Origin of the sequence: Sungkyunkwania multivorans (genome assembly GCF_042675645.1) — a bacterium.
Classification (GTDB): domain Bacteria; phylum Bacteroidota; class Bacteroidia; order Flavobacteriales; family Flavobacteriaceae; genus Sungkyunkwania; species Sungkyunkwania multivorans.
Window position 1 is genome coordinate 57,672 of the sequence record NZ_JBHTJH010000005.1, and the last position, 115,343, is coordinate 173,014.

At 42.6% G+C, this 115,343-nt stretch carries 90 protein-coding genes, 1 tRNA gene and 1 riboswitch (1 of these 92 only partly in view); of the genes, 49 read left to right on the forward strand and 42 right to left on the reverse strand.

Annotated elements, in window-relative coordinates; translation table 11 throughout:
• Positions 1 to 48 precede the first annotated feature (48 nt).
• Genes ACFQ1M_RS09170 through ACFQ1M_RS09180 form a run of 3 tightly spaced genes read right to left on the reverse strand, consistent with a single transcriptional unit; the run spans position 49 to position 3,037 of the window.
• On the reverse strand, positions 49 to 849 hold the full coding sequence (locus ACFQ1M_RS09170; protein WP_386407257.1) for an ABC transporter ATP-binding protein: 801 nt from the start codon (positions 847 to 849) through the stop codon (positions 49 to 51).
• A gap of 4 nt (positions 850 to 853) precedes the next feature.
• A complete protein-coding gene (locus tag ACFQ1M_RS09175) occupies positions 854 to 1,885 on the reverse strand; it encodes a FecCD family ABC transporter permease (protein ID WP_386407260.1) in 1,032 nt (343 codons plus the stop codon).
• Entirely contained in the window at positions 1,886 to 3,037 is a 1,152-nt protein-coding gene (locus ACFQ1M_RS09180) for an ABC transporter substrate-binding protein (protein WP_386407263.1), read from the reverse strand.
• A 69-nt stretch (positions 3,038 to 3,106) separates the two neighbouring features.
• Positions 3,107 to 3,363, forward strand: a riboswitch (cobalamin riboswitch).
• A 66-nt stretch (positions 3,364 to 3,429) separates the two neighbouring features.
• On the opposite strand from ACFQ1M_RS09180, the gene ACFQ1M_RS09185 reads away from it, so the two are divergent.
• Positions 3,430 to 5,328 (forward strand): TonB-dependent receptor plug domain-containing protein, encoded by a 1,899-nt coding sequence (locus ACFQ1M_RS09185; protein ID WP_386407266.1) that lies wholly within the window; start codon positions 3,430 to 3,432, stop codon positions 5,326 to 5,328.
• Between the two features lie 76 nt (positions 5,329 to 5,404).
• On the opposite strand, the gene ACFQ1M_RS09190 is transcribed toward ACFQ1M_RS09185, so the two are convergent.
• Complete coding sequence (locus tag ACFQ1M_RS09190; RefSeq protein ID WP_386407268.1) at positions 5,405 to 6,916, reverse strand: S41 family peptidase; 1,512 nt, start codon at positions 6,914 to 6,916, stop codon at positions 5,405 to 5,407.
• 195 nt (positions 6,917 to 7,111) lie between these two features.
• On the opposite strand from ACFQ1M_RS09190, the gene ACFQ1M_RS09195 reads away from it, so the two are divergent.
• The 4 genes from ACFQ1M_RS09195 (at position 7,112) to ACFQ1M_RS09210 (ending at position 9,447) form a co-directional block, all read left to right on the forward strand.
• A complete protein-coding gene (locus ACFQ1M_RS09195; protein WP_386407271.1) occupies positions 7,112 to 7,621 on the forward strand; it encodes an RNA polymerase sigma factor in 510 nt (169 codons plus the stop codon).
• The gene (locus tag ACFQ1M_RS09200) at positions 7,608 to 8,129 is read left to right on the forward strand and encodes a hypothetical protein (protein ID WP_386407274.1); all 522 of its coding nucleotides are present in this window, start codon (positions 7,608 to 7,610) and stop codon (positions 8,127 to 8,129) included. The genes ACFQ1M_RS09195 and ACFQ1M_RS09200 overlap by 14 nt, the downstream gene beginning before the upstream one ends.
• 108 nt (positions 8,130 to 8,237) lie before the next feature.
• A complete protein-coding gene (locus tag ACFQ1M_RS09205) occupies positions 8,238 to 8,789 on the forward strand; it encodes a DUF4252 domain-containing protein (RefSeq protein ID WP_386407277.1) in 552 nt (183 codons plus the stop codon).
• Positions 8,790 to 8,901: 112 nt separating this feature from the next.
• Entirely contained in the window at positions 8,902 to 9,447 is a 546-nt protein-coding gene (locus ACFQ1M_RS09210) for a DUF4252 domain-containing protein (RefSeq protein WP_386407280.1), read from the forward strand.
• Between the two features lie 217 nt (positions 9,448 to 9,664).
• On the opposite strand, the gene ACFQ1M_RS09215 is transcribed toward ACFQ1M_RS09210, so the two are convergent.
• The 3 genes from ACFQ1M_RS09215 to ACFQ1M_RS09225 all read right to left on the reverse strand — a co-directional run bounded on the left by ACFQ1M_RS09215 (position 9,665) and on the right by ACFQ1M_RS09225 (position 12,186).
• A complete protein-coding gene (locus tag ACFQ1M_RS09215) occupies positions 9,665 to 10,528 on the reverse strand; it encodes an OmpA family protein (protein ID WP_386407283.1) in 864 nt (287 codons plus the stop codon).
• Between the two features lie 178 nt (positions 10,529 to 10,706).
• Positions 10,707 to 11,705, reverse strand: coding sequence for a glycosyltransferase family 2 protein (locus tag ACFQ1M_RS09220; protein WP_386407286.1), 999 nt, complete (start codon positions 11,703 to 11,705; stop codon positions 10,707 to 10,709).
• 34 nt (positions 11,706 to 11,739) lie between these two features.
• Entirely contained in the window at positions 11,740 to 12,186 is a 447-nt protein-coding gene (locus ACFQ1M_RS09225) for a type I restriction enzyme HsdR N-terminal domain-containing protein (RefSeq protein ID WP_386407289.1), read from the reverse strand.
• 105 nt (positions 12,187 to 12,291) lie between these two features.
• Here ACFQ1M_RS09225 and holA point away from each other — a divergent pair, with 105 nt between their 5' ends.
• A complete protein-coding gene (gene holA, locus ACFQ1M_RS09230) occupies positions 12,292 to 13,299 on the forward strand; it encodes a DNA polymerase III subunit delta (RefSeq protein ID WP_386407292.1) in 1,008 nt (335 codons plus the stop codon).
• Between the two features lie 117 nt (positions 13,300 to 13,416).
• On the opposite strand, the gene ACFQ1M_RS09235 is transcribed toward holA, so the two are convergent.
• The 3 genes from ACFQ1M_RS09235 to fahA all read right to left on the reverse strand — a co-directional run bounded on the left by ACFQ1M_RS09235 (position 13,417) and on the right by fahA (position 17,641).
• Positions 13,417 to 14,805 (reverse strand): hypothetical protein, encoded by a 1,389-nt coding sequence (locus ACFQ1M_RS09235; protein ID WP_386407295.1) that lies wholly within the window; start codon positions 14,803 to 14,805, stop codon positions 13,417 to 13,419.
• A 249-nt stretch (positions 14,806 to 15,054) separates the two neighbouring features.
• Complete coding sequence (locus tag ACFQ1M_RS09240) at positions 15,055 to 16,242, reverse strand: hypothetical protein (protein ID WP_386407298.1); 1,188 nt, start codon at positions 16,240 to 16,242, stop codon at positions 15,055 to 15,057.
• 115 nt (positions 16,243 to 16,357) lie between these two features.
• Positions 16,358 to 17,641 (reverse strand): fumarylacetoacetase, encoded by a 1,284-nt coding sequence (gene fahA / locus ACFQ1M_RS09245; protein ID WP_386407301.1) that lies wholly within the window; start codon positions 17,639 to 17,641, stop codon positions 16,358 to 16,360.
• Between the two features lie 290 nt (positions 17,642 to 17,931).
• Here fahA and ACFQ1M_RS09250 point away from each other — a divergent pair, with 290 nt between their 5' ends.
• Positions 17,932 to 19,206: a serine hydroxymethyltransferase gene (locus tag ACFQ1M_RS09250; protein ID WP_386407304.1), complete on the forward strand. Its 1,275-nt coding sequence runs from the start codon at positions 17,932 to 17,934 to the stop codon at positions 19,204 to 19,206.
• A gap of 137 nt (positions 19,207 to 19,343) precedes the next feature.
• Positions 19,344 to 20,519: a glycosyltransferase gene (locus tag ACFQ1M_RS09255; protein ID WP_386407307.1), complete on the forward strand. Its 1,176-nt coding sequence runs from the start codon at positions 19,344 to 19,346 to the stop codon at positions 20,517 to 20,519.
• Between the two features lies 1 nt (position 20,520).
• On the opposite strand, the gene ACFQ1M_RS09260 is transcribed toward ACFQ1M_RS09255, so the two are convergent.
• The 3 genes from ACFQ1M_RS09260 to ACFQ1M_RS09270 all read right to left on the reverse strand — a co-directional run bounded on the left by ACFQ1M_RS09260 (position 20,521) and on the right by ACFQ1M_RS09270 (position 24,687).
• On the reverse strand, positions 20,521 to 21,156 hold the full coding sequence (locus tag ACFQ1M_RS09260) for a class I SAM-dependent methyltransferase (protein ID WP_386407310.1): 636 nt from the start codon (positions 21,154 to 21,156) through the stop codon (positions 20,521 to 20,523).
• An 85-nt stretch (positions 21,157 to 21,241) separates the two neighbouring features.
• Positions 21,242 to 21,622: a Rid family detoxifying hydrolase gene (locus ACFQ1M_RS09265; protein ID WP_386407313.1), complete on the reverse strand. Its 381-nt coding sequence runs from the start codon at positions 21,620 to 21,622 to the stop codon at positions 21,242 to 21,244.
• Positions 21,623 to 21,939: 317 nt separating this feature from the next.
• On the reverse strand, positions 21,940 to 24,687 hold the full coding sequence (locus ACFQ1M_RS09270) for a putative LPS assembly protein LptD (protein WP_386407316.1): 2,748 nt from the start codon (positions 24,685 to 24,687) through the stop codon (positions 21,940 to 21,942).
• 82 nt (positions 24,688 to 24,769) lie between these two features.
• On the opposite strand from ACFQ1M_RS09270, the gene ACFQ1M_RS09275 reads away from it, so the two are divergent.
• From ACFQ1M_RS09275 to ACFQ1M_RS09350, 16 genes are all read left to right on the forward strand, one after another.
• A complete protein-coding gene (locus ACFQ1M_RS09275; protein ID WP_386407319.1) occupies positions 24,770 to 25,888 on the forward strand; it encodes an N-acetylmuramoyl-L-alanine amidase family protein in 1,119 nt (372 codons plus the stop codon).
• Between the two features lie 57 nt (positions 25,889 to 25,945).
• On the forward strand, positions 25,946 to 26,923 hold the full coding sequence (locus ACFQ1M_RS09280) for an MlaD family protein (protein ID WP_386407322.1): 978 nt from the start codon (positions 25,946 to 25,948) through the stop codon (positions 26,921 to 26,923).
• Between the two features lie 15 nt (positions 26,924 to 26,938).
• Entirely contained in the window at positions 26,939 to 28,255 is a 1,317-nt protein-coding gene (locus tag ACFQ1M_RS09285) for a 4Fe-4S dicluster domain-containing protein (RefSeq protein ID WP_386407325.1), read from the forward strand.
• A gap of 25 nt (positions 28,256 to 28,280) precedes the next feature.
• Positions 28,281 to 28,727, forward strand: coding sequence for an LNS2 domain-containing protein (locus tag ACFQ1M_RS09290; RefSeq protein WP_386407328.1), 447 nt, complete (start codon positions 28,281 to 28,283; stop codon positions 28,725 to 28,727).
• Between the two features lie 114 nt (positions 28,728 to 28,841).
• Entirely contained in the window at positions 28,842 to 29,633 is a 792-nt protein-coding gene (locus ACFQ1M_RS09295; protein WP_386407331.1) for a (Fe-S)-binding protein, read from the forward strand.
• Positions 29,634 to 29,780: 147 nt separating this feature from the next.
• Positions 29,781 to 30,266 carry an ABC transporter ATPase gene (locus ACFQ1M_RS09300; RefSeq protein WP_386407334.1) on the forward strand — a complete coding sequence of 162 codons (486 nt, stop codon included), beginning with the start codon at positions 29,781 to 29,783 and terminating at the stop codon, positions 30,264 to 30,266.
• Positions 30,267 to 30,435: 169 nt separating this feature from the next.
• Entirely contained in the window at positions 30,436 to 33,363 is a 2,928-nt protein-coding gene (locus ACFQ1M_RS09305; protein WP_386407337.1) for a glycoside hydrolase family 3 N-terminal domain-containing protein, read from the forward strand.
• A gap of 74 nt (positions 33,364 to 33,437) precedes the next feature.
• A complete protein-coding gene (gene bshA / locus ACFQ1M_RS09310) occupies positions 33,438 to 34,565 on the forward strand; it encodes an N-acetyl-alpha-D-glucosaminyl L-malate synthase BshA (protein WP_386407340.1) in 1,128 nt (375 codons plus the stop codon).
• A 104-nt stretch (positions 34,566 to 34,669) separates the two neighbouring features.
• A complete protein-coding gene (locus ACFQ1M_RS09315; RefSeq protein WP_386407343.1) occupies positions 34,670 to 35,179 on the forward strand; it encodes a protease complex subunit PrcB family protein in 510 nt (169 codons plus the stop codon).
• A 32-nt stretch (positions 35,180 to 35,211) separates the two neighbouring features.
• The gene (gene fabG, locus ACFQ1M_RS09320; RefSeq protein WP_386407346.1) at positions 35,212 to 35,949 is read left to right on the forward strand and encodes a 3-oxoacyl-ACP reductase FabG; all 738 of its coding nucleotides are present in this window, start codon (positions 35,212 to 35,214) and stop codon (positions 35,947 to 35,949) included.
• A gap of 71 nt (positions 35,950 to 36,020) precedes the next feature.
• Positions 36,021 to 36,485: a MaoC family dehydratase gene (locus ACFQ1M_RS09325; protein ID WP_386407349.1), complete on the forward strand. Its 465-nt coding sequence runs from the start codon at positions 36,021 to 36,023 to the stop codon at positions 36,483 to 36,485.
• 8 nt (positions 36,486 to 36,493) lie between these two features.
• The gene (locus tag ACFQ1M_RS09330) at positions 36,494 to 37,576 is read left to right on the forward strand and encodes a DUF2855 family protein (protein WP_386407352.1); all 1,083 of its coding nucleotides are present in this window, start codon (positions 36,494 to 36,496) and stop codon (positions 37,574 to 37,576) included.
• A gap of 12 nt (positions 37,577 to 37,588) precedes the next feature.
• Positions 37,589 to 38,482, forward strand: a complete 894-nt coding sequence (locus ACFQ1M_RS09335; RefSeq protein ID WP_386407355.1) for a haloalkane dehalogenase — start codon at positions 37,589 to 37,591, stop codon at positions 38,480 to 38,482.
• A 40-nt stretch (positions 38,483 to 38,522) separates the two neighbouring features.
• A complete protein-coding gene (locus ACFQ1M_RS09340; RefSeq protein ID WP_386407358.1) occupies positions 38,523 to 39,497 on the forward strand; it encodes an NAD(P)H-dependent flavin oxidoreductase in 975 nt (324 codons plus the stop codon).
• 387 nt (positions 39,498 to 39,884) lie between these two features.
• Positions 39,885 to 41,414: a DEAD/DEAH box helicase gene (locus ACFQ1M_RS09345; protein ID WP_386407361.1), complete on the forward strand. Its 1,530-nt coding sequence runs from the start codon at positions 39,885 to 39,887 to the stop codon at positions 41,412 to 41,414.
• Between the two features lie 2 nt (positions 41,415 to 41,416).
• Positions 41,417 to 42,634: a class I SAM-dependent rRNA methyltransferase gene (locus ACFQ1M_RS09350; protein ID WP_386407364.1), complete on the forward strand. Its 1,218-nt coding sequence runs from the start codon at positions 41,417 to 41,419 to the stop codon at positions 42,632 to 42,634.
• A 23-nt stretch (positions 42,635 to 42,657) separates the two neighbouring features.
• On the opposite strand, the gene ppk2 (ACFQ1M_RS09355) is transcribed toward ACFQ1M_RS09350, so the two are convergent.
• From ppk2 (ACFQ1M_RS09355) to ACFQ1M_RS09380, 6 genes are all read right to left on the reverse strand, one after another.
• Positions 42,658 to 43,449: a polyphosphate kinase 2 gene (ppk2, locus tag ACFQ1M_RS09355; protein ID WP_386407367.1), complete on the reverse strand. Its 792-nt coding sequence runs from the start codon at positions 43,447 to 43,449 to the stop codon at positions 42,658 to 42,660.
• 10 nt (positions 43,450 to 43,459) lie between these two features.
• Positions 43,460 to 44,308 (reverse strand): polyphosphate kinase 2, encoded by an 849-nt coding sequence (ppk2, locus tag ACFQ1M_RS09360; RefSeq protein ID WP_386407370.1) that lies wholly within the window; start codon positions 44,306 to 44,308, stop codon positions 43,460 to 43,462.
• A gap of 304 nt (positions 44,309 to 44,612) precedes the next feature.
• Positions 44,613 to 45,107 (reverse strand): GyrI-like domain-containing protein, encoded by a 495-nt coding sequence (locus tag ACFQ1M_RS09365; RefSeq protein WP_386407373.1) that lies wholly within the window; start codon positions 45,105 to 45,107, stop codon positions 44,613 to 44,615.
• A 44-nt stretch (positions 45,108 to 45,151) separates the two neighbouring features.
• The gene (locus ACFQ1M_RS09370; protein ID WP_386407376.1) at positions 45,152 to 45,916 is read right to left on the reverse strand and encodes a peptidoglycan-binding domain-containing protein; all 765 of its coding nucleotides are present in this window, start codon (positions 45,914 to 45,916) and stop codon (positions 45,152 to 45,154) included.
• 131 nt (positions 45,917 to 46,047) lie between these two features.
• Positions 46,048 to 47,391: an adenylosuccinate lyase gene (gene purB / locus ACFQ1M_RS09375; protein ID WP_386407379.1), complete on the reverse strand. Its 1,344-nt coding sequence runs from the start codon at positions 47,389 to 47,391 to the stop codon at positions 46,048 to 46,050.
• Positions 47,392 to 47,492: 101 nt separating this feature from the next.
• Entirely contained in the window at positions 47,493 to 48,053 is a 561-nt protein-coding gene (locus ACFQ1M_RS09380; RefSeq protein ID WP_386407382.1) for a hypothetical protein, read from the reverse strand.
• A 40-nt stretch (positions 48,054 to 48,093) separates the two neighbouring features.
• Here ACFQ1M_RS09380 and ACFQ1M_RS09385 point away from each other — a divergent pair, with 40 nt between their 5' ends.
• Positions 48,094 to 48,567, forward strand: coding sequence for a heme-binding domain-containing protein (locus ACFQ1M_RS09385; RefSeq protein ID WP_386407384.1), 474 nt, complete (start codon positions 48,094 to 48,096; stop codon positions 48,565 to 48,567).
• Here ACFQ1M_RS09385 and ACFQ1M_RS09390 read toward each other — a convergent pair.
• Positions 48,536 to 49,222 carry an SIR2 family NAD-dependent protein deacylase gene (locus tag ACFQ1M_RS09390; RefSeq protein WP_386407387.1) on the reverse strand — a complete coding sequence of 229 codons (687 nt, stop codon included), beginning with the start codon at positions 49,220 to 49,222 and terminating at the stop codon, positions 48,536 to 48,538. The two genes, ACFQ1M_RS09385 and ACFQ1M_RS09390, sit on opposite strands and share 32 nt — an antisense overlap.
• Before the next feature lie 354 nt (positions 49,223 to 49,576).
• Here ACFQ1M_RS09390 and ACFQ1M_RS09395 point away from each other — a divergent pair, with 354 nt between their 5' ends.
• The 4 genes from ACFQ1M_RS09395 to ACFQ1M_RS09410 all read left to right on the forward strand — a co-directional run bounded on the left by ACFQ1M_RS09395 (position 49,577) and on the right by ACFQ1M_RS09410 (position 51,663).
• The gene (locus tag ACFQ1M_RS09395; RefSeq protein WP_386407390.1) at positions 49,577 to 50,242 is read left to right on the forward strand and encodes a TrmH family RNA methyltransferase; all 666 of its coding nucleotides are present in this window, start codon (positions 49,577 to 49,579) and stop codon (positions 50,240 to 50,242) included.
• A gap of 62 nt (positions 50,243 to 50,304) precedes the next feature.
• The gene (locus tag ACFQ1M_RS09400) at positions 50,305 to 50,721 is read left to right on the forward strand and encodes a VOC family protein (protein WP_386407393.1); all 417 of its coding nucleotides are present in this window, start codon (positions 50,305 to 50,307) and stop codon (positions 50,719 to 50,721) included.
• A gap of 31 nt (positions 50,722 to 50,752) precedes the next feature.
• Positions 50,753 to 51,280, forward strand: a complete 528-nt coding sequence (locus tag ACFQ1M_RS09405) for an SRPBCC family protein (protein WP_386407396.1) — start codon at positions 50,753 to 50,755, stop codon at positions 51,278 to 51,280.
• Positions 51,281 to 51,285: 5 nt separating this feature from the next.
• On the forward strand, positions 51,286 to 51,663 hold the full coding sequence (locus ACFQ1M_RS09410; RefSeq protein ID WP_386407399.1) for a VOC family protein: 378 nt from the start codon (positions 51,286 to 51,288) through the stop codon (positions 51,661 to 51,663).
• Between the two features lie 88 nt (positions 51,664 to 51,751).
• Here the strand turns inward: ACFQ1M_RS09410 and ACFQ1M_RS09415 are convergent, their stop codons facing one another.
• From ACFQ1M_RS09415 to rlmH, 7 genes are all read right to left on the reverse strand, one after another.
• Positions 51,752 to 52,234 carry a hypothetical protein gene (locus ACFQ1M_RS09415; RefSeq protein ID WP_386407402.1) on the reverse strand — a complete coding sequence of 161 codons (483 nt, stop codon included), beginning with the start codon at positions 52,232 to 52,234 and terminating at the stop codon, positions 51,752 to 51,754.
• Positions 52,235 to 52,239: 5 nt separating this feature from the next.
• Positions 52,240 to 53,949 carry an alpha-amylase family glycosyl hydrolase gene (locus ACFQ1M_RS09420; RefSeq protein ID WP_386407405.1) on the reverse strand — a complete coding sequence of 570 codons (1,710 nt, stop codon included), beginning with the start codon at positions 53,947 to 53,949 and terminating at the stop codon, positions 52,240 to 52,242.
• Between the two features lie 127 nt (positions 53,950 to 54,076).
• The gene (locus tag ACFQ1M_RS09425; protein WP_386407408.1) at positions 54,077 to 55,108 is read right to left on the reverse strand and encodes a hypothetical protein; all 1,032 of its coding nucleotides are present in this window, start codon (positions 55,106 to 55,108) and stop codon (positions 54,077 to 54,079) included.
• Positions 55,109 to 55,206: 98 nt separating this feature from the next.
• A complete protein-coding gene (locus tag ACFQ1M_RS09430; protein ID WP_386407411.1) occupies positions 55,207 to 55,983 on the reverse strand; it encodes a carboxypeptidase-like regulatory domain-containing protein in 777 nt (258 codons plus the stop codon).
• 87 nt (positions 55,984 to 56,070) lie between these two features.
• On the reverse strand, positions 56,071 to 57,843 hold the full coding sequence (locus ACFQ1M_RS09435) for a DEAD/DEAH box helicase (RefSeq protein WP_386407414.1): 1,773 nt from the start codon (positions 57,841 to 57,843) through the stop codon (positions 56,071 to 56,073).
• Positions 57,844 to 57,986: 143 nt separating this feature from the next.
• Positions 57,987 to 58,559 carry a non-canonical purine NTP diphosphatase gene (locus tag ACFQ1M_RS09440; RefSeq protein ID WP_386407417.1) on the reverse strand — a complete coding sequence of 191 codons (573 nt, stop codon included), beginning with the start codon at positions 58,557 to 58,559 and terminating at the stop codon, positions 57,987 to 57,989.
• Positions 58,560 to 58,672: 113 nt separating this feature from the next.
• Positions 58,673 to 59,146, reverse strand: coding sequence for a 23S rRNA (pseudouridine(1915)-N(3))-methyltransferase RlmH (gene rlmH / locus ACFQ1M_RS09445; protein WP_386407420.1), 474 nt, complete (start codon positions 59,144 to 59,146; stop codon positions 58,673 to 58,675).
• A gap of 57 nt (positions 59,147 to 59,203) precedes the next feature.
• On the opposite strand from rlmH, the gene nadC reads away from it, so the two are divergent.
• The 5 genes from nadC (at position 59,204) to priA (ending at position 64,706) form a co-directional block, all read left to right on the forward strand.
• Positions 59,204 to 60,061, forward strand: coding sequence for a carboxylating nicotinate-nucleotide diphosphorylase (gene nadC, locus ACFQ1M_RS09450; protein WP_386407423.1), 858 nt, complete (start codon positions 59,204 to 59,206; stop codon positions 60,059 to 60,061).
• Positions 60,061 to 61,107: a YihY/virulence factor BrkB family protein gene (locus ACFQ1M_RS09455; RefSeq protein WP_386407426.1), complete on the forward strand. Its 1,047-nt coding sequence runs from the start codon at positions 60,061 to 60,063 to the stop codon at positions 61,105 to 61,107. Before nadC ends, ACFQ1M_RS09455 begins: the two co-directional genes overlap by 1 nt.
• Before the next feature lie 42 nt (positions 61,108 to 61,149).
• Positions 61,150 to 61,716 carry a chalcone isomerase family protein gene (locus ACFQ1M_RS09460; protein WP_386407429.1) on the forward strand — a complete coding sequence of 189 codons (567 nt, stop codon included), beginning with the start codon at positions 61,150 to 61,152 and terminating at the stop codon, positions 61,714 to 61,716.
• 15 nt (positions 61,717 to 61,731) lie between these two features.
• Complete coding sequence (locus ACFQ1M_RS09465) at positions 61,732 to 62,166, forward strand: DUF2147 domain-containing protein (protein WP_386407432.1); 435 nt, start codon at positions 61,732 to 61,734, stop codon at positions 62,164 to 62,166.
• Between the two features lie 86 nt (positions 62,167 to 62,252).
• Complete coding sequence (gene priA / locus ACFQ1M_RS09470) at positions 62,253 to 64,706, forward strand: replication restart helicase PriA (RefSeq protein WP_386407434.1); 2,454 nt, start codon at positions 62,253 to 62,255, stop codon at positions 64,704 to 64,706.
• Here the strand turns inward: priA and ACFQ1M_RS09475 are convergent.
• Positions 64,703 to 65,398, reverse strand: coding sequence for a LytR/AlgR family response regulator transcription factor (locus tag ACFQ1M_RS09475; protein WP_386407437.1), 696 nt, complete (start codon positions 65,396 to 65,398; stop codon positions 64,703 to 64,705). The two genes, priA and ACFQ1M_RS09475, sit on opposite strands and share 4 nt — an antisense overlap.
• A gap of 187 nt (positions 65,399 to 65,585) precedes the next feature.
• Between ACFQ1M_RS09475 and rpsF the strand changes: the two genes are divergently transcribed.
• The 6 genes from rpsF to hisS all read left to right on the forward strand — a co-directional run bounded on the left by rpsF (position 65,586) and on the right by hisS (position 72,137).
• On the forward strand, positions 65,586 to 65,924 hold the full coding sequence (gene rpsF / locus ACFQ1M_RS09480) for a 30S ribosomal protein S6 (RefSeq protein WP_386407439.1): 339 nt from the start codon (positions 65,586 to 65,588) through the stop codon (positions 65,922 to 65,924).
• A 3-nt stretch (positions 65,925 to 65,927) separates the two neighbouring features.
• Complete coding sequence (gene rpsR / locus ACFQ1M_RS09485) at positions 65,928 to 66,227, forward strand: 30S ribosomal protein S18 (protein ID WP_386407558.1); 300 nt, start codon at positions 65,928 to 65,930, stop codon at positions 66,225 to 66,227.
• 13 nt (positions 66,228 to 66,240) lie between these two features.
• Positions 66,241 to 66,693 carry a 50S ribosomal protein L9 gene (gene rplI, locus ACFQ1M_RS09490; protein ID WP_386407442.1) on the forward strand — a complete coding sequence of 151 codons (453 nt, stop codon included), beginning with the start codon at positions 66,241 to 66,243 and terminating at the stop codon, positions 66,691 to 66,693.
• A gap of 105 nt (positions 66,694 to 66,798) precedes the next feature.
• On the forward strand, positions 66,799 to 70,020 hold the full coding sequence (locus tag ACFQ1M_RS09495; protein WP_386407445.1) for a TonB-dependent receptor: 3,222 nt from the start codon (positions 66,799 to 66,801) through the stop codon (positions 70,018 to 70,020).
• Between the two features lie 117 nt (positions 70,021 to 70,137).
• Positions 70,138 to 70,617 (forward strand): DUF6495 family protein, encoded by a 480-nt coding sequence (locus ACFQ1M_RS09500; RefSeq protein WP_386407448.1) that lies wholly within the window; start codon positions 70,138 to 70,140, stop codon positions 70,615 to 70,617.
• 134 nt (positions 70,618 to 70,751) lie between these two features.
• Entirely contained in the window at positions 70,752 to 72,137 is a 1,386-nt protein-coding gene (hisS, locus tag ACFQ1M_RS09505) for a histidine--tRNA ligase (protein WP_386407451.1), read from the forward strand.
• Positions 72,138 to 72,200: 63 nt separating this feature from the next.
• Here hisS and ACFQ1M_RS09510 read toward each other — a convergent pair whose 3' ends face one another.
• The 5 genes from ACFQ1M_RS09510 to ACFQ1M_RS09530 all read right to left on the reverse strand — a co-directional run bounded on the left by ACFQ1M_RS09510 (position 72,201) and on the right by ACFQ1M_RS09530 (position 96,175).
• Positions 72,201 to 77,867 (reverse strand): choice-of-anchor D domain-containing protein, encoded by a 5,667-nt coding sequence (locus ACFQ1M_RS09510; protein ID WP_386407454.1) that lies wholly within the window; start codon positions 77,865 to 77,867, stop codon positions 72,201 to 72,203.
• A 275-nt stretch (positions 77,868 to 78,142) separates the two neighbouring features.
• Positions 78,143 to 83,968 (reverse strand): choice-of-anchor D domain-containing protein, encoded by a 5,826-nt coding sequence (locus tag ACFQ1M_RS09515; protein WP_386407457.1) that lies wholly within the window; start codon positions 83,966 to 83,968, stop codon positions 78,143 to 78,145.
• 216 nt (positions 83,969 to 84,184) lie between these two features.
• On the reverse strand, positions 84,185 to 89,383 hold the full coding sequence (locus ACFQ1M_RS09520; RefSeq protein ID WP_386407460.1) for a choice-of-anchor D domain-containing protein: 5,199 nt from the start codon (positions 89,381 to 89,383) through the stop codon (positions 84,185 to 84,187).
• Between the two features lie 276 nt (positions 89,384 to 89,659).
• Positions 89,660 to 95,494: a choice-of-anchor D domain-containing protein gene (locus ACFQ1M_RS09525; RefSeq protein WP_386407463.1), complete on the reverse strand. Its 5,835-nt coding sequence runs from the start codon at positions 95,492 to 95,494 to the stop codon at positions 89,660 to 89,662.
• Between the two features lie 607 nt (positions 95,495 to 96,101).
• Positions 96,102 to 96,175 (reverse strand) — tRNA-Met (locus ACFQ1M_RS09530).
• A gap of 260 nt (positions 96,176 to 96,435) precedes the next feature.
• On the opposite strand from ACFQ1M_RS09530, the gene ACFQ1M_RS09535 reads away from it, so the two are divergent.
• Both ACFQ1M_RS09535 and ACFQ1M_RS09540 read left to right on the forward strand, forming a co-directional pair.
• A complete protein-coding gene (locus ACFQ1M_RS09535; RefSeq protein WP_386407466.1) occupies positions 96,436 to 96,828 on the forward strand; it encodes an START-like domain-containing protein in 393 nt (130 codons plus the stop codon).
• A 63-nt stretch (positions 96,829 to 96,891) separates the two neighbouring features.
• On the forward strand, positions 96,892 to 97,734 hold the full coding sequence (locus ACFQ1M_RS09540) for an aminotransferase class IV (RefSeq protein ID WP_386407468.1): 843 nt from the start codon (positions 96,892 to 96,894) through the stop codon (positions 97,732 to 97,734).
• Position 97,735: 1 nt separating this feature from the next.
• On the opposite strand, the gene ACFQ1M_RS09545 is transcribed toward ACFQ1M_RS09540, so the two are convergent.
• The 5 genes from ACFQ1M_RS09545 to ACFQ1M_RS09565 all read right to left on the reverse strand — a co-directional run bounded on the left by ACFQ1M_RS09545 (position 97,736) and on the right by ACFQ1M_RS09565 (position 102,319).
• A complete protein-coding gene (locus ACFQ1M_RS09545) occupies positions 97,736 to 98,296 on the reverse strand; it encodes a YqgE/AlgH family protein (protein ID WP_386407471.1) in 561 nt (186 codons plus the stop codon).
• Between the two features lie 133 nt (positions 98,297 to 98,429).
• The gene (locus tag ACFQ1M_RS09550) at positions 98,430 to 98,702 is read right to left on the reverse strand and encodes an HU family DNA-binding protein (protein WP_386407474.1); all 273 of its coding nucleotides are present in this window, start codon (positions 98,700 to 98,702) and stop codon (positions 98,430 to 98,432) included.
• Positions 98,703 to 98,889: 187 nt separating this feature from the next.
• On the reverse strand, positions 98,890 to 99,837 hold the full coding sequence (gene fmt / locus ACFQ1M_RS09555) for a methionyl-tRNA formyltransferase (RefSeq protein WP_386407477.1): 948 nt from the start codon (positions 99,835 to 99,837) through the stop codon (positions 98,890 to 98,892).
• Positions 99,838 to 99,872: 35 nt separating this feature from the next.
• The gene (locus ACFQ1M_RS09560) at positions 99,873 to 101,777 is read right to left on the reverse strand and encodes a RecQ family ATP-dependent DNA helicase (RefSeq protein ID WP_386407480.1); all 1,905 of its coding nucleotides are present in this window, start codon (positions 101,775 to 101,777) and stop codon (positions 99,873 to 99,875) included.
• Positions 101,777 to 102,319, reverse strand: a complete 543-nt coding sequence (locus tag ACFQ1M_RS09565) for an AAA family ATPase (protein WP_386407482.1) — start codon at positions 102,317 to 102,319, stop codon at positions 101,777 to 101,779. The genes ACFQ1M_RS09560 and ACFQ1M_RS09565 overlap by 1 nt, the downstream gene beginning before the upstream one ends.
• A 97-nt stretch (positions 102,320 to 102,416) precedes the next feature.
• On the opposite strand from ACFQ1M_RS09565, the gene ACFQ1M_RS09570 reads away from it, so the two are divergent.
• The 4 genes from ACFQ1M_RS09570 to ACFQ1M_RS09585 all read left to right on the forward strand — a co-directional run bounded on the left by ACFQ1M_RS09570 (position 102,417) and on the right by ACFQ1M_RS09585 (position 105,355).
• Complete coding sequence (locus ACFQ1M_RS09570) at positions 102,417 to 102,704, forward strand: DUF493 family protein (protein ID WP_386407485.1); 288 nt, start codon at positions 102,417 to 102,419, stop codon at positions 102,702 to 102,704.
• Between the two features lie 87 nt (positions 102,705 to 102,791).
• Positions 102,792 to 103,427, forward strand: a complete 636-nt coding sequence (locus tag ACFQ1M_RS09575) for a DUF4290 domain-containing protein (protein WP_386407488.1) — start codon at positions 102,792 to 102,794, stop codon at positions 103,425 to 103,427.
• A 25-nt stretch (positions 103,428 to 103,452) separates the two neighbouring features.
• Positions 103,453 to 104,760, forward strand: coding sequence for a UDP-N-acetylglucosamine 1-carboxyvinyltransferase (murA, locus tag ACFQ1M_RS09580; protein WP_386407491.1), 1,308 nt, complete (start codon positions 103,453 to 103,455; stop codon positions 104,758 to 104,760).
• 16 nt (positions 104,761 to 104,776) lie between these two features.
• Entirely contained in the window at positions 104,777 to 105,355 is a 579-nt protein-coding gene (locus tag ACFQ1M_RS09585) for a PhnA domain-containing protein (RefSeq protein WP_386407494.1), read from the forward strand.
• A gap of 45 nt (positions 105,356 to 105,400) precedes the next feature.
• On the opposite strand, the gene ACFQ1M_RS09590 is transcribed toward ACFQ1M_RS09585, so the two are convergent.
• The 3 genes from ACFQ1M_RS09590 to tsaD all read right to left on the reverse strand — a co-directional run bounded on the left by ACFQ1M_RS09590 (position 105,401) and on the right by tsaD (position 107,720).
• The gene (locus ACFQ1M_RS09590) at positions 105,401 to 106,105 is read right to left on the reverse strand and encodes a 16S rRNA (uracil(1498)-N(3))-methyltransferase (RefSeq protein WP_386407497.1); all 705 of its coding nucleotides are present in this window, start codon (positions 106,103 to 106,105) and stop codon (positions 105,401 to 105,403) included.
• 238 nt (positions 106,106 to 106,343) lie between these two features.
• Positions 106,344 to 106,673, reverse strand: a complete 330-nt coding sequence (locus tag ACFQ1M_RS09595) for a TfoX/Sxy family protein (RefSeq protein ID WP_386407500.1) — start codon at positions 106,671 to 106,673, stop codon at positions 106,344 to 106,346.
• A gap of 24 nt (positions 106,674 to 106,697) precedes the next feature.
• Positions 106,698 to 107,720, reverse strand: coding sequence for a tRNA (adenosine(37)-N6)-threonylcarbamoyltransferase complex transferase subunit TsaD (tsaD, locus tag ACFQ1M_RS09600; RefSeq protein ID WP_386407503.1), 1,023 nt, complete (start codon positions 107,718 to 107,720; stop codon positions 106,698 to 106,700).
• Positions 107,721 to 107,808: 88 nt separating this feature from the next.
• Here tsaD and ACFQ1M_RS09605 point away from each other — a divergent pair, with 88 nt between their 5' ends.
• Positions 107,809 to 112,257 (forward strand): translocation/assembly module TamB domain-containing protein, encoded by a 4,449-nt coding sequence (locus ACFQ1M_RS09605; protein ID WP_386407506.1) that lies wholly within the window; start codon positions 107,809 to 107,811, stop codon positions 112,255 to 112,257.
• Here ACFQ1M_RS09605 and ACFQ1M_RS09610 read toward each other — a convergent pair.
• Positions 112,254 to 113,984: a sodium:solute symporter family protein gene (locus ACFQ1M_RS09610; protein WP_386407509.1), complete on the reverse strand. Its 1,731-nt coding sequence runs from the start codon at positions 113,982 to 113,984 to the stop codon at positions 112,254 to 112,256. The genes ACFQ1M_RS09605 and ACFQ1M_RS09610 overlap by 4 nt on opposite strands.
• A gap of 118 nt (positions 113,985 to 114,102) precedes the next feature.
• On the opposite strand from ACFQ1M_RS09610, the gene pfkA reads away from it, so the two are divergent.
• Positions 114,103 to 115,089: a 6-phosphofructokinase gene (gene pfkA / locus ACFQ1M_RS09615; protein ID WP_386407512.1), complete on the forward strand. Its 987-nt coding sequence runs from the start codon at positions 114,103 to 114,105 to the stop codon at positions 115,087 to 115,089.
• Between the two features lie 55 nt (positions 115,090 to 115,144).
• A protein-coding gene (gap, locus tag ACFQ1M_RS09620; protein ID WP_386407515.1) for a type I glyceraldehyde-3-phosphate dehydrogenase crosses the window boundary here: on the forward strand, positions 115,145 to 115,343 show its 5' end (the start). The gene runs 803 nt beyond the window's last position; only the first 199 of its 1,002 coding nucleotides appear in the window; its start codon is at positions 115,145 to 115,147; its stop codon lies off the right edge, out of view.

Consider the following 115,343-nt stretch of genomic DNA (forward strand, 5'->3'; position numbering starts at 1 on the left):
ATTGAGATCTTTGTTTGCAGCAACTTGAAGATTTTGTTTTGGGGTAGGTCATTCGTTATTCTTTACTTTAAAGCTTCTTGTTTGACTATCAAATTGTATCAGGTCTGAAGGGAAGATCTGGTCAAAGCTTTTGTCAGCGATCAACGTATCCGGACTTCCCGAGACCGTTTCCCTTTCATTCATAACGACCATTTGGTCACATAATTGGATGGCCACCTCTATTTCGTGAGTAGAGAACAACACGGTCTTCTTGGTCTCATGCGCTATCTTGCGTAATAATTTCAGAATATATGCCTTATGATAGATGTCTAAATGCGTAGTTGGTTCGTCCAGTATGATGAGGTCCGTATCTTGGGCAATTGCACGGGCGATCATTGCCTTTTGCAATTGCCCATCGCTCAGCTCGAAACATTTCTTATCCATAATGTCATCTATTTGCACCAGTGCTAATGCTTCTCGCACTTTTTTTGCATCCTTCTCTGAAAGGGTTCCTACCCAATTTGTGTAGGGTTGCCTTCCCAAGGCAACGAGCTCAAAGACAGTTAGATTTTTCGAGGGTATCTGTTCCGTGAGTACCAAACTCAACGTAGCTGCCAATTCTATTGAATTTTGCTTTGTAAGTGATCTATCTTTTAGAAATATATCACCCGATAGCGGTCTTTGTATCTTGGCTAACGTTCTTAGCAGTGTGGACTTACCGATCCCGTTGGCTCCAACCAAGGCGACGAGCGCTCCACTTTTGAGATGGAAGCTGATGTCTTCCCCTATCACTTGAGGACCCTTTTTGGTCTTGTAACCAATAGAAAGATGTTCGACTTTAAGAATGGTATTTATTGTGGTGTCTTTCAAACTGCTAAAACATCATTTTTCGTTTTCTTACCAAGAGCCATATCACTACAGGTGCTCCTATGATCGACGTAACCGCATTGATCGGTAAGGTAAGCTCGCTATTGGGCAATTGCGCCACTATATCACATAACAACATTAAAATTGCTCCATATAAAAGCACCGCCGGTACTAATATCTTATGGTTCGAGGTGTCAAATATTTGTCGGGTCAAATGCGGGACCGCAACGCCTATAAAAACGATCGGACCGGCAAAGGCAGTAATACTTCCAGCCAATAGACTTGTGGCAAGGATGATCAGTAATCGAGTCTTTTTGATATTCGTTCCAAGACTTTTGGCATAGTTTTCTCCCAGTAATAATGAATTCAGTGATTTAATAGAGAATACACTCAGCATCATTCCGATTCCTACGATGATAGAAAATATTCCGACTTCCTTCCAGCTTAGATCTCCAATGCTGCCAAAAGACCAAAAAATGTATTGTTGCAACTGCTCTGCGGGACTAAAATAAGCCAAAACACTAACAACCGAGGCGGTAATGCTTCCAAACATGAGCCCAATGATGAGTATAGCCATAGAATCTCGCACGCGGATAGATACTGCAAGCACCGCCAACAGCACTAAAAAACTTCCAGCACTGGCCGCGATGGCTAAACTGTAGCCCGAAGTGATCATCACCGCAAACGTACCGCCAAAAAAGGAGGCTCCCATAATTAAGAGTGCAACGCCCAAGCTTGCGCCAGAACTGATCCCTAAGACAAATGGTCCTGCCAACGGATTTCTAAACAGTGTTTGCATCAATAATCCGCTTAATCCCAAGCCTGACCCCACCAGAATTGCGGTGATTGCTTTTGGGAAGCGATAGTTAAAGATGATATACGACCAAGATTCTTTTTCAAGTGTATCTCCAAAGAACGATGAGAGGATTTGATCAAAGGGAATGCGTACCGAACCTAATGAAATATTGAGCAGCAAACAGCAACATAATAAAAAAATGAGCCAAATGAATGCGAAACGATATGTTTTAGGCTTTGTCAACTACTTTAAAGGTTTAAAGAAAACATTTTCGTGCTCGAATGGAATCGTTGGATGAAGGATCTTGATCATGTCCTTCAAAACAATATGTGGTTGATAGGGGGCAAGCTCGTAATAAAGAATTCCTCCAGTCGCGCCTTTGGTCAAATTGAAGGTATAGATATTTTTGTTTTGAAAAGCCGCAAATTGCTCGTAATGGTTATCGGCCTCCTTCATTTCCTGATAGCTCGAAAATTGCCCTGGAGCAATCCAAAACTCCACGTTCTTTGCTTTTTCCAGTACATTCTCAAAACTGAGAGACAAACTTCCCGTTCCCTCTGAATCTTCCCAGAGATAGTCGGCATTGGCATCTTTTAAGAATTGCGCTTGAAAACTTTCTCCTGCCGGAAGATACCAAACATCCTTATACATGGCTCCGCCTAAAACCGACGGCCTATTGGTTGTTTTCTTCACCATTTCCCTTGCCTTGAGATATTCCTTTTCAATACTTGAAAAAACGCTATCACCTGCTTTTTCTTTGCCAAAGAAAGGGGCAAAGAACTTGATCCATTCAGCTCTTCCTAGGGGTGTGCGTTCGGTCCAATCGCCATTGTAGACCACTGGAATATTTGCAGACTTGATACGTTCATAGGCCTTATTACTGCTATTGATAGAAAAGCCGATGACCACTTCGGGTTGCAGATCGATGAGGACCTCGGTATTGATCGCCTCATTGCTACCGACCTCTTTCACCTTGCCAGCTTCTACATTTCTTCTCGTTTTTTCGGATGAAATATATTCAATGCTTGGGAAACCGACGAGTGTACCTTCAACATCGAGCATCTCCAAGGCTGGAATATGGGTGGTGGAAGTTACTACAAGGCGCTCAACCGGCGTTAGAATGACCGCATCATACGTATCGACATTGACGCTGGTGTATAAGGCCTTTTCCCTTGGGATCAATGCATATTTGTAGGTCCTCTCAGCATCTGGCCAAGGAGTACTTACCTCAATGGTGGTCAGGACCTCGCCTTTCTCAATAGTGAACCCGGCAGCATATTTTATGACTGTGGTGTTTTCCTGCTGCGGTTTCTCAAAAGGCGCTGGTTGCTCCTTTTTTTCCTTTCCGCAAGAGACAAGCAGTAGCAGTAGAAATGGTAGTATCGATTTGTTCATGGAATTGGTTTTGGTATTTCAAAAATAAGATTTATTCACTGTTCGCTATGAAGCTTATTTAAATTGTTTACTTTCGCTACGAATTTTGGTTCGGCCTGCATCACATTGCTGGTCGATTAAAAGGGAATCAGGTGCGTATTTTTATAATGATGATTCATCATTGACAATTCCTGAGCTGTTCCCGCAACTGTAAATTCATGTCGAATTTTTTGACACCTCTATACCAGAGGATATCATTTGCTTCATAACCACTGTGTCTTTTTAAGGCACGGGAAGGTGAAATGATATTGAAAAGCCAGGAGACCTGCCAGATTCATCAATTATTGTCAAACTTTCGGGATAAAGGTTTGCATAGAGGAGACTCATGCTTTTTCCCTATTAATGAAATTTAAATGAACAAAAAACTGTACACTTTTGTTGTAGTTACGTTGTTCTGCACCATTGGCTTTGCCCAACAGCAAACATTGGAAGAAACAAAAGAAAATAAGGTAGAAGAATTGAATGAAGTGGTCGTATCCGACTCCCGCTTTCAGCTAAAAAGAGAAAACTCTGGGAAGACCGTGATCAAGATCACCCAAGAAGAACTGGCGAAAAATCAAGGAAGGACCGTTGCCGAAATTATCAATACCAAAAGTGGGATCGAGGTCAATGGTAGTCGAAGCAACGCTGGAAACGTCATAGGAAGCTTTGTACGTGGCGGGAACAACCGCCAAGTACTAGTGATCATCGACGGAATTCAAGTTTCTGACCCCTCCGCGGTAAATGCGGAATATGACCTTCGCCTTTTATCCACTTCCCAGATCGAATCGATAGAGATATTAAAAGGCGCAGCGAGTACTTTGTATGGTAACGCAGCGGCTGCAGCGGTGATCAATATTACCACCAAGACTGCGAATACAGATGGACTAAGCGCCAATTTTGAATCGTCTATCGGAAGCAATCAATCCCAAGACGACAGCAACTATGATCCTGCTGATTTTAGCAATCACCTCACCATTGCGGCAAAACAAGAAAAAATAGCATTCTTGGTGGGATTTGGTCATCAGTATACCGACGGCCTTTCGGCAGTGATAGGCGAGGAGCGAGACCCTTACAGTCGTATCAATGGAAATGTGAAGTTCGGATATCGATTCTCCGAGGCATTCGATTTAGGGATTTTAGCCAATTATGATAAGTTTCAGGTGTCCTATGATGGCACCAACCCGACTACCTTTGCCTGGGAAGACCAGCCGAATACTTCGGAAACCGAGCAATTGCGCTTTGGCATCTCCCCCAAGTTTAACTATGGTAATGGCAGTTTGACCTTAAATTTGGCCATCAACTCGATAGATAGCCAATTCAACGACAGTTTTCCTAGAACCACCGATTCGCAAAGTATTATTGGAGATATCTTCAATAAATATAATTTCGATGACACCTTCTATACGATCGTGGGACTTAACTATATTCAAAACAAGACCTTGTTCTTTGCGGGAGAGGAAGAAACGACGGCCATAGACCCCTATCTCAATGTGGTGTATGTTTCTGAACTTGGGGTCAACCTGAACGCCGGTGCTAGATTGAACAACCACAGTGAGTATGGTACGAACTTTATTTATAACTTCAATCCGTCCTTTGCAATTAAAATAGGCGAGGGGTATGCCAAACTGTTCGGTTCTTATGCGACTTCGTTCATTGCACCCAATCTATCGCAATTATATGGTGCCTTTGGTCCGAATCCAGATTTGGATCCAGAAACGAATGTAACGATTGAGGGAGGGGTCGAGTATCGTCCTTCGAAGAAAATGCGAGTTAGTGGGTTGTATTTTAACCGGAAAGAGCAAGACGTCATCACTTTCACCACTATCGATTTTACGACATTTGAAGGTAAGTATCTCAATGCCGAAGATGAGTTTACGGCAAAAGGAGTAGAGGTCGAACTATCATGGAAACCAAGCGAAACGTTGAGTTTCGATACGAATTATACGTTTACCGAGCGTACGAATGATGTGCGCCTCAGATTACCAAAGCACAGGGTGAATGCGGTTGTGGGGTACAATATCAATAAGAATACCTTTACCTCGCTCAGCTATCAGTACTCCGGGAAGCGGATCGATACGGATTTTTCGACCTTTACCAATGTCGTATTGGATGCCTTTAATTTGTTTGACGTCTATTTAAGCCATCGATTAAATGACAGGTTCAAGTTTTTCGCCAGCATCAACAATGTTCTAGATGAGGATTATTTGGAAGTTGTAGATTTTACCACGCGAGGTAGGAATGTACGATTGGGCTTTTCTCTATCGCTGTAGTAGCTAAAACATGTTCATGAAAAAATGCCGTTTTCAAATGGAAAGCGGCATTTTTAGCTAATATGGGATTGCCATATTATTCTTCTATAGCAAGCAAATCATTGATCGGTGGTAAATTTTTTCCATCAACCTGCATTCCTCCCCAGAAACGAATACCCTCTTTAGAATCATATATATTTCTGACATCAGGAACATCTTTGATACTTCTTCGGGTCGTACCCGTTATTTGTGCAATGGCCTCTGCCAATAGTGGTTCGGTCTCGTCGCCGAGTATGCCCAGGTCGGTAAGATCCTCTGGAAGATTCGTCTCTGGAGCGATGCCATCGGTATAATCAAAGAAACCGGCAGCATTTTCGATTCGTCCAACCAACGGTTGCATTCCATACGAATTGTTTGGATTGATGTTCCCCACGCGTCCCGGATTGTACACAAGAGAGTTTCCTACATCATCGACCAAGGTGATCGAAAACTCGTTCTTACCTCTGGTTCTTGTGCCGATCTGTTTTACAGTAATATACGGATCTAGCCCGTTGATCAATGCTTCGCTGGCAGATGCCGAGCTACCAGTCGTTAAAATATAAACCTCGGAGAGCCCTAGACTGTTTATATCAGTTCCGTTGCTCAATTGGCTTGCAAAATTATTACTGATTTGATCTTCACTTAATTGCGGCTGAATTTTGCTGTTCCATCTTTCTTTAAGGAATAACTGGCCTGCATTTCCACCAGTGATCATGCTCGCAAGGGCCGTAGCGGTATTTACAGAGCCACCTGGATTATATCTAAGGTCGATGACAAGATCGGTGATAGCCGGATTTTGGAACGTAGCGAAAGCGTTGTTCAATTCGGTATTAAATGCACTGGTAAAGCCATTGTACATCAGATAGCCTATCCTTTTACCCCCAGTTTCTATGGTCTTGGTAATAAAGACTGGATTTTCTGTATAGGCAGCTTTGGTCAATGCCACATCTACATTATTCAATTCCAAGGCAGAGCTTAAGACGCCACTGGACGTAAATCCACTGGCATTGGCGATACTGGCCATATTCAAGGTATAACTGTCATTGCTGCCGAATAGTAAACTAGAAAAGTTATCAACTGTTATCTGAGTGCCATTCACTCCTAAAAAGAAATCGCCACGCTGTATGTTTTTGGTGCTCGCATCAGAGTTGGGAAGAATATAACGGACATATCCAAATACGTCGTTATTATCTTGAAAGCGTATCAATCCAAATTCGACACCGTTGGTCCTAAATTCTCCTGTGGAAAGACTGATGAGTTCATTGTAATCATCGGTTATAAAACTAAAACGGTCTTCAGCTGCACTGCTGCCAACGATCACTTCGTGCTGATAGCAGAGGTTGTAAAATTGCTCTTCAGGAGAATTCCAACTTCGTAGAAATTCCGTATATTCTTGATTGGTGGTAAAGCGATCATCTGCCAAGTCTGGAACGATATCTTGCCAAAAGTAAAAAAGGTTAAGGCCTTTCCAAATAAAGTCTTCCTCAACAAGTTCGCCAGAGGCCTGAGTGATACTATCGTCGCGATCCGAACAACCCAAGGCGGTTGCTATGACAACTATAGTGGCCATCAGCCAACAGTTGGATATAAATTTCTTCATCATTGCTATATTTGATTATTGAGTTTAGTAGTAAGAACAGCTATTTTACTTACGTTATTGCAAGATAGAAAATAAAAATTTCATTCCGATGTTACAAAATCGATCCTTTCTCGTCTTCCTATTGTAATGCGATCATAAGATGGTATTGCAAGCTAACCAAACAAAATGCAACAGTCTGATTTTTTAAATATTGTAATGCCTTTTAAAGATAAGGTATATAGATTGGCAAAGCGATTGCTGGTCTCTAATGAAGAGGCCGAAGATGCCACCCAAGAGGTGCTGTTGAAATTATGGGATAAGAATGAGCAAATGTCGAAATATAAGAATGTGGAGGCCTTTGCGATGACGATGACCAAGAACTTCTGTTTGGACAAGTTAAAGTCGAAACAGGCGAGTAATTTGAAGTTGGTGCACAGCAATTATAAGGATGAGAATGTATCCCTTCAAAAGCAAGTGGAATTGAATGACAGCTTGGATTGGATGCAACGGATCATGGAAACCTTGCCAGAGCAACAACGAATGGTCATTCAACTAAGAGATGTAGAACAATACGATTTCGATGAGATCGCCGAAATGTTAGAAATGAAACCCACCGCAGTGAGGGTAGCACTATCGAGGGCTAGAAAAGCTGTAAGAGAAGAATTGATAAAAAAACACAACTATGGAGTTAGTTAACATAGAAAAATTATTGGAAAAATACTTTGAGGCGGCCACGACGGCAGCCGAGGAACAAAAGCTACGACAGTATTTTGTAAATGGGGATGTGGCGCCGCATCTCGCACAGTACGCACCGATGTTCCAGTATTTTTCTGCCGCCAAGCAAGAGCGTTACACCAAGACCGTTCCATTAACCCCTAAGCGAAAGAGCAAGTATCTAAAATGGATTTCGGTAGCAGCAGTGGCCGTTTTAATGGTTGGCACCTATTTTGGGATTGGTGGGCCTTTAGACCCAGAACCTACACCAGAAGAATTGGCACAGGCCAAAATGGTCTTGGCCATGTTCTCTGAAAACTTTAACAAGGCGACAGACCAGGCGACACAGCAAGTCTCCTATCTCAACGCCTTAAATGAAGGGACTGCTTCGATCTCACAATTGGAAAAGTTCAATCAGGGAACACAGCACATCAATCATATCGACGAGTTTAAAGAAACAACAAACAAATTTTTATACAACAAACAGTAAATTTTAATTGATATCATGAAATGAGCCACATAAAGGGTCATAAAACAGAAAGAAGATCTAGTGGCGAATTCCATTTTACCTATGTCTAACAATTAATTAATAGAAAAAATGAAAAAGATAGTTTTAACTATAGCAATAGCAGTTTTGCCTTTGATAGGCTTCGGACAGTCCATCTTTGATAAGTATGAGAACAATCCAGATGTAGGATTCGTATCGGTAAGCCCTAAGATGTTTAGGATGTTGGGAGACCTAAGTGAAGGATCTAACGACCCTGAAGCAAAAGAGTTTGCAACCCTAGTCAACAGTATCACCAATTTTAAAGTGATCACTACAGAAGACAAAAAGATCGCTGGTGATATAGGTAGTTGGGTTACCAAGCACCTTAAGAATTCTGACCTAGAGGAACTGATGCGAGTACGTGAAGGTGGCTCTAACGTAAAGTTCTATGTAAAGGAAGGAAAGGACGAGAACCATGTGAAAGAATTGTTGATGTATGTTACCGGGATCGAGGATGTGAACGTCAACGGCAAGAAGATTGAAACAGTATTGCTTTCACTTACAGGAGACATCGACCTGAGACAGGTGGGAAAGCTTACCGACCAGATGGATCTCCCAGGTGGAAAGAACCTAAAAAAGGCTGGTGAGAAGAACAAGAGTTAAGGATTACAAATAGCCTAACATACTAGCGCCTAGGGTTCAAGCCCTAGGCAATAGTTATAATTGCAGTCAATACCATCACCATCAACAAAAAACGAACAAAACCGATCATAAGATGAATACTCTAGTAAAAATAGTTGTAAGTACACTCATAATTTTGGTATTAGGGAGTTGTAGCAGCGAACAAAGCCTTCAGCAATATTATGTACAAGGAACCGAGGACCCCAATTTTTTAGTGGTCGATATTCCGGCTTCCATGCTCAATCTTTCAGAATCTGAATTGAGCACAGATCAAAAGGAAGCATATCAGTCACTCGGTAAACTCAATATTTTGGCCTATCGTCTAGACCCAGCGAAAAGATCGCAGTATGAAGCAGAGAAGATCAAGGTGAACGAGATCCTTAAGAACGAGAAATATGAAGAGCTGATGCGTTTTAGCAGTGGAGAGGCAAGAGGGGTTGTAAAGTTTATCGGAGATGATGAAAGTATCGACGAATTGATCCTCTTTGGAAGTTATAAGGATATGGGTTTTGCTGTGGTACGAGTGTTGGGAGACGAGATGAAGCCCGAGAACATGATGCAGCTGGTCAAAGCCGTGGAAAGCTCACAAATTAATACCGATGGTTTCGGTCAACTAAAAGATTTTTTCGAGTCGAAATAGGACACGACTTGGTTTTATTGTTAATGAGAAGGATTTAATAGGCCAGACCTAAATCTTTTAATTTTCATTCCTGCTGAAGTAGGAACCTAAAAACACCGTTGCCGCGGTGTTTTTTTTATTCCGACCCGTTCATTGCGGATAGCAAGATGGCCTCTTAAACAAAAAAACCCGCTTCACATATGGAAGCGGGTTTTTTAAGATAAAAACTTATCGATCTTTATTTGCCTCCAGCAGAAGCTTGCTTCATGCCTTCCTCGATCATATTGTAGAATTGGTCCAATTTAGGTAGGACAACGATGCGTGTTCTTCGGTTTCTGGCTCTGTCAGCAGCAGAATCGTTCTCTGTCACTGGCACATAGTAACTTCTACCTGCAGCCGTCATACGTTCTGGCGCTACACCAAAATCGTTTTGCAAGGTGCGAACCACGGCTGTCGCTCTTAAAACACTCAAATCCCAGTTATCCTTGATGCCTGCTCTTTTAATTGGCACATCGTCAGTATGGCCTTCGACCATAAACTCGAAATCAGGCTTGTTGTTTACTACTTTTGCTACTTTCCCAAGAACTTCTTTAGCTCTGTCGGTGATCGTGTAGCTACCACTCTTAAATAATAATTTGTCAGAGATGGATACAAAGACGACGCCCTTTTCAACATTTACCTGAATATCATCATCGGCAAGGTTGCCTAAAACTCCTTTTAAACTGGTGACAAGTGCCAATGTTACAGAGTCTTTTCTAGACATGGCATCTTGCAAACGTTGAATACGCAAGTCTTTTTCTTTAAGGCTTTCCAATGACTTCTCTAAGTTGGTGGCACCTTTGGATGTCAAGGTCGTAAGGTCGCCAATTTGTTTTATGAGGTCACCATTGGTTCGGTTCAATGCTGTAACTTGACTTTCAAGACCTTGTGCTTTTGCGGTAAGTCCTGCTTTTTCCTCAAGACATAGGTTGAGCTTCATGCTAGCCGCATTTAAAAGGTCTTCGGTTTCTTGTTGTTTGGCCTGTAGCGCTTCCATTTCTTTTTTAGAGGCACAAGAGGCCAATATTAGTATTGAAGCGCTTAGTAGGATCAGTTTCTTCATGATTACTAAAATTTAGTTTCTTTTTATTGTTAGTTTCCCAAATGTATTAAAAAACTTTAGGCTTGACCGTAGGTTAACATATTTTTTACTCGATAATCGAGATTTAAAAGTTCCAAGGCTTACCCCGAAATCAAAATGGTTTTTCAATAAATGCTTTATGGCCTTGCCGCGAGATATTTTACGAAAGTTCAGAAAACTTTTCCTTTCTATGTACGAAGTATGACCATACCACAGATGTGGTACCTTGATATTTTGTGAATTTCTTAGCATTTCCACGTTTTTTAAAGGTCCTTCGAAAATTCCAGTAAAAGCTGAAATGAGCTTTCAGAACAGCATAGAAATGCGAAAATTTAAATTGAAATACAAATCGCGCCGCCGCAATACCATCCAAGAGCAATCGGATCAAGACCAGCTTCAGTACCGTACGTTTAGGTAGGTTCTTAGTAATGGAGTAAAGCGAGTTTCTAAAGTTGAGGAACGTTTTGAGAGGATTCATGTTACTCATGGTGGCGCCACCAACATGATACACATGTGAGTGACCAACATACTGTACGTTATAGCCGAGGTTATGTGCTCTCCAACAAAAATCGATCTCTTCTTGATGTGCAAAATAATCTTCATCAAATCCCCCAAGCGCTTCAAAAACTGCACGTCTTACGAACATGCAGGCGCCCGTGGCCCAGAAGATGTCGATGATATCATCGTACTGCTTTTCATCCTCTTCAATGGACTGGAAGATCCTGCCGCGACAGTAGGGATAGCCCAATTTGTCTATAAAACCTCCAGCAGCTCCAGCATATTCAAAACGTTGCCGGTCCTTATAATCCAATATCTTCGGTTGAATGATCGCTGTATTCGGGGAGGCTTCAAATTGCGATAGCACCGGACCTAACCAACCTTTGGTAACTTCTACATCAGAGTTGAGCAAACAATAGATATCGGCATCCACATATTTCAGTGCATCATTATAGCCCTTCGCAAAACCTCCGTTTTCCTTATTTTCAATGACCTTCACCTTTGGAAACGTGGCTCGTACAAAGGCAACCGAATCATCGGTAGAGCCATTGTCAGCGACATAGATGTCAGCTTCATCAGAGTATTGTATGACCGAAGGGAGGAACTCTGCCAAGAGTCCCTTTCCGTTCCAATTGAGTATGACGATGGCTAGTTTGGTCATCAGACGTTCAGGCGTTCATTGAATCGTGTGCAAATTAACGGATATAAGATGGAATATCTCGTAAGAAGATATATTTTTCTGATTCATAGTCCAACTGGCAATAATAATGGTCTAGACCATTGGTGACCATGAGGTAATCCCCGTCCAGCGCAAGATTGTATCGCGCTATTTGATCAAATGTATGCTGATCGACCGATACGTTAGGAGATTTACATTCTACGATCAAATGAATGCTACCGTCTTTATTGAAAACTACGATATCATATCTTTTCAGTAATCCGTTAATAGTGAGCGACTTTTCTACATTGATATGGGAGGCAGGATATTTTTTTTCATTTATAAGAAATTGAACTACATGTTGTCGTACCCATTCTTCGGGTTGAAGAACTATGAATTTTTTCCGGATCGGGTCGAAAATATAGAAGGTATTTTCGCTATTTTTGATTCGAAAGTTATAGTTGGGGAAGTTCAATTTTATCATGGCTCAAATTAACGACTTCCCTTATGAAATCACAAATATGCCTTACTGCAAGTAAGTAAGTAAGGGATGTTTTGATTTTAGATATTCACTACAAATAGCATCTCTTTGGAAGAAGTAAAGAAAATAGTGTCGGAAATTGCTAATGGCAACGTAAAGCCCATTTATTTTTTGATGGGCGAAGAGCCATACTATATTGACCGGATCGCCGATTACATTGAGGCGAACGTCTTAGGCGAAGAGGAAAAGGGATTCAACCAGATGGTGCTTTACGGAAGAGATGTTTCTGTCGAGGATATCATCGCCAATGCAAAACGCTATCCGATGATGGCAGAGCGTCAAGTGGTGATCGTAAAAGAAGCCCAAGAATTGGTTCGTACGATCGAGAAGCTGGAATCGTATGCCGAAAACCCCCAACCAACAACAATACTGGTCATTTGCTACAAATACAAGACGCTCGATAAAAGAAAGAAACTTTACAAGACGATCGGAAAGAACGGCGTGCTTTTCGAGAGTAAAAAACTCTACGAGAATCAGGTTCCAGATTGGATTCGAAGGGTCTTATCTGGAAGACGATATAAGATCACTCCAAAAGCATCGCAGATGTTGGTCGAATTTTTGGGTACCGACCTTGGAAAGATCAACAACGAACTAGAGAAGTTGCAACTGATCATTCCTGAAGGGAGCGAGATCACCCCAGAGATGATCGAAGAGAACATTGGGATCAGTAAGGACTATAACAATTTTGAGCTTCGAAAGGCCATTGGCGAAAAGAATATGCTAAAAGCCACACGAATCATCAATTATTTTGCTCAGAATCCAAAGGATAATCCTTTGGTGGTTACGGTGGCCTTATTGTATAACTTCTTCTCCCAACTGCTAAAGTATCATGGCCTTAGTGATAAGAACCCTCGCCATGCCGCTTACACCTTAAGGGTGAGCCCATTCTTTATAGGAGAGTACAGCACCGCGGCACGAAATTATCCGATGAAAAAGGTAAGTCAGATCATTACCTACTTGCGCGATGTGGACATCAAGAGCAAGGGTGTAGGTGCCAGCAACCTTCCTCAGGGCGATCTGCTAAAAGAACTCTTGGTAAAGATCATGGCTTCCTAAAAAACAGCTCCCTAAAGATCATTCCTAAGGTTTAAGGAATAATACGATAGGGATGTCAGTGTCTGGGTCTTAAACTATCTAAATTCTCAAACTTTAGTAACCCGCAGAGGTATGTCGTTAATCAGACACTATGCTGCTTCTTCTTATTTTATGACCTTTGGACCAATATTCTTCGCTGTAATGCCCTTTTTCTGCCTGTGAGGCATAGTCGATATAGTTTTGTATACTTTTCACCAATTGAAGACTATAATCGAAACTTGTGGCCTTTTTAGGGTCAAAGGGAGTCTCGCATGGGACATTTCTAAACCATCGCATCCATTGGGCACTTGCGTTCGTTCCAGCCTCTGGAATAGCTACCTTTTGATTGTTCAAAAAGGGCATGATGGCACTTACAACTGGATATTGGGCAGTGCTATGACAAGACATGCAGCTAGAATATGCGTTGTCCACAGGTCCGTTAAGGCGGGAGGCAAAACCTAAATGCATCGGTGGCAATTCTTCGGGGTTGTCATTGATAATGGTTTGCTTGAGGTCTGGATTGATGATCGTCTTGGTGGGGGTAGGATTATAGCTCGTTTTGTTATGATCTGGGTCATTTCCCCACATGATGCCAACGGGCGTTAAATTATCCCATCGATTGTCGTTTTCAAGATTTCCGTTATAGGCGAACGTTCCAAATACCCAACCACCGGTATCGATGGCTCGCTTATCCTTCACCATGATATCCATTTGTATCAAATTGACCTTCGAGGTGATTCTATTCTTTGAGGTTGAATTGTTCCCTGGAATATCAGACGCATATATATAGGCATCCCAACTGACCGGATTCTTCAAATAAGGCACTTCGTCGGCTTCAAGCGGCACAAAGAGTACTTTGGCAACCACTGTTCCTTCAGGAAAACCATCAAATTCAAAGAAAGAGTAATTGGGTTCGGGCTTGTTCCATACCTTTCCAATGGCATATCCACCAAGATCGTTATAGAACCCTACTGCATAGGCGTGCGTTTCAGAAATTTGCGTTGGAGCAAGCATTTTATCGTCAACTGGACCTTCTTGTGTGAGGCCGTGATATCCTTCACGACCGTTCGGACCCCAATGCTGCCAAGGGACATGATACCAAGGGCGGACCTTGTTATCCTCTAAATAGAAAGAGTTTTCATAATCCTCGGATGCATTCCCTTCAAAAACATATTTTTTCACCTCATCCATGTAGGCTCTCCAATCACTCTTGAAATCGATAGCGAGAATATTTTTAACACCCTCATCGATCACTGGTTCTTTGCGTGGGAAGTCATCACTGAGCTTAAAAACTCTCGAAATGGGAATGGTATCGTCGGGCTGTACCATAAAACCAAAATCGGGGAAACCGATGCGATCCTCCATAGAGGCCATCAATGCTTGTGAATTGTCTTGATCGACCTGAGGGGCTGTGACCTTTCCATGCTGTTTGCAACAAACAAATAAGGCAAGGCAGGATAGAAGGATAAAAAGGTGGGAGGCTCTCATAACTTACTAGGTTTGGTTGATATTGCGAAGTTATATGAGTCCAATCATCATTAAAAGGATGGTTCTACCTCATTCCTAAAACGAGTATTTATACGGGTATAAATAAGGCGTCGAAAAAGACGTCATTCCGACCCCGAAACAGCGGGGAAGGAATCTGTTAAATTCTTACGAATCTACAGACAGATTGCTTCTCCGCCAAAAGCGAATCGCAATGACTCGATGCTATCCCTTTTTAGACGCCTTCGTAATTTAGTTTCTTAACTTATTCCTGGTGATGATGAATTTGATCTTTTCCTTGAGATCCTCACCCGTGTCAAACACCATTTGTTCATTGCTGGGGAATGGTACAGCCCTTAGGCCTATTAGACCTAGGAAATGATCGTCCAAGGCGCGTTTGTCACCATCGTAGTCGGCATATACATGCTCAAAGACAAATTCGCTATTGATAGGAAAACTTTCTAGCTGTTGTTTGGTTCGGAGGTCTTTGAATTTCACCATACCCGTTACTTGCGTTGCTTTAAATTGAGTGAACTGGTATAGTTCGCATCGTACCGTTTTAAAATTATCTACCTTGATATTGTTACCAAGACTATCCTTTACGATATTCCCGTCATCATCATGAAGATATTTCCAACCATCCTTTACCTGCTTTTCTTTGATCACTTGCTTCTCTCTGATCTGCTCTGGAGTGATGTTGATGTCTCTAAGAGCGATCTCCATTCCAAAATCGTATTTGATCTGCTTCAGTTTATTTCCATGGTACACGGTCCATTTATCGTCAAGTCCGTAGGTATCAAAATTTAGAAGGTCTTCTTCCAAGCGTTGCGGGATGACCATTTGCGTCTGATTCTTCATATTGACCAAAACAAAGTCAGTCCCTTTAAAACTTGCCTCGTCCATCAACTGACGCACATTCTTAAAGCCTGGATTGATCCGATCCAAATAGCTCAGGTCGTCGTAGGCGGCCCTATAATCCAATTTGTTGGTAGCATTGGTGAGCAGTCCTTTCGCATTCTTATACAAATAATCGGACAGATCGTCTTTCGAGGCGATGATCTCGTCTGTATAATTGTTGAACCTAAATGTGGCATTTCTTCCTCTATCCAAGACTGGAAGAGGCAATAATGGTTTGATCAGCTCTTGTCGATTCTCGAGCCTTAGATAAGTTTCGTAGATTGATTCGAGGTTGGCAGGATGGCCATCCTTCTTTAAAAATTCGATCTCCTTTAAGTCTCTATCCGCTGCTTTTACAAAAGCTTCTTCGAGCATTAATACATAAGGCTGACGATTTTTCTTTGTCTTGTTCGACTTTAAGTTCTTTATGGCGATTGCAATGGCCTGATCGTAGTTACCAGTATTCAACGCCTCTTGTGTCTTTTTCACGCTGCTGCAGGCAGCTACAAAAATGACTGATAAAAAGAGTAATGCTTTCTTCATAATCGCTAGGTTTTTTCAGTTTATAGATTTGGGGTGTTCAAATTCAGTGCCAAATGTAGCAAAAAACCCCGAAGAACACTCTTCAGGGTTATAATACAACGTTTTATTGTGAGATTTATTTCTTATTGAAAGGAGGAAGTAACTTGTTGGAAACCTCCCCGAAGCCAATTCTCACTTCATTATTCTTACAATATCCGGTCATGGTCACGGTGTCACCATCATTGATAAACTTGCGTTCTGTACCATCGGCCATCTTTATTGGATTCTCTCCTCGCCATGTAAGTTCTAACATTGACCCATAGCTATCTTTAGTTGGGCCAGAGATGGTACCACTGCCCATCATGTCGCCCGAATTGATCAAGCAACCGTTCACGGTATGGTGCGCCAACTGCTGTGCCATGTTCCAGTACAAATATTTAAAATTGGACCTACAAACGGTGGTCGGACTGCTATTTTCTGGTGTAATGGCTACTTCCAAGTGGATGTCGTAGCTTTTTTCTCCTTCGTATTGAAGATAGGGCAATTGCTCTTTGATAGGTTGAGGACCTGCAACTCTAAAAGGTTCTAAAGCATCTAAGGTAACGATCCATGGGGAGATCGATGATGCAAAGTTTTTTGCTAGAAAGGGTCCTAAGGGAACATATTCCCATTTTTGAATGTCTCTAGCACTCCAGTCATTAAGCAACACCAGTCCAAAGATATGCTCTTCGGCCTTTTCGATAGGAATTGGCTCACCCAATTGATTTCCATCGGTTGCGATAAAGGCCATTTCCAGTTCGAAATCGACTAAACGCGATGGGCCAAAGACGGGCGTTTCAGCTCCAGCAGGCATCGTCTGTCCCATGGGTCTGTGAATGTTTGTGCCAGACGGTACGATAGAAGAACTTCGCCCGTGGTAGGCTACCGGAATGTGAAGCCAGTTTGGTAATAAGGCCTTGTCGGGGTCTCTAAACATGGTACCCACATTGGTTGCATGTTCCTTGCTCGAGTAAAAATCGGTATAGTCACCAATATGAACGGGTAACTGCATCTCAATTTCATCCATGTCGAACAATACAATGTCTCTGTGCTCCTTATTGTTTTGAAGTGATGGGTTTTCTTTGTCAAAGATCTCCGCGATACGGTTTCTGGTCAATCGCCATGTCTTCCTCCCGTCATCGATAAAATCGTTTAACGTATCCTGAAGAAAAATATCATCTGTAAGCGGCACACCTTTAAAGTATCCTAATTGGTGCAATGCGGCCAGATCGATCGCGGTATTTCCAATGCGTGTGCCTATCGTAATGACATCATCGCGAGTGAGAAAAACGCCAAAGGGAATATTTTGAATCGGAAAATCTGAATTCTCTGGAACGTGCAACCACGTTTTTCTATTGGGATCGTTAGCTGTAAGCGGCATAATCTTTTACTTTTTCCAAACAATATTATAAAATATTACGCTATCCCGCCCTAAGAATTTGAGTAATTTTTATTTCGGACCATTTTTAAAAAGGAATTGATAAAAATGACTCAAATTTTTGCGAATACTATAAAGGCAGATGAGCCTTGCATATATCTGTAAGTATGTGAAAAACTTGTTAGTATATTCGGTACTTTGACGATATTTCTTGTACTTATTTTCATAATTTTGACGCTTACATAAAATATGGCGACCATAGTCGCTTACACAACAACACAAACAACGTTAAAATGCAACGAGACGAACAGATCTTTGAACTCATACAAGAAGAGCACGAAAGGCAATTGAATGGTATTGAATTGATTGCTTCGGAAAATTTTGTTAGCGATCAGGTGATGGAAGCTGCAGGCTCTGTACTTACCAACAAATATGCTGAAGGGTATCCCGGCAAACGCTATTATGGCGGATGTGAAGTAGTGGATGTCATTGAGCAGATCGCCATTGATCGTGCCAAGGCATTGTTTGGGGCCGAATGGGCAAACGTACAGCCGCATTCAGGTTCGCAGGCCAATACGGCAGTATTCGCTGCTTGCCTAAAGCCAGGAGATAAGATCCTTGGTTTTGATCTTTCACATGGCGGACACTTAACGCATGGCTCGCCAGTAAACTTCTCTGGGAAATTGTACAAGCCCGTCTTCTACGGAGTTGATAAGGAAACCGGGGTGTTGAACTATGATACGATAGCAGAAATAGCCAAGAGAGAAAGGCCACAAATGATCATCTGCGGTGCATCGGCCTATTCGCGCGATATCGATTTCAAGCGTTTCAGAGAGATCGCCGATAGTGTAGATGCGATCTTATTGGCAGACATCTCGCATCCAAGCGGATTGATAGCCAAAGGAATTCTCAATGACCCGATCCCACATTGTCATATTGTGACCACCACCACCCATAAGACACTGCGCGGACCTCGTGGCGGATTGATAATGATGGGTAAAGATTTTGATAATCCCTTTGGAATTACACTAAAAAGTGGAAAGCCCCGCAAAATGTCGTCCTTATTGGATTCTGCAGTTTTTCCTGGAAATCAAGGAGGCCCTCTAGAGCATATCATCGCCGCCAAGGCCATTGCTTTTGGAGAGGCTTTGACAGATGAGTTTTTGCACTACGTCATTCAGGTAAAGAAAAATGCTGACGCGATGGCCAAGGCATTTGTCGCTAGAGATTACCATATCATTTCGGGAGGAACTGATAATCACATGATGTTGATCGACCTTCGCAACAAAGGAGTGACTGGAAAACTGGCAGAAGAGGCACTTGGCAAGGCCCACATCACCGTAAACAAGAATATGGTGCCATTTGATGATAAGAGCCCTTTTGTAACCTCTGGCATTAGAATTGGAACCCCAGCGATCACTACGCGCGGACTCAAAGAGGAAGATATGGAGGCCATCGTTGCGCTGATCGACGAGGTCATCAAGAATGCTGAAAACGATTCCATGTTAGAGGTCATCGGTGAAAAAGTACACCAGATGATGCAAGACACGCCGCTATTTGTCGCGTAGGATAGTTCAATACTAATAAAGAAAACGCTAGCTTTGACTAGCGTTTTTTTATTTCTAAATTGGAGAAAGACATTCAACATATCCTCATTATAGGCTACGTTTGGCCTGAGCCTAATTCGTCGGCAGCAGGAAGTCGAATGATGCAACTATTACGATTGTTTCTAAGTCAAAGTTGGAAGGTCATCTTTGCGAGTCCTGCGCAGGAGACGGATCATATGGTCGACCTTGAAGCTATGGGCGCAAGAAAGGAGCACATTCAGCTCAATGACGCGAGCTTTGATGTCTTTGTTGCGGCGCTTCAACCTACTATCGTACTCTTTGATCGCTTTATGATGGAGGAGCAGTTTGGTTGGCGCGTCGCAGCGCATTGCCCCAATGCTTTACGTATACTCGATACCGAAGACCTACACTGCCTGCGCAAAACCCGTCAAGAAGCCTTTACATCGGGGAAACAATTCAATATAGAAGATCTATTTAAAAGTGATATCGCTAAACGAGAGATCGCTAGCATCTATCGTTGTGACTTGTCCTTGATCATTTCAGAATTTGAGATGCAACTGCTAAAGGAACATTTCAAAATAAGTGAGTCCCTTTTATATTATCTCCCTTTTATGTTGAAACCAATGACGATAAACGACTCATCGAAGTTGCTATCCTTCGAGCAGCGGAAACATTTCGTAACGATTGGCAACTTCAGACATGAGCCCAATTGGAATGCCGTATTGTATCTCAAGGAGACCATTTGGCCATTGATCAAAAAGCAGCTGCCAAAGGCAGAGCTTCATATCTATGGAGCGTATCCTCCACCAAAAGCGATGCAGTTAAATGATCCAACTGAAGGATTCTTGATAAAAGGTTGGGCGAGCGATGCGGATGATGTGATGCAAAGATCAAGAATATGCTTAGCGCCCTTACGATTTGGAGCGGGACTTAAAGGAAAATTGGTCACCGCCATGAAAAATGGTACCCCAGTGGTAACTACGACCATAGGAGCTGAAGGGATTTATGGAGATCTACCATACAACGGAGAGGTTGAAGACGATGCTCTTATATTTGCCAATAAAGCCGTTGCATTATATCAAAATGAAACCCTTTGGCTGCAATGCCAGAAGAATGGGATTCAGGTGCTCAACCAGCGATTCAATGGTCCAGAACTGCAAGCATGTTTCATCGATAGGGTTAAAGTGCCGCTTAACGACCTGAGCGCTCATCGAGATGCAAATTTTATAGGATCTCTATTACAGCATCAGACGATGCAAAGCACCAAGTATATGTCCAAATGGATCGAAGCGAAGAACAAGCTCGAAAAATAGATTAGTTATTAAAGATGATCAGTCTTTCGTCAATAGTCACTTCAGAGAAGTCATAGGCATCCTTGATCCAATGAATGGTCTTTTCATGATAGATAAATACGTGCGTTATATCGTTCATATAATACCAATTGTGAAATGTGGTGTCCTCATCATAAAGGTCGGTCATAATGTAGAGTTTCCCTTTTTTGTTTAAGAGTTTATTCAGCAAATGAAATTCCTTTTTCGGATGATGGAAATGTTCGATCACCTCGCAGCAAGCGATATAATCATAGGTTCGCTTCAAAAGGTTGGGATAGTTATGAAAATAGGGGTCATATTGGACGATGTCGTAGCCATGATCATCAAGGATTTTGGAGATGACCGGACCTGTTCCGGCACCAAAATCCAGTCCTTTATCATCTCTTGAGAATTCATTGAGGATGGCAGAAGAAATAGGAGCGACAAAGTTTTGATAGCCTTTGTTCTCTACATCGTTATTATGCTCTTCATATCGTGCTTTTTCTTCTTCATCCGATGGCCAAAGTGCAGCATCTATAAAAATCCCAAAGCACGTCTTACATCGAAAATAGGTACCCTTCTTTTCATGTTCATAGAATAGGTCTCCGATATTTTCACAAAGTGGACATAAGTCGGCCATAGATCATTGGTGTTGTCCAAAAATAATCAATTCCAGATGTAATTGCTGAAACCCCATGGACACTGACCTAAAAATAGCTCATTAATCATTTCACCGCGATCATAGAGATCTCCACATTGACGAACTTTGGAAGATTGGCAACCTCCACTGTTTCTCGGGCAGGAGCTGTGGCCTCGTCAAAGTAACCGCCATAAACTTCATTTACCTGTGCAAAATTATGCATATCCGATAAGAAGATGCTCGTTTTCACCACATGCTCAAAGGTCATGTCAGCCGCCGCTAGAACTTCCTTCAGATTAGACATTACCTGTTTGGTCTCGTCTTTAATATTGTCTAAGACCATGGCTCCGGTGGCAGGGTTGATGGCGATCTGCCCGGACATATACAGGGTATTATCAACTAAAGTCGCTTGATTGTAAGGGCCAAGAGGAGCAGGGGCCTTGTCGGTAGTAATGATCTTTTTCATGATCGGTTTTAGTTTGATGGATTATTGATGTGCTAAATTAACAAATAAGGATCTCAGATTCGTGTTAAGCCAATTATAATTGATAATGCAACAGACGGAATTCGAGTTTCGAACTTTAAACGTTCTGCCTTCGCTGGCGGTTGTCGAAGAATTGTTTGTTTGGAAGATTGCCCAGGGCTGAAACTCCAAGCAACAGAATCTAAATCCTCAGATCAGATCTTGTCAAAGGCAAACAGGCATCATTGATAGCTGGATAAGACCTTTGTATTGTTGAAACACCCTAGGATAAACAGCTTCCTAATTCATACTTCCAACCGCTACAATCGCCTGTCCGGTTCCCTACGTTTGTCGTATTTAAGGTCTCTAAGGATGTTCGATTTGATACCGATGAAGAAGTACCACGAAGAACGCGCACTAAACGGCACCCAGTTGAAATTCATCCGAAAACTATCTAGATCCCTCTCAAAACGAAATTGGGTGAAAGTGAATCCCTTATTTTTAAAGTCATAGCCCGAAGAGGCGCCGACCTTCCATTTGGTGCCGAGTTTCACATTGCCAGAGAACATCAACGAGTTGTTGCTGATATCATTCTGTCGCTGCGCATTCGAATAGGTGATGGTGTAGGCCAATCGAAGGTCCCATGGGATGGTAGCCTTGTAAAGGCTTGGACGTTCTTCCTCTTCGTTCTCATCGTCTTTTGCAAAGAATCGGTTGTCTGTAAAGTCTTGGGCCTCCCCAAAGAGGTCATCGCTCCGTCCTCCGTTACGAGCATTGTCCAAATTGTCATCGTCGGTCTTCTTGCTCTCAAAACTCTTGCTAGAGAAGGAGTAATTGACATTCACATTGGCACTGGTCAGTCTAAATAGACTTCCGCCATTATCGATATTGAAGGTATTGATACGTCGATTGTTGTTGTCCAAGGCGTAGGGGTCAAAGGTCGCCCCAAAGTTGATGTTCATCTTACTGTTAAATATCGCGGTGTTTCCATTCATCCTCACGGGACTCCATGCCAATGAGTCTGCTGCGATATTATAGGCGGTAGAGAAATTGAGGTTATTCAAAAGGACGATCTTTTTGGGTTCTGTGGCGGTGGAGTCTTTGTCGCGCACCTTGGCCTCAAAATTATTGCTCAATGCCATGCCTATCGAACTAGAGAAGGTACGGCTGGGCGTTCCAAACAGGCTTTGTTCAAAACGGGTGAATTCTGCTGTGTTTCCATCAGCATCTATGATGTAGGTATCGTAGTATTGGTCAAAGGCCGGATTGATATTATAACTTACTGTAGGGCGCATCACATGGCGAATCGCTTTGATCTTTCGATCTTGCCCATCTTTCTCCCGGTCAAAGGTTCCGTAGATGGTCGTTCCAATGCTTGCACTAAAGTTATATTGCCTAAAGGCGTCAAAATTATTGAGCGTATCGATGGTAGAAGCTCCCAAAGTGGGGTCAAAATCATTTCTTCTGATGGTGTTCAAGGTCCAATTCTCGGTATAGGTCCCTCCCATGGACACACTAAAATGCTTGGCCACCTTAAAGTTGGTACTTACGGGAATGGAGTGTTGCATCCCCACACGCGCATCTTCGAACATTTCACTCTTTAGAAAGAGAGAATCGGTAGTTTGAATGCGATTTTCGCCTCTTACATTATACTGAAAGTTGATATTCTCTATGATTCCTTTCTTGGGACTGTCCCTTTTGGCAAAAGGAAAGATACGCTCCACGCTCGCCTGCAAGGTCGGTAAGGTCATGTTGATGATCTCTGTATTGGTATTTTGCGAATGCGTGGCTGTTAGCGATAGGTTTACCGATGGGTAGCCCGAAAAGGTCTTAGAATAAGAGATGGAGGAGTTCAAGCTGTTATTCAAGAAATTGGGTGTGCTCAACTGATTCACCGATTGTCTGAAAAACTGGCTGCTTCCCAGTCGCACAGAAGCGGAAAAACGCGAATTGGGATTGGCCTTGCTATCTTGGCTGTGTGTCCAAACGATGTTGTAGATCCTCGACTTGGAGAAGTTTGGGAACCCACGCTCACCTCTGATCAAGTTTTCAAAACGGTAGCTAAAATTTCCGCGGTAATGGTAGCGCCAGGCATAGGTGCTTTCCAGGCGAAAACCGTAACTACCATTGGTATAGTAATCTCCAAGTACCGCGAGGTCGATATAATCGCTGATGGGAAAATAATAACCCCCATTCTGAAAGAAATAGCCGCGTTCGTTGTTCTCTCCAAGTGTTGGAAAGATAAACCCAGCCGTCGCCTCATCCTGCAAGGGAAAATAGGCAAACGGAAGTCCGATAGGTGTCGGCACATCGGCGATATACATATTGGAGAAGCCAGCGACGATCTTTTTCTTTGGCACCAGCTTGATGCGTCTGGCTCGTATGTAGTAATCTGGGTCTTCGAGATTCTTTGAGGTGGTAAAACGCGCATTCTGGATATAGACGACCGAATCGTTTTCCCGTTTGGTGATATCTCCAAAGACCTTGAAATCATTCTGTTCCGTGCGACTATTCCATATCAAGGCACGCTTGCTGTCATAGTTAAACAGGATAGAGTCTGGCTCCACGACATCACCGCCCTGCGTAAAAATAGGAGGCTGGACATAGTTGCCCAAAGAGTCGCGAATTCCTTTGGCAAAGACCTCATTGGTCTCATAGTTAAGGACAATGGAGCCTGCTTCGACCTTGGTCTGCAAATATTCTACCACCGCCTCGTCATACAGATACAGCTTTCCTTCCTTTCTGCTTACCCGCATATATTCTTTGGCTTCCTTGTGTACTTTACCTTCCAAAAGCGGTTTTTTTGTCACGCTGTCTTGTGTGATACTATCGACCTCGGTGGTGTCGATCTCTGCAGTTCGTATCTCGGGAAGGATCTCGTTGATAGAAAGGTTCAAGGAGTCTTTTGGCTTATCTTTATTTTCAAAGGATTTTTCTTGGCCTTCTTGGGAAAAACCATGTGCAAAAAATAGTGCAAAACTTATTGATAAAAGTATATGGCGAGAGGTTGTTTGCAATGGTGTATATCCTATTTTTGTAAAAGTATGGCCTAGTTTTTGAAGGCTCAAAATTAAACATATTTTTTTGGTGACTTTTGCAATACCAAAATTTTATTTCGTTTTAATAACAATGATAAGAGGTAAATATTTTATGAGCAGGAAATTTGTGATTTTTTTGGGAGTCGTCATACTTTCGGTTTGCTTGTCTTCTTACATTCCCATCAAAAAGCAAGCCAAAGACCGTGTTTTCACTGTTGTTTTGGATGCAGGCCACGGCGGAAAGGATCCGGGGAAGAAGACCAAGCACTACAATGAGAAGGATATCGCCCTTAACATTGTTCTAAAGATAGGGAAGGAGCTCGAAAAGCACGATAACATCAAAGTGGTCTATACGCGTAAGACCGACGTCTTCGTAGATCTCTACGAAAGAGGCCGAATTGCTAACGAGGCCAATGCAGACCTTTTCGTTTCTGTTCACTGTAATGCACACAATAGTCAGGCGTATGGAGCTGAGACCTGGGTGCTGGGGCTTCACGCCAATAAGCAGAATTTTAAGGTTGCCAAGGAAGAGAACTCGGTGATTTTCTTAGAGGAGGATTACGAACAGAAATACGATGGTTTCGATCCCAATGACGAGGAGTCTGTGATCAGTTTGCTGTTGATGCAAGAGGAATATTTGGATCAAAGTATCCAGTTGGCTGGAATTATTCAAAATGGTTTCACCAATAAATTAAAACGAAGAAATAGAAAGGTAAAGCAGGCAGGTTTTATTGTATTGCACCAGACCTTTATGCCCAGCGTACTCATCGAAACGGGCTTTATCACCAACAAATATGAGGGCGCCTATCTCAGTTCTACCAAGGGTCAGCTAGAAATGGCCAAATCGATCGCCACGTCGGTTTTAAACTATAGAAAGGTGGTATCTCAAAATCTTTCCTTGGATGAAGTGATCGAAAAGGAGGAGCCCGAAATGGTCACATCAGACGCCGAACCCGTCATTGTAGAAGGGGTGACCTTTAAGGTGCAAATTGCGGCTAGCAGCAGATTGCTCGAAACGGAACCCTACAATTTCAATGGCCTTTCTACGATTTCCAGAGAGTCTTTTAATGACCTGTATCGTTATTTCTACGGAAATACCTCCAACTATACGGAAGCTGAGCGACTACAGGCTGAAGCGCGTGAGAAAGGATATCCCTCGGCCTATCTTGTTGCCTATAAGGATGGTCAGCGGATAAGCGTTTCTGAAGCCCTTAGATCAGTGGCAAATTAGATTAGTTCTTTCTAAAATAATTTCTAATTTTGTTTCGACACGATAAAGCTGTATAGTTTGAAGATATCTAGAGAGATCAAAACAGCATTGTTGGCATTGGCTGGCATTGCTTTATTTATTTTTGGGTTTAGCTATTTAAAGGCCAACCCCATTTTTCAGTCGGCAAGGACCTTCTACGCGATCTATAGTCACGTAGGCGGCCTTACCACCGGAACTGTCGTGACGATCAATGGGTTTCCGGTTGGGAAGATCCAAGATATCCGATTTATGGACAGTTCAGGGAAATTGCTGGTGACGTTCAATGTGGAGGATGATTTCCAGTTTTCGAAGAATAGCAAGGCCGAGATCTATGAGGCAGGTGTTATTGGCGGAAAGGCCTTGGCCATCATGCCAGCATTTGACAATGCCGAGACGGCCAAGTCAGGTGATACCCTAACAACGAGCTATCGACCGGGACTCACAGAATCTGTTGAGAACAAGTTACAGCCTTTTCTAAAGGATCTTGATAAACTATTGGTGTCTACCAATTCAGTGGTGGGCAAGGTCGATTCGGTATTCGATGCCAAGGCGCAAGCAGATCTAAAAAGAAGTCTTTCTGGTCTAAGCCAAGTGATCGATAATTTCAAAAAGACCTCCAGATCGATCGATGGCATTGTTGCTGGAAACAAGGAGCGGTTGGATAAGACCATCGCCAATGCAGAGAATATAACGAGCAATCTTTCCAAAGTATCCGATACGCTAGCACAGGCCAACCTTGGAAAAACCGTGAAAGATCTCCAAGCGACGGTCAATAATATGAACGGTATCTTGGCCAAGATCGAAAGTGGTGACGGGTCCGTTGGAAAGCTCTTAAAAGATGAAGCTCTTTACGACAATCTTTCTGGTGCCTCGAAACAGCTAGAGCAATTGTTGCAGGATATGAAACTCAATCCTAAGCGATATGTTCACTTTTCATTGTTTGGAAAGCGACCAAAGCAATACGATCCGCCAAAGGAAACACCCGAAACATCTGTCGAAGAGAATTCAAAGAACTAAAATTACGAAGCACTTATGGAATATATCCCAAATATTATCTTCGCTATCATATTGGCTGCAGGAATCGGCTATTTTGCTAAAAATGTAAAGAAGTTGATTCGCAATATCAAACTTGGGACCGCCATTGACCGAACCGATAACAAGGCCGAAAGATGGCGTAACATGGCGATGATCGCTCTGGGACAATCGAAGATGGTCGTACGACCGATCGCAGGGTTCTTGCATATTATTGTCTATGTGGGATTCGTCATCATCAATATCGAGGTCTTAGAGATCATCATCGACGGAATTTTTGGAACACATCGTATCTTTCAACCTATATTGGGGGAGGCGGTTTACGGTTTTCTGATAGGTACATTCGAAGTCTTGGCCGCCTTGGTCTTTGTCACGGTGATCATATTTTGGCTTAGGAGAAATGCCATCCGCTTACAGCGATTCATCAAGCCAGAAATGAAGGGATGGCCAAAGAAGGATGCCGACCTCATTCTTTATTTCGAAATGGTCTTGATGACGTTGTTCTTGGTCATGAATGCGACGGATGCTCCATTCCAGGAAGCTGGAGTAGGTAATGTGATCAGTGGTTATATCGCCCCATTGTTCGATGGTGTCTCAGAAAGTACCCTACACCTCATAGAACGCAGCGCCTGGTGGTTGCATATCGTTGGCATTCTCATTTTCTTGAATTATCTGTATTTCTCCAAGCATTTACATATTTTATTGGCATTTCCGAATACCTGGTACGCCAATTTGGCGCCACAGGGAAAATTTAAGAATGATGAGGCCGTTACTAAAGAGGTGATGCTGATGATGGACCCCAATGCTGACCCCTTTGCAGCACCCGCTGAAGGTGAGACCGAAGAAGCACCAGCGAAATTTGGAGCTTCGGATGTAGCAGATCTCAACTGGGTGAGTTTGCTCAACGCATATACTTGTACCGAATGCGGACGTTGTACGAGCGAATGTCCTGCCAACCAAACCGGGAAGAAACTTTCGCCGCGAAAGATCATGATGGATACCAGAGACCGTTTGGAGGAGGTTGGAAAGAATATCGACGCTAACGGAGGCGAGTTCAAAGAGGATGGCAAGCAATTGTTAGACAACTATATCACACGCGAGGAGCTTTGGGCATGTACTTCTTGTAATGCCTGTGTTGAAGCCTGTCCGGTAAACATCGACCCATTATCGATCATCGTTGAAATGAGAAAGTATTTGGTGATGGAGCAATCAGCCGCACCGGTCGAGTTGAACAACATGATGCAGAACATTGAGAACAACGGCGCGCCTTGGCCTTATAACCAAATGGACCGTTTAAATTGGAAAAACGAAGCGTAAATTTATATAATCAAATTGAAAAGCTATGAACAGAGAAGAAGCAGATAAACTGTTACATGAAAAGGTAGAAGCAGGAGAACACATCAGCCCGGTATTGCCCGAAGGTGTGAAGAATTACTTGATCGACATCGATGGTACGATCACCGAGGATGTGCCTAATGAGGAGCCATGGCGAATGGCCACTTGCGAGCCATTCGAGGATGCAAAGGAAACCTGCAACAAATGGTACGAGGAAGGACACATGATATGTTTCTTCACATCGCGAACAGAGGCGCACAGAGCGGTAACTGAAAAATGGTTGGCAGACCATGGTTTCAAATACCACAGCTTACTTATGGGCAAGCCAAGAGGAGGAAACTACCATTGGATCGATAATCACCTTGTAAAAGCGACTCGCTACAACGGGAAGTTTACCGATATGGTACAAAAGGAAGTGAAGATCGAAGTCTTCGACGACGGAAAACACGACTAATCAAGTTAGCAGTTGGCCGTTAGCAGTTCGCAGTTTTCTTTAGTCGGGTAACTGACAAAAGATTACCGAAGGCTTAACAACTGGCAACCGAAAACTGACAACAGAAGAATATATATGAGCGAGACATTGAGAGTGCCTACCATGGCAGAGATGATGGCCCAAGGCAAACAGCCCGAAGTACTTTTTTGGGTAGGCTGTGCCGGTAGCTTTGACGATCGAGCAAAAAAGATCACGAAAGCTTTTGTAAGGCTGATGAACAGGGCCGATGTGGAATTTGCCGTGTTAGGTGCTGAAGAAAGCTGTACTGGCGATCCAGCGAAGCGTGCAGGGAACGAATTTTTGTTTCAGATGCAGGCAGTGACCAACATCGAGGTGATGAACGCCTACGAGATCAAGAAGGTGGTCACCGCATGTCCTCATTGTTTCAATACCATAAAAAATGAGTACCCTTCCTTAGGAGGAAACTACGAGGTGATGCACCATACACAATTCTTGAAATCCTTATTGGATGAAGGTCGTCTGACGATTGAAGGAGGGCAATTCAAAGGAAAACGTATTACCTATCACGACCCTTGCTATTTGGGACGTGCCAATGGCGTATATGAAGCGCCAAGAGATCTCATCCGTAAATTGGATGTAGAGTTGGTAGAGATGCGCAAATGCAAAAAGCAGGGATTATGTTGCGGAGCGGGCGGTGCACAGATGTTCAAAGAACCCGAAAAAGGAGATAAGGACGTCAATATCGAACGTACTGAGCAAGCCTTAGAGACCAAGCCTAATATTATCGCGGCAGGATGCCCGTTTTGTAATACGATGATGACCGATGGTATCAAAGGAAAAGAAAAGGAGGATGAGATCGCTGTGATGGACATCGCCGAGCTGATCGCCAACGCACAAGACTTATAAACGATAGTTTTTAACATAAGATTGCAAACGAAGACCTCCTTTTGATGAAGGGGGTTTTGTATTTTTACAAAAGATAAAATGCACTTGAAGAATCTTAGGTGTATGCGTAAAACCCAAAACCTAGTACCCAAAACCAAAGGAATAAAAATGCTAACAGACTTTAATACCTTGCCAGATACGGCGCGTGTTTGGATCTATCAGGCCAACCGTTCTTTTACCGAGGAAGAGCTTGCAGAGATCAGGGAAAAGCTCGATCATTTTCTTGAGCAATGGACGGCGCACGGAGCCGATCTGAAGGCGGGCTTTGAGATCAAATACAAACGATTCATTATCATCGCACTAGATCAAGCGCTCCATGCAGCTTCAGGATGCTCCATCGATGCCTCTGTGCATTTTATTCAGCAACTGGAGCGGGAATATAATGTAGACCTTATGGATAAAATGAACGTATCTTATAAGCAAGGTGATTATATTGCATATAAGCCGTTGTTGGATTTCAAGAAGATGGCCAAAGAAGGCGCGGTGGGTAAGAAGACCATTGTTTTTAATAATTTGGTGGTCAATAAAGGGGAATTTGAAGAAAGTTGGGAAGTGCCAGCTGCTGAAAGTTGGCACAGCCGTTTTTTAAAATAATCACTCGATGTCATAGGTTTCAAAAACCTGTGAGGTCTTAAATAAATTACTATATTTAAGTCCCGCTCTCCCGATGTCTCGGTGGCGGGATTTGTAATATAAATTGGATGCCTCAAAATATTTTGGAATAATAATTGTTTGATAGATCAGTACTAGTGTACATCATCCTATGATAGAGAAGAATTACATGCAGCGAATCGTTTTCCTCATTACCTTATTGAATTTCTCGTTGATCACTGCCCAGCAGATCGATCCTTTACTCGCCTCCAATGTGGAACATCAGGCAAAATGGGTAGATAGCATTTATGGCAATATGACGCTCCAGCAAAAGATTGGGCAGTTGTTCATGGTAGATGTTTTTTCTTCCAAAGAAAAACAGCACATCGATCGAATAAAGAAATTGATTACGGAACATCATATAGGTGGCATTATTTTCTCTAAGGGCGGACCGCAACGACAGGCGAAATTGAACAATGAATTTCAAGAACTATCGCAAGTACCTTTATTGATAGGGATGGATGCCGAATGGGGACTCGCTATGCGCCTAGACTCTACCTATGCCTTTCCCTGGAATATGACTTTGGGGGCCATTCAAGATAACAAGCTTATTGAGGCCGTTGGGAAACGGATTGGTGAACATAACAAACGACTTGGGGTGCATATCAACTTTGCCCCAGATATCGATATCAATACCAATCCCGATAATCCAATCATTGGAAACAGGGCTTTTGGTGAAGATAAAGAAAATGTGACCTTAAAAGGAATGGCCTTTGCTCGTGGAATGCAGCGTGCTGGTGTCTTGGCTTGCGGAAAGCATTTCCCTGGCCATGGAGATACGGATCAGGATTCGCACAAGACCTTACCAACCATCAATTTTTCGGCGCAACGCATAGACAGCATCGAATTGTATCCGTATAGAAGATTGATCTCTGATGGTCTCGCCAGTGTGATGGTAGCCCATCTCAATGTCCCCAGCTTAGAATCGAGAGCTGGATATCCTTCGTCGATCTCCCAGAATATCGTCACTGATATTTTAAAACAACGATTAGGTTTCAACGGACTTATATTTACCGATGCTCTAAATATGAAGGGCGCATCTAACTTTAGCGAACCGGGCGACATCGATTTGGCTGCCTTTCTTGCGGGCAATGATGTGTTATTGATATCCGAGGATGTTTCAAAGGCATCGACCAAAATTGAAGAGGCCTATAACGATGGTGCTATTTCAGAAGAGCGCTTAGCGCACTCGGTGAAGAAGATACTCAAGGCAAAGTACAAAGTGGGTCTTCATGAATATTGCCCTGTAGAGAGGGAAAAACTCTTTGAAGAGCTTAACACCCCTGAAGATGATAAACTTTACAGCGAGCTGATCGAGGAAGCCATCACTGTGGTAAAGAACCAAGGTGCGATCCTTCCGATCAAGAATCTCGATAACAAAAAGATCGCCTATGTGCATATGGGTGACGATTCTGGTTTGGATTTTTTAGAGACCCTTCAGAAGTATACTAAGGTAGACCAGATCAATGCAAGTAAATTGGATGAGATGATCACTAAGCTAAAACCTTATAATCTGGTCATCGTCGGTCTGCACAGGTCAAATGATAATCCATGGAAATCCTATAAGTTTACAGATAAGGAATTGGTATGGCTCTATGAGATCGCAAGAAATAACAATGTTATTCTAGATATTTTCGTAAAACCATATGCGCTCTTAGACTTAGCTTCTACCACCAATCTAGAAGGTGTGGTGGTCAGCTATCAGAACAGCAAATATGCTCAAGAAGCCTCGGCGCAGATCATCTTCGGAGCGTTGAAAGCTAAAGGTAGACTCCCTGTGAGCGCCCATCAGGATTTCCCGGTTAACACCTTTTGGGAGACCTCTTCGTTGAAGCGTCTGGGGTACACCTTGCCCAATCGTGTTGGTATCAATATGGAAAAACTAAAGAAAGTGGATACCTTAGCACAGATGGTCATTGACTCGGCAATGTCCCCCGGAGCCCAGATATTGATCGCTAGACGTGGGAAAGTGATCTACCATAAAGCATTTGGGAAACATACCTATAATAGCAAAAGGGTGAAATGGAATGATATCTATGACGTGGCATCACTTACAAAGATCCTCGCCACTTTGCCTATGGTCATGAAACTAGAGGAGCGTGGTAAGTTAAAAATGAATACCCGACTCAGGGTGATGTTGCCAGAGATCACAGGTTCCAACAAAGATTCCTTGACCTTGATCACGATGTTGAGCCATTATGCTCGATTGAAACCTTGGATCCCCTTTTATCTAAGGACCCTGGACACCGTTAATCGATTGCCGCTAAAGGAATATTATCGGTCCAAACCTTCAAAGAAGTTTGGTATAAAGATCATGGACAATATGTTCTTGCGTAACGATTATAAAGACACCATATTCAACAGAATTGTGGAAAGCGATCTTCGGCAACGCCTTGAATATAAGTATAGCGACCTTCCATACTACTTGATGAAACGGTACATAGAAAAGGAATACCTTGAATCTTTGGATATGCTGGTGCAAAATAATTTTTACAAATCCTTGGGAGCTAATTATACGACCTATAATCCCTTGGAAAAGTTTAACAAAAATATGATAGTCCCTAGCGAAATAGATGACTATTTTAGATATCAGAAAGTACATGGCTATGTGCACGACATGGGTGCCGCCATGCAGAATGGCGTTGGAGGCCACGCAGGACTATTTACCAATGCGAATGATGTGGCAAAGATCATGCAGATGTACTTACAGAAAGGATATTATGGTGGTAGGCGTTATTTACAGTCTAAAACAATTGATAAATTTAATACCTGCTATTATTGTGAAGAGGATAATAGACGTGGTGTAGGCTTTGACAAACCACAGCTAGATGAGGTTGGCCCAACCTGCGGTTGTGTTTCCATGACAAGTTTTGGACATTCGGGCTTTACAGGGACTTATACCTGGGCAGACCCAGAACAAGAGTTGGTCTATGTTTTTTTATCCAACCGAACCTACCCAACGATGTCCAACAGAAAACTGATCCGTACAGATATTCGGACCAAGATACAACAGGCCATCTACGATGCCATCGAGGAATGACGAAGAGACATGAGGAGAAGGTTATTCCTGGTGCCAAAGAATTTAACTTATTAACCAACATCTAAAAACAAGAAATGAGAATCGCCATAGTTTGCTATCCTACTTTCGGAGGTAGTGGTGTTGTCGCTACAGAATTAGGTTTGGCACTTGCCAATAGAGGGCACGAAATACATTTCATCACCTACAAGCAGCCTGTACGTCTTGCACTTTTAGGCGAACACGTACATTTTCATGAAGTGCATGTTCCCGACTATCCGCTGTTCCATTATCAACCCTATGAGTTGGCCTTGTCCAGCAAGTTGGTCGATATGGTAAAATTATACCGAATAGAGTTGCTACACGTGCATTACGCCATTCCTCATGCCTATGCCGGATATATGGCCAAACAAATGCTCGCCGCAGAGGGGATATCCATTCCCATGGTAACGACCTTGCACGGAACAGATATCACCCTCGTTGGAAGTCATCCCAATTATCGCCCGGCGGTAACCTTTAGTATCAACGAATCTGATGTGGTCACTTCGGTGTCCGAGAGTCTTAGAAAAGATACCATGAAGCTTTTTAACATCAAAAAGCAGATCGAGGTAGTACCGAATTTCATAGAGGTGGATAAACATGACTTTCAATTCACCGATTGTCAACGCAGTATCATGGCAAATGATGATGAAAAGATCATCACCCACATCAGTAACTTCAGATCTGTAAAGCGGATTCCAGATGTGATCAGGGTCTTTTATGAGATCCAACGGAAAACACCTGCAAAACTGATGATGGTAGGTGAAGGCCCAGAAAAAGAACCAGCCGAACTTCTATGTGACCAGTTGGGAATTCTAGATAAGGTCGTCTTCCTAGGCAATAGCAATGAGATCGATCGTATTCTCTGTTTTTCAGACCTTTTCTTGTTACCATCAGAGACCGAGAGTTTTGGTTTGGCTGCATTGGAAGCAATGATATCAAAAGTACCTGTCATCTCTAGCAATACAGGCGGTATCCCCGAGGTCAATAAGCATGGAGTTTCAGGTTATCTCAGCGACGTAGGCGATGTCATCGATATGGCGAAAAATGCATTAGAGATCCTAAAGGATGAAGAAACCTTGGAGAAGTTTAAGCAAAATGCCTACGATGAGGCAAAGAAGTTCGACATCAATAATATCGTACCTTTATATGAACAGATCTATGATAAGGCATTCTCGATGGCGTAACTAACCCCGCTTCAATTTTTATATGATATGAGCTCGAAGAAGTTTTATTGTTAATGACCATCAAGACGATTAGCATCTTCAAGGCACTAAAAAATTCTAAAAAAATGAAAAGTATCTTTTTAGTTCTTTTGACCATCATCCTTTCGTGTGGCGGAAGTAGATCTCCGGTCAACAATGAACAGCAACCTGATAAAACGAAAAATGAAAGACCGATGAGTATTTCGCAAGAGAAAAAATACGAAGTATTGGTGCAGGACGCCTCGGGTGGTCCTGTGGAGCCTCAGATCCTGGTAATCAAAGAACCCAAGGCCCTTCAGGATTTCTATATAAAGATCAACATGACACGTCGCCCCGGATACCCTTTACCCAATATCGATTTTGACAAGGAAATGGTCGTCATCCTGTGTATGGGGCAAAAGAACACCGGAGGATATTCCATAGACATAGATTCCGTAGAAGAACTGGAAGGAACTCGAAGAATATGGGTCAGAGAAAATGGTCCTGGACCTAATGATATGGCCACGATGGCGCTCACAGAGCCGTTTTGTATTGTAAAAATGACCGCTACGGATAAGAAGATCGTTTTTGAGAAGGTACAAGTTTCAAAAAAATAAAAGAATAGCTTACCAATAACCAACCACATGCTATGAGATTAGAAAATAAAGTAGCCATCATCACTGGCGGCGCACGCGGTATCGGCAAGGCCGTTGCAGAACTCTTCGCCAAAGAGGGTGCCAAGGTCATTATTTGGGACCTGCTGCCCGAAGGAATAGAGACAGCCGAAGGTATTAAAAAATTGGGAGGGGAAGCCGAATTCACCAGTATTTCGGTCACCGATAGAGCCGCCATTGAAACCGAAGCCGCCAGGATCCATTCAAAATTTGGGAAAATCGATATCCTCATCAATAATGCGGGCATTACCAAGGACCGAACACTCCACAAAATGAGTGACGAGGAGTGGGACGCGGTGATCGATGTGAATTTGAAGGGGGTCTTTCTTTGTACGCAGATCGTTTCAAAATACATGAAGGAAGCTGGCTATGGTCGCATTGTTTCAGCTGCCTCCAATGTTGGTTTGCGAGGCAATTTTGGGCAGACCAACTACTCGGCGACCAAGGCAGGCGTGATCGCCATGTCCAAGACATGGACCATGGAATTGGGCAAATATGGGATAACGGCAAATGCGTTGGCACCAGGATTTACACTTACCGAAATGACCGAACAGATCCCGAAAGAACGTTTAGACGGAATTAAATCCCAGATTCCTTTACAGAAGGCCGCGTCGCCAATGGACATCGCTTATGGATATTTGTACTTGGCCTCGGACGAAGCCTCCTTTGTCTCAGGGATCTGTTTAACTATCGATGGGGGAATTTCTAGATAACGCACTTTTTCATTTCTTTCTAGAAGTGCAAAAGATCAAACGGTTGATCAGGCTAACCAATAATCACATGTATGGACCAACTTATCTGTAAAGATCTCACTTCATTTAAAACATACGAAGGCAAAGACCTTCCAACCGGAAAATGGCTGACCGTTAGCCAAAAAATGATCAATTCCTTTGCTGAGGCGACACAGGATTTTCAATGGATCCATGTGGACATTGCGAAGTCCAAAAAGCATTCGCCTTTCAAAAAACCGATTGCTCACGGCTTTCTATCGGTCTCGTTATTGTCAAAAATGCTAACGGATATCGTTACCGTTGAAAGTGTGAAGATGGGAGTGAATTATGGCCTGAATAAGGTGCGATTTCCGCATCCTGTTCCTGTGGATAGCAGACTGCGCTTACATGGGAAAATCGAAAAGACAGAACCCTATGGCGATAATGGCCTTAAAATTACGTGGGTTTGTACCATAGAGATCGAGAATGTTGAAAAACCTGCCTGTGTGGCCGAGTTTGTTTCACTTATGTTTGAATAACTACCGCTATGACCTATACCAATCATCAGTTTTTAGTAAATAAGTCCAATATCACCGAAGCCATCTTCAAAGAGGAAACCATTGATGACCTTCAAGAAGGGGAAGTACTTTTAAGCATCGATTACTATGCCTTCACCGCAAATAATATCACTTATGCCGTCGTAGGCGATACGATCGGCTATTGGCACTTTTTCCCAGCTCCCTCACCTTACGGAATCATTCCAGCTTGGGGATTTGCCACGGTGGTTGCTTCAAAGGACGATTCGATCTCAAAAGGGGAACGGTATTATGGGTATTATCCCATGAGCGATTATTTGAAAGTGACACCCATAAAAAAGAGTCCCCTTGGTTTTGTAGACGCAACAGCACACAGACAAGAGCTTCCTGCGATATACAATTTCTACACAAATACGGCCTCTGATCCGATGTACGAAAAGGCACGAGAAGGTTTTCAACCTATTTTGGGCCCACTGTTCGTCACCTCGTTTCTATGCTATTATTTTTTAAAAGACGAAGCTTTTTTCGGTGCCGATCAAGTAATTCTAACCAGTGCGTCCTCAAAGACCGCTTTGGCGCTTGCATTTATGCTAGGTCAACATAAAAAGGAGGATGGTAAAAAGATCATTGCCTTGACCTCTGGAAAGCATGTGGATTTCCTTGAAGAAACAAATTTTTATGATAAAGTGATCGCCTATGACCAAGTGGACGAAGCGCTCGATAAGACCGCTTCAGTAGTGGTGGATTTTGCAGGAAATACCGATCTGTTGGTGAAATTATATAAAGTTCTGAACTCAGAATTGCTATACACCGCATTGATTGGATGGACAGATTGGACCGCAGAAAAAGAGTTTAAGGCACTTCCGCGGGCCAAGTTCTTTTTCGCTCCAGACCATATCAAAAAACGCTATGAGGAATGGGGAGTTGAAAGGACGAATTCCGAAATGGGAGGTTTTTTGAAGCAATATATAGCAATTGTTTCTGAACATATTGAACTTCAGCACATATCCGAAAAGGAAACATTCCTTGATTTTTATCAGCGGATGCTTAAGGGAAAAGTAGATCCATCTAAGGGCTATCTCATACACTTATAAACGTTGTTCTATATGAAGATCTTAAAAACACCTGCTTCCCGATTTGAAAACCTACCGGATTATCCTTTTCAGTCCAACTTCTGCGAAATGGCCGAGGGATTGCGAATGCATTACCTGGATGAAGGTGATGGTCCCATAGTGCTTTTACTCCATGGCGAACCAAGCTGGTCGTTTTTATACCGAAAGATGATCCCGATCTTTAAAGATGCAGGATTTAGGGTCATAGCTCCAGATCTTATCGGTTTCGGAAAGTCTGACAAACCTTCGGAGACGTCCGACTATAGTTTTCAGAATCATATCGATTGGTTAAAGCAATTGATATTCAAATTGGGATTGAAGGACATCAATCTATTCTGCCAAGATTGGGGTGGACTCACAGGATTAAGAATCGCTGCCGAGGAAGCGCAGCTTTTTAGTCGCATCGTCGTCTCAAATACCTTTCTTCCCATGTCTGGTCTAAAGGCCAATGAAGCATTTAGGAATTGGCGAGACTTTTCTCAGAAGGTGCCAGAATTTCCTGTGTCAACGATCTTACAAAAGGCTACGGTCTCAGAATTATCAAAAGAAATCCTAGCAGCCTACGACGCTCCTTTCCCTGATGAGACCTTTAAATCTGGGGCGAGAATATTTCCCGCCTTGGTACCTTTTGAAGGAGAGGATCCTCATAATGCATTACCAGCCTGTGACGCCGCCTGGGAAGTTTTAAAAAAATGGACAAAGCCACTGTTGACCCTCTTTGGTGATTCGGATCCCATCATGAAAGGGGGTGACAAATACTTCCAATTGGCAGTTCCAGGAGCTAAGGGTCAAGAACATCGGGAAATTAAGGGTGGCGGACATTTTATTCAGGAAGATGCGGGCGAAGAATTGGCCAAATTAATGATCGCGTTCATCCAGAAAAACTAAATACATTCCACTATCTTTAGCCCACAAAAATATCTCTACTATGAAGCAAAGTACACCACCCTTTATCGATGCTCTTACGTTACCAGCAGTAGCGGCACCCATGTTTTTGATCTCTGGCCCAAAAATGGTCATCGAATGTTGTAAGAATGGGATCGTCGGGACTTTTCCTGCGCTAAATCAGCGAACAAGTGAAGGTTTCGAGGAGTGGTTGATAGAGATAAAGACGGCACTGGCTGACTTTGAGTCCGAAACCGGAAAAAAAGCAGCGCCTTTTGGTGTGAATTTGATCGTACATCATTCCAACCCGCGATTGGAGGCCGATCTTAAATTGTGTGTAAAGCATCGAGTTCCTTTGATCATCACCTCTTTGGGAGCCGTTTCTCAATTGGTGGATGCTGTGCATAGTTATGGTGGCCTGGTCTACCACGATGTGATCAAAAAGCGTCACGCCGAGAAGGCTGCCGAAGCTGGTGTAGATGGTTTGATCCTTGTGGCTGCTGGTGCTGGCGGTCATGCAGGCACGATCAATCCAATGCCTTTTATTGCTGAAATACGTAGTTTTTATAAAAAAACGATTCTACTTTCGGGATGTATAAGTACGGGTAGAGATATTGCCTCTGCCATGCAAATGGGGGCTGATCTCGCCTATATGGGAACGCGATTTATCAATACGGAAGAAAGCAAAGCTCCAGATGGGTATCGCGAGATGATCATCGATGCTGGCGCGAGCGATATTGTATACACAGCAGCCATTTCTGGTGTTGCCGCAAATTTCTTGGGACCCAGTTTGCAGGCGATGGGCATTACCGAAGAACAATTGAAGGCGACAGGAAAGATCGATTTTGGAAAGGAGATGGATACCGAAGCGAAGGCTTGGAAGACGATATGGTCTGCTGGACAAGGCGTTACGAGTATCAAGGATGTAAAATCTGTTGCCGATCTGATCGAAACTTTAAAAGACGAATTCAAAGTGGCGATCCAAGAGCAAACGACCTTGTTGGAGCGGTTTGTATGAACGATAAGGGGATACGATAATATTTATTGAATCAAAGTACTCCTCGATACAATTTTGTGGTGCAAAATCACTCGAAGTGACAATTCCATACCGCAATGTCAGTTCGAGTGATTGCGAGTGAAACGAGGAATTGCCCGTCCGTTCCGTTCGGACGGGTATCGAGATCAACTTGAGCATCTGTTTTTCTTATTTCCAGTACATCGATCCCGTTTAACATTTTCCTAGTCGTTAACCACCATATTCTCAGTAGAAACACGCCGAAATCCTAATTTTGTTATCATTTTCTTAATAATTAAACACTTTTTATCGGACTTTTTATAACCTTAACAGAATCAATTATGTCGAAAGGTAAAAAGGGGCTATTTTTGCAACTTTAAACCACAATTAATGATTTTGAAAGAAACCACCCTTTCTCCCAAAAAAACAACCAAAACATTATACGATTATCAGCAGAAGGACCTGGATACGATTTTCAAGAGTATCAACTCCAAGCCTTCTAATTATAATTTATTGTACCAACTTCCAACGGGTGGTGGTAAGACCGTTATCTTTTCAGAGATCGTTCGCCGATATATAAAGGAAAAGCAGAAGAAGGTCGTTGTACTTACACATCGCATCGAATTAAGCAAACAGACCTCCACCATGATCTCAGGCTTTGGCGTAAAGAACAAGGTGATCAGCAGTGATGTAAAAGAACTCCCCGATCAGGATGAGTACATGTGCTTTGTGGCGATGGTGGAAACACTGAACAATCGCCTGAACGACGATAAACTTGAGATCGATAATGTTGGATTGGTCATAATCGATGAGGCACATTTCAACTCCTTTAGGAAACTCTATGATTATTTCAAGAACTGTTTTATTCTAGGAGTTACGGGAACACCACTTAGTTCCAATGCCGACCTTCCTATGAAGGACACTTACGAAGAACTGATCGTTGGCGAATCTATAGCGACCTTGATCAAGAAAGGTTTTTTGGCACGTCCTAAGACCTTTTCGCACAATGTAGGGCTTACCAGTCTTCAATTGGGGATGCACGGCGATTACACGGTGAAGTCTTCAGAAGAATTATACACCAGCGATGTGATGCAAGAGAAATTGCTCGATGCCTATCACGATCATGCGGTTGGGACCAAAACCCTTATCTTCAACAATGGGATCAATACCTCTAAATACGTATATGAGACTTTTAAGGCGGCAGGGTATGATATTAGACATTTAGACAATACGCACAGTTCTAACGAGCGCAAGGAAATACTAAAATGGTTTAAGAAAACACCTGATGCCATTCTTACGTCGGTGAGTATCCTAACCACCGGATTTGACGAACCCACCGTGGAAACCATCATGCTGAATCGTGCAACCAGATCATTAACGCTTTATTTCCAAATGATAGGCCGAGGATCACGCGTGTTGCCCAAAAAGGATTCTTTTAATATCATCGACCTAGGGAACAACGCGGCTAGATTTGGATTGTGGGAATCCCCGATCGATTGGCAAGAGATCTTTCATCATCCAGATTTCTATCTCGAGAATATCAAGAACGACGAAGAGATAGAACGCAACTTCGCCTACGAAATGCCTCCTGAAGTGAGAGCACTATTCAAGAATACAGAGGATATCAGTTTCGACATTCGTAGAAAATACAAAGAAGTGATCGCCAGTGGACAAAAGGCTATGAAGACCTTAGAAGCTTCAATAGAGCAACATGCCCAAATGTGCCTAGAGAATAGCGAGGATGTCTTTGATGCAAGGATCTTGTCCAAGGAATTGAAGGAAGACGCCGCTTACAGAGTACGGCAGTACTGCTATCTTATTATGAACAACACCAAGAATTATCGCAATTGGCTGGAGGAAGAATATATGCGCAGGTTGCGTACCCACATCAACCAGACCTTTGCAGGAATCATTCAATAAACATGCGGTCGTTTCCAGAAATTGCTACCAAAAGGCTGGCTATCAAACTACGCCCCAAGGCAGAGCGATTGCTTAAAAAAGGCCATCCTTGGGTATTTTCGGAAAGCATTATCAAACAAAATTCTGAGGGCGAAACTGGTGATCTGGCAATCATTTACGACGGCAAGCGCAACGATATCATGGGATTGGGCTTGTATGACGCAGCGTCACCGATTCGCATAAAGATGATCCATACACAGGGTGCCGCTAAAATTGACCATGATTTTTTCAAACAAAAGATCAAGATCGCTTTTGAGATTCGTAGGCCATTGCTGAAGACCGATACCAATAGCTATCGGCTACTTTTTGGAGAGAACGACGGCTTTCCAGGACTCATTGCGGATGTTTACAAAGACGTCATGGTGGTAAAATTATATTCTGGGGTATGGTTTCCTTATTTAGGAGATATTCTCCCCATACTATTGGCAACTGCCGATTGCTCAACGATGGTCTTGCGGTTTAGTCGGAATCTTCAGCAAAAGGCAATCGCAATGCAGTTGCAAGATGGTATGGTCGTCGCAGGCGAACTAGAAGATGAAGTGGTGGAATTCAAAGAACATGGAATCAACTTTTCGGCAAATGTCATCAAAGGACACAAAACAGGATACTTCTTGGACCATCGCCATAATCGCAAACGAGTAGGGGAGCTTGCCAAAGGCAAGACGATGCTTGATGTTTTTAGCTATGCTGGTGGCTTTTCGGTGCATGCCTTGGCAGGTGGCGCTACAGCAGTGACAAGTTTGGACATCAGTGCGCAAGCTTTGGACATGGCAAAGCAGAATGCTGCATTGAATGCTCACGCGGGTGAGCATCACTTGATGGCCATTGATGCCTTCGAAGGCTTGCAAAAGCTTATTAAAGCAAAAAAGAGCTTTGATATCGTAGTGATCGACCCTCCAAGTTTTGCGAAGAGTGCTGCCGAGGTGCAAAAGGCGAGACACAGCTATGGTCGTTTGGCACAATTGGGGGCCAAGTTGGTAGCTCCTAATGGAATTTTAGTTCTGGCTTCCTGTTCTTCAAGGGTCAGTGCTGATGATTTTTTTGATATTTGTGACGCGGAACTACAAAACAGCGGTAGGCGATTTAAGTCTTTAGCGAAGACCTACCATGATATTGACCATCCGGTGACCTTCCCAGAGGGTGCCTATCTAAAGTGTGGGTATTATCAGTTAATAGGTTAAAACCGATCTACAAGAATGTACGTTTACTTATAGGGGATTGTTTCCAAAATATGCGATATGGTTTTTATCCTTGCGCTGGATTTTTTGTTGGCGTCTATGATCACCCAAGGGGAGATGTCCGTATGTGTCTTTTCGAACATCTTTTTTTTGTAGATCGTGTACTCGTCCCACAAGGCTTGCGCTTTTTCATCTACAGGAGTCATTTTCCAACGCTTCAAAGGACTTTCCTTGATTTCTGAGAAGCGTTTGGCTTGCTCCTCTTTAGTGATCGAGAAATAGAATTTTATAAGGTAAGTGTCTGATTCGATCAGCATCTTTTCAAATTCATTTACGTGTGACATAAAGACTCGGTATTCCTTTTCCGAACAAAAGTTGTTCACAGGCTCTACAACGGCTCTATTATACCAGCTACGGTCAAAAAATACCATTTCACCAGGTTTTGGAAGTCGATTGATATATCGCTGGAAGAACCACTGATTTCTTTCATCTTCTGTTGGGATATCCAACGCTACCACTTTAAAATGCCTAGGATTGATGTGTTGCGTGATCCTTCTAATGGCGCCACCTTTTCCAGCGGCATCCCTTCCTTCAAATAAGATCACTATTTTTTTGCCTTCATTGATCACCCAAGTTTGAAGCTTTATCAACTCGGTTTGCATTGCTTTTAGCTCATGTTCGTAATGCGCCTCGATAAGCACCTTTTTTAGATTCAATTTTTTATTCCTAAAAAGTGCCTTTAGGCCTGGTTTGGAATTGATCAATTCCAATTCCTTTTCGGTCAAGGCCTTATGCTTTGTCAATACTTTTTGGCTCATACTTTTTAATTTAAATGTCAATTTGAACGGCACTTCTGTGATACCTCATAATAATGTTTGGGTCGGGTAGTAGTTGAATCTTCGATGCTCCCTTGCCATCGTATTCGAATTGAGATAGGAGGTATCGTATACTTTCGAGCCTAGCTTCTTTCTTATTGTTCGTCTTCACGATGATCCATGGACAGAAATTGGTGTGGGTTTTACTGAACATCTGTTCCTTGTAGTAGGTATAGCGATCCCAAAGTTCTTGTCCTTTCATATCCACGGGACTGAATTTCCAGCGTTTGAGAGGATTTTCTAAGCGCGATTCGAAACGTTTTTTTTGTTCTTCCTTAGAGATGGAAAACCAAAATTTAATGACCGTTACGTTGTCTTCATAGAGCAGATGCTCAAATTCGGGAACTTGAATCATAAATTGATGATACTGTTCATCATTGCAAAAGCCCATCACAGGCTCTACCACCGCTCGATTGTACCAACTTCGGTCAAAGAAAACGATCTCACCAGGATTGGGAAGCTGTTTAATGTAGCGTCTAAAGTACCATTGTCCGCGCTCCACTTCGGTAGGTTTTGTGAGCGCGACCACTCTTGAAGAACGGGGATTCAAATGCTCCTTGAATCTTTTTATTGAACCACCCTTTCCTGCGGCGTCCCTACCTTCGAAGATGACCACCACCCGCTTTTTGGTTTTGGCGATCCATTGTTGCAGATTTACCATTTCGGTCTGCAATTGGGCTAATTCGATCTCATATTTCAGTTTATTTAGGACCTTATCGATGTCGATATCGTTCTTTTGGGCAATTTCTATAAGATCTTTTCGGGTCTTAGCACCTAATAGTTGATCGGAATTGTATCTCATATAATAGTTCTTTCTTGGTCTTTATAGCTTTTCAGATATACAATAGAACCTCTACAGATATGTTTGGACCTTATCTGTAACCGTTTATTGATCTAGAAAGAAATAAAATTAGAAAAGGTCCTTTGGGAATACCATGATAAATGTCATGAGAAGGAACGACATGCTATACCACCTTGAAAGGAAAGTCGTTGCGAATACCATCTACTAGTAAGTATTCAACTTTTGCAGTATGTTAAACGATGTCAGACAATATTCGATTCAATGAATACTGAGCGCAACTTCTTATTGATGAATGATCGACGATTTATTTTTTCTTGACCGGAATCCACAGTTCTTCTTCTGATGAAGGGTCTTCATTTTTGTACTTTTCTCCCATGATTGCGAAATGAGGTCGATCATCGAGCGTATAGTCAGCCATAGGCAACCAGGTCCCAAAAATGTATTGATATGCTTTGGGTGCATCGCTGGCCTTTCCTTTATACAAGAACACCGCATACAACCCCTGCGGAATGGTTAGGGCTTCCATCTCTTTCGGAATGGTGTCGTGATCCCTCACTTTGACCGCTGCCCACTTTTCAAATTCATTATGAGGATCGAAGTTTTTGAAGAATGTCGAATCTGGATAAACTTCGACGGAATAAAATTCAGGGTCCACCCGATTCTTTATATCACTTCTTTGTTTCATAAATTCTTGCCATAACTCTTTTGTACGATTCATGGCCAGTGACATCTTAAGTCGCTTTCCGACTAAGACGGTTTTTTGAAATGTTTTTATAGATGGTTTGCTCATAAATTCCATAAGGCAATATACACTATAAGAATTGATCTATTCGGAATATCTTATTATGGTCTGAACTTATCACAACAAGGAATCTGCCCTGGTTTCCAATTAGAAGAAATGTCAAAATTGATAAAAACAGGAAAAGAGATTGTCTTCCCGCCGGGTATGGTGATCTTTTTCACAGACTCAGCTGAGAAAGATACAGACCAGAAAAATGGAGTACAGAATTTTGCCGAATCTACAAAAGTCAACGTAGTCCCGGCAGGAATCATGACGGTGGCCGCTGCTGAGCTTCCCCTTGCAGTTCTCGTGTTGATAGTTACATTTGTGTCAAATACTCCCTTATTTTGTATCGTAAGTCCAATATCAGGACCTGCTTGAAATTTTCTACTGTCACTTGGGGTAAGCCCGATCAGATCTCCGCCTATGCCTCGTGAGAAAAGCAACGGACCACAACTAATTCCTTTGGGGCTTGCCAATGCCGTAATGGTCGAAGCATCTACCAATTGTTTGGGAGTTATATCAGCTACTGTTTGAAATTTCTCTAAAGCCTTTCCTGTCAGAGGACCAAACATTCCATCTATAGCTAGAAAGCTGTCTATCTTTTTATTCAATGTTCGTTGTAAAAGCTTCACCAATGGTCTTAGATGCCAAGTTCCAAAATTTAGACCATCTCCTCTTTTTATGCCTAGCAGCGAGTTTAGTGAGCTACCATTGAAAAATTGTTCACCAGTATCTGGAGTTTGGTTCTTCCCCTTGTCTTCAAAAAAAGAATTTGTTTGATGCTGAGGAGAAGATTTTTTTTCTTTTTTTTGCTTGGTTCTCATCACTCTCTATCAGTTATTGGTTGCTATATCCACCTGAATATAGCAGAATAAAGAAGCAATGCTAGGGGAATAATGCCCAAAAAGTGATCCAGATCGGTTTATTCAACCTCGAACCTTCAATCTTCAACAATCTAAATGCCCGTATAGTTACTCGGCGTAATGGCCTTTAATTCGGCCTTGATACCGTCCGAAACGTCCAGAGTATCTATAAAGTCGGCAATGGATCGTTGCGTGATGGCTTCATTGGTCCTTGTAAGTCCCTTAAGTGCCTCATAAGGATTTGGATAGCCTTCTCTTCTTAGAATAGTCTGTATCGCCTCGGCAACAACGGCCCAATTCTGTTCAAGGTCGGCCGCAAATTTGGCTTCGTTCAGCAGTAATTTATTGAGACCTTTTAGGGTCGCCTGAAAACCGATAAGCGTATGTCCAAAGGGTACTCCCACGTTTCTTAACACGGTACTATCTGTTAGATCGCGTTGCAAACGAGAAATGGGCAATTTGGCGGATAGATGCTCAAAAAGAGCATTGGCAATACCAAGATTCCCTTCCGAATTTTCAAAGTCGATCGGATTTACCTTATGCGGCATGGCAGAAGAGCCCACTTCTCCTTTTTTTATCTTCTGTTTAAAGTAGTCCATAGACACATAGGTCCAAATATCGCGGTCGAGATCGATCAAGATGGTATTGATCCGCTTTAGACAATCGAACAAAGCAGCCATATGGTCGTAATGTTCGATCTGCGTGGTGGGAAAGGAGTGTTGCAGCCCTAATTTTTCCTGCACAAACTTGGTTCCAAAGGCTTTCCAATCAATATTGGGATAGGCTACCTTATGCGCGTTGTAATTTCCAGTGGCACCTCCAAATTTTGCTGCACTCGGAATGTCGTTCAATAGATTGAATTGCTCCTTTAATCGAACCACGAAAACCTGGATCTCTTTTCCTAAACGAGTAGGGGAGGCGGGTTGGCCATGTGTGCGTGCGAGCATGGGAATATCTTTCCATTCGATAGCCAATTCCTCTAATTTCTTTAGAACAGCAAAATACTGTTGGATATATACATCACCCAAGGCCTCTTTGATCGAAAGCGGAATGGCCGTATTGTTGATGTCTTGCGAGGTGAGTCCGAAGTGAATGAACTCTTTATATTTTTCGAGGCCTAGTTTGTCAAATTCTTTTTTGATGAAATACTCTACGGCCTTCACGTCATGGTTGGTTACTTGCTCGATTTCCTTGATCGCCTTCGCATCCCTTGTATCAAATTTTTGATATATCGCTCTAAGGCTGTCAAAAATTGTTGCATCAATTTCGCTCAACTGTGGTAAGGGTGCTTCACACAGCGCTATAAAATACTCAATTTCGACTAGCACTCGATATTTGATCAAGGCCTCTTCAGAGAAATAATTTGCTAGAGCTTCAGCTTTACTTCGATAACGCCCATCGATGGGCGAGATGGCATTTAGTTGGTTCAATGACATGCGTTGTGTTGTTGTTGTCCGCCCAAGGATAAACTTGATTCGGATAAATTTTTAAGAAAGCGCAAAGATAGTTTTTTTAGCTTTTTATATGTCATTCTGAATTATGATATCTTTTTCAATACATTTCTTGCAGCTGCTTTGTATGCCGCCGAGTGTTGCGAATAGTCCTGTTCGAGAACTCTCAGCAATTCTGGGTAGATCCAATCATATTTTATACCCAACAAATAGAGACTATGAATGGCGTATGCCTTGGCTGCGACCTTCTCGTCGTTGATCAACCAATCAAAGGTGAGTTCAGTGAGCTTTTCTAAATGTTCATCGGTCAGGGCCTCCTTGGTATCGGACGGTTTTTTGCTGAAGGCAGCCTCAGCAAGCATTTGACATATTTTAGCGATAGGTCTAACGGATTGGTCAAATTGAACGCTCGAAGCATTTTCCAAAAAATAGTCGAGACGGGGAACCAACCAGACCGGTTTTTCCTTGTAGACGAACTCCAATACCCAGCATGCACGATAGGAGATCTCGTCCTTCACTCTAAAGCACAGGTTTAGAAGATGCTCAAACAATGCAGGGTTGTCGAGCACCATATCAGCTGCGAGCTGTCGATGTTTGCGAAGGGCGCTGGTCTGTCTTAAAACTTCCTCAAATTCTTTTTCAAGCATCTGTAAAAAGAAGTATTTTTAGACTCTAAAAATAATCGAAATGAAGATCGTAAAAAAGATATTGGTAGCTCTTCTCATCATTTTTGTGGTGATGCAGTTCATCAGACCTGAAAAGAATATAGATAGCACCGACCACTTATCGGCTTTTATACAAGAGACGAAGCCTAGCGCCGAAGTAGAGAACATCTTAAAAAAGGCTTGTTATGACTGCCATAGTAACCACACTGTTTATCCATGGTATGCCGAAGTAGCGCCAGTATCCTATTGGTTGGATGATCATATCGAGCATGGTAAGGGGCATTTGAATTTTTCGGCTTGGGACACCTATTCTGTAAAGAAAAAGGACCATAAGATGGAAGAGGTGATCGAGTATGTTGAAAACCGGTGGATGCCGCTAAACTCATACACTTGGGGCCATGCTGAAGCAAAGCTTACAGACGAGCAAATACAAACGATCACGGATTGGGCGAAGGCATTGCGACTTACCTACCAGCTAGCCGATCGGCCACAATAGAAACACCGACCGTAGCCTTTTCTGGAATGACCTCTAGGTTTGGCAAATAGATGCCATCAACATTGGGTTTTGGGTCGATAAAGAACATGGGTATGTGTTCTGGGGCATAGTGTATCAAACTGGCAGCAGGGTAAACCTGCATCGAAGTTCCCACGATCATCAATATATCCGCCGATGCGGTGATTTCTATGGCCGTTTCGATCATGGGAACGGCCTCTCCAAACCATACGATGTGAGGCCGCAGCTGACTGTCGTGTTTGCATTTATCCCCAACGCAGATATCCTTCTTCCAATCGATAATTAGATTTTCGTCATAGGTGCTCCGCGCTTTTAGGAGTTCACCATGAAGATGTGTTACCTTGGTACTCCCTGCACGTTCATGTAGGTCGTCTATATTTTGTGTGATGATTTCCACATCATAACTCAATTCTAATTCAGCAATTTTTTTATGTGCTTCATTTGGTACAACTTCTAGAAGTTGTCTTCGTCGCTGGTTATAGAAGTCTAAAACGAGATCAGGATTGCTGGCAAAGCCTTGAGGAGAAGCGACTTCCATGATGTCGTATCCTTCCCAAAGCCCACCTGCATCTCTAAATGTTTTTATACCACTTTCGGCACTGACTCCTGCTCCGGTGAGCACCACTATCTTTTGCATCTGAACATTTTTTTTGAAGTAAAAGATCCAAAACTGGATATCTAACGTAAATTAAATAAATTGAGGAAAATAGCTTCTTATTTTAAAGAAAAAGTGAACTAGTGCTATGGCGTTAGCGCTTATTTTAGGTACGGTTAGTAGAATTTGGGACAATTAACACTTACGTACTGAATTACTTGATCTTCATAGATTAGTAGCGAACCCGGCCATGTCTTAGGCCGGGTTTTTTTATTGAGAATTAGATTTCAAGAGCTTTGGCGAATTGAAATCGACCATACTACCATTCTCGCATCAAAACAGCGGTGCATCTTTTTATCCTACACTTTCACTAATTTTAAGTCTAAATTCTTTTACATGGCAGATGAAAAGTTATTGCAATACCTCCAAGTTTTTATCACTCCCGAGCGTGTACAGCGTTTCGAAGAGGTTTTGAAATATCGAACGCGACATTTTACCGTTGCCGTTGAAGATGTTTATCAACTTCATAACACCAGTGCTGTAATGCGGAGCTGTGAGGTATTTGGGATTCAAGACCTTCATGTGATCGAAGAGAAAAATGTAAAGCGTTTGGATAAGGAGATTGCCATGGGCGCACAGAAGTGGGTAGATATGCATCGCTATGATAGTGCTTCAGGCTGTATCGAGAGACTTAAAGACCAAGGCTATAAGATCATCGCCACGACTCCTCATGATGATTCATGTTTTCTCAATGATTTTCCAATCGACGAAAAGTCTGCCATTTTTTTCGGCACCGAGAAAGATGGCCTTTCCGAAATAGTGATGGATCAGGCCGATGGCTATTTGAAGATCCCTATGGTTGGTTTTACAGAGAGTTTGAATATCTCGGTTTCAGCGGCCATTATTCTTCAACATATCACCACAGCACTTCGAGAAAGCGATATAAAATGGCAGTTATCTGAAGAAGAGATGCTGATCAAAAAAATCGACTGGACCAAAAAGACCATTAAAAGTTTAGACCAAGTGATGCAGCGGTATGTCGACGTTAAAAAAGAGTTATAGCTCTTAAAAATTTTGATAAAAAGACATATCTTTAAAGGACAACCAACCAAATAAGTACATCTATGAAATTGCATCCTTACGTCATGTTCAATGGACAGTGCGAACAGGCCATTGAATTCTACAAGGACATCTTCGACGCACAAGTTCCGGTATTAATGCGCTATGGCGAAGCACCACCAGAAGTTCTGACCACTCCTGAAGATCATAAACAAAAGATCATGCACGCCACTATAGCGTTTGGAGGCGTTTCTTTCCAACTTTGCGATAATATGCAGCCCAACTACAAAAGAGGCAATTCCAATCATCTATACATTACAATGGACAGTGAGCACGAGGCCGCCATGGTCTTTGAAAGCCTAGCAGAAGGCGGAACCATTGGAATGCCATTCGATGAGACCTTCTGGGGAAGCAAATTTGGGATGTGCACTGATAAATTTGATGTCCAATGGATGGTGAGCGCAGAGAAGGAATCTGCATAATAATATAGATTGACCAATTAAAATTTAAACCATGATGTTAGTATTATACATATTGTTAGGCATCGTTGCATTGATCATATTGCTTGGTATCATAGCGCCTAGTTCGTACAATGTATATCGCGAAATTGAGATAGCAAGGCCCAAAGGTGATGTTTTTACATATTTAAGGTCTTTAAAGAGGCAGGCAGAATGGTCACCGTGGGAAGAAAAAGACCCAAACATGCTTAAAGAATTTCGAGGTACCGATGGAGAGGTGGGCAGTGTCTCTTATTGGAATGGAAATAAAGACGTAGGAGAGGGGGAACAAGAAATCACCAAAATAGTGGATGGTGAGCGAATAGAAGGGCAGCTAAGATTCTTAAAGCCCTGGAAATCGGTATCTGATTGCTATTTGGAAACCACCTCTGTAGAAGAAGACACGACCAAGGTACGATGGGGTTTTTCTGGGAAGAATAAATTCCCTTTTAGCATTTTCATGTTATTTATGAATATGGATAAAGCCGTAGGGGGCGATTTTGAAAAAGGATTGGCCAAACTCAAAACAAATTTAGAAAGATAAAGCCTATGAGAACAAATCTAGTAGGATGGTACGAAATTCCAGTGACCGATATGGATCGTGCCAAAAAGTTTTATGAGACTGTCTTTGACATGGAGATCAGCATGCATGATCTGGGAGGTTTTAAGATGGGGTGGTTCCCATCAGATCACGAAAAGCCCGGTGCGACAGGCTCTTTGGTCCAACATGAGATGTACGAACCCAGTGAAAAGGCGGGTACTTTGATCTACTTTTCATGTGACGACCTATCCAATGAGCTCGGGCGAATAGATGGCGCAGGAGGAAGCATCCTTCAAAAAAAGACCGAGATCGGTGGCGGACATGGTTTTATGGCCTTGTTTTTAGATAGCGAAGGCAATCGTATGGCCTTGCACTCCAATAAGTAACTGATCAATCCCTATAAAGAAGAAAGTCGCAAGTATCTTTCAGCTCGCGACTTTCACTATTAATAAGTTCGGGTGTTTTTATCATTATTTAATGAAAGGATGCATCAAATTCCCTCCTCTGGTCGCTAGTAAAAGCTAATCTTCTTTCAATTTGTGTTTTACGAGGCTTAAGTGTCCAAAAATACAATGCTAAGGCTGCGGCAATTGTCAAATAGAGCAGGTTGTCCGAACTCAAAAATGCAATGACACATAGAAATATCGCCATTTCTATCAAGGCAAATCGTATTAGGGAGGCGGCTTGATAGCTCCCTAGCTTTTTACTCAGGGTGCTATGAAGTTCAAGCCCTTTCAGCTGTCGGTTGAAAATTGCATACCCCAAATAGGGGCCAAGAATGCTCGCAATGGGTATGATGTAAAAGAAGGGATCCTTGTTTGTGTCAAACTTAAATTCGGGATCCTGAGCAATAGCGAACATGATGACTCCCAAACCGATCATGGTTCCGAACATCGCCAAATGAACAATGGTCAATATGGTCAAAAACTGCTTCCCGTTAGGCACTCCAGTATTCATGCCAACTAGATTTCAGTTTGGTCTTCACTTCTAGACAGCAAAACAATATCATAGGGAGTGTCGATTAGGACCCTACCATTTTCAATGGTCGCTTTTTTGCCAGAATAGTGATCTTTAAGTACGGTGCCATCTGGAAAAATACTTAGGATCTCCAGGTCTTTTTTTCCTTCTGGCAAACCGATACCAACCACCACCTGGTCATTGTAGCCTCCAATGCTATAATCGCGTCGAAACATATACGGCTCCTCACTGATCATAGTATGAAGTCCAGCGCCAATGGCAGGATGCTCGTTTCTAAAAGTTCCTAGTTTTTGCCAATGAACAAGTAATTCTTTGATCGCTGGATTGTTCTTGGCAGTATCCCAGTTCATAAACGAACGTAGAGTAGCATCTCCTTCGGTGCCTTCGATATCCAATGGACGCGCCGTCTCATCACCATAATATACCTGCGAAGTACCAGGGGCTAGTAACAGTTTGATGGCAGCTTCATAAGGTTTTGCACGTTGTTTATCAAAGGGTTGCCCATCATCGTGAGAGCTTAAATAGTTGAGAACACCTTTTCCCCGTAAAGGACCTTGCAATTGCTCGTCATAATAGGAAAACAACTCTTCGTAAGACTTCTGTGCATCATATTTGAACTGAAAGTTGATCAGACTGTTGAATCCATTGTCAAAGAAGTTTACCTTTTTATCTCCGAAATCATACGCCAGACCATTACCTATTCCATAGCCATAGACCTCTCCGACCGTATAAAAGCCATTGTCATCCAAGACCTTCTCTGGATTGGTCTTTTTCCAAGCTGCGAAAGCATAGTCACATTCTTTCTTGAATTCATCCCAAACATATTCTTCAGTATGTTTTACAGTGTCTACGCGGTATCCATCGATCCCAAATTCGGTGATATAGTCAGTCAACCATTTCATAATGTAAAAACGGGGAGCTCTCGGATATCCTGTTCTTTCAAAAAAAGCATCCAGTTCTGCAACTTCTTTATCATATCTGCCTTCGGCTTTCCACTTTTTCACCAATGCTGCGGGAAGCGCAACATTTTCATTGCTTTCGGTCTTGATATCGGGCAAGTTCTTCACTAAGGTACAGCTAATGGTGTTCTTGTAGTTGTTGTACTCACACTGCGGCTCGGTACGCACCCAGTTTTCTTCCCACGCAGGGTCTGTGTCTGTGGCAGGTCCCGTATGATTGATCACTGCATCTAGCAACACTCGAATTCCGTTGGCATGTGCTGCCTCAACCAAGGCTGCCAGGTCTTCCTTTGTGCCATAATTAGGATCTAGCGACGTCCAATCTTTGGCCCAGTATCCATGAAATCCATAGGAGTTGCCAGTGCCTTCGTCGACGCTTCCATGTATCTGTTCTGTAACCGGAGTCATCCAAATGGCATTGATGCCCAGGCTGGTAAAATATCCTTCCTTAATTTTCTGCGTGATTCCCTTAAGGTCTCCACCCATAAATCCCCTTAGCTTTCCAGTCTCTTTAGATCGCTCAAAATTGAGGTCATTCGACGTATCGCCGTTATTAAAGCGATCGGTTAATAAAAAGTAGATATTGGCGGCTTCCCAGACGAATGGTTTCACTGAGCTGTTGGAAGTGGTCGTTTTGGTATTTTCAGTTACGACGGTGGTTTTGGTTTCTTTTTTTTTATCGGATTTGCACGCAGCCAAGCTTAATATAGCAGCGACCATTAGAAGTTTTCTCATCGGTTCACGTTTGGTTTAGAATCGTAAAGCTAAAAAATAAACAAGAAAAACACCATCTAGAAAAACCAAAATACCAGGATGGTCCTAACTACAACGTTTTAGTAAGCTAAAGAGCAAGAGTGATATGTTATGCAAGTTGACCATTCCTTTGTTCGTATTGCATGGCCTTTTCATAAAGCGCCGAAAATTCTTCTGGGAGTTGCGTCTCGATGTGAGAGATATAATGACCAAAGATGGTGCTTTTTTTGTCCCTGTTGATTCTGCTTACCGTACTACTTGCCAATTGTCCAGATGAGCCTTTTAAGATGTCTTGAATAAGTACTCTGACCGTTTTCAAAATGTCCTCTTTTTCTTCGGGAACGATTGCATTTTGATGGTCAATGGCGTACAAGAGTATCAATGTTCCTTTTGGTTCGCCATAATGAGGAATTCTTTTGGACACAAAATTGCAATAGTCGACACATTGTTGTTTGCTGTACTTTGAACCATTAAGCTCATAATCGTCCATATGAAGGATAGCAGCATTCATATAGGTCGTTTCTTTCAACTCAAAGCGTTCGCCATAGTTTTCGATGAGCTTGTCGATTTCTGGAGCTTTCCTTCTCGTGTAATTCATTAATCCGACCAGGTCGATGGTCTCTGGAAGTAATTCTATATGCTCATGAGTGTCCAATTCACTTAACAGCTTTTTGCCTTCGATGACATTCAGTTCAGAATTGGGATCGATATCATATTTTTTCTTGAGATCTTCCAATTTACTTTTGGCAGCAAATTTTGCATAATCCAAGAGGTCCTCATTGATACTCTCAAACTTGCTTTTCACCTGTTTATCTGCCTGCTCTTTTATGATCTGTTGAATTTTATTGTTGAATGTGTATGCACCGAGTCCACCGAGTGCTGTGATGAACAGACCGATGATGGTAACCCAGAATCGAAGTTTCTCGTTGATCTTCACAGAAACCTTATTATCTATGATGGTTTCAAAATCCTCATTGGGGATGCGCGTATATTGTCCTTCTGCGATAATACTGTCGACTCTCTGCTCTACCAATCGTTCTATGTCTGCGTCTTGGGCTGTGACGCGCTCCGAAGCAAAAAAGGTAAAAGTGAAAAGGGCAAGAATTAAGATGAGTTTTTGCGAGATGATAAGTAACTTCATGACTTGTGATTTTATAAGTCTGGAGTTAGCAGGGGAATGGTCAAAATTAAGGATTTAATCGAGAGGTATAAAAGGGCTTTTTCCTGAAAATTGAGGTTTTAGCCCCTGTTCAAGACACGATATTCTTCATAGCAATCACTGATAGCATCGAGTATTTGAAGATCGTTGGCCGAGCGGATAAAACTGTCGGAATAATTACAATTGCGCAATATTTCGTCGATGTCGATACGCTCTACCTGAATCAATTGAACCAAGGTCTCTCTGTCAAATTTGGAGGCAAGCAGATTTCTGATCTCGTCATCCTTCTTCATCTTACGCAGTTTGCGCATTTGCTGAGGTTTCTTTCCAAAGATGTTATGCAACAGACTCGCAGGATTGAAGATAGCACCAATGGCTTTGGTAAAAGCACCGGGACTGCGATTACCACCCTCATAACCAGTAGGCAAACCAGAGATGCTGTATTGTCGAGAAGTGTTGATCGGCACATTCCTAGCATCGATTTCCAAATAGCCTGTCAGATTGTAAGGAGTGATCTCTACATTCTCCAGCGCATAGGCAAACTCGGTGAGTTTTATTATGGTCCCTTCAAAGCGAAGAAGATCGCGTGTTACTTTTACCTTGATAGCTTTAAAACCTAAAAATGAAAAGTATAGTTCGTCGTCAACACTCGCTTTGATCGTAAAATTACCCTTGCTATCCGTGACAGTCCCTACGACGGTATTAAGGTTGATGACGTGTACGCTTTCCATTGGAGAATCGTCGACACTATTTACCACCTGTCCAATAACTTCCAAAGGAAGTTGGCCGTCTTTATCCTTTTGGGCATAAGAGACAGTGACTAAAAAGAGCAGGATTATAGGAAGTAGTTTCTTCATGCAATTCTTTGAGTCGGATAAAAGTACTAAACAAAACAAAAAAAAGTGCGCTTCTGCGCACTTTTAGTGTAATATTAACAACAGCACTTATTTTCTGCGCTTGCGTTTGTTGTCCTTATGAAATTTATCAAAAGCACCGCTTTTTTCCTTTTTAAAGCGTTTTTGGCCTTTAAATTCTTTTTTGTCGCCACGATCTCGATCCCTACGACCTCCGCCGCCATCCTTACGATTGCGCTTGCGATTGCGTCTTCCACCACCACCTTCAGGGGTTGTGGAAACTTCTACATTGATAAAGCGACCATTTTCTTTATAATCCTTAAAGAACGAAAGCACCGTTTCTTGGTGTTTAGCATCCGTATTAAAGAATGAAAAACTCTCTTTGACGTCCACTCTAAATACATCGTCTCTATCTAGACCAAGCGTATCTCTAAGATAGTCTTTCAGGTTTTTCCAGTCATAACCATCGCGTTCTCCGATATTGATAAAATATCGAACAGAGCCGTCGGTACTGCGTTCGCTATCGCGTCGCTCGCCGGCACTGACGTTAAGGTCTTTGGACTTGCTGTAATAGTTATGGAAACGAGAGAATTCTACCGAGACCAAACGTTGTATAAGCTCTTCTTTAGTAAGGCCATCCAGTACATCTTTGACCGCAGGCAAATATGGTTCGATACCTTCATCTACTTCCGTGTTTTTGATCTTGCTTGCCAAGTGATAGAGCTGTATTTCGCAGATTTCCATTCCCGTAGGAATCGTCTTCGCTTCAAACTCTTTTTTGATGATACGTTCTACCTGCTTGATCTTGCGGAGTTCACTTTTGGTGACGATGACCATAGATACACCACTCTTTCCAGCACGGCCGGTTCGACCGCTACGGTGGGTATAGGTTTCGATCTCGTCTGGTAACTGATAGTTGATCACGTGCGTGATGTCATCTACATCGATACCACGTGCGGCAACGTCGGTCGCTACAAGCATCTGGATCTGACGATTTCTAAACGATTTCATCACTAGGTCGCGTTGATTCTGGCTAAGATCCCCATGCAATGCAGCTGCGTTGTATCCATCCTCGATGAGCTTTTCAGCAACACTTTGGGTATCTCTTTTGGTTCTACAGAATATTACCGAAAAGATATCGGGATTGGCATCTGCCAGACGTTTTAGGGCCTGATAGCGATCGCGGCCACCTACCGTATAATATTCATGTTGTACGTTCTTGCTTCCAACATTTTTGGCTCCAACCGTAATTTCAATCGGCTCCGTCATAAACTTCTTAGCGATGACCGATACCTCTTTTGGCATGGTCGCAGAGAATAGCCAAGTACTCTTATATTCAGGCGTATCGGCTAAGATATTGGTGATGTCTTCATAGAAGCCCATATTCAACATCTCATCGGCCTCATCCAAGATACAGTAATCGATCTTTCTGATGTCTACAAGACCACGACGCATCATGTCTTGCATACGTCCAGGAGTTGCCACGATGATCTGGGCACCTCTTTTTACTTGTCTAGCTTGTTCTTGAATGTTTGCACCACCGTAAACGGCTACTACATTGAGGCCCTTTACATATTTTGAGTAGTTCTTTAACTCATTGGTGATCTGAAGGCATAGTTCGCGTGTTGGCGATAGGATCAAGCCTTGAGTGGCTTTGTTTGATGCATCAACACGTTGAATGAGCGGAAAGCCAAAGGCCGCTGTTTTTCCGGTTCCCGTCTGCGCCAAGGCTACTAGGTCGCTTTCCTCTGTTAAGAGCACCGGAATGGCTTTTTCCTGGACCTCCGAAGGCGTTTCAAAGCCCATGTCTTCAATGGCTTTGACCAATCGCTCTTCCAGTCCGAGTAATTCGAATTTGTTCATTAAATAAAATTTGAAAAAGACAGCTTTCTGCCTTTTTGTTCTGTGCCCAAAAGCAGGCATTTTTACAAGGGTGCAAATGTAAGACTAATTAATGGATAATGAGTTAATTAATAGTGAATAATTAGAAATTGAGAGTCAGGGAGTTAGCTCAAAAGGTGGTTGATTAACTTCCGTACCGCTTTTCCTCTATGGGCGATTTTGTTCTTTTCTTCCATCGAAAGTTCGGCAAAGGTCTGCTCATAGCCACTCGGCAAAAAGATAGGGTCGTAGCCAAATCCATGGTCTCCTCGTTTTTCTTTAATGATGTTGCCTTCCGCAATTCCAGTGAAGAGTATAGTGTCCTTTCCCCTGTTCAAGGCGATCACCGTTTTAAAATGTGCTTTTCGATCATCCATCCCTTCCAATTCTGATAGCAGTTTATCCATGTTTGCATCGGCATTTCTAGGCTGGCCGGCATAGCGCGCAGAATAGACTCCCGGTGCGCCATCCAGTGCATCGACCATCAATCCGGTATCATCGGCAAAACAATCGTGGCCATACTTTTCTGTGATATAATTGGCCTTTAAAATTGCGTTTCCTTCAATGGTGTTTGCAGTTTCCGGAATGTCTTCGGTACAGCCGATATCTTCGAGACTCAATATCTCAATTGATGAGGGAAGTAGTTGCTTTACCTCTAGAAGTTTGTTGGGATTGTTAGTCGCAAAAACGAGTTTCATGCAGCATCCATGATTAATTGAGGCAAAAATAAAGAAATAACTACATTAAAAAGTGCTTAATGGCCTTGTAAAGGATCTAATAAGTAACCTAGGGTTGAAAACCTAGGGGAGGTCTACCTATGATGATAAGGTTCATTCTTAAGGATGGTAAATGCTCGGTACAGCTGTTCGATAAAGAACAAGCGTACCATTTGATGCGAAAAGGTCATGCTGCTCAAAGAGATCTTTCCTTGCGCTTTCGAATAGACCTCTTTCGAAAATCCATATGGGCCACCGATGGCAAATGCCAAAGTTTTGGTACCAGCATTCATGCGTTTTTGAAGATAGTCTGAAAACTGGACCGATGAGAACTGCTTTCCGTTTTCATCGAGTAAAACGAGCATATCAGTAGGTTGTAATTTATTCAAAATAAGCGCACCTTCCTTTTGTTTCTGCTGCTCTTCAGATAGATTCTTGGCCTTTTTGATGTCGGGGATGATATCCAACTCAAATTTGATATAATGCCCTAAACGCTTTTGATAAACGTCGATCAACGCCTGCAGATGTTTATCGTCGGTCTTTCCGACAGCCATTAGCTTTATATTCATGCCCCAAAAATACGATTTAGTAGCATCAATTATGTTCTTTTACTTATTTTAGCAAACATGATTTCAGAAGCACAATTCCAAGAAGAATTACGATTGATCATCAGCAACGCCATCCGTGAAGATGTCGGTGATGGTGACCATAGCTCGTTGGCCTGTATCCCGGCAGATGCCGTTGGAAAGGCGAAGCTTTTGGTAAAGGATGAGGGTATCATCGCTGGTGTGGAATTTGCAAAAATGGTGTTCAATTATGTGGATGCCGATATGAAAGTGGAAACTCTGATCGATGATGGCACAGCCGTAAAATATGGTGATATTGTCTTTTATGTTGAGGGGCGTTCACAAAGTATTTTGAAGGCCGAACGTTTGGTGCTCAATGCCATGCAGCGAATGAGCGCCATTGCGACGAAGACGAATAGGTTTGTGAAGCTTCTTGAAGGCACCAAAACGAAAATATTGGATACCCGAAAAACAACACCTGGCATAAGAGCGTTAGAAAAATGGGCCGTGAAGATCGGAGGAGGGGAGAATCACCGTTTTGCACTCTATGATATGATCATGCTGAAGGACAACCATATCGACTTTTGTGGAGGGATCACTCAGGCTATTGAAAAGACCAAGGGCTATTTGAAAGAAAAGGGATTGGATATTAAAATTATCGTCGAAGCCAGGAATTTGAAAGAAATTGAAGAAATCCTGAGATCGGAAGGTGTGTATCGCATTCTGATAGATAATTTCAATTACGTAGATACCAGAAAGGCCGTAGCGATGATCGGAGACCGATGTCTTACCGAATCGTCAGGCGGGATCAATGAAGATACGGCCGCCGAATATGCGAAATGCGGAGTGGATTTTATTTCGAGTGGGGCCCTTACGCATTCGGTATATAATATGGATCTAAGCCTTAAAGCAGTTTGATGATGTTGGAAGACACGAAAGAAGAGAAAGAAGCGATAAGTCTTGAAGAAAAACAGGATAAGATCGTCGAGAAGGTGCTGGATAAGAAAGTAAGGCAGCACAAACTCGAAAAAATACCTGTGATTAAACACATTATAAAATTTCTCAGAAATATTCGATTGCCAGGTTTCGAGGGACTTTCCATTTTCGATCTTCTAGAGATCTATATCATCGGTATTTTAAAGGGAACGCTTTCTACGCGGGCCAGTGCCATTTCCTTTAGCCTTTTTATGGCCATCTTTCCACTGCTTATTTTTTTGGTCACTTTATTGCCATTCGTGATACCTTTGGTGGAAAGCAATATTCCAGGCGAGAGCTTTGATCAGCAATTTTTACTTTTTTTAGAGTCGTTCTTGCCTTCAGCCACCAGTGATTATTTCAGCGAGGTCTATGAAGAGATCAAAGATCAAAAAAGGGGAGGGCTATTATCATCTTCCTTTGGCATTTCTATCTTTTTGATCGCTAATGGCGTAAATGCCATTTTTAGTGGATTCGAGAATTCTTATCATGTAAATCTTACAAGAAACTTCATCAGACAATACCTGTATGCCCTATTCGTAGGTCTTATCTTGGCACTATTGTTGATTATTGGCGCAGTAGGAATTGTATATTTTGAATTCTATGTGGTGGAGTATGTAAGTGAGCTCGCTGGGAAGACCACAGGATATAATGTGAACGAAGGAGATATTTTGGGAGTGACCATTGGAAAGTTGCTGTTCTTTACATTTTTGACCTATGTCACTACAGCAACCTTATACTATTTTGGCACCGCCGAAGGGAGAAAGGCACGGTTCTTTTCTCCAGGGGCTTTGATGACGACGGTTCTATTTTTATTGTCGTCCTACGCCTTTGGTATCTATGTTGATAAGTTCGCTAGATATAACGAGTTGTACGGTGCGCTTGGAGGGTTATTGATATTGATGGTATTCATATGGTTGAATAGCAATATTTTACTTCTCGGGTTCGAGTTGAATGCGTCCCTTACCAAGCTGAAGCGTAAAGTTTAACATGAAGTTCATATAGTTCAAATCTTAACCTAATAAAAAAGAATGATGAAGAAGACCTTATCGCTGCTAATGCTTTTTACGGCAATTTTCACCTCCAAAGCTCAAACAGAGATTTCCGGTGTTGACGTTGCCGAAAGGATCACCATTGGAGGTGAAAGCCTGTTGTTGAATGGCGCTGGGCTCAGAGAGAAATTATGGATAGACCTTTACGTAGGCAGTCTTTATCTGGAAACAAAAATGAACAATGCCACCAAGATCATGAATGATGATAGTGCCATGGCGTTGAAGCTTCATATCGTTTCCAAGTTGGTCACCAGCGAAAAAATGAGTAGTGCCGTGACCGAGGGGTTCGAAAAATCCACCAATGGCGATATGACTTCGTTGACCAAAGAGATCGCGACATTCATCGACATTTTCAAGAAAGAACCCATTGTAAAGGGAGATATTTTCGACCTGTTATATAAACCTGAAACAGGTGTGGTCGTATATAAGAATGGCAAAATCGCAGGCACTATCAAAGGCTTGGAATTCAAAAAGGCCCTTTTCGGTATCTGGTTATGTGATAGGCCGGCCGACAAGGGGTTGAAGAAAGCAATGCTAGGTAGCTAACTTAAAACTATACAGATGAAAAAGAAAATCATAGTTGCCACTTTCTTTATGTTCGGACTCGCATCCATAAGTGCGCAAAGCGTAGTGGGCAAATGGAAAACTATTGACGATGAGACCGGCGAAGCCAGATCCATTGTAGAGATCTATAAAGAAGGTGGAAAGATATTTGGAAAGATCGTGAAGCTGATCGATCCCGAAAAAGAAAATCCCACATGTTTCAAGTGTGATGATGACGACCCCAGAAAGGACAAGCCTGTATTGGGAATGGTGATCATCGATGGTTTAAAGGATAAAGGTGACGAATATTCTGGCGGAAAGATCCTTGATCCGGAAAAGGGAAAGGAGTATAAATGCAAGATCTGGGTCGATGAGGATGACAGCGATAAATTGAATGTTAGGGGCTATATCGCGTTCCTATACCGCACTCAAAATTGGTATCGCGTAAAATAGCGTGGCACAAATGATAAAAGAAGAAGCCGTTTTTCCAAATGAAAGACGGCTTTTATATTCTACGCCTTTGAATTACCTTTGATTTAATGCAGTATTTTACAGACGTCATTCTTCCCATACCGCTTCAAAGAGAATTCACCTACCGTATTTCTGAGGCAGAAGCCCGTTTCCTAAAACGAGGAATGCGTGTGGCAGTGCCTTTTGGAAAGAGCAAGGTGTATACCGCGCTCGTCAATAAGATTCATAATGATCGGCCCACCGTATATGAGGCAAAGGACATTGAGCAGATCCTTGACGAAGTCCCAGTGGTAAATGAGCATCAATTAAAGCACTGGCAATGGATGGCGGAGTATTATATGTGTTCCATAGGCGAAGTGTTTCGCACGGCCATGCCCAGCGCTTTCTTGTTGGAGAGTGAAACGATCGTACAGCGAAATGATACGGCAAACATTGATGAATCCGACCTAAAAGATGAAGAGTTTTTGGTCTATGAGGCACTACAACACCAGTCGGTGCTGAAGGTGCATGAAGTAAGCGATATCCTTGAAAAGAAAAAAGTGTTTCCCATACTTCGACGTTTGATAGAAAAAGGGGTGATCTCCCTCAAAGAGGAGATCTATGAGCAATACAAGCCAAAGCTGGTACGATATGTAAAGCTAAGTACTTCATATGCTTCAGAGGCCGCGCTGCATCAGCTTTTGGACGAGCTCCATAGAGCTCCCAAGCAGCGGCAAGTGGTTATGACCCTTTTTTCGCTCTCGGCAAAAACTAAAAAGCCCATCAAAGTAAAAGACCTCGAAAGGGAAAGTGGTTGCGCTGTCGCCATCATAAGATCGTTGATAGACAAAGATGTGCTGGAGGAATTTCATATTCAGACCGATCGGGTCCACTATAGCGGTGAAGCGACCGAAGCTTCGAAAGAACTAAATGAATTTCAGCAAGAGACACTTCAAGAGGTCATTCAAGGTTTTGAGGACAAAAATGTTGTGCTACTTCAAGGGGTCACCTCTTCTGGTAAGACCGAAGTATATGTAAAATTGATCGAGGAAGCACTAGCACAAGAAAAGCAGGTGCTTTACCTATTGCCCGAAATAGCCCTTACCACACAACTCATCGATCGTCTTCAAAACTACTTTGGTGAGAAAGTTGCGGTGTACCATTCCCGTTATTCCGTGAACGAACGGGTAGAAGTGTGGAATAATGTCTTAAAACGAAGGTCGAAGGCTCAAATAGTGCTGGGAGCGCGTTCGGCGGTGAATCTACCGTTTTCTGATCTTGGGCTCATCATTGTAGATGAAGAGCACGAGGCATCGTTCAAACAATATGACCCAGCCCCTAGATATCATGCCAGAGATGCGGCCATCGTATTGGCAACGATACATGGAGCGAAGGTGTTATTGGGGTCCGCTACGCCGAGTATCGAAAGCTTTTACAATGCTAATACGGGAAAATATGGGTTGTCCGTACTTTCCAGAAGATTTGGCAATGTGCTGATGCCTGACATCGAGTTGGTCGATATCAAGGAAAAGCATCGAAAGAAGCGAATGAAGGGACATTTCTCCGATCGTTTGATAGAGGAGATGCAAGAATCCTTGAATAAGGGCGAACAGATCATCCTTTTTCAAAATAGGAGAGGATATGCACCTATCGTCGAATGTAATACCTGTGGTCACGCCCCGCAATGTCCCAATTGTGATGTAAGTCTTACCTATCATCAGTTCAGGGATCAATTACGCTGTCATTATTGCGGCTATCAAATGGCCATGCAGCAAGCGTGTTTGGCCTGCGGAAGTAACGAACTAAGCACAAAGGGCTTTGGCACACAGCAGATCGAGCAAGAGGTCAAAGAGCTTTTCCCGGACCACAAAGTAGCGCGGATGGATCTGGATACGACTCGCGGAAAGCACGGATTTTCAAAGGTCATCAGTGCTTTTGAACAACAGGAAGTAGATATTTTGGTCGGAACACAAATGTTGACCAAAGGATTGGATTTTCGCAATGTAAATTTAGTGGGTATTCTCAATGCTGATGCGCTGCTCAATTATCCCGATTTCAGAGCGCATGAACGAAGTTTCCAATTGATGCAACAGGTGGCTGGAAGAGCAGGCAGAACAAAAAAACGCGGAAAGGTGATCATACAGACTTACAATCCGTGGCATCAAATTGTGCAACAAGTTTCGTCCAATGATTATGCATCGATGTACGAAGACCAGATCAATGAGCGAAGGCAATATAAGTATCCCCCATTTTTTAGGCTTATCAGGATCACGTTAAAGCAAAGGGATTATAATTTGGTCAACGAAGGAGCGGCATGGTTGGCCAAGGCGCTGCGCCAGGGATTGGGAGAATATGTACTGGGGCCAGAATTTCCTCCTGTGTCAAGAATTCGAAACGAATACCACAAAAACATACTTGTAAAAATTCCCGAAGGGCAATCGCTAAGAAAGACCAAGGATCATATTCAAAAAATAAGGAACAGCTTTTTGGCTGTTCCTCAATATCGTAAGGTCAAGATCGTAATGGATGTTGACTGTTATTAAATGCTAGATAGGGCATCAGAAAGGATGCCTTTCTTGTTTCTACTCAACGGAAGTAATTTTCCCTCGACTTCAACGGTCTTGCTATTGAAACGCTCTACTTTGTCCAAATTGACGATGTAGGATTTATGAATTCTTAAGAATTTTTCCTCGGGAAGTTCTTTTTCAAACGACTTCATGGTTGATAATACCACAATATTAGTTTCGTTTGTTACAAGTTTCACATAGTCACCAAGCGCTTCTATCCACTTGATATCGTTAAGAATGACTTTTCGCTTCTTCAGATTACTCTTCACGAAAATATGTTCTTCTTCTTCTCCAGGCCTGGTATTCTTTTGGCTAAGATTTGCAACCACCCTTCCAATTGCTTGGTCGAAGCGTTCTTTAGTAAGAGGCTTTTGTAAATAATCCGTAACTGCGTAATCAAAGGCTTTGAACGCATATTCGGTTTTTCCTGTTACCAAAATTACTTGAGGAGGGTCTTGAAGCGATTCTAACAAATCAAAACCATTGAGCACCGGCATCTCAATGTCGAGAAAAATGAGATCTACATCGTTGGTCTTTAATCCATTCTTAGCTTCAATAGCATTACTGTACTCAGCCACCAAGTTAAGAGAAGGATTGTTGAGAATGAGCTTCGTCACAGCAAGTCGCTGGATCGAAGAGTCATCTACAATGATACAATTCACCTTCATCTTTAGGTTAAGTTTTTGGGATTAACAAAGCAATGTTATAAAAAAATAGCCTAAAAAACAACAAATTGTTGTCAACAATTAAAATACTGTGGTTTAAGAGGTTGGGATTTAGCGCGTATTTTGTTTGTTGTTATAAGTAAAAATATTATTTTTGCAGCCAATTTAAAAATAAGTTAATCATAGTATTATGAACCATTACGAAACTGTTTTCATTTTAAATCCCGTTTTATCTGATACTCAGGTAAAGGAGACAGTTAAGAAGTTTGAAGATTTCTTAGTTGAAAAGGGTGCCAAATTTGTGGCAAAAGAAGATTGGGGGCTTAAAAAGCTAGCATACCCAATACAGCACAAGAAAAGTGGGTTTTATCACTTATTCGAATTCCAAGCACCAGGAGAGGCGATCGACCCTTTTGAGTTAGAATTTAGACGCGACGAGCGCATTATGCGTTATTTAACTGTCAAGTTAGACAAGCACGCGATCGCGTGGGCAGAAAAAAGGAGAAATAGAAACAAAGCTAACGCCTAAGAGATTATGTCAACAATAGAACAGCAAGCAAAAGGTAAAAAAGAAGGAGAGATCAGATATCTTACTCCTTTGAATATTGAGACGAGCAAGGCTAAAAAGTATTGTCGTTTCAAAAAATCTGGCATCAAATATATTGATTATAAAGATCCAGATTTCTTGATGAAATTCGTTAACGAGCAAGGGAAGATCCTTCCAAGAAGACTCACAGGTACCTCTTTGAAGTACCAAAGAAAAGTAGCTGTGGCTGTAAAAAGGTGTCGTCACCTAGCATTAATGCCATACGTTGGTGATATGTTAAAATAATAAGTACGCAACCATGGAATTGATTTTAAAACAAGACGTTGAGAATCTAGGATTCAAAGACGATTTAGTAACTGTAAAGAATGGTTACGGACGTAATTATCTTATCCCACAAGGATATGCTGTCTTGGCAACTACTTCTGCAAAGAAAGTATTGGCAGAGAATTTAAAGCAGCGTGCTTTCAAAGAAAAGAAGATCGTAGATGAGGCCACAAAGGTCGCAGAAGCACTGAAAGCATTGGAATTGAAGATCACCGCAAAGGCCGGTGAGGGTGATAAACTCTTCGGTTCTGTAGGTAATGCAGATATCGCAGAGGCTTTGGCCAAGAATGGTCAGGATATCGATAAGAAATTCATCGCTATCCAAGGTGGAACAGTAAAGCGTGTTGGAAAGTACAACGCAGTTGTTCGTTTGCACAGAGAAGTGGTCGTAGACCTTCCTTTTGATGTGATAGCAGAAGCAAAGTAATCAACAATACACGTTGAGAAATAAATAAAAGGCCGCAATTTTGCGGCCTTTTTTTGTGTTATCTTTAATCTGAATTTGTGATAACCTCATAATAACCAATATACAATGATCAAAAACTATCTCGCCGGTATTTTGCTATTCTTACTAACGGGAGTAGCCTATTCACAAGTAACAACGTCCAACATCAAAGGAGTGGTTCTAGATGATGAGTCACAACCTTTGCCAGGGGCGAATGTCGTGGCTGTTCATACGCCTACAGGAACCACCTACGGAGGAGCGACCAATTTTGATGGTCGCTTTAACCTTCTTAACTTAAGAGTTGGCGGTCCGTATACCATTACCATCTCATACGTTGGTTTTCAGGACCAAGAATTAAAGGACATTTTCCTTACGCTTGGTAAGACCTATAATGTGGATATTCAAATGGTCTCTGACGCGCAACAACTCGAAGAGGTAGTCGTTACTGGGAGTCAAACGGGCACCTTTGGAAGTGACCGTACAGGAGCGGAGACCAGCGTAGGTAGAAGAGAATTGACCAGATTGCCTACCATTTCGCGCTCGGCACAAGATTTTACGCGCTTGGAACCTTCTTCCAGCGGAAATTCCTTTGGAGGACGTAACGACCAATTCAATAACTTTTCTTTGGACGGAGCCATCTTTAATAACCCCTTTGGGTTGGATGCACCAACGCCTGGTGGCCAGACCGATGCACAACCTATTTCTCTGGACGCGATCGATCAGATCCAGGTTTCTATTGCACCCTATGATGTGACGCAATCCGGATTTACCGGAGCATCCGTAAATGCTGTGACGAAGAGTGGTACCAACGAGTTCCATGGAACGGCCTACGGATTCTTTAGAAATGAAAGCCTTACAGGTAATAAGATTCAAGGAGAAGACGCGATACGACCCGATCTAGAACAAAATCAATACGGCTTTAGCGTTGGAGGGCCACTTGTAAAAAATAAATTATTCTTCTTTGCTAATTTTGAGAAAGATGAGAGAACGGATCTTGGTTCCAATGGATTTGTTCCCAATAGAGGAACTGGTGCGATCAACGAATCTCGAGTGCTAGAGACAGATCTGATCGCTGTTCAAGATGCCTTGGCCGCTTTGGGATACAATACCGGAAGGTTCGAAGGCTTCACCTATGGTGCAGAATCTACCAAAGGAATCTTTAAGCTCGATTGGAATATCGATGATAAGAACCGCTTGGCTTTGATCTACAATTTCTTGAATGCATCCAAGGAAAAGCCTGCACATCCTTCTGCACTTGGTATAAGAGGCCCCAGTCTTCAAACCTTGCAGTTTGAAAATTCTGGATATCGAATCAACAATAATTTGAATTCAGTGCAGCTAGAATTGAACTCTACGATCTCTGACGAGATGACCAACAAATTACAAGTCGGATATACGCATTTTGACGACTTTAGGGACCCGCTTTCCACACCAGCGCCAAGTATCCTTATAGAAAATGGAGATAACACCAACTATATAGTCGCTGGACATGAACCCTTTTCGATCAACAACCGCTTGGACCAGAAGGTGTTTCAGTTGACCAATAATCTGAATATCTTTAAAGGTAGCCATACCTATACCATAGGTTTCTCCTATGAGAAGTTTGAGTTTGACAACTCTTTTAACTTAGGCGTCTATGGAGGAACTTTTGGATTCCCCAGATTTGACAATACATTCGGTAACTTTAGAACGGTACAAGAATTTTTAGATGCCGCACAACCGGGAGGCTTGATCGAGGATTTGATCCAGGCGGCAGAAGCTACCTTTGCAAACAACAACCAATTTCCCGATGGCACACCTGGAGGTTGGGCACTGGCAGAGACCAATGTAGGACAGTTGGCATTTTATCTTCAGGATGAATGGAATGTTACTGACGATTTCAAGTTGACCTACGGCATACGCTTTGACCGCCCTCTATATTTTGATACACGTCAAAAGATCGAGGAGAATATTGCCCGTAAGGGCGGTGTTTTTAATCCTGCCGATTTCTCGGGAGGAACGTATACACCAAGCATCACTTATTTCGACCCAGCAACAGGCGAAGAGACCTTCTTGGACTCTACAACATTACCCTCAAATGACATCCTTATATCTCCGAGACTAGGCTTTAACTGGGATGTTAAAGGAGAAAACAAAACCCAAGTCCGTGGAGGAACTGGTGTATTTACAGGTCGCTTCCCATTTGTTTGGCTAGGAAATCAAGTGCAAGGTGTCGATTTCTTCTTTTATCAGATCGTTGATCCCGACTTTAAATGGCCACAGGTATGGCGCACCAACGTTGGCGTAGATCATAGATTGGAAAATGGGATCACGCTAACCGCAGATATTTCATATACCAAAGATATTAACGCGGCACACGTGCAGAACTGGGGAATCGATACCGAGAATGCTACCGGCACTTTGAATGCCCCTGGCGACAACAGACCCTTCTATACTGCGGCAGACCGTTCTGTGAATCAGTTTGGTGGTCTCACCAACGCCTATGTATTTACGAACTCCGACGACGGAAGAATCTGGAATGCTACATTTAAAGCTCAAAAGAATTTTGATAATGGACTATTTGCCAGTATCGCATACAATTATCTAAATGCCAAAGACGTGAATTCTATCGAAGCAGAGATCACTGGGGATGCCTTTGACTTCAATCCAACTTCTGGCAATGTTAACGAGGATGTGTTGTCATTTTCTAGATATGGTGATACCCATAGAGTGATCGGTGTCGCTTCTAAGCGTTTCAACTATGGAAATGATAAATGGGCAACTACACTTTCCACTTTCTTTGAGTATGCACAGGGAGGACGATTCAACTATACCTATGGTGGTAATATCAATGGAGATAGCTCCTTTCAGAACAATGACCTGTTATATATCCCAACTGCTGCCGAAGTACAGCAAATGCAATTCACTGATCCATCCATGGCGGCCGACTTCGAGGCATATATCCAGCAAGACGATTATCTAAGCGAGAATCGCGGAAGCTATTCCGAGCGTTATGGAGCGCTTTCTCCTTGGAGAAGCCGTTGGGATATAAAGTTCCTACAGGACTTCAACTTTAAAGTGGCCGATGGGAAGACACACACCATCCAATTTAGTGCTGATATTTTAAACTTTGGCAACCTGATCAATTCGGAATGGGGAGTGGTAGAGGTACCTAACAATCAGAATCCGTTATCGGTGGTTTCCATTGATAGTAATAATGTGCCGACCTTTTCATTTGACCAAAGTTTGAATACTAGAGGAACCTTTGGTTTCGACCAAAGCCTTCAGTCTAGATGGCAAGCACAGTTTGGTTTGCGATATATATTCTAAAGACATTTGTTCATTGCATTCCCATGTCGGTGGGAATCTATTGATCAACGATTTATTAACTCAAAAGGCTACTCGATTTAAGTAGCCTTTTTTATTTTTGCAGCTTAATTGAAACGAATGAAATACGCAAGACTCACCAAGGAGCAATTTGAAGAATTACACCAAGAGTTTATCAACTTTTTGGCGACGCAATCGATCACTGCCGAAGAGTGGAAAAACATTAAAAACGAGAAACCAGAAGCTGCCGAACAAGAGCTGGATGTTTTTAGTGACCTTATTTGGGAAGGTGTGCTGAACAGGGTTGAGTATTTAGAGAACATTTCATCAAAGCAGATGCATTTGTTCTTCCTTGAAGAGCATATCATGAATCTGATTGCAATAAAAGTACATGCCGAGGACGTCGATTTAGGGACGAAGGAAGGTTTTGCATGGTTTAGAGATAATTTTCATAGCGACGCCGTAGAGATGATGACCGCACAGAAAAAATACTCAAATGATAAGAATGCGGATAAGTTTCAGCTAATACAACAAGGCGCTAGCATCACCAAGGGAGAATTGTATCGTTGGTTCGATCAATTGATCCATTTAGATAGTTGATAGTTGATAGTGAATAGTTACGAGTGAATCTAGAAAAGTTAAGAGTGAAGAGTTGTTAGATTATTTTGATTTAGTATTTTCACCAAACACCAAACACCAAACACCAAACACCAAACACTGAACATCAAACGTAAATGGCACAAAAACCAAGCATACCTAAGGGCACGCGCGACTTTTCACCTGTAGAGGTCGTAAAGCGCAACTATATTTTCGATACGATCAAGGGAAGTTTCCAACGCTATGGCTTTCAACCTATCGAGACGCCGTCATTTGAAAAGTTAGACACCTTGATGGGAAAATATGGTGATGAGGGTGACCGACTTATCTTTAAAATATTGAATTCTGGTGATAAGGTGAAAAAAGCGGATCTTGCTGCGCTCAAAGATGGTAATTTGGCCAAATTTTCCAATTCACTTTCAGAGAAAGCCTTAAAATATGACCTCACCGTTCCCTTTGCCCGCTATGTGGTACAACATCAAAACGAGATTAATTTTCCCTTTAAACGTTACCAGATACAACCGGTGTGGCGTGCAGATCGACCTCAGCATGGACGATTTCAAGAATTCTATCAGTGCGATGCCGATGTCGTTGGCTCCGAATCCCTATGGCAGGAAGTAGAATTGGTACAATTGTACGATGAAGTTTTCTCAAACTTGAAATTGGAAGGGGTTACCATCAAAATGAACAATCGCAAGATCCTAAGCGGTATTGCCGAAGTGATCGGTGCCAGCGATAAGCTTATCGATTTCACAGTAGCCTTAGATAAATTGGATAAGATCGGAGAGGATGGTGTAAAGGATGAGATGCTTCAAAAAGGAATTTCAGCTGAAGCGATCGAAAAGGTGCAACCACTCTTTAACTTCACTGGCACCAACACCGAGAAGCTTGCGCAATTGACAAAATTGCTTAAGTCTTCAGAAGTGGGGACCAAGGGCGTGGAGGAACTTTCATTTATCTTTGAAAATATAGAAACACTCGGTCTTAGATCTGCTACATTGGATATTGATGTCACCTTGGCGAGAGGACTCAATTACTATACTGGTGCAATATTTGAAGTTGCTGCTCCCGAAGGGGTGAAGATGGGCTCTATAGGAGGTGGTGGTCGCTATGACGACCTTACTAGTGTCTTCGGATTGAAAGATGTTAGCGGTGTGGGTATTTCCTTTGGATTGGATCGTATCTACCTGGTGCTGGAAGAATTAGAGCTGTTTCCAGAGACCATCACAAATACTTTGGACATCTTGTTCATCAACTTTGGTGAGGCCGAAGCCTTGCAAAGTATGAAGTTCATTGCAAGCCTGCGCGCCGCTGGCAAGAATGCCGAGTTATATCCAGATGCTGCTAAGATGAAAAAGCAAATGACCTATGCCAACAATCGCAATGTACCCTTTGTGGTGATCATTGGGCCAGAAGAATTGACGGCTTCTAACTTTGTACTAAAAAACATGCAATCGGGAGAACAAACCACCTATGCTTTCGATGATATGCTCAAGGTTTTAGGAAAATCTACAACCTTATAGATAGAAGAGGCCTCGTCATCGACGAGGCCTTTCTGTTATAGCATAATTCAATAGGTTAAATGGCTACTCTACGATAAATTTCTTAGAGATCTCGCCTTTGCCATTCGAGACTCTGGCAATATATGTACCTGCTGTCAATCCTATGGTAGTGTACACATTGGCATCTTTCGTCACTTTCCATGTGCGTACCACCTGCCCAAGCATATTAAATATGGTCACCTCATCGATTTCCTCAGTTCCGTTGTTGATCAGTTTTAGAATATTGCTATCATTAATATGATAAACATCAATTCCGCTTTTGCTCAGATCTTGATCATCAATGCTGAGACTCTGATCCGAGAAGATGATCTGAAAACGATCGTAAACGTCACCACTTTCGATGTTGGTAGTGACATTTTGCAATCGTAAGTCGGTGATTGTTCCTGTCAGTTTATCTTCGAGATAGATGGCTGTATCGCTTGATATATTTTCTAAAGCATCAATTCCAATGGTCACCTCTCCACCATCTCTGGTAATGATTCCCAATGGAAGGATGGTGTCGTCATTGATAGAAGGAATTCCTTGAATGATATAGTCACCATTCTCGATCGTCCAAAACATATCATCGATTTGATTGTCTAGATTTCTTCCATCGTATCCAAAATCTACCCCAAAGGTGGCGTTCTCGTCAATGGTAAGCAATAACTGTCTGTGAAGGCCAGATGGCGCGTCAAATCCTATTCTAAACTTTCTGCGATCATCCGCCATACGATTCACTTGCGAATCCTCATCATTACGATTTCTTAGGAAAACAGAATTACCAGAACTCTCTTTTACATTGGCGCGTTGCCCATTATTGAAGTTCACTGTGCCATTTGAAGATCCAGTGACGAAGAATCCTTGTCCTACAGCCAGATATCTAGATGGCGTCTTCACAGAAGCTCCGGCCTGACTTACATCCGGGTGCGACGTCGCTTGTACTTCACCAGACAAGTTAACCATCGCATAACCACCTTGGTAATCCGCCAATTGATGACTTCCACCTCCCCAATGTTCCCAAAGGTAGATAACTCCTGAGGTAGCTGGATTGTCAGTGATGAACTGTCTTCCGTCGATCGCAGAAGCATATGGATTTCCAACTAGATAATCATATCCAGCTGTCAGTGGAAGAGAGATGTCGGCATTGTTAGGTTTCCCTGTGAAGACATAATTCTGTTCTTGCAGGATACTCCCAGCTCCAGATCCTTTCATAGTAAATCCTTCTCCCGTTTGAATGGACCCAGAATTTCCAACAGCGACCCATGAGTTGTAATCGTTGGTAGGGCCATTGAACTTGTACATCCAATACGTGCTCAAGGTAATTGGGCTGCTCAAAGCACCGTCTGCTGCTGCGTAATTATTATTAAAATTGATGGCTTGTGGGTTTGAAGCTGTTGTACCATCTCTAAGGACGTCCGCAATGGTGTAACCATTATTGTTACTGGCGGCATTGGCAAGGCTTACCGGGACGCTCCAATAATTATAGGTATAGCTGTCTGCAGTACCCTGTTGATCTTGTTCAATGGTACCGGTACTTGCCACATCCAAGTCACTTCCCAAGGTTTGTATCATTTGAGATTCACCTTCCAGATCGATGGTACCATCTAATCTTAGGTAATGCGAAATGGTCAATCCACTATCGTTAGAAATGGTAAGCTCATTACCCGTTGAGATAAGTCCAAGAAGCTCGGTATCCTCCGTTCTGTAAACATTATGGCCAACCTGGACGATGTTCCAATCGATGTCGGTCGCCACCCCATTGATGGTGAGCTTTGCATTTGGGGTATATTGGGTGTTGCCATAGTTCCAGATACTGGCATCCGTCCAAGAGCCATCAGCCGAAGAAACATAAGGCAGGGGAGCGGTCTGCTGCTCGATGCTAAATCTATCCGGGACCACTAAACTACCTCTGTTGGCATTGCCCGAAACATCGTTGAGATGTGTTCCGATATAGGAATTCATATCGTAGTAGGCGATAAGGTCTGTCCAAGCAGCGCCGCTAATATCATTTTTACTGATAGCACTTGGGATAATTTTCCCTTCAACCGTACCGCTTCCATCATTCTGAATCTCCTGATTCATGATAAATCGCAATTCGTCTACTGTGATCGCTCTACTCCAAAGAATGACCTCATCTATGTTTCCAGTAAAATGGTCTGCGGTTGAATTCTTGGAGATATAATTGGCTCCGATAGAAAATTCCGCAGTCGTTGCAGCAGGGGCGTTTAACGCTAAGGTGTTATCCAATACACCATCAATAAAAAGTTTTGTTTCGGTTCCGTCGTAGGTAACGGCAGCATGTCTCCATACATTATTGTTCAAGGCAGTGTTGGAAACTATTTTCTGTACTGCATTACTGCTATCGGTCCATTCAAAAGCTATGCGGTTGTCATTCTGCAAGTAGAAGCTATAGCCTACGCTGGCATTCTTCTTGGCTACGATGGTCTTGTTGCTCGATGTTGAATTGCTTCCCGACGTATTTACCCATGCCATGGCGGAAAAAGCGCCTGCGAGTTCAACTTTATTGCCTATACGGGTATAGTCGTTTATACCATCAAAGGTTAAATGACGATCCGCCTTCACTTCGTGCGCCACCCCGAAAGCGACATATTTGGTACCGTCGAAATCATAATACGCCTCTTCCAAAGAACCATTGGAAGTGGTAAAGACAGTTTCGATATTACTGGTGAAGTTCTCATCATCGGCGACGATCATTACGTAGGCGTCGTTTCCTGTAAGTGTCGGAAGACCAGTTAGTCTGGCGCTGTCTACAGAAACCTTTACGTCTGTGATATCGGTCGTGGCATGCTCGATAAATTTCCACTTCCTTTCTGAAATATCAGTGATGGTGGTTACGGTGGTAGGACCTAGATTGATCACCAGCGGAATGGCAGAGGTTGTTAAGGTGGCATTGGTACTTCCCCACATTAAAAAGTCTCTGTTGTCCGCAAAATTATTTGGATTATCGGCATTGGTGTCATAGAGGTCACCAAGGCCAACGGTCAAGAAGGCATTTTCGTCGATACTTTTAGACTGTTTTTGCTGAAAGAAGGTGCAATCATCACGTCCAATGCCGGCGACATTGTTATCGAATCCTTTGCTGATCGAGGCACCGTCCCACAGGTCGTTCCCTTCGGTATCCACATAGCTGATGGTGGATCCAGGGATACCTAAGGTAATTCCATATTTAACAGCGAGTATGCTTTCGATGGCCTTTCTTTGCGATTCTGACTTCCTTTCCGAAAAAGTGATAATTTCCATAATATCACCTTCAAAACTCGCTCCAAAGAATTCACTACGTCCAAGCCAATATCTGGAGTTCAATATTTCCTTAAAACTCGTCTTATTCACTTCTTGGCTACCAAAAATTGCTGCCGAATCGATATTCAAGCCGTCGAAAAAGATATCGACTCCGTCACCTGCCTCATTTTCTCTAACACTGAAAAGCACTGGCTTGTCATAAGAGATGAAGGTGCTAACGATCGCCTTTCCATATTTTGTTTCAGGACCTTGATTGTAAGCTGCAATGTCATTGTTGAATCGCGCAGAGGTATTTCCAATAGAGATCCCTGTCACGTCTTGGGTATTAGGAACCTCGGTATAATCGTCCCCCATAAAGACGTCCTGCGTTGCCGATTGGTAGTTGGTTGCATTTGTCGGATTTACAACAATGAAGATCTCTTTATTGTAAAAGCCTTTTTTACCGTACATGGCATTGGTCCCATCAAAATTTACAACAGGATTAAAATTGACATTATCCGTCGTATTGTTTTTAAAAGTAGGGCGTTCGCTTCCTGAGGCAAAAGCACTGGTCCAGGTATCTTGATAGATGATATTTGGCCAGAAGGCTACTGCATCACCATCGTTAACGCCAGGAATTTGGTCCGCTCTAAGCCATAGTTCTATTCCATCGCCAATTCCGCTAGTTCCACAGCTGGCGGATGCGGTGGTGGTGATCGGGTCTGCTTCGATACAGAAATTGTCAAAGGCAATACCGACATCAGTGGTGGCTGCGTCAGATCTAAAGATGACTCTAAATCTCACATCAGCCTGATCATCTGCCGATTGCGATTCCATATCCAATTGTGCATTTAACCAGCCAGCTGATGCTCCAGACCAACCATGTTCAGTGATGGGGTCTCCATTGATATCCGTCGCGCTAAAGACATTTTTGGCATTATACCAATTGCTGCCTTCATTTTCGCTACCGAGGCGATACCATGTAGCACCACCATCGTTGGAGAATTCAATCCACATGCCGTCTGTAGAGGCACTGGTGGCATTAGAATCGTTTGAGGTTTCGTAGTTCACATCAAGCTTTACAACGACATTCTTATATCCGCTAAAGTCCATACTTGGAGATTCGATCACGAGGTCCGTATTATCCTGATAGTTTCCACCGTAGCGTCTAGAGTATAAATATCTTCCGTTTGCACCAGCGCTCATCGTGCCCTCTGTTCCTCTTCTCCATTCACCAGAAGCCTCCGTAGTGGCAGACCATCCACTGCTCCCAGTTTCGAAGTCATAACAATAAAGAGATTGTCCCGAATCCATAGCCTCTGCCTGTATGGTAAATGAATATACACTCTCGTCGCTGTCATTATTAAGAATGGTGACAAGGGCTGTATCGCTTCCAGAGGTGCTAGGGGTATAGGTTATCCTAAAGGTACTGCTATCGCCAGGCGCTATGTTGCTCGATGGTTGTAATGACACCGAAAAATCAGCACTTCCAGCCAATTGAACCAGCGGACTGCCTGTTAGATTCAAGGTGGTCGCTCCTATATTTTTTATGGCGAAGGTCGTTACCGCTTGTGTACCCGTAGTGGTAATTCCGATATCGGTGTAATCGGAAGTATCGGGAGTGGTATCTCCATTGACGATCTCGATATTGTTCCCGGTGACCGCGATTTCCCTTGTAGCTGAAAGTCCAGTACCAGCAATGCTAAAGGTAAAAGGACTCTCATCTGCATCATCGTTGTTAATACTAACCACACCGCTGATCGAACCTGAAGTGGAAGGGTCAAAGTCTACCTGAAAGCTTGTGGAGCTTCCTGCCGCTACTGTCGCAGCTGGTTGCGTGGCCACTGTAAAATCCGAACTTCCAGATATTGTGACTGCATTGGCGCCAAGGGTAAGCGTACCAGTACCATCATTTTCAATAGTATAGGTTTTAGAGATAGTTCCCGCAGTAACATTAACGCTACCAAAGTCGGTATTATTAAACGTCTCGGGAGTCGTATCACCGTTTACGATATTGGCAGAATTGCCTAAGACATCTATTTCAGGAGCGTTACAAGCGCTGCTCCCTCCGCTTACGTTAAAAGTTATTGGGCCATAACCAGCGTTGGAGGCATTGCCACCATCGTTACCGGAAATGACCGGCACACCACCGACGGTCACGGTAAGATTATCTGCACCATCCCAACCATCATCAGCGGCATCAAAGAGATATAGGCTATAGTTGTTACCATCTGTTAAACAACCAAGATCTACGGTGGTGTTATAGCTAAGGTCGGACCCATCGCTGCTATAGCAGTTGGTGGGAACACAAATACTGGTGATCAATACACCACTTGGATTGTAAAGCTGCAAGGTGTTCTCTTCTGCATAGTTTGGCCAAGTTACAGAGATGGATACCTCTGTAGTTTGACTATACATAAAAGTACTGAAGAATGTAATGAATAGAACAGCAAAAATTGATTTAGATTTCAAGGGCAAATGATTTTAGTGACTACTGTTGATTTTTAAAACGGGGGCAAAAGTATCTACAACTAATTTACTATGCAAGCATAATAAATGATAATATCAACAGTTCGATGAAATGCATGAAATGAGCGATTAAATTCAAAAATTGTCGATGAATTACCTAGTGCTCGAAGAGTAGGTTTTTAGATTGATAAAAGACGGCGTAAAATATTTGGAAATAATATTGAGCACAAAAAAAGAGGGCAGTTTTGCCCTCTTTTCAACCTAAACCATGTTATGTTCTACTTAACAATGATCTTCTTGGTAATGGTCCCTTGGTCAGTGTCCAAAGTCACAACGTATGCCCCAGTTGTAGCTTGTACTGGCAATTCGATCACATGCTCTTGAGTCAGTTCCCAAGTAGCCACTTGTTGACCTAGAATACTGATCAGTTTGGCCGACTTCAAGTTGGCACTAGAATTGTTTACGATCCTTACGATCGAACTATTGTTGATGTAATCTATTTTGAGTCCTTCAGCGATATCGAAATCTTCATTTGATAAGACTCTATCATCAAAGAATAATAGCTCAAATCTGTTATGGGTCTGACCTGCCTCCAAAGTCGTTGAGAAAGGCTGACTTCTTAGGTCGTAAAGGTCTCCTGTTAGATCGTCCTTGAGATACACGTCGACATCATTGGAAACGAAGTTGAGTTCATCAATACCGATGGTAATTTCTCCAGCATCTCTTAAATTAATTCCTAGCGGTAATCGCTGGTCTACGCTTGTATCTGGAAGCGCCTGAATAAGATACTCATCGTTGTCGATCATCCAGTACATATCATCCATCTGCGCCTCATTAAGCTTTCCTTCATAGGCCCAATCCACACCATTTGTCGTCTCAGGATCGATGGTCAACAGTAATTGTCTATGAATACCGTTTGGCGATTGGAAACCAATTCTAAACTTTGGTCTCGTATCTTCGGCTCCGACCGGTGATGGCGGATTGGCGTTTGCACTATTTCTTGTAAAGGTCGATGTTCCTGAAGCCTCGGTAACAAAGATACGCTGGTCGTTCTCAAAAGAAATCGCTCCACCAGTGCTACCTACGACGAAGAATCCCTGTGCAACTGGCACATAACGCCCTGGAGTGATCGTACCAGAACCTGCTTGATTTACATCGGGATGTGAGGCTGCTGGTGTTCCACCTGCTTTGGTTCTCAACGCGTAACCTCCTTGATAAGCTCCAAGGTTATGACTGCCACCTCCCCAGTGTTGCCAGAAGTAAAGCGTCCCCGTAGTTGATAAGTTATCATCGATGAATTCGTGTGCATCTATGGCAGAAGGGTAAGGGTTACCTACCAAGTATTCTCTTCCCGCCCCAATAGCAAGCGTGATGTCACCATTGTTCGGTTTTCCATTGAACACATAATTTTGCTCCGTGCCTACACCGCCAGTTCCGGCGCCTTTCATAGTGAATCCTTCACCAGGCGTTATATTCCCAGTGTTTCCGGTATATACCCATGCATTATAATCATCTGCAAGCCCGTTGGTAAACTTATAGACCCATCCGGTACTTACGGTTATTGGGCTGGTAGCGCCGCCATCAGCCGCAGTAAGAGAGCCTTGGAAATTTATGGCTACGGGTGCCGCAGGATTCGTACCGTCTCTGAATACGCTATTCAATTGGAAATCTGCATTGTTACTTGTCGTATTGATCGCTCCAACTGGAGATCCCCAATAGTTGTATGTATAGCTATCAGCTGTACCTTGTTGGTCTCTTTCAATATTACCCGAACTAGTTACCGCCAAGTCACTGTCGGTCTCTTGTATGAGTTGTGATTCCCCTTCAAGGTCGATCGTTCCATCGAGACTTAGGTAATGGGAAATGGTCAATCCAGAGTCACCTTGAATCGAGAGCTCATTGGCGGTTGAGATCAGTCCAAGCACGGTTGCATCACTAGATGCGACAACATTGTGACCAACCTGTACAATGTTCCAATCGATAGTGGTGGCAGTACCATTGATCGTCAAAGTGCTATTTGGAGTATACATCTCTGTGCCATTTGCCCAAGTTGCATTTGCATTCCAAGCACCATCGGCAGTAGAGGTGTAGGGTAGTGGCGCGGTTTGGGTCTCGATATTGAAGTTATCAGGCACTACTAATCGGGCTCTATTGCCATTTCCAGAAACATCATTTAAATGTGTTCCTAAATACGAGTCCATATTGTAGTACGATATCAATGTTGACCATGGTACACTGTTGATATCATTTTTGGTCGTGGCAAGTGGCAAGATCTCTCCATCCACATTGCTACTACCATCCTGGATGATCTCTTGGTTCATCACATAACGAAGCTGATTTACAGTCAATGCGGTATTCCACATTCTGATCTCGTCGATATTTCCAGCAAAGAAACTATTCTGAGTGTTCTTATCGATATAACGACCACCGATTGTAAAAGTGTGTGGATTATCTACTGGCGATGCCATGGCTGCTGAGTTATCGAGTACCCCATCGATATAAAGGCGACCAGTGGTGCCATCAAAAATAAATGCTACATGACGCCATTGATTGTTTGGCAAGACCGTATTCGAGGTAATAATATCGCCAGCGCTTAGACGCATGGCCACCTGATTTCCGTTAGTGAGATAGAATTGATACCCATCGGCCCCGCTTCCGCGTTTCGATACGATGGTCTTATCATCGTTTGCTGTATTGCTTCCAGTAGAGTAGACCCAAGCGTCTATGGTGAAAGGACCTGTTAAGTCGCCTCTATCTCCTACATTGGTATAATCGTTGGTTCCGTCGAAGGCGAGATGACGCTCCGCCAAGACTTCATGTGCAACACCAAAAGCGAAGAACTTCGTTCCATCAAAGTCAAAGTAAGCTACTTGATTTGCTCCTTCGGTCTCTAGGAACACCGTTTCGATATTGGTGGTGAAGGCATCATCATCAGCCACGATCATCACATAGGCATCATTTCCGGCAAGTGCAGGTAAGTTGATCAGCTCAGCAGTTGGGATAGAGATCTTTACAGAATCTATTTCTGTAGTAGCTCTTTCTGTTACTTTCCAGATTCTGTTGGAGACATCCGTCAGTGTGGTCACCGTAGATGGCCCTAGGTTGATATTCAAAGGAGTAGGATTCGCTGTGAGATCTTGATCATTACTTCCCCACATCAAGAAATCCATATCGTCTCTAAAGGTGTTGGGGTTGAGACGTTGTGTACCATAGATATTTCCAAGCCCAATGGTGATAGCCGCATTTGGATCGATACTCTTCGATTCTTTTTGGTTGAGAGCCATACAATCATCTCGGCCAATACCAGAAACATTGTAAGTATAACCCGCATTGGCGGCAGAATCCCATAGTGGTAGACCATTTGAGTCATAGAAAGGCACTGGAATATGTGGAATGCCCAACGCAGGAATACCATAGAGACCCAGGTTGATCCCGTATTTTATTGCCAAATACGATTCGATTCGCAATTTATCAAAGTCTGATCTTCTGCTAGAGTAGGTGATTATTTCAAGAATATCACCATCGAAACTACCGTCGAAGTATTCACTCTTTCCTAACCAATATCTACTGTTAACAATGTCTTTGAACGAGGAAACAAATACCTCTTGAGTTGCGCCAAGTAGCGAAAGGTCAACACCATCGAGATAGAGGTCAACTCCTGTGCCATCGGCTTTCTTCCGCACATTAAAAATAACAGGAAGATCATAGGTCAATGCTGTACTTACGATCGCTTTGCCGTAATCGGTTTGCGGTCCTTGGTTATAGGCAACGATGTCATTGGTGTATCTTGCAGAAGTATCACCGATAGAGATTCCTGTTACATCCTGCGTTCCTAATCCTTCCTGATAGTCATCACCCATAAATACGTCTTGGGTAGCTAACGTATTGGAAATCGTCCCTCCTGGTTTAATTACGATATAGATATCGTCATTGTAAAAACCTTTTTTACCATACATGGCGTCATTACCATCAAAGCTCACCACAGGATTTCCGTTGACATTGTCGGTTATATTGTCGCGATAGGTAGGCTGTTCGCTTGCCACTGATGAAGTTGCATTGGTCCAGCTAGTTCCAAAGGCGAGGTCGGCCCATGTAGAGACTGAAGCACCATCGGTTAGGGCAAGGGCATCTGCTTTTAGCCAAAGTTCAAGGTCCGAATTGATACCTGCAGGTCCACAAACGGTAGTGTTCGCTGTATTGATCGGCTCACCAGAGATACAGAAGTTGTCGATGGCTACACCAACGTCCCTAGTACTTCCATCAGAGGTAAATGATAGTCTAAAGCGAACATCAGACATATTGTCGAAGGCTTGAGATTCTAGATCGATCTCTGCATTGAACCAGTTACCACTATCTCCAGACCAGGAATGATACTCAAAAGACCCATCGTCATAATCTGTATTGTACCAGTTTGTTCCTTCACCGGGCTGACTGTTTCCTAAAGTATACCATGTAGTTCCACCATCATTGGAGAATTCGATGTGGAGACGATCAAAATTCGATTCTGTCTCGTGATATACGTCCAAGTTTAGCACTAGGTTCTCATAGCCAGAGAGGTCGATCACCGGTGATTCGGCGACGTTCAAGGCATTGTTTTGATATTGGTTGCTCGACTGACTCGAGTAAAGATAACGAACGGTTCCATTGGAAGGAAGTGTCCCATCAACGCCGTGTCTCCAGTTACCATTGGTCGCTGTTTGGTTGAGGTCCCATCCGCCATCGGACAATTCGAAATCCTCACAATAAGCCACTGGCGGAAGTATGGAACCAGTACCTTGTATTCTAAAGGTATACGGATTTTCATCAGAATCATCACTTGTCACGGTAACCGTAGCTATTTCAGTAAGAACAGCGAGTGGGGTATAGGTGATCTCAAAAGTGGTGGTGTTGGAAGCACCTACTGTATTGGAAGGTGGTTGTGCCGTCACTGCAAAGTTGCCACTTCCAGAAAGGGTGACATAGGGAGCACCAGTGAGCGTTAGATCTCCTGACCCTAGGTTTTCTATGGTGAAAGTGCGTGTGTTGCTAGAGCTGATGTTCACCGTTCCAAAGTCCGTATGATCAGTGGTACTTGGAGTTGTATCGCCATCAACGATAGAATTTCCATTACCTTGTATGTCGATCTCTGGAGTTGGAGTGACACCAGTTCCTCGAATCCTAAAATTATATGGATTTTCGTCACTATCATCATTCGCTATGGAAATATCTGCCGTGGAAGCTCCAAGAGCAGATGGGGTATAGGTGACAACAAAGGTGGTAGAACCGCCCGAGGCTACAGATGATAGGGCTGGTTGAGCGCTTACCATAAAATCTGTGCTTCCAGAAACAGTGATATTCGGTGCGCCTGTCAAGTTAAGATTTGCACCCCCTGTATTTTCAATAGTAAAGGTATGAGCGACAGGAGTTCCAATACCTACATTACCAAAATCGGTATCGTCGATAGTTGTTGGTGTAGTATCACCATCAGCAATGGTAGTGCCATTTCCGGTCACATTCATCTCTGGGCCACCGACGAAACCCTCTAGGCGTACATTATCTATAAAGAAGTAGTCTGAGGTATTACTAGAAGTAGATGTTTCCGTAAAACGGAACATTACCATAACTTGTGTCGCAGCAGCTGGTATATTGAAGGAATAGGGATTTGCACCTACATATCCTGTACTTCCACCAAAATCAAAAGATCTTGTGGCATCACCAAAGCTTCCATCGGTAAGGGTGATCACAGTGGGGTAGGTAGCACCTCCATCATAAGATACCAGCATGTCAAAATCGTCGGTATTTTCTACTCTGAACTGAGCAAAATCTACACTTAACGTAACTCCGGAATATCCAACAATACTTACGTTATTCAAAATAAGATTTGGATTGGTCTGATCTCCTGGGCCTCCTCTCAAAAGTACAGAATATGGCGCAGATGGCTCAGTGTAAAAGGTGGATAAGGCAATGGTCCCAGACCCTGCATTAACAGCATTGACACCCCAGGTGTCAGCGGCGGTGCTGTCGAAGCCTTGGTTTGCAATTGTAACCTGTCCAAAAGTTAAAAAGGATGTGAAAAATCCGAAAAATAAAGTAAAAAATCTACGCTTAAAAGTAGTTTTTTTCATAGCTGATTGGGATATAGTATGTTAAGATTTTGGGTTAAAAAATCGGCTTAAAATTATAACTATATCCCGCTTTCACAAACTAAATGTTGTGAAGCATAAACTGCTATTTGTTATGCATGCATTATAAATGATTGATTTTTAAGTGATTGAACAGTTGAAAAAAACACAAAAAAAATTCAATAATTTGGGTTTTTGTTGTCAATCAACCAATTTATGTTACTTTTTAACGAACTTTTTTGCTATTTCGCCTTTACTTGTGACTAGTTTCATGATATAAGAACCAGTAGCTAGCGAATTCACTTTTATCTCACTCATATCGCGATCAATATTCCATTCTAAAAGTTGTTGCCCAAATATATTAAAGAGCAGCAGTTTTTCAATCCCAAGAGAACTATTGTTACTAGCCACTCGGATTGCCTCTAAATTTTGTATGTATTCGAACGAAATGCCACTTTCGTCAACCAACTGCTGATCATCCACTGAAAGCGATGAATTGTTAAACACGACCTCAAACCGATCATTGTTCATTCCAGAATTTACAGTAACTTCTACTGCGGTGGTTTGCAGATCGTAGATCTGATAAGTAAGCTTATCAAGCAGATATAATTCCAATGAGGCATCATCATTTTCAATATGTTCAAGTTCGTATCTTATGGTACCGCTATTGGTCAAATTCATTCCTAGCGACAAAGACTTATCTGCATCGAAATTCGGGATTGCCTGTATAAGGTGTGGCTGGTCTTCAATGAGCCAGTAGGCATCATCATACTGTGATTCTGTAAGTTTTGCATCGTAAGCCCAATCGATCCCATAAGTGGTATTTTCATCTAGCGTAAGCAATAGGCGCCTAACGATACCCCCTGGTGTGGTCACTTTAAGATTCACTTTTGTTCTCGCGTCTGTTAGTGACGTTCTAGTAGAGACATGGCCATTTCCGCGAATGTAAACTGAGTTTCCTGAGCCTTCGGTGATAAAGGTTCGCTGATCATTTTCAAAGTTTACGGTACCAGAAGTATTTCCTACAACATAAAAACCTTGTGCAACCGGAATATATCTTTCGGGAGTTTTAGTTCCTGTACCTGCCTGATTTACGTCGGGATGAGATGCTGCCTCAACACCACCAGCGAGATTGTATAAGGCATATCCACCTTGGTAATCGCCAAGGACATGGGAATTTCCACCCCAATGTTGCCAAAAATATAAGGTGCCTGTCGTTGATGTATTATCTAAAATGAAAGCGTCGGCATCTATGGCTGAAGGGTATGGGTTACCCACCAAATACTCATTTCCAGCTGTTAATGCTAGAGAGATATCCCCATTGTTCGGTTTTCCGACAAACACATAGTTCTGTTCGGCATTGGCGCCACCGGTACCAGCACCTTTCATCGTAAATCCTTCTCCGGCCGATATAGCACCTGCACTCCCCGTAGGTATCCAGGCATAATAATCGTTGGCGGCACCATTCACGAATTTATATATCCATCCCGTACTTATGGTGATTGGAGAAGTCGGTGCGCCATCTGCTGCATTGATCGAAGGTTGAAAGTTGATACTTTGTGGACTTGCCGCATTTGTACCATCCATTAGTACATTGGCAAGTTGAATGTTTTGATTGTTAGCCGTGGTGTTGATCGCTCCTACAGGCGACGACCAATAATTGTATGTGAAGTTGTCGGCCGTACCTTGCTGATCGCGTTCTATACTACCGGCCGAGGTGACGACGAGATCGCTATTGTCTTCTTGAATTAGTTGAGACTCTCCTTCCAGGTCGATCTGACCTTCGAGTTCTAAGTAATGGGAAATAGTGAGGCCAGAATCATTTTGTACGGTAACTTCGTTAGAATCTGAGATAAGTGCCAATACCTTTGTGTTGCTATTCATATCGATATTGTGACTTACCTGAACGATGTTCCAATCGATCGTGGTGGGAGTTCCATTAATGGTCACGGATGCCCCTGGAGTATACATACCAGAACCATTTTCCCATGCCACCGTGGTTTCCCAAGTAGCGTTCGCTGTAGAAACATAAGGTATTGGTGCCGTCTGCGCTTCGACATCGTAGTTGCCAGGATTTTTCAAGTTGCCACGATTACCATTTCCGGAAGCATCATTCAAATGCGTACCGATATAGGTGTTCATAGAATAGTAGGCTCTTAGATCCGACCAGTTAAGCGTATTGATATCGTTTTTGGTAACGGAAATAGGTAACACGGTGCCTTTGACACCAGTTCCAAATTCTTCAATTTCTTGATTCATGATAAAGCGGATCTGATCAACGCTCAAGGCACCATCCCAAATACGAACTTCATCTATATCACCCATAAATTCGTTTCTAATATCTGTTGAGTCTCTGTATTCTGCTCCAATGGCAAAGGTATTGCTATTGGCCGACGGTAAGGCCATCGCGGTAGAATTGTCTAACACGCCGTCTATGTAAAGATTCGCAGTCGTACCATCGTGCGTAATGGCGATATGATGCCAAATATTTGGATCAATGCTCGTATTGGATGTAATATTATCACCAAGTCCATTCTCAAAACGAACCCGATCATTGTTTCTTAGACTAAATTTGTAACCACCACTGGCACCATCTTTAGATACAATTGCCTTTTCGTTGTTGTCTGCATTCGAACCAGTGGTTCGTACCCACGAAGAAATGGTAAAGGCAGCGTTGATGTCTACGCGATCTCCAACTTGGATATAATCATCGTTTCCGTCAAACTCCATACGTCTAGAAGCCACAACCTCATGTGCTACCCCAAAAGTGAAGAATTTTGTACCGTTAAAATCATACATCACTTCCTGGTTGGCACCATTCGCTTCCAAGAAAACCGTTTCTTGGTTGACCGTCAAGGCCGCGTCGTCTGCTACTAGCAATACGTATGCATCATTACCGGTCAAAGGAGGTAATCCAGAAATAAAAGATGCTGTAGGTACCGATACTCTAACTGCTGGAACATCTGTCGTGGCAATCTCGATTATTTTCCATGTTCTATCTGCTACATCTGTGTTCGTAGTAATGGTTTCTGGACCAATGGTAACATTCACCGTTTTTGAGGTGAAGTCCAGATCACTTCCATTATGCCCCCAGATCAGATAATCTCTATCATCGGTAAAACTATTGGTGTTTGCTGAATTGGTGCTTTCTATGCTCCTTAATCCTATCGTTACCTCGCTAGTCGTATTTTCACTCTTGGACTGTTTTTGATTCAATGCCGAATCATCATCGCGTCCGATTCCGGCAATGTCATAATTAAAGCCAGCATTTGCCGAGGCATCCCAGATGACGTCACCATTAGAGTCCACGTAATCCAAGCCTGTACCGTTGACACCTAATGTAACACCGTACTTTATGGCTAGATAGGATTCTATTTTATTTCTATCGCCGACGGCCTTTGTGGTATCGTAAGTGATGATCTCTAAAATGCTGCCGTTGTAACTAGCGCCAAAAGGCTCACTTCGACCGATCCAATATCTGGAATTCGCAATATCCTTATAGGTAGAGGTATTTGCTTCGGTGGTTGCGAGTAAAGTCCCATTGTTATAAAGGTCAACGCCACCGCCGCCACTTTGCCTTCGAACGTTGAACATTTGAACACCTGTGTATACCGCTCCTATTTCGGCTGCACCATAACTACTTTCGGACCCTTGATTATATGCTACGGATTCACCAGAGTATCTTGCAGAAGAATTTCCCAACTCAAAGCCGGTGACGTCTTGCGAACCTGGATTGGTAGCAATATCGTCTCCGCAGAAGACATCTTTGGGGCTGGTAGAACTGTTGATGATTACATCGGGTTTTAGAACTATATACAGGTCGTGATTGTAAAAACCTTGCCCGCCATACATAGATTTGGTACCGTCGAAATATACAATTGGATTAAAATTGATATTGTCAGTAGGATTGTTCAAGAATGTCGGTTCTTCGGTCGCCTTTGCGTTTGCATCTCTGGTGCTTCCATATGCTTGATCGCCCCAATTGACTATGGGGTCACTATCGGAGAGGCTCCCAGATTCGCTATCGGCCTTTAGCCAAAGTCTCAGATTGCTGGTTACACCGCCAGGGCCATCTGGAGGCGTCGTAAGATTTTGAACTTCTGCGTTAATGATAAATGTATAGGTGCCTTCATCAGAATCGTTACTTACGATAGTGACCGTAGTGGAGAATGTGCCAAAGGCACTTGGTGTGAAGGTGACCACAAAATCTTCCACGTCTCCGCCAGTTCCAACATTCTCTGGGAAGGTCGGCACGGTCACAGAGAAATCAGCACTTCCTGTTAGGAAAATGTTAGTGACCTGTAGCGTACTTGTTCCAAAGTTGTAAACGAAGAAGGGAATGGCGATAGGAGTGGTGAGATCGGTGATACCAAAATCGGTAAAATCATCCACAGACGGCGTCGTATCACCATCAAAGATAGAAAGGTCGTTTCCTTGGACGTCTATTTCAGGGCCTCCACCTGTAGGCGTCGCGTTTGCCTGAATCACAAAGTCGTAAATTGATTCATCGCTATCGTTGTTATTGATCGTAACGATGGCCGTGTCCGAACCCGATGTGAGCGGGCTATATGTAACTTCAAAGGTGGTGCTGCTTCCAGCGGCTACCGGAGTCGATGGAAAAGAGGTGACGGTAAAGTCGGTACTTCCAGAAAGTTGTACCGTGGGGATACCTGTAAGGTCCAGGTCTCCTGTGCCGTTGTTCTCTATAGTGAAGGTCTTCGTTATTGTAGATCCAGCAGTGATCGATCCAAAGTCGGTATCATTGGCCGTTGATCCAGAGGAAGCCCCATCTAAGATGGTATTGCCATTACCCATAACATCCATTTCTGGGGGGTCAAACCCCTCCAATCTAATATTATCGATTCCGGCATAATCGCTAGTGCCATTTTGCCTAACTCTTATGACTATTCTTACGTTGGTCACAGTAGGAGGGACGCTAATAGTTTCGGTAAGCCATCCACCAGTGCTACTGTTGGTGGTTCCCCCATCTACCAAAAGCACATTTCCTTGGCCTACGCCATCAAAGAAGACTTGATATCGAATGTCATCTTGATTATCAAAGCCGATGGTATAAAAGTCAAATGAAACAGTAACGTTGGCAAAGGCCGAAACATCCACGTTTGGCAGAGCGATACTTTCAAATTGGTTAGCATTGCCATTACATGGCCCTCTAAGATCTCTGATTCCCCAAAATTGCAATCCGTCATTTGGGGTAATCGCACTCAGAGTCGTAACATAATCCCAAACAGAATTACCTGAGGTACATGCAGGTTGTGATAACGTTAGAGGGGTCCAAGTATCACCGGATGATTCAAAACTATGCTTGGCGATAGTGGTCTGTGAAAATGAAACTGTATAAACACAAAAGAGAAGGCTGGCAAGTGCAGCATACGACCTATACGAACGGTTGGTTTTCATCGGTAGGCGATTTGGGTAAAATCTGTACGTTAATTATAGTAAATACGAGCGACCAATTAAGGTGAATGTCCTGATTATTAACGTTTAAGGTCGTGTTTTGGATGTTTTTTGGGTTCTTAATTCGTTCAATGACATCAAATTTTCGTTAATGCGTTATGCTAGCATAATTAATTGAGTATTTATCGTAACTTTTTGATAATTAGATAAATAAAAACATCGGCCTTATGGGGCCGATGTTTTTGCAATCGATTTAAGTCTAGGGATGAAAATGGGCCCTTAGTTCACAATGAATTTCTTTGTGATTTCCTCATTATCGGTCTCGACTTTTAGAATATAGCCTCCATTTTTAAGGTTAGCTACAGGAATTTCTTGAATGCTCTCAGCATTAAGGTTCCACGTGTTCACCCGTTGTCCCATCATATTATAGATGGAGGCAGTATTAAGATTGCTATTGTTTCCATTTTCAATTCTGATGATCTTCCTGTCACTTAGATAATTCGCTTTGACCTTATCCAACAGGCTTTCTTCAACGCTCAATGCAAAAGGATCGCTGAATAGTAGTTCAAAACGGTCATTGAATTCTCCGGCAGCCTCTAAATTGATCTCTGCCGCAGCAAGTCTTAGGTCATAAATTTCATCAGTATCCTTATCTTTTATATAAAGACCCATATTAGCGTCGTCATTTTCTATTCCCGCAATTTCAAAAGTAACGTTGCCCGCACTGGCCGCTTTCACGCCAAGTTGTAATTGCTTGTCCTCTTGACTATCTGGGATGGCCTGAATGACGTGTGCAATATCTTCGATCATCCAATACGCATCATCATACTGCGATTCGGTAAGTTTGGCATCATAGGCCCAATCTATACCGTTTGTAGTATTTTGGTCGATAGCGAGTAGCAGCTCTCTTGTGATCTCTCCTGGAGTGGTCACTTTTAAGCGAACTTTAGTTCTCGTGTCTTCTTCTACGACTCTATTGTCGGTTCTTGACGAAGCTTCCCCTCTGATATAAATCGAGTTTCCAGAGCCTTCAGTTACAAAAATTCGCTGGTCATTCTCAAAGTTGACAGTGCCATTTGCCGCACCAACTACATAGAAGCCTTGTGCCACTGGGACATATCTTTCTGGTGTCTTCGTACCGCTTCCACTTTGGTTAACACTTGGGTGTGACGCTGCTGCAACACCTCCAGATAAGTTGTAAATGGCATAACCTCCTTGGTAATCTCCAAGAATATGGCTTCCACCACCCCAATGTTGCCAGAAGTATAATGATCCGGTCGTAGTGGGGTTGTCAGTGATAAACTCATTGGCATCTAAGGCCGATGGATAGGGATTACCTACCAAGTACTCATTGCCAGCTGATAGCGATACTGAGATGTCACCGTTATTAGGTTTTCCAGTGAATACATAGTTCTGGTCTGTAAAAACACCTCCTGTGCCGGCTCCTTTCATAGTGAAACCTTCACCTGCCGCGATGTTACCGCCTGCGCCGGTTCCAATCCATGCATTGATATCATCTGCAGGACCATTAACAAACTTATAGATCCAATACGAACTTATGGTGATCGGAGACGTTGGGCCTCCATCTGCTGCATTGTATGCGGCTTGGTAATTCACTCCGACGGGAGCTGCTGCTGTAGTACCATCCATAAGTGCTGTTGCCAGCTGAATACTTTGATTGTTCGCAGTGGTGTTGATAGCACCAACAGGAGACGACCAATAATTGTAGGTGTAGCTATCTGCCGTACCTTGTTGGTCACGTTCTATATAACCGGCACTCGTAACCGCAAGGTCAGAGTCTGTATCTTGTACTAATTGACTTTCATCCTCGAGATCGATAATGCCGTCAAGACTTAGATAATGCGTAACCGTCAGACCAGAATCATTTTGAATGGATAATTCGTTCGCTGTAGACATTAGACCAAGTACGGTCACATCGCGGTCCGCAGCGATATTATGTCCGACGCTTACAATATTCCAGTCGATTCTCGTCGGTGTGCCGTTGATCGTTAATTCTTCATTGGGCACATAGGCAATAGTTCCGTTGGCCCAGTTAGAATCGTTATCCCAGTCACCGTTGCCCGTTCCCACAGAAACGTAGGGGAGTGGAGCTGTTTGGTCGCGGAGTGTAAAATTATCTGGCACCACCAAGCTTCCTCGGTTACCATTACCAGAAACATCATTCACGTGCGTTCCGATAAAGGAGTTCATATTATAGTATGCAAGGAGGTTATTCCAAGGAATACTATTAATTTCATTTTTGGTGACGGTCAACGGAAGAATTTCCCCATCTACATTACCGCTACCGTCGTTTTCAATTTCTTGGTTCATGATGTAACGGATCTGGTCTACTGTAAGGGCACTATTCCAAATTCGGATCTCTTCCAGATTTCCTTTGAAATAGTCTGCTTCAGTAAACTTGTCCAGATAACGTGCTCCAATAGACAGGTAATTGCTATTCGCTGTCGGGTTGGACATATTTCTGCTGTTATCTAAGACTCCATCGATATAGAGCCTTCCGGCTGTGCCATCGAAGGTAAAGGCCACATGACGCCATTGGCCGTCAGGTAGGCTAGTATTAGAGGTGAGGATATTACTCGGCGTACCATTAAATCGCATCACCACATTGTTGCTGTCTGTTACCAAGAAATGATATCCGTCGGCAGCCGCACCTCTCTTAGAGATAATGGTCTTATCCCCATTGGCATCATTAGAGCCATCGTTATATATCCATGCAGATATAGAAAAAGCACCTGTAATGTCCACGCGATCCCCTATTTGGGCAAAATCGTTGGTCCCGTCAAACTCCATGTGACGATCTGCCAGTGTTTCATGGGCTACACCGATGGTAAAGAATTTTGTACCATCAAAGTCATAGTATGCCTCTTGGTTAGGTCCAACGGTATCTAAGAAGACCGTTTCTACCCCCGTGGTGAAGCCACTATCATCAGCGAGGATCATTACATAGGCATCGTTACCAGATAAGGCTGGTAAGCTTGCTAGATCTGCTGTAGCAACGGATATCTTTGCCGTTCCGATGTCACCGGTAGCGCGTTCTGTTATTTTCCAGACCCTATTTGGTACATCTGTCACGGTTGTAACCGTGGTTGGTCCAAGATTTACGTTAATAGGTGTACCACTGTTATTCATATCTCCACCATTGGTACCCCATACCAAGAAGTCGAAGTCATCATCGAAGGTATTAGGGTTGGCGGAATTGGTGGCATATATGTCACCCAGACCAATAGTTAAGACACTTCCTGGGTCAATACTTTTAGCTTGTTTTTGATATAGACCCGCACAATCATCACGACCAACTGCGGCCACATTATAAGTATAACCGGCATTGATGGTAGTATCCCAAATAGGGGTCAAGCTTGAATCGTATAATGCCTTAGGAACGTGTGGAATACCTGCTGTCGCATCTGGGTATAGTCCCATGGTAATTCCGTACTTCATGGCGAGATAAGACTCGATCATTATTTTATCAGTAGCCGATTTTGTGGAAGAGAAGACAATCACCTCGAGCATATCACCTTGAAAACTCGGCCCGAAGAACTCACTTCTACCCAACCACCATCTGGTGTCTAAAATGTCTTTGTAAGTGGCCAAATTAACCTCTTGACTAGCTCCTAAAAGGTCTAGATTGATACCATCTAGATAAAGGTCCATTCCGTCTCCGGTACTATTGATACTTGTACTAAAGATCACAGGTCGATCGTAACTTAAAGTGTTACTGATGATTCCTTTTCCATAATTGGTCTCAGCTCCCTGATTATAGGCTACGAGGTCATCTACAAATCGTGCCGAGGTATTACCAATCGATATTCCGGTAACATCCTGCGCTGCAGGAATCTCCAAGTAGTCATCTCCTAAGAAGACATCCTCTGTTCCCAGCGTACTAGAGATCGGATTTCCTGGGTTGATCACCACGTATATTTCATGATTGAAGAATCCTTTCTTACCATACATGGCATTGCTTCCGTCAAAATGTACTACAGGGTTAAAGTTAACGTTGTTCGTAGCATTATCATAGAAAGTAGGTCTTTCTGCTCCGCTCGCGGTTCCATTGGTCCATTGTGTACCAAAGGCTTGGTCTACCCAAGTGTCGATCACCGTGCCATCTGCCACGGACCCAACCATAGAATCTGCTTTTAACCAAAGTTCTAGGTCATCTCCAACACCACCAGGGCCACAAGCTAGATAGCTACGGGTAACGATGGGATCGCCAACGATACAGAAATTATCGAATGCGACGCCCACATCGGTGGTACCACCATCAGAATCAAAACGCACTCTAAATCTTACATCGGATTGATTGTCGAAGCCCATAGATTCTAGATCGATCTCGGCAGCGGTCCATCCGCCAGAGTCTCCTGTCCAGCCATAGGTCGTACCATTATAGGTGTTATACCAGTTAGTTCCTTCTCCCGGATCTGAATATCCGAGTCGATACCAGTTGGTACCGCCGTCATTTGAGAAATAAATATTAAGGACGTCGTCATTGGCCTCAATATCGATATTATAATCCAATTGGAGTCTCAAATGCTCGTAACCAGTAAGGTCATACGAAGGACTCTCATATTCTATAAATGTATTGTTTTGATATTGTCCAGAAAAACGATCAGAGTACGCATATCTTCCGGTAGCACCGGCAGACATGGTACCCTCTGTTCCTTCTGACCAATCTCCATTGGTAGTAGAAGTTGCTGTCCAGCCGCTAGAGCCTGTGAAGTCTTCACAATATACAGAAACATCAGTGCCAACGGTCTCTGCGGTGATAACAAAATTATAAGGATTCTCACCCATATCATTATTTTGAATTCGTACCGTAGCCGTGCTCACACCAATTCCTGATGAAGTATAGGTCACCTCAAAAGTGGCAGAGCTTGTCGGTGTAACTGTATTCGGTGGCTGCACAGTAACAGAAAAGTCAGGTGCTCCCGAACCTGTGATCACAGCCACAGGAACCCCAGTTAGACTTAAATTGGTGTTCCCATAATTGGTAACTGTGAATGTCCTTACTATCGTACCTCCTATTACTGTTCCAAAATCGGTATGATCCAATAGGGAAGGAGTATTATCACCATCTACGATCTCGACACCATTACCCGAAACGGAGATTTCTCGCGTCGGCGATATTCCAATTCCTTGTATCGTAAAATTATAGGGGTTCTCGTCATTATCATTGTTCGCAATAGAGACCTCTGCCGTTTGCGGCCCACCTGCAGTAGGGGTAAAGGTCACTTGAAAGGTAGTGGTATTTCCAACGGCCACAGTCCCAAGCAGCGGTTGTACCGTTACAGCAAAGTCGGCACTACCTGTAAGAGCTACTCTTGGGGCGCCAGTTAGATTAAGTGCTGCAGATCCTGTTGCGTCGTTCTCAATGGTAAAGGTATGTACCACAGGAACACCTACCAAAGAGCTACCAAAATGAGTGTCATCTGTAACACTAGGAGTGGTATCGCCATCGGCGATATCTACGCCATTACCTATGACGTCCATTTCTGGTGAAGGAAGAAACCCTTCTAATCGCACATCATCAATGAAAAAATAATCAGACGTATTGCTAAATGCAGCTGTCTCAGTAAACTGAAATCTCACCATTATTTGTGTGGCGGCGGCAGGCACATTAAAAACATAGGGGTATGGAACATATCCACCACCTTCTGCACCAAAATCGAATGATCGGTCAGCACCTCCGAAATTACCATCCGTAATGGTAACCGTCGTTGGCCAGGTGGCTCCATTGTCATAGGATACCGACATATCTAGATCATCTGTACTTTCTACACGATATTGTGCATAGTCTACAGATAAGGTGACCCCGGTATAACCAGCGATATTGACATTGTTGAACACAACGTTTGGATTTGTTTGGTCTCCTGGACCTCCTCGTAACGATAATGCATTAGGAGAAGTAGGTTCTGTGTAGAAACTTGTTAGGAAGATGGTACCAGAGCCTGGATTTTGGGTATAACCCCAAGTATCGACGCCTGTGCCGTCAAACCCTTGATTCTGAATAGTGACCTGCGCTTGGAGGTCAAAACTGCTTGCTGTGGCAATGAACAGTAGGGCAACTGCTAGCCTGCCTAGTAGGATAATTTTTTTCATAAGATTGGGACTAACTCTTAAACTTTTGTTCTAGAATTAGTTACTAATATATCGTAATTTCCAAATTATCCGGTCATTTTTATCGAAATTTCATTAAAATATTCGATAAAATGTAAAAAAAACAAGTTAAAAGTGTTATTCACGCATAATATATAATAGATTAAGTAAATTAATGGAAATACCTAAAATTCAATAATTAGCAACTTTCCCTATCAAATTATTAGCAAAACATCAATTTCATTGAATTAATGATAATAGATTGAAGTTAATGTTGTAAGATGTTGATTTTAAGAATAAAAACAAAGATTCTGGTACTATCGTTACACCTTTTTTGAATGATTTTTTACCTATTTGAGCTTTAAGAATAGTGTTTTTTTAAAGGTAATTGGGTGAGATTTGATGGTCGATCATATTTGTCTTTTTATGGAGAGGAGGTGTTCCTCAGCTTGTCGATCGGCCATGCAACAAGCTAGAGAATCATATGGTCGTGAATCTTACTTCAAATAAAAGCTCCATGTATAAGACTGTATTATTGTTCACCTCGAACCTGCAACTTCGGTGTGCCCCATAAAAAAAGCCCGACACTTTCGTGTTGGGCCTTTACTTGTAGCGAGACCGAGATTTGAACTCGGGACCTCCGGGTTATGAATCCGACGCTCTAACCAACTGAGCTATCTCGCCATTTTTTTCTTGGTCAAATTTTCGGGTTATGAATCCGACGCTCCCCGCCCGAACGTACCTTTCGGTACGGGCAGGTAACCAACCGAGCTATCTCGCCTTCATCGTTTTGCCGACAGTTGTAGAACTGCCAATTTTACTAGGCGGGTGCAAATATATGAACAAATTGATTGAACACAAATAGCTAGTAAAAAAAATAATTTTTTTATTTCTTTCAAACTCAACATTTAATATATATATTGCCAGAAACAAATACTCTCTCTATGAGCGAAAAGGTTAAATTTGAAATAGAATTCCCTATACAATCTTCTCCGTCATTGCTTTATCAATATATATCAACCCCTTCTGGTTTATCTGAGTGGTTTGCTGATAATGTAAATTCTAGAGGCGAAAAATTTACATTTATATGGGATGGCAGTGAAGAGATCGCAAAACTCATCACAAAGAAGAGCGGTGAACGCATAAAATTTAGATGGGCTACAGACGAAGAAGAGGACAATAATTATTATTTTGAGATGAAGATCGTCGTCGATGAGATCACAAAAGATGTCTCGCTCATCGTATCGGACTTCTCGGACGAAGATGAGGTGGAAGAGGCCAAAATGTTATGGGAAAATCAAGTTTCAGACCTTAAGCATGTCATTGGTTCGACCTAGGAAAATATTATCTTTAAAAGCTTATATTTGCTCGATATTATTTAAAGATATTCGGGCTTTTTTATGACCAATCACGACGGTATTCTGATAGATGACACCAAAGGTATTTCTTTTGATAATCGAGGGTTATATTATGGGGATGCCCTGTTTGAGACGATAAAGGTGGTCAACGGGAAGATCATTTTTTGGGAAGACCACTATTTTAGACTTATGTCATCCATGCGTATCCTGCGGATGGAGATTCCGATGAGCTTCACCATGGAATTTTTAGAAGCAGAGATTACCAGGGCATTAACCGGCAATGACCTGTTAGACCGATCTGCCAGAGTTAGATTAACGGTATTCAGAAAGGCTGGAGGTCTGTATAAGCCAACGACCAATGACATCTCTTTTTTAATTTCAGTTCAACCTCTCGATGAGCCATTTTATATTCTTTCGGAAAAGCCCTATGAGGTAGACCTGTATAAAGATCATTTCTTGGCGCCAGGCCTTTTATCTAATTGTAAGACCAACAATCGTTTGGTCAATGTATTGGGTAGCATATATGCCGAGGAGAATGCGCTGCAGGGTTGTTTGCTTCTGAATACCGACAAACATGTTGTGGAGGGTTTAAGTGGCAACTTGTTTCTGCGTAAGGGAAAGCTGGTAAAGACACCTCCCTTGTCCGATGGGCCGATAAAAGGGGTTCTTAGGAAGCAAGTCCTGGACTTGTTAGCGACGGTCGAAGCGTATGATGTTGAAGAGACTTCGATATCGCCTTTTGAGCTTCAAAAAGCAGATGAACTCTTTTTGACGAACGTTATCGGAGGTATTTTACCCATCACAAAATACAGAAAGAAGAGCTATGGGCATGAATTAGCGAAGCAGCTTTTACCTAGATTAAACACCAAGGTTAGATTGGGATAGCTTAGTTGAAGCTAGGATTTTCTGGGGCATTTGCCCAAATTACATATTCACCTCCAAACTCGAGCATCTTTTCTTTCCAGAAGGAGCTATACGGTTTTTCGATAATATTACTTTTGTACGTATTCTCTACGATGACCCAAGAGTTAGAGCCTAATTCATCTTCCAACTGATTGGCCTCCCATCCTGAATAGCCCAAGAAAAATTTTACGTCATTTTCCTTTGCGACACCTTCGTTGATCAATCGAAGTAAGGTGTCAAAATCTCCACCCCAGTAGATACCATTTGAAATTTCTATGCTATTTGGAACAAGGTCGGGAATCCGGTGGATGAAGTAAAGATTATCTTGTTCTACAGGGCCACCGTTATATACACTAAAATTCTCATTGATCTCTGGAATAAGCTCATCGATGGTATACTCTAGTGGTTTATTGAGAATGAATCCGATGGATCCCTGTTGGTTGTGATCGGCGAGCAACACGATAGACCTGTTAAAGGAAACATCACCAATGATTGATGGTTCTGCAACGAGGAGAACGCCTTTTTTGGGTTGAAGTGCTATCATGTAAGTGCCAATTTTCTATTATAAATTTAGAATTTTTTCTGAAACTTGCAAATTTTTAGATGAAGTGGGTGTATTACAAAATAAAAGCGCTCCCTTTTGGGAGCGCCTTTGGTCAATATTTTAACAGGTCTGTTTAGTTTACTGCTTTTCCTAGATCCGCTCCAGCTTTGAACTTTACTACGTTCTTTGCAGCGATCTTGATAGTCTTTCCTGTTTGTGGGTTTCTACCTTCTCTCGCAGCTCTCTTAGAAACTGACCAAGAACCAAAACCTACCAATGAAACTCTTCCGCCTTTTTTCAAGGTTTTTTCTACATTACCTAAGAAAGACTCTAAAGCTTTTTTTGCTGCTGCTTTTGAAATTCCAGCATCAGCCGCCATTGCATCGATTAATTCTGTTTTGTTCATAATCTTCTTTTTAAAAAATTAAAAATTGTTGGTTAAACATTGATTTTACCTGTACAAATTTATATGGATAATCGGTTCATGCAAGTAATAGCAAGGGAAATCGGTGATTTTGTTGATAACTTGGAGCGATTGTTGATAAACCTGACCGTTAATCGATAAAATCCCCCAGCCCAATGTTTGTAAGGGCTTAGCGCATGTACGCATTTTCTGAAAAATGATATCCGTTCAACAACGAAGCACTGTCCATTCTTTTCTTTCCTGGAAGTTGTAGTTCCATCAGTTCTATAAAGCCATCTATAACAGCGACTTTGATCTGATCCTTTGAAACGATCACACTGCCAACCTCCTTTTTATGGGCCTCCACAATGGGTCGTACTTTATATATCTTCACGTTCATCTCTCGATCTTCGTTATGTAAAATGGACCACGCTGTGGGATATGGGCTCAATCCTCTTACCTTATTATAGATATTCTCCGCACGCTCGTTCCAGTTTATCTTACAGGTGTCCTTATGTATCTTGAACGCATCACGAGTTTCCACATCTCTAGGTTGCGGAGTGGTTGTAACATTCCCTTCTTCAATGGCCTTTACCGTTTTTAGGACAAGCTCACTTCCTTCCATCATCAATCGATCGTGAAGCGCACCCGCATCATCCTCATGGAAAATGTCAACTTCTTTTTGAAATATCATTTCTCCTGTATCTATCTTTTCATCTATAAAGAAGGTCGTCACTCCGGTTTTTGTATCCCCATTGATAAGCGCCCAATTGATCGGGGCAGCTCCTCGATAATCGGGCAACAAAGAAGCGTGAAGGTTGAAGGTCCCATATTTTGGTAACTTCCATACCACTTCTGGAAGCATTCTAAAGGCCACGACCACTTGTAAATTTGGTCTCAGCGCTCTCAATTCCTCAATGAATGATTTGTCTTTTAAATTTGTGGGTTGTAATACCTTTAAGCCATGCGCCAGTGCAAATTCCTTTACCGCAGACTGCCTTAGTTTCTTGCCCCTTCCAGCGGGTTTATCTGGGGCCGTGATCACTCCGACGATATTATAGTTGGCCTCTATCAGCGTCTCAAGTGTAGCCACAGCAAAGTGCGGTGTGCCCATAAATACAATTCTTAACTCTCTCATATTATTTTGTCATTGTAACAAACGCTAGCAATGATCTAGACGCTTATCTCATATTGATTATAGTCGTTAATGATAATTTTTTTGGTGGCGATCAATTCTCTTAAAGCATCCAAAAGAGCCACCTCCTCGTAGGGAAGCGCATCATGTATTGCTCTAGAGCTTGCCGGGTGCTTAGATATTAGATCGATGATGTCGTTTTTGATCTTTATGGCGGATGCTTCGTTAGGCAAATTTTTCTCGTTCGAAATACAAACAGTACAAATTCCACAGGATTCACTGACTTCTTCTCCAAAATATTTCAATAATTGGATACTCTTACAGCGTTCATCATTCTCAATATAAGATACCATAGCGTTGACCAATGCTACCTTGCGCTCATTTTGCTGTTGAATGAATTTTGCGATAGGATTGATGGTCGTGTCATCCTCTCTAGGGACCAAGAAAACAATTTCAGCATCGGTGTCAGCTGTGGTGTATGCGATCATATTATCTTTTTCCAACTGGCCGAAGATCGCGATGATCTCTTTTTCACTAGTCAGGGTTTTATTGGCAATACGCTTAAGGTCAATGGTCACATGGTCTTCAAACGCTCCTCCATAGGTTCTTAAGATCGCTCTCATCACCAATGAAATATTTGGGTTAGATTCAAGATAATTCAATAGCCTGTTGCTGCTCACCAAACACTTTAAGGTGGTTTTACGCTTAAAATCTTGGACCAACCTGATGATGTTATGAGTGTCCAAAACCTTAAGGGCATTGTAAGCTGTGGCCGATTTTAATTTGTAAGTATTACAAAAATCCTGAAAGTTGAAACTATAGGAGACCTGTTCTCCTTCACCATACGATATCTGAAAGTAATTGCACAATTTCTTGTAGATGTACTTTACGATCTTTGTGTTTGGTAAATTTCCAAGAAATTGTTTTGTAAGCTGTTCTTTATCACGTTTGCTGGTTAGGATGATAGAAAATGCCTTTTCTCCATTCCTTCCGGCTCTTCCAGCTTCTTGAAAATAGCTTTCGATACTTTCGGGCAATTGGGTGTGTATCACTGTGTGCACATTGGCCTTGTCAATACCCATTCCAAACGCATTTGTTGCGACCATGACCTGTACCTCTTCCTTTTGCCAAAGGTGTAAACGTTTGTCTTTTTCTTCCGCAGGAAGTCCGCCGTGATAAAAGGTGCTAGAAACACCACTATTTAACAAATACTTGCTCGTCTCGGCCGCAGCACGCCTGCTTCGCACATATACGATCGATGGGGCTGCTTTACGACCTAATATTTGTTTCATCTTATAGAATTTGTCTTCTGTGCGGTATACCATATAAGCCAGATTAGGCCGGTAGAGGGAGTTCTTGAATATGGCAGGGTCCCTCAATTCTAATTTTTGAATGATATCATCTACCACTTTGGTTGTGGCAGTGGCGGTCAGCGCTATAACGGGAATGTTCGGTTGTAGCTTTTGTAAGTCCGAAATTTGAAGATAAGCGGGTCTAAAATCATGGCCCCATTGCGATATGCAATGAGCTTCATCGACCGCAATGAAGTTGACATTCATTTGACGGATGCGCTCCCTTACGATCTCTTGCTGAAGTCTTTCGGGAGAAAGATATAAGAATTTATAATTTCCATAGATACAGTTGTCCAAGAGCGCGTCCAACTCCTCGTACGAAATTCCACTATGCAGTGATAAGGCTTTAATGCCTCTACTTTGTAGTGTTCTCACCTGATCTTTCATCAATGCCACAAGTGGTGACACCACAATACAGATACCCTCGAGCGCCATAGCCGGCACCTGAAAACATATCGATTTACCTCCACCAGTAGGAAGAAGGGCTATAGCATCCTTTCCGCTATAGATGCTTTGGATGATGGCTTTTTGCGAAGGTCGAAAGCCATCATATCCCCAAAAAGATTTAAGTATCTGTTCTAATGATGACATTAAAGGCTGTTGACGACATTTACTACAAAGTTAGTGCGTTCTTCAACAGTACCAAAGGGAACATCTACTAATGCGTAGCCGTAGTTGCTATAGGTGTCTACTAGGTGATGATGAATTGCCTGTGCCTGTTCAAAATTCTCGTATCGTTCGGAGTCGCTGACGAATATATCTTCCCAGGGTTTAAGCACAAATACCATATCATAGGCATGTTCTCTACAGGCTATCGTGAATTCTTCTGGATAGGGGTCACCGATAAAATCCATATAGGCGACTACGTCGGGAATGCCTCTGTCCAAGAAAGTGATGGCGGCGTCCATGCTGCTCGCTTCTTCAAATTGTGCTATTCTACCATCGAGCAGTTTTTTGCTGAATAAAATAGGATCTGTCAAGAAGAGTTGCTCAACGCCGTTTTCCCTGGCTTCCAGCGTCACTTGCCTCGAGACCTCCTCCAGGCAGCGGTGGCCGCGCTTCACGAGTTCGTTTATTATGGAGGTTTTTCCAGTGCCAGGCCCGCCGGTTATCACTATTCTTTTGGTAGTCAAATCGAATATTATTTGAGGCAAAATAAGGAAATTGTCTCTAAAGAAAAAAATGGGACTTTATTAGTATCTTTGCAGATGAATTTTTATACCCTCATTAATGTCTCCAGAAGAAAAAGACGCATTTTACCTAAGGTTGAAAGATGAGTTGACCAATAGTACCCTATGGCCTTCAGAATATCTTTATAAATTCATAGTGCCCACCTCCAAAGAAAAAATAAACACCATTGAGGAGATTTTTGATAACTTAGGTGCTGTGATCACTACCAAGCAATCTTCTAATGGAAAATATACCAGTATATCTATCAATGTGCGGATGAAAAACCCTGACGAGGTCATCATTAAATATAAAGAAGTGTCAAAAGTAGAGGGTGTGATCTCCTTGTGATTTAGAAAAAATTAGTACTTTGCGGGCTAGTGCAAACTTCTCTTTACGATTTTTACTTCGGACAGACAATAATACATACATTTTATTTTGATAAATAGTTTAGAATACAACAGCGAGCGCAACAAGCTCATCATACCCGAATATGGGCGCCATATCCAGAAAATGGTAGACCATGCGATTTCCATCGAAGACAGAGAGGAACGAAATAAGGTAGCTAGCGCCATCATCGGTGTCATGGGAAACCTAAATCCTCATTTGAGAGATGTTCCAGATTTTCAGCATAAACTTTGGGATCAGTTATTTATTATTTCAGATTTCAAATTAGATGTGGACTCACCCTTTCCTAAACCTTCTGAAGAATTGCTAGCGCAACCACCAGAGCGTCTAAGTTATCCTCAGAATCATCCTAAGTATCGTTTCTATGGAAACAATATCAAGCGAATGATCGATGTGGCCAATAGCTGGGAAGAAGGTGAGATGAAAGAGGCATTGGTCTATACCATCGCGAATCATATGAAAAAATGCTTTCTCAATTGGAACAAGGATACCGTTGAAGACAAGGTGATATTCAAACACTTGTATGAATTATCCGATGGTAAAATAAGTTTGACCTCGGAGGACGAAGAGCTTTCAGAGTCTAGCGACTTGATTCGTCAACGCCCACAGAGCAAGAAGAGTGGAAATGGCAAGCACAAGGGCGGCCGCGGAAAAAAAAGATATTAAATTAAAATACCCACGAACCTTTTTTATGGGAACTTTTAAGATTGAAGGTGGACATCAGCTAAAAGGCGAGATTCAACCACAGGGAGCCAAAAACGAGGCATTGCAAATTCTATGCGCCGTATTGCTAACCTCAGAGAAAGTCACGATTGACAATATTCCCGATATCAGAGACGTAAATAAGCTCATTCTTCTGCTGAGCAACTTGGGCGTCAAGATTCAAAAAAATAAGCCTGGCTCTTATACCTTTCAGTCCGATGACATTCACTTGGACTACCTAGAATCCGAAAAATTCAAGGAAGAAGGACGTGGGCTTCGCGGTTCTATCATGATCGTAGGTCCACTGCTGGCGCGTTTTGGAAAAGGATACATTCCAAAACCTGGAGGTGATAAAATAGGTCGGCGACGTCTAGATACCCATTTCGAGGGTTTTATAAAATTAGGTGCAAAGTTTCGTTACAATCGTGAAGATTATTTCTATGGTGTAGAGGCCGAAAAACTAAAAGGAAGCTACATGCTTTTGGACGAGGCTTCTGTAACTGGAACTGCCAACATCGTTATGGCAGCAGTATTGGCCGAGGGAACCACGACCATTTACAACGCCGCCTGCGAACCGTATTTGCAACAACTTTGTAAGATGTTGAATCGAATGGGAGCAAAGATCAGCGGCGTGGGCTCTAATCTTTTGGTCATAGAGGGTGTTGAGCGTTTAGGAGGTACCGACCATAAAATGTTACCTGATATGATCGAGATCGGTTCTTGGATCGGCCTTGCAGCAATGACCAAAAGTGAACTCACCATCAAAAATGTAAGTTGGAACGACCTAGGGCAAATTCCAGATGTGTTCAGAAAATTAGGAATTACCGTAGAAAAAAAGGGAGATGACATTCATGTGCCAGCCCATAAAGATGGTTATGAGATACAAAGCTATATCGATGGTTCTATTTTAACCATTGCCGATGCGCCTTGGCCAGGATTCACACCAGACCTATTAAGTATTGTTCTCGTCGTTGCCACTCAAGCTCGAGGAAGTGTTTTGGTACATCAAAAGATGTTTGAGAGCCGATTGTTCTTCGTTGACAAATTGATCGATATGGGGGCCAAGATCATTCTCTGCGACCCACACAGGGCCACGGTCATTGGACATGACTTTCAATCGCAATTGAAAGCGACCACCATGGTTTCGCCCGATATTCGGGCGGGAATCTCGCTTCTTATCGCTGCCTTATCGGCAAAAGGAACGTCCACCATTCATAATATAGAGCAAATAGATCGCGGATATGAACGTATCGACGAGCGTTTGAGAGCGATTGGTGCCAAGATCGTCAGAGTCTGATATACAAGCGGTAATTATGAGTATAGAACGGGAGCTGCACAAACGCAGCGGATCTAGATGCGAATTAAGTGGAAGCAATGAAGATCTGGTCGTTTACCAAGTGCCATACGCATCGGAAACTGGAATAGATGCGCATATTCTAATAAGCAATACCTGCAAGGAGCAAATAGAAAATCCAGAGACAACAGACGCTAACCATTGGCGGTGCCTCAATGATAGTATGTGGAGTCCAGTACCCGCTGTGCAAGTGATGGCTTGGCGAATGTTGCATCGTTTAAAGGTCGAGGGTTGGCCAGCAGATCTGCTAGAAATGATGTACTTGGACGATGATACATTAAATTGGGCCAAGGCATCTGGTGACGGTGTGGAAATCGATGAGGGTTCATTGCATAAGGATAGTAATGGTGCTGTTCTTTCTGCTGGCGATAGCGTGGTGCTGATCAAAGATCTAGAAGTAAAAGGAGCCAACTTTACAGCAAAGCGGGGTACCGCCGTTAGAAATATCACATTGGTACATGATAATCCTGAGCACATTGAAGGCCGAATAAGCGGTCAACGGATTGTGATTCTCACCAGATATGTGAAGAAAAGTTAATTCACGATCTAGGAATAGCGGCTTTTCAAAACCGGAAATGACCTTTTATTCGTTGATAAGTGACACCGTTTGACAAGCGACCACAGCTGCCGTCTCCGTTCTTAGTCTAGTACTTCCTAAACTGATCGGCGTAAAGCCTGCCTCTTTGGCCAATTCTATTTCCTCTACAGAAAAGTCGCCTTCGGGACCAATGAGTATGGTTACCTTATGATCGGCGGCTACCTTCCGTTTTATAGAATATCGATATGTATCTTCACAATGGGCAATGAATAGCTGCCCTTTGAATTTGTGTTTTATGAACTCCTTGAATGAAATGGCGGGATTCAATTTGGGAAGATGATATTGTAATGACTGTTTCATGGCTGATTGAAGTATCTTTTCAAAACGCTCTGTTTTGATGATCTTTCTTTCGGAATGCTCACATATGATCGGAGTGATCTCATGAACACCAATTTCGGTCGCTTTCTCTAAAAACCATTCGTAACGGTCGTTCATTTTTGTTGGGGCAACAGCTAGATGAAGATAATAGTTTCGTTCTGGCTGTTCGCGGGCCTTTATGATGTCTGCGACACAATTCTTTTGATCAGCGATCACGATCTTCGCTTCAAATATCCAGCCCCTCCCATTGGTGATATGTAAAATGTCATTCTCTTTCTTTCTTAAAACCTTGTGGATATGTTTACTTTCCTCTTTGTCAAAGGAAAATTGCTTGGTGTCTTCAGTTAATGATGGTTCATAGAATAGTTGCATACTGGATTCAGTTTTCAGGTATAAACTCGCTTATCTTTTGTCTCTTGTGTATTGCTTGCTGGGTTCTGGTTTTTGAGTTAAAAGTTTATAAGTTCAGTATTGGAGATACCTTGCCAATCACATTAAACATTTAAGATCAACTTCTACATCCTCAAACCCATTTCTTCTCCCTTCTCTCTTATCTTTCAATGATTGTTAAGATTCTTTTTCAATAGGTCTTATAGCCGTTCTATGGCGACTATTTTAATTTACTTTTGGCGTGTTCGAGTCCTAATGTTATCCATTGTACCAATTGCTCTTCGGTTTTTAGTCCTTCTTCGCTAACATAGATGAATTCTTTCATAGGACGCTTTGTAAAATCCATTGGTCTTACATACGGAAAGTCGAGCATTGCTTGCTCCTTTTCAGAAACTATCCTAACAACCAGCTCCTCTTTAATGATACCCACGGTCATTTTTCCTTTATACAAGAACGAAAGTCCTCCAAACATCTTTTTTTCAGTGAACTCTTCAGAAAAAGAACGAATTATTTCACGTATTCCGTTGGCCAATGTTTCGTTGCACGCCATTTCAACTTTTAGCTGTCTATTTAACTATATTTTTACTCGGGCATTTGCCGCGATATCGTGATCGGCAAAGTCATCATTCAGATATTTCAAGTAGCCTACAATGGCGATCATTGCCGCATTGTCTGTGGTGTATTCGAATTTTGGGATATACGCTGTCCAGCCGTATTTCTTTTCACCTTCCATTAGTGCTTTTCTAATACCAGAATTTGCCGATACGCCCCCTCCAATTGCAATTTCTTTGATACCTGTTTTCTTCGAGGCCTTTTTCAACTTATCCATTAAAATATTTACGATGGTATGCTGAATAGAGGCACAGATATCTTCAAGATTTTCTTTTATAAAGTTAGGGTTTTCCTTTTCATTTTTCTGAACAAAATATAGAATAGCAGTCTTTAGACCGCTAAAACTAAAGTCAAGTCCTTTAACTTGCGGTTTGGGAAATGGAAAGGCCTTTGGGTTTCCTTTCTGAGCAAGTTTATCTATAAAAGGTCCCGCTGGATAAGGCAAGCCTAATATTTTCCCACTTTTGTCATAGGCTTCACCAACGGCATCATCGATGGTCTCCCCAATGACCTCCATATCAAAATGATCATTGACCTTTACGATCTGCGTATGTCCGCCGCTAATGGTCATTGCCAGGAATGGAAAGTTAGGCTGGGAATAGCCTTCTTCGTCAATAAAATGGGCCAAAATATGTGCTTGCATATGATTTACTTCGATCAACGGAATTCCCAACCCCAAAGACAAAGACTTTGCAAATGAGGTGCCTACCAACAAGGAACCCATCAATCCAGGACCGCGTGTGAATGCTATGGCCGATAGCTGTTTTTTGTCGATATTTGCTTTGGCAATGGCTTGCTGTACAACAGGGACAATATTTTGTTGATGCGCCCGCGAGGCCAACTCGGGAACCACACCACCATATTCTTTGTGAATTTGTTGGTTGGCGACAACATTAGACAATTTTTTTCCGTTGTGAATGATAGCAGCGGCAGTGTCATCACATGATGATTCTATACCAAGGATATAAATGTTTTCAGATCTCATTAATAGAAAGGCACAAAAGTTGTTGTAATTTGGCAAAGTTAAAACATTAGGGGCTATCAAAAAACTGCGTAAAATACTTCTTAGAACAGTGTTGGCTATACTGTTGTTGCTGGTCCTTCTGATTGGTTTCTTTTCTATTCCCGCGGTACAGACATCGTTAGCGAAAAGGCTTACCGATGATATCAACCAAAAATACGGCACGGACATCCATATTGGGCGTGTCGGGCTTAAATGGAATCTGGATGTCTCACTCAAAGAAATATTTATCAAGGATCATCACAAAGACACCCTATTTTTTGTTGGAAAACTCAATACCTCCTTGCTAAGTGCAAAGAATGCAGCTGATGGGAAATTGGAGTTTGGTGATATCGATATCGATGCCCTAACTTTTAAGCTTAAGACGTATAAGGATGAAAAAGATACGAGTTTAGATGTTTTTGTAGCAAAATTGGAACAATATGATACCATTCCAAAGACTGAACCTTCGTCATTTTTTCTAAGCACTGGCGATATCGATATCGAAAACAGTAGATTCCTGTTGGTCGATGAAAATAAGACATCTTCGGATGTGCTTGTTTTTACCGATTTGTCCATTGAAGGACAGGATCTGGTGGTCGAAGGGCCAAATGTATCTCTTAAGGTCAATGAACTTAGTTTTTTGGATGATCGAAATCTAAGGGTAAAAAGCCTGGCCACTAGCTTTACCTATACGCTATCCCAAATGCGCTTTGACGACCTGCTCATCAAAACACCCTTATCCAAAGTGGCCGGTGAAATTGTGTTCAATTATGAGCGCAAAGACTTCCAAGACTTTTTTGATAAAGTGAAGGTTTCCGCAGAATTCTCGGAAGCCACAATTTCTTTTGACGAAGTGAATCTCTTTTATAATGAATTCGGAAGTTTTATAACCGCAGATTTTTCTACAAAGCTAGAAGGGGTGCTGAATGATTTTACCGCGAACGATTTTAAATTGGCTTCGAGCTCGACCCGCATCGATGGTAACATCCAGTTTAAGAATCTCTTTGATTCTAAAAGAGGATTCGAACTCGATGGAGATTTTGAACGATTATCCTCAAATTATTTTCAGCTACAAAGTTTGTTGCCGAACATATTGGGCCGTTCTTTGCCCTCCTCATTTCAACGTTTTGGGCAGTTCAATATCGCCGGTTACACCAACATCACCGAAAAAGCAATCGATGCAGATGTGGTCATTGAGACCAATATCGGGGTTTTGGTATCGGATCTGGTGCTTTCGAAGATCAATAACATTGACAATGCACTATACTCTGGGACGATCATCGCAGAAAATTTAGACTTAGGGGTCTTGTTGGAGGATGATGAATTTGGTATAGCCTCGTTTGACCTTGTTGTTGATGGGCAAGGTTTTACAAAAGAAAATCTGAACACGGAGGTGAGAGGAAGAGTATTTAAGCTCGGATACAAGAATTATAGTTATAAAAACCTTTCGGTATCTGGAATATTAAAAGATCAGCTATTTGATGGCCGCCTTGTTTCTAGAGATCAAAATGCAAAACTAACCTTTGAAGGGTTGGCTGATTTTTCTGGTGAAAAGAACGACTTTAACTTTAAGGCATCTATAGACCATGCTGACCTAAGGAGATTGAATTTTGTCCAAAGAGATAGTATCTCTGTTTTTAGAGGTGACCTTGCGATGAATATGGTGGGGACAAATTTAGACGATCTCGATGGAGAGATCCGTTTTGAGAAGACGTACTACAAGAATCAGAACCAAGAATATTTTTTCAAGGACTTTGAGGTGGTCAGTAGTTTTAATGATAGCATCAGAACCATAACGATAAATTCTTCCGACATCGTCACAGGTTCCTTGGAAGGCAAATTCAAGATGATGGAACTTGGTTACTTGGCCCAGAATGCCATCGGAAGTATTTATGCAAACTATAGCCCCTATGTGGTTACGGAAGGTCAATTTGTCGACTTTAACTTCAATATCAAGAACAAGATCATCGATGTGTTCTTTCCAGAGGTTTCTTTAGGTCCAAATACCTTCATTAGAGGGAATATTGCGGCAAACGACTCAGAATTCAAACTCAATTTCAAGTCACCCAGTATCGACTTTTTTGAGAATGTCTTCGATGATGTGAATATACAGATAGATAATAAGAACCCCCTGTTCAACACTATTGTGGAAGTTGCTGATATCAATACTAGATATTACAACGCCAACGATTTCAATCTGGTCAACGTAACCTTGAATGATACCTTATTCTTTAAAACTGAGTTCAATGGAGGTGAGGAAAACAGGGACAACTATGACCTTAGCTTTTATCATACCATCGATACCAATCAACGTTCTGTGGTTGGTGTGAAAAGATCTCGCCTAAATTTCAAAGGAAATGAATGGCTTATAAATGCCGAAAATAACAAGCAGAACAAGGTCATCTTTAGCAAAAGACTCGATACGATAGACATCGATAAAATGGTCTTAACGTACGAAGATGAAAAGATCGATATCGAGGGAAAACTAATAGATTCCACGTACAAGGACGTAAAATTACGCTTCACCGATGTAGATCTTAAAAAAATCACTCCTAGAATAGATAGCCTAAAATTGGACGGGACCGTCAACGGAAGCCTTAATGTTTTTCAAAAGAATAGAAGTTATCTTACCACTTCCTCGCTAGACATAGCCAACCTGGCCGTGAATGAATTTGTGTTGGGTGATCTCGATGTAAAAGTCGCAGGAAACGAAGATCTTACAGATTATACGGTCGACGCAAGTTTGGTAAGGGGCGATATACGATCGCTATTTGCAAAAGGAGATATTCAAGTAAGGGAGAGCGGAAATTTTATCGATGTAGATACCGAGCTCAAAGAACTCGACCTACGGCCTTTTGACCCTTTGGGAGAAGGAGTGATCGCCAATATGCGTGGTTTTGTCTCTGGGAAGGCAAAGGTGTTAGGAGCATTGGAAAACCCTTCGATCAACGGACAACTTCAACTCGAACAGGCAGGAATAGCCATTCCATATTTAAATGTCGATTTTGATTTTGCAAATACCGCCAAGGTACAGCTCTATGACCAGACCTTCCATTTTGACAAGGTCAATATTGTTGATACCGCGTTCAAGACCAAAGGGATACTAGACGGCGATATAAGGCACAGTCGTTTTTCGGATTGGGAATTAGACCTTATGCTGAATACGAATCGCCTTTTGGTACTCAACACAAAAGAAGATGAAGACGAGCTCTATTACGGAACTGCCTTCATGGATGGTAAAGCGCATATCTATGGTCCAACAGACCGATTGATCATCGATGTAGAGGCCTTGACAGAAAAGGGAACCTCGATTAAAATTCCAATAAGCGATGTGGTGACGATCGGTGACAGCTCTTTCATACGATTTGTGGACAAGAGCGATGCCAATGGCAACGGGTCACAACAAATGGCCTTGGAAGAGTTTAAAGGACTCACGCTAAATTTTGATCTGGACGTGACGCCGGATGCTGAAGTAGAGATCGTCCTGGACAAGCGCTCTGGAAGTACTTTGAGAGGAAAGGGAGCTGGGAGTTTACGCATGGAGATCGATACGAATGGAAAGTTCAACATGTGGGGTGACTTGATCACATATGAAGGTATCTATAATTTCAAATATGGTGGATTATTCGATAAAAGGTTTGTGGTATTGCCAGAAGGAACTATTATCTGGGAAGGAGATCCGCTGCAAGCTCAAGTGAACATCGAAGCCGCGTACACCGTACCAAATGGTGCAAATCCCGCAATTTTGCTGGACAACCCCAATTTTAACCGAAAGATTCCCACCGAGGTGCGAATTCGATTGGAAGGGGAATTGATGCGTCCCGATGATCCGAAATTTGATATTAGATTCCCCAATGCCAGCGGGGTAGTGGTCTCTGAATTGGAATATCGATTGGCCAATGAAGAAAGAGAACAACTACAGGCGATTTCACTCTTGTCGCAGGGTGTATTTATGAATGATGTTTCCATCTCCCAACAGGCATTGGCCAATAATTTCTTAGAGACTGCCTCCGGACTTTTCGATAGCTTGTTCAACCAAGGAGACAGTAAAGTAAATATTGGGGTCAATTACGCGCCTGGAGATCGAAGTGGTGTCAATGGTATAGAAACCGATGACCGGTTGGGACTCACGGTGACCACACAAATAACCGATCGGATCTTGGTCAATGGCAGAATTGGGGTTCCGGTCGGCGGAATTACTGAGACCGCTGTCATCGGTGATGTTCAGGTAGACCTGCTGCTCAACGAGGACGGAACCCTTAGAGCTAAAGTTTTTAATAGGGAGAATGACTTCCAGTATGTCACCGACGAGCTTGGCTACACGCAAGGTGTCGGTCTCTCATATCAAGTGGATTTTGACAACTTCAAAGAATTACTAGGTAAGATCTTCAAGCGAAGCAAGAAGAAAATGGAGGAACGCGAGCGCAAGAAGAAAGAGCAAGATGCAAAATCTTCAGAAGACGATCGGCCAACACTTCCAGGACTTTCTTTCAAGAGTGAAAAAAAGAAAAAGAACTAAAAGATCTTTTTCCAGCTAAATCGAATGGCGATCAAGGCGATCGTCAAAAGGGCGATCATCGAACACCCCAAGATGTACTTTCCATAGATGAAATAACCGGTACCAAATAGTGTCGCGTAGATACCAATGGTCCCGGCAAAAAAACCGAGTATTTTATACCTAAAATTTTCAAATTTTGACGAAGCACCAAAGATCAAGGCCTCAAACTTTAGTAGCGTTTCCTTATCTGTTGGTTTTGTGAGCAAGGTTACGGCGATCCAACCAATGGTGGTAACTGCAATTCCCCATACCAATTGTTGCCATCCCTCAAGTTGAAGAAATGGTTGCTGCATTTTCCCGTTGATGAAGAATACAATGGCAATGATAAAGGAAATGGCCATCGCCGCGATTTCACTATATGGATTGATGCGATTCCAGAACCATCTTAAAATAAAGAGAAGCCCCGTTCCGGCACCTATTTGCAGCAATAGGTCAAAAATGTCTTTGGCAGATTGAATGAAAAAAGAAAGTCCTGCGGCCAATATCATCAATACGACCGTTGCGATTCGTCCAATGGCCACGTCCTGTTTATCCGTCGAGGCTTTATTAATAAAGCGTTTGTAGAAATCATTCACAACATAGGAGGCCCCCCAATTGAGTTGGGTAGAAATGGTGCTCATAAATGCTGCGATCAATGAAGTAAGTACAAGCCCTAGCAGTCCAGCTGGTAAATAGGTAAGCATAGCGGGATATGCCACATCATGTCCTTTGATATTGTCCTCCAGTCCGGGAAACGCAGTGCTCAAAGAAGCGAGGTCGGGGAAGACCACCAAAGAGGCCAACCCTACTAGTATCCAGGGCCAAGGACGCAAGGCGTAATGCGCAAAGTTGAAAAAAAGCACCGCTTTGGTCGCATGCTTCTCGTCTTTGGCAGCGAGCATGCGCTGAGCGATATAACCACCGCCTCCAGGCTCAGCCCCAGGATACCAAGTGCTCCACCATTGTACGGCAAGTGGGATGATAAATAGTGGGATGAGACTGGTCGTATCGGTAAAGTCTGGTAGCAGGTTTAGCCTTCCACTAACATTGGGGTGAGCAAGAAGGTTTTCCAAACCACCTACTTCCTTTAAATTAAGAATGTAGATCGTAGCCCAAATACTGCCTATCATAGCGATGATGAACTGTATAAAGTCGGTGATCAAGACACCTCTCAGCCCTCCAAGTGAAGCATAGATAACCACCACGATAGATGAGATCAGGAGGGTTTCGCCTTGGGTCAATCCCAACATGACATTGGCTATCTTAGCTGCTGCCAAGCAAACTCCAGCCATGGTCACCACATTAAAGATGACACCTAGATAGACCGCTCTAAATCCTCTTAAGAAGGCGGCGGCCTTTCCACTGTATCGCATTTCGTAAAATTCTAGGTCGGTGGTGATGCCAGATTTTCTCCAGAGTCTCGCATAGAAGAAAACGGTGACCATCCCTGTAAGGAGTTGTGCCCACCAGACCCAATTGCCAGATACTCCACTATTGTCTCTTACGAGCTCGGTTACGAGTCCTGGGGTATCGGCAGCGAAGGTGGTAGCAACCATCGAAACTCCAAGGATCCACCATGGCATATTTCTACCCGACAAAAAGAAGGATTTTGTGTTCTTTCCAGAGGATTTCGAAACATAGATTCCGATAAGTAGAGAGATTGCGAAAAAGGCAATGATTAGTGCATAATCAATGGTGTTAAGCCCCATGTAAATAAGAATTTATTAACGAAAACGATTGAAATTTTAAAAGTATATAAAAAAGGCTAATGGCCTATCAATTTATTAAAATAAGTTTGGTAGCTTTACTTTTCAAACCAAAAATTGAATGGCTAAAAGCATAACAAAAATAGGAGTTATGACTTCTGGAGGGGACGCTCCAGGGATGAATGCGGCGATACGCGCGGTGGTGAGAACGTGTGCTTATCACAGCATCGATTGTGTTGGTATTTATCGAGGATACCAAGGCATGATCGAGGGCGATTTTAAACCGATGAATGCACGTAGTGTTAACAACATCGTCAACAAGGGAGGGACCATTTTAAAATCGGCAAGATCCAAAGAGTTTAGAACGAAGGAAGGAAGGAAGAAAGCTTTTGACCAATTGCTAGATTACGGTATCGATGCCTTGGTGCTTATCGGTGGTGATGGAACGTTCACGGGAGGTCTGGTCTTTAATGAAGAATACAAGTTTCCTATCATAGGAATTCCGGGTACGATCGATAATGACATTTATGGCACTACCTTTACTTTAGGTTATGATACGGCCTTAAATACTGTGGTCGAGGCCATTGACAAAATCAGAGATACGGCGAGCTCACATGATCGTCTATTTTTTGTCGAGGTGATGGGAAGAGATGCGGGTGACATCGCTTTAAATGCGGGAGTCGGAGCAGGAGCAGAGGAAATCCTCATCCCTGAGGAAGATATGGGCTTGGAACGTCTCTTGGATTCTTTGAAAAGAAGTAAGAAATCTGGAAAAGCCTCTAGCATTGTCGTGGTAGCGGAAGGTGATAAGACAGGAAAGAATGTTTTTGAGCTAGCAGAATATGTCGAAGAGAACTTACCCGATTATGAGGTGCGCGTTTCTGTCTTAGGACATATGCAACGCGGCGGATCCCCATCATGTTATGATAGGGTACTAGCAAGTCGTATGGGAGTGAAGGCGGTAGAATCGTTGTTGGACGGAAAGTCGAACTTTATGGTCGGCGTCAAAAACGACGAAATCATTCTTACCCCACTCGATAAGGCTGTAAAGGGAAAATCGGAGATCGACCAAGAATTGCTTAGAGTGTCAGATATCATGACTACCTGATAACTTAGAAAAATTGAATTACATCAAAAACAACTAAATATTTAAAACATTTTTTATGTCAACTTTAAAATTAGGAATCAATGGCTTTGGCCGAATCGGGAGATTGGTCTTTCGCGCAACGCTAAAGAGGGACAATGTAGAGGTGGTGGCCATCAATGACCTTTTGGATGTTGAGCATCTTGCATACCTATTGGAATATGACTCAGTGCACGGTCGCTATGACGGAGATATTAAAATAAAGGATGGCAACCTGA

What these genes read in the sequence shown, in the direction of transcription:
- ACFQ1M_RS09180 (WP_386407263.1), bottom strand. Translation starts at nt 3,037, where the DNA reads ATGAACAAATCGATACTACCATTTCTACTGCTACTGCTTGTCTCTTGC.
- ACFQ1M_RS09185 (WP_386407266.1), top strand. Translation starts at nt 3,430, where the DNA reads ATGAACAAAAAACTGTACACTTTTGTTGTAGTTACGTTGTTCTGCACC.
- ACFQ1M_RS09190 (WP_386407268.1), bottom strand. Translation starts at nt 6,916, where the DNA reads ATGGCCACTATAGTTGTCATAGCAACCGCCTTGGGTTGTTCGGATCGC.
- ACFQ1M_RS09195 (WP_386407271.1), top strand. Translation starts at nt 7,112, where the DNA reads ATGCAACAGTCTGATTTTTTAAATATTGTAATGCCTTTTAAAGATAAG.
- ACFQ1M_RS09200 (WP_386407274.1), top strand. Translation starts at nt 7,608, where the DNA reads ATGGAGTTAGTTAACATAGAAAAATTATTGGAAAAATACTTTGAGGCG.
- ACFQ1M_RS09205 (WP_386407277.1), top strand. Translation starts at nt 8,238, where the DNA reads ATGAAAAAGATAGTTTTAACTATAGCAATAGCAGTTTTGCCTTTGATA.
- ACFQ1M_RS09210 (WP_386407280.1), top strand. Translation starts at nt 8,902, where the DNA reads ATGAATACTCTAGTAAAAATAGTTGTAAGTACACTCATAATTTTGGTA.
- ACFQ1M_RS09215 (WP_386407283.1), bottom strand. Translation starts at nt 10,528, where the DNA reads ATGAAGAAACTGATCCTACTAAGCGCTTCAATACTAATATTGGCCTCT.
- ACFQ1M_RS09220 (WP_386407286.1), bottom strand. Translation starts at nt 11,705, where the DNA reads ATGACCAAACTAGCCATCGTCATACTCAATTGGAACGGAAAGGGACTC.
- ACFQ1M_RS09225 (WP_386407289.1), bottom strand. Translation starts at nt 12,186, where the DNA reads ATGATAAAATTGAACTTCCCCAACTATAACTTTCGAATCAAAAATAGC.
- ACFQ1M_RS09235 (WP_386407295.1), bottom strand. Translation starts at nt 14,805, where the DNA reads ATGAGAGCCTCCCACCTTTTTATCCTTCTATCCTGCCTTGCCTTATTT.
- ACFQ1M_RS09240 (WP_386407298.1), bottom strand. Translation starts at nt 16,242, where the DNA reads ATGAAGAAAGCATTACTCTTTTTATCAGTCATTTTTGTAGCTGCCTGC.
- fahA (WP_386407301.1), bottom strand. Translation starts at nt 17,641, where the DNA reads ATGCCGCTTACAGCTAACGATCCCAATAGAAAAACGTGGTTGCACGTT.
- ACFQ1M_RS09250 (WP_386407304.1), top strand. Translation starts at nt 17,932, where the DNA reads ATGCAACGAGACGAACAGATCTTTGAACTCATACAAGAAGAGCACGAA.
- ACFQ1M_RS09255 (WP_386407307.1), top strand. Translation starts at nt 19,344, where the DNA reads ATGATGCAACTATTACGATTGTTTCTAAGTCAAAGTTGGAAGGTCATC.
- ACFQ1M_RS09260 (WP_386407310.1), bottom strand. Translation starts at nt 21,156, where the DNA reads ATGGCCGACTTATGTCCACTTTGTGAAAATATCGGAGACCTATTCTAT.
- ACFQ1M_RS09265 (WP_386407313.1), bottom strand. Translation starts at nt 21,622, where the DNA reads ATGAAAAAGATCATTACTACCGACAAGGCCCCTGCTCCTCTTGGCCCT.
- ACFQ1M_RS09275 (WP_386407319.1), top strand. Translation starts at nt 24,770, where the DNA reads ATGAGCAGGAAATTTGTGATTTTTTTGGGAGTCGTCATACTTTCGGTT.
- ACFQ1M_RS09285 (WP_386407325.1), top strand. Translation starts at nt 26,939, where the DNA reads ATGGAATATATCCCAAATATTATCTTCGCTATCATATTGGCTGCAGGA.
- ACFQ1M_RS09290 (WP_386407328.1), top strand. Translation starts at nt 28,281, where the DNA reads ATGAACAGAGAAGAAGCAGATAAACTGTTACATGAAAAGGTAGAAGCA.
- ACFQ1M_RS09295 (WP_386407331.1), top strand. Translation starts at nt 28,842, where the DNA reads ATGAGCGAGACATTGAGAGTGCCTACCATGGCAGAGATGATGGCCCAA.
- ACFQ1M_RS09300 (WP_386407334.1), top strand. Translation starts at nt 29,781, where the DNA reads ATGCTAACAGACTTTAATACCTTGCCAGATACGGCGCGTGTTTGGATC.
- ACFQ1M_RS09305 (WP_386407337.1), top strand. Translation starts at nt 30,436, where the DNA reads ATGATAGAGAAGAATTACATGCAGCGAATCGTTTTCCTCATTACCTTA.
- bshA (WP_386407340.1), top strand. Translation starts at nt 33,438, where the DNA reads ATGAGAATCGCCATAGTTTGCTATCCTACTTTCGGAGGTAGTGGTGTT.
- ACFQ1M_RS09315 (WP_386407343.1), top strand. Translation starts at nt 34,670, where the DNA reads ATGAAAAGTATCTTTTTAGTTCTTTTGACCATCATCCTTTCGTGTGGC.
- fabG (WP_386407346.1), top strand. Translation starts at nt 35,212, where the DNA reads ATGAGATTAGAAAATAAAGTAGCCATCATCACTGGCGGCGCACGCGGT.
- ACFQ1M_RS09325 (WP_386407349.1), top strand. Translation starts at nt 36,021, where the DNA reads ATGGACCAACTTATCTGTAAAGATCTCACTTCATTTAAAACATACGAA.
- ACFQ1M_RS09330 (WP_386407352.1), top strand. Translation starts at nt 36,494, where the DNA reads ATGACCTATACCAATCATCAGTTTTTAGTAAATAAGTCCAATATCACC.
- ACFQ1M_RS09335 (WP_386407355.1), top strand. Translation starts at nt 37,589, where the DNA reads ATGAAGATCTTAAAAACACCTGCTTCCCGATTTGAAAACCTACCGGAT.
- ACFQ1M_RS09340 (WP_386407358.1), top strand. Translation starts at nt 38,523, where the DNA reads ATGAAGCAAAGTACACCACCCTTTATCGATGCTCTTACGTTACCAGCA.
- ACFQ1M_RS09345 (WP_386407361.1), top strand. Translation starts at nt 39,885, where the DNA reads ATGATTTTGAAAGAAACCACCCTTTCTCCCAAAAAAACAACCAAAACA.
- ACFQ1M_RS09350 (WP_386407364.1), top strand. Translation starts at nt 41,417, where the DNA reads ATGCGGTCGTTTCCAGAAATTGCTACCAAAAGGCTGGCTATCAAACTA.
- ppk2 (WP_386407367.1), bottom strand. Translation starts at nt 43,449, where the DNA reads ATGAGCCAAAAAGTATTGACAAAGCATAAGGCCTTGACCGAAAAGGAA.
- ppk2 (WP_386407370.1), bottom strand. Translation starts at nt 44,308, where the DNA reads ATGAGATACAATTCCGATCAACTATTAGGTGCTAAGACCCGAAAAGAT.
- ACFQ1M_RS09365 (WP_386407373.1), bottom strand. Translation starts at nt 45,107, where the DNA reads ATGGAATTTATGAGCAAACCATCTATAAAAACATTTCAAAAAACCGTC.
- ACFQ1M_RS09370 (WP_386407376.1), bottom strand. Translation starts at nt 45,916, where the DNA reads ATGAGAACCAAGCAAAAAAAAGAAAAAAAATCTTCTCCTCAGCATCAA.
- purB (WP_386407379.1), bottom strand. Translation starts at nt 47,391, where the DNA reads ATGTCATTGAACCAACTAAATGCCATCTCGCCCATCGATGGGCGTTAT.
- ACFQ1M_RS09380 (WP_386407382.1), bottom strand. Translation starts at nt 48,053, where the DNA reads ATGCTTGAAAAAGAATTTGAGGAAGTTTTAAGACAGACCAGCGCCCTT.
- ACFQ1M_RS09385 (WP_386407384.1), top strand. Translation starts at nt 48,094, where the DNA reads ATGAAGATCGTAAAAAAGATATTGGTAGCTCTTCTCATCATTTTTGTG.
- ACFQ1M_RS09390 (WP_386407387.1), bottom strand. Translation starts at nt 49,222, where the DNA reads ATGCAAAAGATAGTGGTGCTCACCGGAGCAGGAGTCAGTGCCGAAAGT.
- ACFQ1M_RS09395 (WP_386407390.1), top strand. Translation starts at nt 49,577, where the DNA reads ATGGCAGATGAAAAGTTATTGCAATACCTCCAAGTTTTTATCACTCCC.
- ACFQ1M_RS09400 (WP_386407393.1), top strand. Translation starts at nt 50,305, where the DNA reads ATGAAATTGCATCCTTACGTCATGTTCAATGGACAGTGCGAACAGGCC.
- ACFQ1M_RS09405 (WP_386407396.1), top strand. Translation starts at nt 50,753, where the DNA reads ATGATGTTAGTATTATACATATTGTTAGGCATCGTTGCATTGATCATA.
- ACFQ1M_RS09410 (WP_386407399.1), top strand. Translation starts at nt 51,286, where the DNA reads ATGAGAACAAATCTAGTAGGATGGTACGAAATTCCAGTGACCGATATG.
- ACFQ1M_RS09415 (WP_386407402.1), bottom strand. Translation starts at nt 52,234, where the DNA reads ATGAATACTGGAGTGCCTAACGGGAAGCAGTTTTTGACCATATTGACC.
- ACFQ1M_RS09420 (WP_386407405.1), bottom strand. Translation starts at nt 53,949, where the DNA reads ATGAGAAAACTTCTAATGGTCGCTGCTATATTAAGCTTGGCTGCGTGC.
- ACFQ1M_RS09425 (WP_386407408.1), bottom strand. Translation starts at nt 55,108, where the DNA reads ATGAAGTTACTTATCATCTCGCAAAAACTCATCTTAATTCTTGCCCTT.
- ACFQ1M_RS09430 (WP_386407411.1), bottom strand. Translation starts at nt 55,983, where the DNA reads ATGAAGAAACTACTTCCTATAATCCTGCTCTTTTTAGTCACTGTCTCT.
- ACFQ1M_RS09435 (WP_386407414.1), bottom strand. Translation starts at nt 57,843, where the DNA reads ATGAACAAATTCGAATTACTCGGACTGGAAGAGCGATTGGTCAAAGCC.
- ACFQ1M_RS09440 (WP_386407417.1), bottom strand. Translation starts at nt 58,559, where the DNA reads ATGAAACTCGTTTTTGCGACTAACAATCCCAACAAACTTCTAGAGGTA.
- rlmH (WP_386407420.1), bottom strand. Translation starts at nt 59,146, where the DNA reads ATGAATATAAAGCTAATGGCTGTCGGAAAGACCGACGATAAACATCTG.
- nadC (WP_386407423.1), top strand. Translation starts at nt 59,204, where the DNA reads ATGATTTCAGAAGCACAATTCCAAGAAGAATTACGATTGATCATCAGC.
- ACFQ1M_RS09455 (WP_386407426.1), top strand. Translation starts at nt 60,061, where the DNA reads ATGATGTTGGAAGACACGAAAGAAGAGAAAGAAGCGATAAGTCTTGAA.
- ACFQ1M_RS09460 (WP_386407429.1), top strand. Translation starts at nt 61,150, where the DNA reads ATGATGAAGAAGACCTTATCGCTGCTAATGCTTTTTACGGCAATTTTC.
- ACFQ1M_RS09465 (WP_386407432.1), top strand. Translation starts at nt 61,732, where the DNA reads ATGAAAAAGAAAATCATAGTTGCCACTTTCTTTATGTTCGGACTCGCA.
- priA (WP_386407434.1), top strand. Translation starts at nt 62,253, where the DNA reads ATGCAGTATTTTACAGACGTCATTCTTCCCATACCGCTTCAAAGAGAA.
- ACFQ1M_RS09475 (WP_386407437.1), bottom strand. Translation starts at nt 65,398, where the DNA reads ATGAAGGTGAATTGTATCATTGTAGATGACTCTTCGATCCAGCGACTT.
- rpsF (WP_386407439.1), top strand. Translation starts at nt 65,586, where the DNA reads ATGAACCATTACGAAACTGTTTTCATTTTAAATCCCGTTTTATCTGAT.
- rplI (WP_386407442.1), top strand. Translation starts at nt 66,241, where the DNA reads ATGGAATTGATTTTAAAACAAGACGTTGAGAATCTAGGATTCAAAGAC.
- ACFQ1M_RS09495 (WP_386407445.1), top strand. Translation starts at nt 66,799, where the DNA reads ATGATCAAAAACTATCTCGCCGGTATTTTGCTATTCTTACTAACGGGA.
- ACFQ1M_RS09500 (WP_386407448.1), top strand. Translation starts at nt 70,138, where the DNA reads ATGAAATACGCAAGACTCACCAAGGAGCAATTTGAAGAATTACACCAA.
- hisS (WP_386407451.1), top strand. Translation starts at nt 70,752, where the DNA reads ATGGCACAAAAACCAAGCATACCTAAGGGCACGCGCGACTTTTCACCT.
- ACFQ1M_RS09515 (WP_386407457.1), bottom strand. Translation starts at nt 83,968, where the DNA reads ATGAAAAAAACTACTTTTAAGCGTAGATTTTTTACTTTATTTTTCGGA.
- ACFQ1M_RS09520 (WP_386407460.1), bottom strand. Translation starts at nt 89,383, where the DNA reads ATGAAAACCAACCGTTCGTATAGGTCGTATGCTGCACTTGCCAGCCTT.
- ACFQ1M_RS09525 (WP_386407463.1), bottom strand. Translation starts at nt 95,494, where the DNA reads ATGAAAAAAATTATCCTACTAGGCAGGCTAGCAGTTGCCCTACTGTTC.
- ACFQ1M_RS09535 (WP_386407466.1), top strand. Translation starts at nt 96,436, where the DNA reads ATGAGCGAAAAGGTTAAATTTGAAATAGAATTCCCTATACAATCTTCT.
- ACFQ1M_RS09540 (WP_386407468.1), top strand. Translation starts at nt 96,892, where the DNA reads ATGACCAATCACGACGGTATTCTGATAGATGACACCAAAGGTATTTCT.
- ACFQ1M_RS09545 (WP_386407471.1), bottom strand. Translation starts at nt 98,296, where the DNA reads ATGATAGCACTTCAACCCAAAAAAGGCGTTCTCCTCGTTGCAGAACCA.
- ACFQ1M_RS09550 (WP_386407474.1), bottom strand. Translation starts at nt 98,702, where the DNA reads ATGAACAAAACAGAATTAATCGATGCAATGGCGGCTGATGCTGGAATT.
- fmt (WP_386407477.1), bottom strand. Translation starts at nt 99,837, where the DNA reads ATGAGAGAGTTAAGAATTGTATTTATGGGCACACCGCACTTTGCTGTG.
- ACFQ1M_RS09560 (WP_386407480.1), bottom strand. Translation starts at nt 101,777, where the DNA reads ATGTCATCATTAGAACAGATACTTAAATCTTTTTGGGGATATGATGGC.
- ACFQ1M_RS09570 (WP_386407485.1), top strand. Translation starts at nt 102,417, where the DNA reads ATGTCTCCAGAAGAAAAAGACGCATTTTACCTAAGGTTGAAAGATGAG.
- murA (WP_386407491.1), top strand. Translation starts at nt 103,453, where the DNA reads ATGGGAACTTTTAAGATTGAAGGTGGACATCAGCTAAAAGGCGAGATT.
- ACFQ1M_RS09585 (WP_386407494.1), top strand. Translation starts at nt 104,777, where the DNA reads ATGAGTATAGAACGGGAGCTGCACAAACGCAGCGGATCTAGATGCGAA.
- ACFQ1M_RS09590 (WP_386407497.1), bottom strand. Translation starts at nt 106,105, where the DNA reads ATGCAACTATTCTATGAACCATCATTAACTGAAGACACCAAGCAATTT.
- ACFQ1M_RS09595 (WP_386407500.1), bottom strand. Translation starts at nt 106,673, where the DNA reads ATGGCGTGCAACGAAACATTGGCCAACGGAATACGTGAAATAATTCGT.
- tsaD (WP_386407503.1), bottom strand. Translation starts at nt 107,720, where the DNA reads ATGAGATCTGAAAACATTTATATCCTTGGTATAGAATCATCATGTGAT.
- ACFQ1M_RS09610 (WP_386407509.1), bottom strand. Translation starts at nt 113,984, where the DNA reads ATGGGGCTTAACACCATTGATTATGCACTAATCATTGCCTTTTTCGCA.
- pfkA (WP_386407512.1), top strand. Translation starts at nt 114,103, where the DNA reads ATGGCTAAAAGCATAACAAAAATAGGAGTTATGACTTCTGGAGGGGAC.